103 protein-coding genes, 1 tRNA gene and 1 other RNA gene (1 of these 105 running past the window's edge) are annotated in these 114061 nt (G+C 71.1%); 25 read left to right on the forward strand and 80 right to left on the reverse strand.

What is annotated here, in order from left to right; genetic code table 11:
* Positions 1-10: 10 nt before the first annotated feature.
* The 11 genes from ssrA to SJY14_RS11580 all read right to left on the reverse strand — a co-directional run bounded on the left by ssrA (position 11) and on the right by SJY14_RS11580 (position 10356).
* Positions 11-388: a transfer-messenger RNA gene (gene ssrA / locus SJY14_RS11530) on the reverse strand.
* Positions 389-516: 128 nt separating this feature from the next.
* On the reverse strand, positions 517-993 hold the full coding sequence (smpB, locus tag SJY14_RS11535) for an SsrA-binding protein SmpB (RefSeq protein ID WP_055971963.1): 477 nt from the start codon (positions 991-993) through the stop codon (positions 517-519).
* A 222-nt stretch (positions 994-1215) separates the two neighbouring features.
* Positions 1216-2130 (reverse strand): permease-like cell division protein FtsX, encoded by a 915-nt coding sequence (gene ftsX / locus SJY14_RS11540; protein ID WP_043593665.1) that lies wholly within the window; start codon positions 2128-2130, stop codon positions 1216-1218.
* Entirely contained in the window at positions 2127-2870 is a 744-nt protein-coding gene (ftsE, locus tag SJY14_RS11545) for a cell division ATP-binding protein FtsE (RefSeq protein WP_043593759.1), read from the reverse strand. The genes ftsX and ftsE overlap by 4 nt, the downstream gene beginning before the upstream one ends.
* 103 nt (positions 2871-2973) lie before the next feature.
* Positions 2974-4083, reverse strand: a complete 1110-nt coding sequence (prfB, locus tag SJY14_RS11550) for a peptide chain release factor 2 (RefSeq protein WP_043593664.1) — start codon at positions 4081-4083, stop codon at positions 2974-2976.
* Positions 4084-4149: 66 nt separating this feature from the next.
* Positions 4150-4752, reverse strand: a complete 603-nt coding sequence (locus SJY14_RS11555; RefSeq protein ID WP_396598974.1) for a hypothetical protein — start codon at positions 4750-4752, stop codon at positions 4150-4152.
* 94 nt (positions 4753-4846) lie between these two features.
* Positions 4847-6670, reverse strand: a complete 1824-nt coding sequence (locus tag SJY14_RS11560; protein WP_396598975.1) for a choice-of-anchor G family protein — start codon at positions 6668-6670, stop codon at positions 4847-4849.
* Positions 6667-7578 (reverse strand): hypothetical protein, encoded by a 912-nt coding sequence (locus SJY14_RS11565; protein WP_396598976.1) that lies wholly within the window; start codon positions 7576-7578, stop codon positions 6667-6669. Before SJY14_RS11565 ends, SJY14_RS11560 begins: the two co-directional genes overlap by 4 nt.
* A gap of 8 nt (positions 7579-7586) precedes the next feature.
* A complete protein-coding gene (locus tag SJY14_RS11570; protein ID WP_396598977.1) occupies positions 7587-8195 on the reverse strand; it encodes a signal peptidase I in 609 nt (202 codons plus the stop codon).
* Between the two features lie 11 nt (positions 8196-8206).
* Positions 8207-8962 (reverse strand): acyl-CoA dehydrogenase, encoded by a 756-nt coding sequence (locus tag SJY14_RS11575; RefSeq protein WP_396598978.1) that lies wholly within the window; start codon positions 8960-8962, stop codon positions 8207-8209.
* Positions 8963-9189: 227 nt separating this feature from the next.
* Positions 9190-10356, reverse strand: coding sequence for a cysteine desulfurase family protein (locus SJY14_RS11580; protein ID WP_396598979.1), 1167 nt, complete (start codon positions 10354-10356; stop codon positions 9190-9192).
* Positions 10357-10434: 78 nt separating this feature from the next.
* Here SJY14_RS11580 and glgX point away from each other — a divergent pair, with 78 nt between their 5' ends.
* The 3 genes from glgX (at position 10435) to SJY14_RS11595 (ending at position 13777) form a co-directional block, all read left to right on the forward strand.
* The gene (gene glgX / locus SJY14_RS11585) at positions 10435-12480 is read left to right on the forward strand and encodes a glycogen debranching protein GlgX (RefSeq protein WP_396598980.1); all 2046 of its coding nucleotides are present in this window, start codon (positions 10435-10437) and stop codon (positions 12478-12480) included.
* On the forward strand, positions 12477-12980 hold the full coding sequence (gene ybaK, locus SJY14_RS11590; RefSeq protein ID WP_396598981.1) for a Cys-tRNA(Pro) deacylase: 504 nt from the start codon (positions 12477-12479) through the stop codon (positions 12978-12980). Before glgX ends, ybaK begins: the two co-directional genes overlap by 4 nt.
* Before the next feature lie 155 nt (positions 12981-13135).
* Positions 13136-13777 carry a DUF1294 domain-containing protein gene (locus SJY14_RS11595; protein ID WP_396598982.1) on the forward strand — a complete coding sequence of 214 codons (642 nt, stop codon included), beginning with the start codon at positions 13136-13138 and terminating at the stop codon, positions 13775-13777.
* 100 nt (positions 13778-13877) lie between these two features.
* Here SJY14_RS11595 and SJY14_RS11600 read toward each other — a convergent pair whose 3' ends face one another.
* From SJY14_RS11600 to SJY14_RS11610, 3 genes are read right to left on the reverse strand one after another with little or no spacing between them, the layout of a single operon-like run.
* A complete protein-coding gene (locus SJY14_RS11600) occupies positions 13878-15995 on the reverse strand; it encodes a dipeptide ABC transporter ATP-binding protein (RefSeq protein ID WP_396598983.1) in 2118 nt (705 codons plus the stop codon).
* Complete coding sequence (locus SJY14_RS11605; protein ID WP_396598984.1) at positions 15992-17152, reverse strand: ABC transporter permease; 1161 nt, start codon at positions 17150-17152, stop codon at positions 15992-15994. The genes SJY14_RS11600 and SJY14_RS11605 overlap by 4 nt, the downstream gene beginning before the upstream one ends.
* A gap of 9 nt (positions 17153-17161) precedes the next feature.
* A complete protein-coding gene (locus SJY14_RS11610) occupies positions 17162-18148 on the reverse strand; it encodes an ABC transporter permease (protein WP_396598985.1) in 987 nt (328 codons plus the stop codon).
* A gap of 219 nt (positions 18149-18367) precedes the next feature.
* On the opposite strand from SJY14_RS11610, the gene SJY14_RS11615 reads away from it, so the two are divergent.
* The gene (locus tag SJY14_RS11615; RefSeq protein WP_071254170.1) at positions 18368-20041 is read left to right on the forward strand and encodes an ABC transporter family substrate-binding protein; all 1674 of its coding nucleotides are present in this window, start codon (positions 18368-18370) and stop codon (positions 20039-20041) included.
* A 32-nt stretch (positions 20042-20073) separates the two neighbouring features.
* On the opposite strand, the gene SJY14_RS11620 is transcribed toward SJY14_RS11615, so the two are convergent.
* The 5 genes from SJY14_RS11620 to SJY14_RS11640 form a co-directional block, all read right to left on the reverse strand.
* The gene (locus SJY14_RS11620; RefSeq protein ID WP_396598986.1) at positions 20074-20664 is read right to left on the reverse strand and encodes a signal peptidase I; all 591 of its coding nucleotides are present in this window, start codon (positions 20662-20664) and stop codon (positions 20074-20076) included.
* On the reverse strand, positions 20661-21584 hold the full coding sequence (locus SJY14_RS11625; protein ID WP_396598987.1) for a hypothetical protein: 924 nt from the start codon (positions 21582-21584) through the stop codon (positions 20661-20663). The genes SJY14_RS11620 and SJY14_RS11625 overlap by 4 nt, the downstream gene beginning before the upstream one ends.
* Positions 21581-22522 carry a hypothetical protein gene (locus SJY14_RS11630; protein ID WP_396598988.1) on the reverse strand — a complete coding sequence of 314 codons (942 nt, stop codon included), beginning with the start codon at positions 22520-22522 and terminating at the stop codon, positions 21581-21583. The genes SJY14_RS11625 and SJY14_RS11630 overlap by 4 nt, the downstream gene beginning before the upstream one ends.
* A complete protein-coding gene (locus SJY14_RS11635; protein ID WP_396598989.1) occupies positions 22519-23118 on the reverse strand; it encodes a TasA family protein in 600 nt (199 codons plus the stop codon). Before SJY14_RS11635 ends, SJY14_RS11630 begins: the two co-directional genes overlap by 4 nt.
* Before the next feature lie 155 nt (positions 23119-23273).
* The gene (locus SJY14_RS11640) at positions 23274-23852 is read right to left on the reverse strand and encodes an alternate-type signal peptide domain-containing protein (RefSeq protein WP_396598990.1); all 579 of its coding nucleotides are present in this window, start codon (positions 23850-23852) and stop codon (positions 23274-23276) included.
* 412 nt (positions 23853-24264) lie between these two features.
* Here SJY14_RS11640 and SJY14_RS11645 point away from each other — a divergent pair, with 412 nt between their 5' ends.
* Positions 24265-26265: an alpha-1,4-glucan--maltose-1-phosphate maltosyltransferase gene (locus SJY14_RS11645; RefSeq protein WP_396598991.1), complete on the forward strand. Its 2001-nt coding sequence runs from the start codon at positions 24265-24267 to the stop codon at positions 26263-26265.
* A 10-nt stretch (positions 26266-26275) separates the two neighbouring features.
* Entirely contained in the window at positions 26276-28516 is a 2241-nt protein-coding gene (glgB, locus tag SJY14_RS11650) for a 1,4-alpha-glucan branching protein GlgB (RefSeq protein ID WP_396598992.1), read from the forward strand.
* Between the two features lie 78 nt (positions 28517-28594).
* Here the strand turns inward: glgB and SJY14_RS11655 are convergent, their stop codons facing one another.
* Together SJY14_RS11655 and SJY14_RS11660 are read right to left on the reverse strand one after the other, a co-directional pair.
* Positions 28595-29602 carry a tetratricopeptide repeat protein gene (locus SJY14_RS11655; RefSeq protein WP_396598993.1) on the reverse strand — a complete coding sequence of 336 codons (1008 nt, stop codon included), beginning with the start codon at positions 29600-29602 and terminating at the stop codon, positions 28595-28597.
* Positions 29599-31401: a hypothetical protein gene (locus SJY14_RS11660; protein ID WP_071254184.1), complete on the reverse strand. Its 1803-nt coding sequence runs from the start codon at positions 31399-31401 to the stop codon at positions 29599-29601. The genes SJY14_RS11655 and SJY14_RS11660 overlap by 4 nt, the downstream gene beginning before the upstream one ends.
* Positions 31402-31642: 241 nt before the next feature.
* Here SJY14_RS11660 and SJY14_RS11665 point away from each other — a divergent pair, with 241 nt between their 5' ends.
* Together SJY14_RS11665 and SJY14_RS11670 are read left to right on the forward strand one after the other, a co-directional pair.
* Positions 31643-33526 carry a hypothetical protein gene (locus SJY14_RS11665; protein WP_396598994.1) on the forward strand — a complete coding sequence of 628 codons (1884 nt, stop codon included), beginning with the start codon at positions 31643-31645 and terminating at the stop codon, positions 33524-33526.
* Between the two features lie 73 nt (positions 33527-33599).
* Positions 33600-34658, forward strand: coding sequence for an AI-2E family transporter (locus tag SJY14_RS11670; RefSeq protein ID WP_055971909.1), 1059 nt, complete (start codon positions 33600-33602; stop codon positions 34656-34658).
* A gap of 67 nt (positions 34659-34725) precedes the next feature.
* Here the strand turns inward: SJY14_RS11670 and SJY14_RS11675 are convergent, their stop codons facing one another.
* The 11 genes from SJY14_RS11675 to SJY14_RS11725 all read right to left on the reverse strand — a co-directional run bounded on the left by SJY14_RS11675 (position 34726) and on the right by SJY14_RS11725 (position 45184).
* Complete coding sequence (locus SJY14_RS11675; protein ID WP_396598995.1) at positions 34726-35469, reverse strand: alpha/beta hydrolase; 744 nt, start codon at positions 35467-35469, stop codon at positions 34726-34728.
* Complete coding sequence (locus tag SJY14_RS11680) at positions 35466-35765, reverse strand: hypothetical protein (protein ID WP_043596338.1); 300 nt, start codon at positions 35763-35765, stop codon at positions 35466-35468. Before SJY14_RS11680 ends, SJY14_RS11675 begins: the two co-directional genes overlap by 4 nt.
* A gap of 48 nt (positions 35766-35813) precedes the next feature.
* A complete protein-coding gene (locus SJY14_RS11685) occupies positions 35814-36392 on the reverse strand; it encodes a lytic transglycosylase domain-containing protein (protein ID WP_396598996.1) in 579 nt (192 codons plus the stop codon).
* A gap of 347 nt (positions 36393-36739) precedes the next feature.
* Positions 36740-37294 carry a DivIVA domain-containing protein gene (locus SJY14_RS11690; protein ID WP_396600276.1) on the reverse strand — a complete coding sequence of 185 codons (555 nt, stop codon included), beginning with the start codon at positions 37292-37294 and terminating at the stop codon, positions 36740-36742.
* A gap of 62 nt (positions 37295-37356) precedes the next feature.
* Entirely contained in the window at positions 37357-38355 is a 999-nt protein-coding gene (locus tag SJY14_RS11695) for a phosphatidate cytidylyltransferase (RefSeq protein ID WP_083396101.1), read from the reverse strand.
* The gene (gene frr / locus SJY14_RS11700) at positions 38355-38873 is read right to left on the reverse strand and encodes a ribosome recycling factor (protein ID WP_054145670.1); all 519 of its coding nucleotides are present in this window, start codon (positions 38871-38873) and stop codon (positions 38355-38357) included. The genes SJY14_RS11695 and frr overlap by 1 nt, the downstream gene beginning before the upstream one ends.
* 77 nt (positions 38874-38950) lie before the next feature.
* Positions 38951-39670 (reverse strand): UMP kinase, encoded by a 720-nt coding sequence (gene pyrH, locus SJY14_RS11705; RefSeq protein WP_071254190.1) that lies wholly within the window; start codon positions 39668-39670, stop codon positions 38951-38953.
* A gap of 151 nt (positions 39671-39821) precedes the next feature.
* Positions 39822-40649 carry a translation elongation factor Ts gene (gene tsf, locus SJY14_RS11710; protein WP_043596332.1) on the reverse strand — a complete coding sequence of 276 codons (828 nt, stop codon included), beginning with the start codon at positions 40647-40649 and terminating at the stop codon, positions 39822-39824.
* A 42-nt stretch (positions 40650-40691) separates the two neighbouring features.
* Positions 40692-41630, reverse strand: a complete 939-nt coding sequence (gene rpsB, locus SJY14_RS11715) for a 30S ribosomal protein S2 (protein WP_396598997.1) — start codon at positions 41628-41630, stop codon at positions 40692-40694.
* A gap of 320 nt (positions 41631-41950) precedes the next feature.
* Entirely contained in the window at positions 41951-43666 is a 1716-nt protein-coding gene (locus tag SJY14_RS11720) for a BCCT family transporter (RefSeq protein WP_071254194.1), read from the reverse strand.
* A gap of 69 nt (positions 43667-43735) precedes the next feature.
* Entirely contained in the window at positions 43736-45184 is a 1449-nt protein-coding gene (locus SJY14_RS11725) for a sugar porter family MFS transporter (protein WP_071254196.1), read from the reverse strand.
* 133 nt (positions 45185-45317) lie between these two features.
* On the opposite strand from SJY14_RS11725, the gene SJY14_RS11730 reads away from it, so the two are divergent.
* Positions 45318-45863, forward strand: a complete 546-nt coding sequence (locus tag SJY14_RS11730; protein WP_396598998.1) for a murein hydrolase activator EnvC family protein — start codon at positions 45318-45320, stop codon at positions 45861-45863.
* Positions 45864-45956: 93 nt separating this feature from the next.
* On the opposite strand, the gene SJY14_RS11735 is transcribed toward SJY14_RS11730, so the two are convergent.
* The 9 genes from SJY14_RS11735 to SJY14_RS11775 all read right to left on the reverse strand — a co-directional run bounded on the left by SJY14_RS11735 (position 45957) and on the right by SJY14_RS11775 (position 53151).
* A complete protein-coding gene (locus SJY14_RS11735) occupies positions 45957-46871 on the reverse strand; it encodes a tyrosine recombinase XerC (RefSeq protein WP_143048530.1) in 915 nt (304 codons plus the stop codon).
* Between the two features lie 50 nt (positions 46872-46921).
* Complete coding sequence (dprA, locus tag SJY14_RS11740) at positions 46922-48184, reverse strand: DNA-processing protein DprA (protein WP_396598999.1); 1263 nt, start codon at positions 48182-48184, stop codon at positions 46922-46924.
* Positions 48181-49710, reverse strand: coding sequence for a YifB family Mg chelatase-like AAA ATPase (locus tag SJY14_RS11745; RefSeq protein ID WP_396599000.1), 1530 nt, complete (start codon positions 49708-49710; stop codon positions 48181-48183). The genes dprA and SJY14_RS11745 overlap by 4 nt, the downstream gene beginning before the upstream one ends.
* Positions 49707-50072: a YraN family protein gene (locus SJY14_RS11750; protein ID WP_396599001.1), complete on the reverse strand. Its 366-nt coding sequence runs from the start codon at positions 50070-50072 to the stop codon at positions 49707-49709. The genes SJY14_RS11745 and SJY14_RS11750 overlap by 4 nt, the downstream gene beginning before the upstream one ends.
* Before the next feature lie 151 nt (positions 50073-50223).
* Entirely contained in the window at positions 50224-50547 is a 324-nt protein-coding gene (locus SJY14_RS11755; protein ID WP_043596320.1) for a DUF2469 domain-containing protein, read from the reverse strand.
* Between the two features lie 74 nt (positions 50548-50621).
* A complete protein-coding gene (locus SJY14_RS11760; RefSeq protein ID WP_071254212.1) occupies positions 50622-51260 on the reverse strand; it encodes a ribonuclease HII in 639 nt (212 codons plus the stop codon).
* Positions 51257-52006: a signal peptidase I gene (lepB, locus tag SJY14_RS11765; RefSeq protein WP_396599002.1), complete on the reverse strand. Its 750-nt coding sequence runs from the start codon at positions 52004-52006 to the stop codon at positions 51257-51259. The genes SJY14_RS11760 and lepB overlap by 4 nt, the downstream gene beginning before the upstream one ends.
* Before the next feature lie 67 nt (positions 52007-52073).
* Positions 52074-52421: a 50S ribosomal protein L19 gene (gene rplS / locus SJY14_RS11770; protein WP_043596315.1), complete on the reverse strand. Its 348-nt coding sequence runs from the start codon at positions 52419-52421 to the stop codon at positions 52074-52076.
* 160 nt (positions 52422-52581) lie between these two features.
* Positions 52582-53151, reverse strand: a complete 570-nt coding sequence (locus SJY14_RS11775) for a hypothetical protein (protein ID WP_071254216.1) — start codon at positions 53149-53151, stop codon at positions 52582-52584.
* Between the two features lie 38 nt (positions 53152-53189).
* Between SJY14_RS11775 and map the strand changes: the two genes are divergently transcribed.
* Positions 53190-53960: a type I methionyl aminopeptidase gene (map, locus tag SJY14_RS11780; RefSeq protein WP_396599003.1), complete on the forward strand. Its 771-nt coding sequence runs from the start codon at positions 53190-53192 to the stop codon at positions 53958-53960.
* Positions 53961-54020: 60 nt separating this feature from the next.
* Here the strand turns inward: map and trmD are convergent, their stop codons facing one another.
* Genes trmD through rpsP form a run of 4 tightly spaced genes read right to left on the reverse strand, consistent with a single transcriptional unit; the run spans position 54021 to position 56013 of the window.
* Complete coding sequence (trmD, locus tag SJY14_RS11785) at positions 54021-54713, reverse strand: tRNA (guanosine(37)-N1)-methyltransferase TrmD (RefSeq protein ID WP_396599004.1); 693 nt, start codon at positions 54711-54713, stop codon at positions 54021-54023.
* Between the two features lie 3 nt (positions 54714-54716).
* Positions 54717-55352, reverse strand: a complete 636-nt coding sequence (rimM, locus tag SJY14_RS11790; protein WP_396599005.1) for a ribosome maturation factor RimM — start codon at positions 55350-55352, stop codon at positions 54717-54719.
* A 4-nt stretch (positions 55353-55356) separates the two neighbouring features.
* On the reverse strand, positions 55357-55593 hold the full coding sequence (locus SJY14_RS11795) for an RNA-binding protein (protein ID WP_396599006.1): 237 nt from the start codon (positions 55591-55593) through the stop codon (positions 55357-55359).
* Positions 55594-55596: 3 nt separating this feature from the next.
* Positions 55597-56013 (reverse strand): 30S ribosomal protein S16, encoded by a 417-nt coding sequence (rpsP, locus tag SJY14_RS11800; RefSeq protein WP_054145619.1) that lies wholly within the window; start codon positions 56011-56013, stop codon positions 55597-55599.
* Between the two features lie 303 nt (positions 56014-56316).
* Here rpsP and SJY14_RS11805 point away from each other — a divergent pair, with 303 nt between their 5' ends.
* Positions 56317-57462 (forward strand): glutamate--cysteine ligase, encoded by a 1146-nt coding sequence (locus SJY14_RS11805; protein WP_396599007.1) that lies wholly within the window; start codon positions 56317-56319, stop codon positions 57460-57462.
* Positions 57463-57553: 91 nt separating this feature from the next.
* Here the strand turns inward: SJY14_RS11805 and ffh are convergent, their stop codons facing one another.
* Entirely contained in the window at positions 57554-59125 is a 1572-nt protein-coding gene (gene ffh, locus SJY14_RS11810) for a signal recognition particle protein (protein WP_396599008.1), read from the reverse strand.
* A gap of 104 nt (positions 59126-59229) precedes the next feature.
* On the opposite strand from ffh, the gene lipB reads away from it, so the two are divergent.
* Together lipB and lipA are read left to right on the forward strand one after the other, a co-directional pair.
* Entirely contained in the window at positions 59230-59913 is a 684-nt protein-coding gene (lipB, locus tag SJY14_RS11815) for a lipoyl(octanoyl) transferase LipB (RefSeq protein ID WP_396599009.1), read from the forward strand.
* Positions 59910-60896, forward strand: coding sequence for a lipoyl synthase (lipA, locus tag SJY14_RS11820; RefSeq protein WP_396599010.1), 987 nt, complete (start codon positions 59910-59912; stop codon positions 60894-60896). The genes lipB and lipA overlap by 4 nt, the downstream gene beginning before the upstream one ends.
* Positions 60897-60916: 20 nt before the next feature.
* On the opposite strand, the gene ftsY is transcribed toward lipA, so the two are convergent.
* Positions 60917-61798 carry a signal recognition particle-docking protein FtsY gene (ftsY, locus tag SJY14_RS11825; RefSeq protein WP_369813588.1) on the reverse strand — a complete coding sequence of 294 codons (882 nt, stop codon included), beginning with the start codon at positions 61796-61798 and terminating at the stop codon, positions 60917-60919.
* Between the two features lie 197 nt (positions 61799-61995).
* On the opposite strand from ftsY, the gene SJY14_RS11830 reads away from it, so the two are divergent.
* The gene (locus SJY14_RS11830) at positions 61996-63012 is read left to right on the forward strand and encodes a TerC family protein (RefSeq protein ID WP_071254230.1); all 1017 of its coding nucleotides are present in this window, start codon (positions 61996-61998) and stop codon (positions 63010-63012) included.
* A gap of 88 nt (positions 63013-63100) precedes the next feature.
* Positions 63101-63682 carry a histidine phosphatase family protein gene (locus SJY14_RS11835; RefSeq protein WP_071254232.1) on the forward strand — a complete coding sequence of 194 codons (582 nt, stop codon included), beginning with the start codon at positions 63101-63103 and terminating at the stop codon, positions 63680-63682.
* Positions 63683-63767: 85 nt separating this feature from the next.
* Here SJY14_RS11835 and SJY14_RS11840 read toward each other — a convergent pair whose 3' ends face one another.
* From SJY14_RS11840 to SJY14_RS11890, 11 genes are all read right to left on the reverse strand, one after another.
* Positions 63768-67463 (reverse strand): AAA family ATPase, encoded by a 3696-nt coding sequence (locus SJY14_RS11840; RefSeq protein WP_396599011.1) that lies wholly within the window; start codon positions 67461-67463, stop codon positions 63768-63770.
* Between the two features lie 140 nt (positions 67464-67603).
* Positions 67604-68626 carry an Fpg/Nei family DNA glycosylase gene (locus tag SJY14_RS11845; protein ID WP_396599012.1) on the reverse strand — a complete coding sequence of 341 codons (1023 nt, stop codon included), beginning with the start codon at positions 68624-68626 and terminating at the stop codon, positions 67604-67606.
* Positions 68627-68628: 2 nt separating this feature from the next.
* A complete protein-coding gene (gene rnc / locus SJY14_RS11850) occupies positions 68629-69381 on the reverse strand; it encodes a ribonuclease III (RefSeq protein WP_071254238.1) in 753 nt (250 codons plus the stop codon).
* A 37-nt stretch (positions 69382-69418) separates the two neighbouring features.
* Positions 69419-69622 (reverse strand): 50S ribosomal protein L32, encoded by a 204-nt coding sequence (gene rpmF / locus SJY14_RS11855; protein WP_043593937.1) that lies wholly within the window; start codon positions 69620-69622, stop codon positions 69419-69421.
* Positions 69623-69693: 71 nt separating this feature from the next.
* A complete protein-coding gene (locus SJY14_RS11860; protein WP_082486437.1) occupies positions 69694-70215 on the reverse strand; it encodes a DUF177 domain-containing protein in 522 nt (173 codons plus the stop codon).
* A 77-nt stretch (positions 70216-70292) separates the two neighbouring features.
* On the reverse strand, positions 70293-72602 hold the full coding sequence (locus SJY14_RS11865; protein ID WP_396599013.1) for a transglutaminaseTgpA domain-containing protein: 2310 nt from the start codon (positions 72600-72602) through the stop codon (positions 70293-70295).
* On the reverse strand, positions 72595-73878 hold the full coding sequence (locus SJY14_RS11870) for a DUF58 domain-containing protein (RefSeq protein WP_396599014.1): 1284 nt from the start codon (positions 73876-73878) through the stop codon (positions 72595-72597). The genes SJY14_RS11865 and SJY14_RS11870 overlap by 8 nt, the downstream gene beginning before the upstream one ends.
* A gap of 47 nt (positions 73879-73925) precedes the next feature.
* On the reverse strand, positions 73926-74957 hold the full coding sequence (locus SJY14_RS11875; protein WP_369700689.1) for an AAA family ATPase: 1032 nt from the start codon (positions 74955-74957) through the stop codon (positions 73926-73928).
* Positions 74958-74985: 28 nt separating this feature from the next.
* Positions 74986-75468, reverse strand: a complete 483-nt coding sequence (coaD, locus tag SJY14_RS11880; RefSeq protein WP_054145631.1) for a pantetheine-phosphate adenylyltransferase — start codon at positions 75466-75468, stop codon at positions 74986-74988.
* 81 nt (positions 75469-75549) lie between these two features.
* Positions 75550-77760: an ATP-dependent DNA helicase RecG gene (locus tag SJY14_RS11885; protein WP_396599015.1), complete on the reverse strand. Its 2211-nt coding sequence runs from the start codon at positions 77758-77760 to the stop codon at positions 75550-75552.
* 74 nt (positions 77761-77834) lie between these two features.
* Positions 77835-79541 carry an acyl-CoA dehydrogenase family protein gene (locus tag SJY14_RS11890; RefSeq protein ID WP_396599016.1) on the reverse strand — a complete coding sequence of 569 codons (1707 nt, stop codon included), beginning with the start codon at positions 79539-79541 and terminating at the stop codon, positions 77835-77837.
* A 171-nt stretch (positions 79542-79712) separates the two neighbouring features.
* On the opposite strand from SJY14_RS11890, the gene rsmD reads away from it, so the two are divergent.
* Positions 79713-80288 (forward strand): 16S rRNA (guanine(966)-N(2))-methyltransferase RsmD, encoded by a 576-nt coding sequence (gene rsmD / locus SJY14_RS11895; protein WP_071254246.1) that lies wholly within the window; start codon positions 79713-79715, stop codon positions 80286-80288.
* Between the two features lie 28 nt (positions 80289-80316).
* Here rsmD and SJY14_RS11900 read toward each other — a convergent pair whose 3' ends face one another.
* On the reverse strand, positions 80317-81336 hold the full coding sequence (locus SJY14_RS11900) for a thiamine-phosphate kinase (protein ID WP_396599017.1): 1020 nt from the start codon (positions 81334-81336) through the stop codon (positions 80317-80319).
* Between the two features lie 24 nt (positions 81337-81360).
* On the opposite strand from SJY14_RS11900, the gene SJY14_RS11905 reads away from it, so the two are divergent.
* On the forward strand, positions 81361-81930 hold the full coding sequence (locus tag SJY14_RS11905) for a DUF3515 family protein (RefSeq protein WP_071254250.1): 570 nt from the start codon (positions 81361-81363) through the stop codon (positions 81928-81930).
* A gap of 45 nt (positions 81931-81975) precedes the next feature.
* On the opposite strand, the gene SJY14_RS11910 is transcribed toward SJY14_RS11905, so the two are convergent.
* From SJY14_RS11910 to leuC, 6 genes are all read right to left on the reverse strand, one after another.
* Entirely contained in the window at positions 81976-83160 is a 1185-nt protein-coding gene (locus SJY14_RS11910; RefSeq protein ID WP_083396105.1) for a D-alanine--D-alanine ligase family protein, read from the reverse strand.
* 91 nt (positions 83161-83251) lie between these two features.
* The gene (locus SJY14_RS11915; protein ID WP_071254774.1) at positions 83252-84265 is read right to left on the reverse strand and encodes an NAD(P)H-dependent glycerol-3-phosphate dehydrogenase; all 1014 of its coding nucleotides are present in this window, start codon (positions 84263-84265) and stop codon (positions 83252-83254) included.
* 73 nt (positions 84266-84338) lie between these two features.
* Positions 84339-85121: a lysophospholipid acyltransferase family protein gene (locus SJY14_RS11920; RefSeq protein ID WP_396599018.1), complete on the reverse strand. Its 783-nt coding sequence runs from the start codon at positions 85119-85121 to the stop codon at positions 84339-84341.
* 7 nt (positions 85122-85128) lie between these two features.
* Positions 85129-86496 (reverse strand): UDP-N-acetylglucosamine 1-carboxyvinyltransferase, encoded by a 1368-nt coding sequence (murA, locus tag SJY14_RS11925; RefSeq protein WP_054145636.1) that lies wholly within the window; start codon positions 86494-86496, stop codon positions 85129-85131.
* Positions 86497-87093: a 3-isopropylmalate dehydratase small subunit gene (gene leuD, locus SJY14_RS11930; protein ID WP_071254254.1), complete on the reverse strand. Its 597-nt coding sequence runs from the start codon at positions 87091-87093 to the stop codon at positions 86497-86499. It abuts the gene before it with no gap.
* Entirely contained in the window at positions 87093-88589 is a 1497-nt protein-coding gene (gene leuC, locus SJY14_RS11935) for a 3-isopropylmalate dehydratase large subunit (protein WP_396600277.1), read from the reverse strand. Before leuC ends, leuD begins: the two co-directional genes overlap by 1 nt.
* 218 nt (positions 88590-88807) lie before the next feature.
* Here leuC and SJY14_RS11940 point away from each other — a divergent pair, with 218 nt between their 5' ends.
* From SJY14_RS11940 to SJY14_RS11970, 7 genes are all read left to right on the forward strand, one after another.
* Positions 88808-90307: a PQQ-binding-like beta-propeller repeat protein gene (locus SJY14_RS11940; protein WP_396599019.1), complete on the forward strand. Its 1500-nt coding sequence runs from the start codon at positions 88808-88810 to the stop codon at positions 90305-90307.
* Positions 90304-91749, forward strand: coding sequence for a hypothetical protein (locus tag SJY14_RS11945; protein WP_396599020.1), 1446 nt, complete (start codon positions 90304-90306; stop codon positions 91747-91749). Before SJY14_RS11940 ends, SJY14_RS11945 begins: the two co-directional genes overlap by 4 nt.
* A 55-nt stretch (positions 91750-91804) precedes the next feature.
* Positions 91805-92449, forward strand: coding sequence for an alpha-ketoglutarate-dependent dioxygenase AlkB (locus SJY14_RS11950; RefSeq protein WP_396599021.1), 645 nt, complete (start codon positions 91805-91807; stop codon positions 92447-92449).
* Positions 92450-92536: 87 nt separating this feature from the next.
* Positions 92537-93601, forward strand: a complete 1065-nt coding sequence (locus tag SJY14_RS11955; protein ID WP_396599022.1) for a LacI family DNA-binding transcriptional regulator — start codon at positions 92537-92539, stop codon at positions 93599-93601.
* Between the two features lie 95 nt (positions 93602-93696).
* Positions 93697-95055 carry an ABC transporter substrate-binding protein gene (locus SJY14_RS11960; protein WP_396599023.1) on the forward strand — a complete coding sequence of 453 codons (1359 nt, stop codon included), beginning with the start codon at positions 93697-93699 and terminating at the stop codon, positions 95053-95055.
* A 128-nt stretch (positions 95056-95183) separates the two neighbouring features.
* Positions 95184-96323: a carbohydrate ABC transporter permease gene (locus tag SJY14_RS11965; RefSeq protein ID WP_054145643.1), complete on the forward strand. Its 1140-nt coding sequence runs from the start codon at positions 95184-95186 to the stop codon at positions 96321-96323.
* Positions 96320-97303: a carbohydrate ABC transporter permease gene (locus SJY14_RS11970; RefSeq protein WP_054145644.1), complete on the forward strand. Its 984-nt coding sequence runs from the start codon at positions 96320-96322 to the stop codon at positions 97301-97303. Before SJY14_RS11965 ends, SJY14_RS11970 begins: the two co-directional genes overlap by 4 nt.
* A gap of 130 nt (positions 97304-97433) precedes the next feature.
* Here SJY14_RS11970 and SJY14_RS11975 read toward each other — a convergent pair.
* Positions 97434-97509: transfer RNA gene (locus SJY14_RS11975), tRNA-Glu, on the reverse strand.
* 102 nt (positions 97510-97611) lie between these two features.
* Between SJY14_RS11975 and SJY14_RS11980 the strand changes: the two genes are divergently transcribed.
* Positions 97612-98247 (forward strand): MBL fold metallo-hydrolase, encoded by a 636-nt coding sequence (locus SJY14_RS11980; RefSeq protein WP_396599024.1) that lies wholly within the window; start codon positions 97612-97614, stop codon positions 98245-98247.
* A gap of 88 nt (positions 98248-98335) precedes the next feature.
* Here the strand turns inward: SJY14_RS11980 and serA are convergent, their stop codons facing one another.
* From serA to SJY14_RS12050, 14 genes are all read right to left on the reverse strand, one after another.
* Positions 98336-99925 carry a phosphoglycerate dehydrogenase gene (gene serA, locus SJY14_RS11985; protein ID WP_054145646.1) on the reverse strand — a complete coding sequence of 530 codons (1590 nt, stop codon included), beginning with the start codon at positions 99923-99925 and terminating at the stop codon, positions 98336-98338.
* A 160-nt stretch (positions 99926-100085) separates the two neighbouring features.
* Entirely contained in the window at positions 100086-100481 is a 396-nt protein-coding gene (locus SJY14_RS11990) for a hypothetical protein (RefSeq protein ID WP_071254269.1), read from the reverse strand.
* Positions 100478-100996: a hypothetical protein gene (locus SJY14_RS11995; RefSeq protein ID WP_396599025.1), complete on the reverse strand. Its 519-nt coding sequence runs from the start codon at positions 100994-100996 to the stop codon at positions 100478-100480. The genes SJY14_RS11990 and SJY14_RS11995 overlap by 4 nt, the downstream gene beginning before the upstream one ends.
* On the reverse strand, positions 100993-102132 hold the full coding sequence (locus SJY14_RS12000) for a mannitol-1-phosphate 5-dehydrogenase (RefSeq protein ID WP_396599026.1): 1140 nt from the start codon (positions 102130-102132) through the stop codon (positions 100993-100995). The genes SJY14_RS11995 and SJY14_RS12000 overlap by 4 nt, the downstream gene beginning before the upstream one ends.
* Positions 102133-102307: 175 nt before the next feature.
* On the reverse strand, positions 102308-103333 hold the full coding sequence (ilvC, locus tag SJY14_RS12005) for a ketol-acid reductoisomerase (RefSeq protein ID WP_396599027.1): 1026 nt from the start codon (positions 103331-103333) through the stop codon (positions 102308-102310).
* A gap of 73 nt (positions 103334-103406) precedes the next feature.
* Entirely contained in the window at positions 103407-103913 is a 507-nt protein-coding gene (ilvN, locus tag SJY14_RS12010) for an acetolactate synthase small subunit (protein WP_043593980.1), read from the reverse strand.
* The gene (locus SJY14_RS12015) at positions 103910-105802 is read right to left on the reverse strand and encodes an acetolactate synthase large subunit (protein ID WP_083396109.1); all 1893 of its coding nucleotides are present in this window, start codon (positions 105800-105802) and stop codon (positions 103910-103912) included. Before SJY14_RS12015 ends, ilvN begins: the two co-directional genes overlap by 4 nt.
* Before the next feature lie 106 nt (positions 105803-105908).
* A complete protein-coding gene (ilvD, locus tag SJY14_RS12020) occupies positions 105909-107621 on the reverse strand; it encodes a dihydroxy-acid dehydratase (RefSeq protein WP_396599028.1) in 1713 nt (570 codons plus the stop codon).
* Positions 107622-107674: 53 nt separating this feature from the next.
* Complete coding sequence (mnhG, locus tag SJY14_RS12025) at positions 107675-108235, reverse strand: monovalent cation/H(+) antiporter subunit G (protein WP_071254275.1); 561 nt, start codon at positions 108233-108235, stop codon at positions 107675-107677.
* Positions 108232-108495 (reverse strand): monovalent cation/H+ antiporter complex subunit F, encoded by a 264-nt coding sequence (locus SJY14_RS12030; protein WP_054145652.1) that lies wholly within the window; start codon positions 108493-108495, stop codon positions 108232-108234. The genes mnhG and SJY14_RS12030 overlap by 4 nt, the downstream gene beginning before the upstream one ends.
* Positions 108492-109112 (reverse strand): Na+/H+ antiporter subunit E, encoded by a 621-nt coding sequence (locus SJY14_RS12035; RefSeq protein WP_071254276.1) that lies wholly within the window; start codon positions 109110-109112, stop codon positions 108492-108494. The genes SJY14_RS12030 and SJY14_RS12035 overlap by 4 nt, the downstream gene beginning before the upstream one ends.
* Positions 109109-110746 carry a Na+/H+ antiporter subunit D gene (locus SJY14_RS12040; protein ID WP_083396110.1) on the reverse strand — a complete coding sequence of 546 codons (1638 nt, stop codon included), beginning with the start codon at positions 110744-110746 and terminating at the stop codon, positions 109109-109111. Before SJY14_RS12040 ends, SJY14_RS12035 begins: the two co-directional genes overlap by 4 nt.
* Complete coding sequence (locus SJY14_RS12045) at positions 110743-111252, reverse strand: Na(+)/H(+) antiporter subunit C (RefSeq protein ID WP_071254278.1); 510 nt, start codon at positions 111250-111252, stop codon at positions 110743-110745. The genes SJY14_RS12040 and SJY14_RS12045 overlap by 4 nt, the downstream gene beginning before the upstream one ends.
* A protein-coding gene (locus SJY14_RS12050; protein ID WP_071254281.1) for a Na+/H+ antiporter subunit A crosses the window boundary here: on the reverse strand, positions 111249-114061 show its 3' portion. Its footprint extends 190 nt past the window's final position; the window shows 2813 of its 3003 coding nt (coding positions 191-3003); the start codon falls outside the window, past its right edge; the stop codon is at positions 111249-111251. Before SJY14_RS12050 ends, SJY14_RS12045 begins: the two co-directional genes overlap by 4 nt.

The following is a 114061-nucleotide window of genomic DNA, read 5'->3' on the forward strand; positions in this document are numbered from 1 at the left end:
CGACGACCGGTGGTGGAGATGGGGGGAATTGAACCCCCGTCCATCGCTGAGATTGCACGCATTCTACGGGCGTAGCCAGATGAGGCGTTCTGCTCGGCTCCGACCTTTGTTACTGGCTTCTAGGTCGACGAGCCCAGCCCGAGTGCAAGTCCCGTGTGACCCCCAGGCATAGTCACACAGCAAGCCATCTAAATGACGTCAGGATCTGGTTAGAAGGCGGTCACCAGACTGACGGACTCCATGTGGCTCTACTGCTTACGCAGCGAGAGCGAAGTCAGTGCGCTTGTTATTGGCACTTATTGTTTTCCAGAGATCGTTTACGAGATAACCCTGGATCCTCGGCCCGCTTCTCGTTCGCACACAGGCGATGTCGAAACCGATCATCCCCATGAGGGGGCCGTCGTCACACGCTCTTGAATTACCAACGCACGTTTCCGTGCGGCCCATCAGTCTACGTCGTCGGAAGCTCTCGCGCCACCGCTGCCCGACCCCGATGCGGGGCCGGCGGCCCGACGCTCACTCCCCCAGGTGCTTGCGAGCCGACATGGCCGACTGCGCCTCGCGCGTCGCGGTGCGTTCACGCAGGGTCTGACGCTTGTCGTACTCGCGCTTGCCCTTCGCGAGGGCGATCTCGACCTTGGCCCGGCCGTCGCTGAAGTAGATCTTGAGCGGCACGACCGTGAAGCCGCCCTCTTTGGTCTTCTGCCCGATCTTGTCGATCTCGTGGCGGTGCAGCAGCAACTTGCGCTTGCGCCGGGGCGCGTGGTTGTTCCAGGTGCCCTCGGTGTACTCGGGGATGTGCACCGCGTCGAGCCACGCCTCGCCGGCGTCGACGAACGCGTACCCGTCGACCAGCGACGCCCGGCCCTGCCGCAACGACTTGACCTCGGTGCCGCTCAGGACGATGCCCGCCTCGTAGGTGGTGTCGATCGTGTAGTCGTGGCGCGCGCGGCGGTTCGTGGCCACGACCTTCTCACCGCGTTCTTTCGCCACGCTGGCCTCCTGGTCGTTCGGGTGGGGATGCTGCCGACAGGCAGCCGTTCAGTATACAGGAGACGTCGAACGACAAAAGCCTCTCCACACCTGATGCCGACCCTCGGTCGCAGGCTCCCTCGGCGCTGGGGTCGCGGAATCGCTTCGCGATTCTCACAGCTCCACCGCGGGAGGCGCGGTGCCCGACTGACGGGCACCGCGCCTCCTTCACGGGGCCGGTTTCTAGACCTTGAGGTAACGCCTGATGGCGACGTTCGCGCTGAGGGCCGCGAGCAGGATGCCGACGACGATGACGATCGGCACGACGAGGGCGGCATCGCGCAGGCCGATGAACGGCGTGCCCTGGAAGGTCACCGCGAGGTAGCCCTTCACGAAGAAGTTCACGATCGCGATGATCGCCCCGCCCGCGAGCAACGAGCCCACGAGGGCCGCGATCACCCCCTCGAGGATGAACGGCGTCTGGATGAACCGGTTGGACGCACCGACTAGGCGCATGATGCCGAGTTCTCGTCGCCGGCTGAACGCGCTCAACCGGATGGTCGTGGCGATCAGCAGCACGGCCGCGATCAGCATGAGCGAGGCGATGCCGATGGCCGTGTAGCTCGCCGCGTTCAGCACCGCGAAGATCGGGTCGAGGTACCCACGCTGGTCGACGACGCTCTGGACGCCGGCCAGGCTCGACAGGCTCTCGGTGAGAACGTCGGACTGCGTGGGGTCCTTCAGGTTCACCCAGAAGGTCTCGTTGAGGTAGGCCGGCTGCACGAACTCGGTCGCCGGGCTGTCGGCGAACTGCTGCTTGAAGCGGTCGTAGGCCTGGGTCTGGTCCTCGAAGTAGAACTTGTCGACGTAGGGCGTCAGCACGTCGCTGTCGAGCTGGGCGCGGACGCCGTCGATCTGGTCCTTCGTCGCCATCGCCCCGGTGCAGTTGCCGGTCGTGTCGGTGTCGGTGCAGAGGTAGACGGCGACCTGGGCCTTGTCGTACCAGTAGCCCTTCATCTGCGTGATCTGCATCTGCAGGAGGGCCGCGGTGCCGACGAAGGTCAGCGAGATGAACGTGACGAGCACGACCGAGACGACCATCGAGGCGTTGCGACGGAGGCCGCTGCCGACCTCGCTCATGACGAGTCCGAGTCTCATGCGTCGGCTCCTCTCGTGCTGAGGTCCTCGACCCCGATGGCCTGGATGGGCACCGCCTGGGTCTGGTAGCCACCGTGGCGCTCGTCGCGGAGGATGTTGCCCGCGCTGAGCTCGATCACCCGGCGCTGCATCTGGTCGACGATGCCGGCGTCGTGCGTGGCCATGATGACCGTCGTGCCGCCGGCGTTGATGCGCTCGAGGAGGGTCATGATGCCGGCGCTCGTCGAGGGGTCGAGGTTTCCGGTGGGCTCGTCGGCCAGCAGGATCGCCGGCTTGTTGACGATCGCGCGGGCGATGGCGACGCGCTGCTGCTCGCCGCCGGAGAGCTCGTGCGGCAGGCGGTGCTGCTTGCCGACCAGGCCGACCATCTTGAGGACGTCGGGGACGGCCTCCTGGATGAAGCCCTTGCTCTTGCCGATGACCTGCAGGCTGAACGCGACGTTGTCGAAGACGTTCTTCTGCGGCAGCAGCCGGAAGTCCTGGAACACGACGCCGAGGTTGCGCCGGAAGTACGGCACCTTGCGGCTCGAGAGGGTGCCGAGACGCTGGCCGAGGACGTGGATCTGCCCCTGGGACGGCTTCTCTTCCTTCAGCACGAGCCGCAGGAAGCTCGACTTGCCGGAGCCGCTCGCCCCGACGAGGAACACGAACTCGCCCTTGAGGATCTCGAGGGTGACGGCGTTCAGCGCGGGTCGGGGGTTGCCGACGTAGACCTTGGTGACTTCATCAAACCGAATCATGACGGGGATCACCCTAAGCGCGGTCCGCGACGAACACCGCAGCGACTCGCTGCGGCGAGGCGGCTATGGATGTGCTGGGAGCCGCCGGGCGGGCGGGGCCGGATCAGTCCTGGTCGTCGCGCTTGCGCCAGCGGATGCCCGCCGAGATGAAGCCGTCGAGGTCGCCGTCGAACACGTTCGAGGGGTTGTTGACCTCGTGCTCGCTGCGGAGGTCTTTGACCATCTGGTAGGGCGCGAGCACGTAGCTGCGGATCTGGTCGCCCCAGCTGGCGGTGATGTTGCCGGCCAGCTCTTTCTTCTTGGCGTTCTCGGCCTCTTTCTGCAACAGCAGGAGGCGCGACTGCAGCACGCGCATGGCGGCGGCCCGGTTCTGGATCTGGCTCTTCTCGTTCTGCATCGAGACGACGGTGCCGGTGGGGATGTGCGTCAGGCGGACGGCCGAGTCGGTCGTGTTGACGCTCTGACCGCCGGGGCCCGACGACCGGAACACGTCGACGCGGATGTCGTTCTCGGGGATGTCGATCGACTCGGTCTCTTCCATCAGCGGGATGACCTCGACCGCGGCGAAGCTGGTCTGACGCTTGCCGGCGGCGCCGAACGGGCTCATGCGCACGAGCCGGTGCGTGCCGGCCTCGACGCTGAGCGTGCCGAACGCGTACGGGGCGTCGATCTCGAAGGTGGCGCTCTTGATGCCGGCTTCTTCGGCGTAGCTGGTGTCCATCACGGTGGCGGACATGCCGTGCTTCTCGGCGTAGCGCAGGTACATGCGCAGCAGCATCTCGGCGAAGTCGGCGGCGTCGACACCGCCGGCCCCGGCGCGGATCGTGATGACGGCGGGCCGCGGGTCGTACTCGCCGTCGAGCAGCGTCTGCACCTCGAGGACGTCCATCATCTTCTGCAGCGCCTTGAGCTCGGCCTGCGCCTCGTCGGCGCTCTCTTGGTCGTCGCCGTCGTTGGCCATCTCGACGAGCACCACGAGGTCGTCGAGTCGCGCCTCGGTGGTCTCGAGCTTCTCGAGCTCGGACTGCCGGTGGCTGAGCGCGCTGGTGACCTTCTGGGCGTTGTCGGTGTCGTCCCACAAGTCGGGGGCCGACGCCTGCTCGCTGAGCTCGGCGATCTCGGCGACGAGACGGTCTTGCCCGATCACCGCACGGATGTCTTCGAACGTGGCCCGGAGGGCGGCAATCTGCTCAGAGAAATCCAGTGCGATCATGGTCCCCGAGCTTACCCGGCCCGGGTGGGCCGGGCCTGTCCGTGCCTCGTACCGACAGACCGACCCTCAGCGCCGGGCGACGCCCGCTTCGCGGAGGGCCACGTCGGCGAGGCGGCGGACGACCGCGGGCTCCCCCGCGCGCCAGGCCGCGACGGGGTCGGGCGACACGGCGAGCGCGGCCTTCGCGTCGCGACCGGTCAGGGCCCGCAGTGCGAGCAGGTCCTCGCCGCCCGGCAAGGCGAGCAGCGAACGGACCGAGGAGGCGCGGCGCACGAACGCTATCCGCCCGCGCAGCCAGACCCACAGCACCACGAGGCTCGGCACCCCGGCCACGACGAGTCCGGCGACGAGCGCCGCCCGGGCGACACCGTCCTGCTGCTGCCGCCCGGCGTCGGCCAGGGACTGTCCGGCGCCGCTGGCCCCGTCGAACGGTGCGCTGGCGGCACCGCCGACCAAGGGCAACCCTTCCAGCGCGCGCGACGCGTCCTCCATGGTGCCCTGGAAGCCGGCCCCCGCCTCCTCGAGCTGCCGGCCGAGGTCGGCGAACGTGCCGATGAAGGACGCGATGCTCACCCCGAGCACGACGAAGAGGACGACGAGGCCGATCGCCACCACGTCTCCGGTCACCTGGCGGGTACGGACGAGGGGCGAGGCCGAGTAGAGCTGCATGGCCCCAGTCTGACGCGACGGGGCCTGCGGGGCCCGACCCGCGCCTCCTCGGGTCCGTCGCCGGCGCGGTCGCCGCCGCGGTCGCCTCGGACGGCTACCGGGGCACGGTGCTGACGGGTCCGACGCGGGAGGTCGCGAAGTCGACCGAGGTGACCGTCGTCGCGCCGGCCGACAAGGCCACCCGCAACGCCCCTACCTGATACGGGCTCGTCGACCACTTGTCGGCCGGCACGGTGGTCACGACGCCACCCGGGTAGCCGGCCTGGTCGGGGCGCAGGTTGACGCGCAGCGACAGCACGGACGGCAGACGGGTGGTCAGGTTCCCCACCGCGGTGACGACCGGGGCGAGCGTCGTCGAGAGCGTGGTGCCCAGGGTCGTGATCGGGGTGACGAGGATGCCCCGGACGAGCGTGGCCACGGACGCGAGCAGCGACCCGGCCGACCCCACGAGCGCGGCGAGCAGTGGGTTGAGCAGACCGCCGAGCAGGGCGGACAGTGCGCCGTCGAGGACCTGCGTGGTCACTACCGCCGTCGCCGTCGACGGTGACGCGAGCAGCTGTCCGAGCGAGCCACTCATGGACACGTTGACGGCCAGCACGTTGACCGGCAGGCCCAGAACGCTCGCCTTCAGCGTGACCGTGAGCGCCACCGACAGCTGAGCCGCCGACACCGCGGCCTGCAGAGCCGCCACGACCCGCTGGGTGAGGCCGTCGAGCATCGACCCGACCGTGGTCGTGATCGAGGTCATCGCCGCCGCGCTCAGCACGAGCTCGGTGTTCGGGGCGAGCCCGTTCAGACCGCCGGGCTGGCCGACCAGCTTGGCCAGGTCGACCGACACCACGCCGGTCGAGGGGGTGATGGTGACCGTGCCGTCCGTGCTCGTGACCGACCCCGCGAGCACCGGGTCGACGGCCGACTGGAGGTTGAGTCCGCTGAGGGTGACCGAACCCGAGACCCCACCGAGGCTGAGCAGGTTCGTCAGGCCGTTGACCGTGGCGAGCACGCCGTCCCGGATGGTCCTCGAGATCGTGCCGTTGACGCCCGTCAACCCGGCGGCGGCCGTGTTCAGGCTCGTGACCGTGCTCGACACCTGGCCGGACAATCCCGCCACCGCCGGGCTGCGCAGCTCGAGGCCGAGACCGGCGACGCCGTAGTCGCGGACGACCCCTGTCACGCTGCCGTCACCCCAGATGCGGCTCTCGAGGGCCCGGCACCCGTCGATCGTCGCGGTCGACGCCACCGCCCCCACGGTCAGGTCGGCCCGGTCGAGCGCCGTCGTCGCGGGGAGGACCGAGGTGAGGCCGACGCGGGCCGGGCCGGGCAGTGCCGACGCGGGCGTCGTCGACGTCACGCCGAGACCGCCCTGGTCGCTCACCAACCCCGTGGCGGCGGCCGCCGTGCCGGTCGGGGCGACCCGCGTGAACTGGTTCAGGGCTCCGGCCGACCCCGCCGGCAGGTTCGTGCCGAGCCCGGTCAGGTCGAGGCCGACGAGACCCGACCCCGCGCTCGCCGAGAGGGGATTGCGGAACGTCGTCGTGCCTCCCGCGTCCGTGGTCGGGGCGGGCGACGCCGGCACCGCGGTGACGACGCCGGAGCGGGTGCGCGCCAGGTCAGCCCCGCGCACGGCCGCGACGGTGTCGAGGTCGGTGTCGGCCAGGCTGCCGCGCACGAAGCGGCTGGACGCCGCGGCGGCGTACCCGGTGTCGGTGCCGCAGGTGAACTTCGTGGTGCCGACCAGCCCGTACGTGCGCTCGGAGTCGGTCCAGGCGGCGGTCGTCACGGGCGGCGGCGGCACGATGACGGCACCCACGACGGCGACCACGGCCGCGACGGCGACGACGGCCCGGCGCGCGGTGAGGGCCGCGACGAGGCGAGCCGCACCCGTCGGGCGACGACGTCGGACGTGCACGCCGGTCACGAGGTCACCGCCCGGCGTCGTCCGCGGAGGTGCAGCGAGAGGCCGACGAGCAGGGCGCCGGCACCCGCGATCGCCGGGCCGAGCGAGAGGCCGCCGGTGAAGGCGAGGGAGCGCGGGGCGGCCACGCCGCTGAGGGTCACGCCGACGGGGCGTCCGTCGTCGGGTGGTCCGTCGTCGGAGCCGTCGATCGCGGATCCGGGTGTCGCCGCGTCCGTCGCGTCGGGCCCGGGCTCCGCCGGGTCACCGGGCGTGGCGGTGACGGTGGGTTCGGGCTCGGGAGCGGGCTCGGCCGGGAGCGTCGCGACGGGGTCCAGGGCCGTGGCCGTGATGCCGACGCCCACTCGGGCGCTCCGCCCCATGGAGGAGGTGTCGTCTGCTGCGCGCCCCCCGGCGAGACCGAGGCTGACGAGCACGAAGACGCGGCCCGTGCCCCCGACCGAGCGCACCGGCCACGAGGGACTGCCGTCGACGAACGAGGAGGCGCGGGTCGGGGCCGTCACGGTCCGCGCCCCGGTCGTGCACAGCGGCGTCGTCTCGACCTGCTGCCACTCGACGTCGCAGGTCTCGACCCCCAACGTCAGTCCGGCCTCGTCGTCGACGAGCGAGCCCGAGCTGACGAGTTCGAGACCGAGCGCCACCCGGTCACCGGTCGTGACGTCGGTCGCGATCTGCCAGCGACCCGGGGCCGCGGGGGCGATGTCCTCGGTGCCGACCAGTTCGTCGGCCAGGACGAGGTGGCCGTCGAGGCCGGTCTCGGGCACGGGCTCGAGGGCACGGGCGGTGCCGGCCTGGACGGTGAGGGCACCGCCGAGCACGAACGCGGCCGTTCCGACGACCGCCAGCAGCGTCGGCGCGGTGCGGTGCCCGCGGGTGGCGGGTCCGCGGTGGGCACCGGTCGCGGGGTCCACGGTCGTCCTCACCCTCGACGGGCGGCGCCGCGTCGCGTCGGCCAGAAGGCCAGCACGACGGCGGCACCGACGACGGCGACCGCGAGGCCTCGGGCCGGCGGGGTCGACATCGTCGTCAGGACGAAGCCGAGGCCCGGGGCCGAGGCGACGACGATCCGGGCGTCGCGCACGACGTAGGGATCGCGGTCGTCCGTGTCGTTGGCGTCGCCCCGCAGCACGAGGGATCGCGCGGCGGCGTCCCCGGGCACGGCGGTCGTCGAGACCACGCGGTGGGTCACCGGGACCTCGAAGCCGGGTCGGGGCACCGTCACCACGTCGCCGGGCCGCACGTCGGCCGCGGCGATCGCCCGCGTGACGACGGCACCGCCCGCGGGCACGGTGGGACTCATCGAACCGGTCAGGACGACCACGAGCGACAGGCCGAGGACCGTCGAGACGGCGAGCCAGAGCAGGCAGACCGCACCGACGAGGCCGACCACCGACAGCAGGATGGTGCTCGCCACCTCGACCGGGCGACGGCGCGGGCGACGGCCCGGGCGCTCGCGACGGTCCGCGCGGTGCGGCCCGGCCTCGGGGGCCGGGCGCCCCGCTCGGGGCCGGGTCACGGTGTCGACCATGGGTCGGCCCGTCACTCGACGCTGGTCGAGGCGAACTCCCACGCCGGTGCGACCGTACGGCCCTGCAGGGCCGTGGACGCGGCCGTCGCGGCGCTCTGCGGCAGGGTCACCTCGAAGCAGTAGAACTGCGTGCTGGCGGACCCGGCGGCGAGACGCTGCGGGGCCGACGCGCCCGTCGAGGCGAGGGGGCCCGTGCCGATCGTCGTGGGAGCCGTGAAGGCGGCGGCCGTGCAGGTCGGGGCGGCTCCGGTGCCGGAGACCACGACGGTCGCCACGCGGACGGTCAGCGCGGAGAAGAGCGAGCCCCCGGCGTCGGCGACGGTCACACCCGTCGCGGGGACGGCGGCTCGGACCTGGACGTCGGCGGGGACGGTCGTCGTCGCGGTCGTCCGGAGGGCGACGCCTGCGTAGACGCTCTCGCCGGGGCTCAGGGTCTGGGAGCCCGGGGTGAAGATCATGGCCTGGCCGGGGTTGGCCTCGAAGTCGGTGAAGCCGGCCGTGTAGGGCGACGTGACGCTCTGCTGCACCTCGAAGGTGCCCGTGCCGATGCCGGGGCCTCCGGAACCGTCGCCGGCGTAGACCCATTCGCTGTCGGTCCAGGCGGCGACCGTGTAGCCGAGGCCGCCGACGACGAGGGCACCGCCGGCGGCGAACGCCGCGATCTTGCGGAGACGACGGGGTCTCGGCGTGGCCCCGTCGAGCGTCGCCACGTCGTCGTGGGAGGCGTCGTCGCGAGGGGCGTCGGAGGCAGAGCTGTGCTGCGTCATGGTGGTGCTCCTGATCCGCGCAGCCTGGTGAGGGCGGCGCTCGGGTGGTGCGATGGACGCCCGTGGTGAGCGGGCGGCGAGCCGGGGTGCGGCGGCGGCGCGGGATGGTGGGGCCCGGCCGGTGAGACGTGCTCACGTGTGTTGACGACGAGTACACCACCCCCTCGCGGGGGCGACAACCCACCCGTTCGGGGGACGGTGCCGGGGTGCCCGTCCCGGGTGCCGGATCAGCGGACGCCGAGCACCGGGGTCCGGTCGGCGTAGCCGGCCGTCGTGGCGCGCGCGACGGCCGTCGGCAGTGCCGCGAGCAGCGCGTCGACGTCGGCGTCGGTGCTCGTGTGCCCGATCGTCATGCGCAGCGCACCGCGGGCCGCGTCCGCCGGCAGGCCCATGCCGAGCAGGACGTGCGACGGCTCGGGGATGCCGGCCTGGCAGGCCGACCCGGTCGAGACGCTGACGCCGGCGGCGTCGAGCAGGAACAGCAGCGAGTCGCCCTCGCACCCGTCGAAGGTGAAGTGGGCGTTGCCGGGCAGCCGGTCGACGGGGTCGCCCCGCAGCACCGCCCCGGGCACCGACGCCAGCACCCCGGCGATCAGTCGGTCCCGTAGCGGCTCGTAGGCCCCGTGCGGCTGCTCGGCCGCGACGGCGAAGGCGACGGCGGCCGGGGCGTCCTGCGTGCCCGAGCGCACCTGCCGCTGCTGGCCGCCGCCGTGGATCAGCGGCACGACCGTCGCCGAACGCGACAGCACGAGCGCGCCGATGCCGATCGGCCCGCCGATCTTGTGGGCGCTCACGCTGAGCGCCGCGAGCCCGGAGGCCGCGAAGTCGATGGGCACCTGCCCGTAGGCCGCGACGGCGTCCGAGTGCACCGGCACCCCGTGGGCGGCGGCGAGCGCCACGACCTCGTCGACGGGTTGCATCGTGCCGACCTCGTTGTTGGCCCAGAGCAGGCTGACGAGGGCCACGTCGTCGTGCTCGTCGAGGGCCGCGGCGAGGGCGTCGACGCGCAGCCGACCCTGCTCGTCGAGCGGCAGCCAGGTGACGACGGCACCCTCGTACCGTTCGAGCCACTCGACGGTGTCGACGGTCGCGTGGTGCTCGCCGGCGGGGACGAGGAGGCGCGGGCGCGGTCGGTCGGACTGCCTCGCCCACCAGAGTCCCTTGATCGCGAGGTTGACCGCCTCGGTGCCGCCCGAGGTGAAGACGACCTCGATCGGGTCGCAGCCGAGGGTCGCGGCGACGCGTTCGCGCGCCTCTTCGAGGACGCGCTTGGCGTTCTGGCCGGCCGAGTGGATGGACGAGGGGTTGCCGACCGTGCCGAGTGCCTCGGCGTAGGCGGCGATGGCCGCCGGGTGCATCGGCGTGGTGGCCGCGTGGTCGAGGTAGACGCTCATGTTCGGGTCCTCAGGCTGGGTGGGGCGGTGACGCTCGATGATTTCGGGGCCGACACGCGCCTCCTCTACTGTAAACGCGTGACCGACCTCGACCCCCTGCGCGATCTCGGCATCCGTCCCGGCCCCGACGGGCCGACGCTGCGCGTCTGGTCGGCGTCGGCGTCCCGCGTCGACCTCGTGATCGACGACGCCCCGCACGACCGCGTCGTGCCGATGGTCCGCGACGAGCACGACGTGTGGAGCGCCACCGACGGCGCCCTCACCCCGGGCCGTCGCTATTGGTTGCGCGCCGACGGCCCGGCCGGGGGCGGCAACGCCTTCGACCCGTCGCTCGAGCTGCTCGACCCGTACGCGCGCGGCCTCGGTCGCACCGGACGCGGCACGTGGCAGTCCACCGTCGTCGACGAGTCCTTCGACTGGGGCGGGGTGGCCAAGCCCCGCACGCCGCTCGACCGGGTGGTCGTTTACGAGGCGCACGTCCGCGGCCTGACCCGGCTGGCCCCCTTCGTGCCCGAAGAGCTGCGCGGCAGCTACGCCGGCCTCGCCGCCGAGTCGACCATCGCCTACCTGACGGGCCTCGGCGTCACGGCGGTGCAGCTGCTGCCGGTGCACCAGCACGTCGACGAGCAGCGCCTCGTCGCGCAGGGCATCGAGAACTACTGGGGCTACAACACCCTCGGGTACTTCGCCCCGCACGCCGCCTACGCCAGCCGCGACGCGCAGCTGGCCGGCGCCTCGGCGGTCCTGCGCGAGTTCAAGGGCATGGTGCGCCTGCTGCACGAGGCCGGCATCGAGGTCTACCTCGACGTGGTCTACAACCACACGGCCGAAGAGGGCGAGGTCGGCGGCCCGGTCACGAGCCTGCGCGGTCTCGACGGTTCGGCGTACTACCGGCACGACGCCGAGGGTCGGCCGGTCGACGTCACGGGGTGCGGCAACTCGCTCGACACGAGCACGCCGGCCGCGTCACGGCTCGTGCTCGACTCCCTGCGGTACTGGGCGGACGAGGTGCAGATCGACGGGTTCCGCTTCGACCTCGCCGCCACCCTCGGTCGCGGTGCGGACCACGTCTTCGACCCCGAGCACCCGCTGCTGAGCGCGATCGTCGACGATCCGGCGCTCGAGGGCGTCAAGATGATCGCCGAGCCGTGGGACGTCGGTCTGGGCGGCTGGCAGACCGGCGCCTTCCCCGAGGGCTGGATCGAGTGGAACGACCGGTTCCGCAACCGGGCGCGCGACTTCTGGCTGACCGACATCGCGGCCGCCCGCTCGCAGGGCGCTCCCCCGTCCGGGCTCGGCAGCCTGGCCTCCAAGCTCAGCGGGTCGAGCAACATCTACGCCCACGAGCGGGGTCCGCTGTCGGGCGTGAACTTCGTCACGGCGCACGACGGCTTCACCCTGCTCGACCTCGTCTCGTACGACGGCAAGCACAACCTCAGCAACGGCGAGGGCAACCGCGACGGCACGGACGACAACCGGTCGTTCAACCACGGGGTCGAGGGCGACAGCGTCAACCCCTGGATCTCGGACGCCCGCCGCCGGTCGATGCGCAACCTGCTCGCCACGCTCTTCGTCTCGGCCGGCATCCCGATGCTGACCGCCGGCGACGAACGCGGTCGCACCCAGCACGGCAACAACAACGCGTACTGCACCGACAGCGAGCTCACCTGGGTCGACTGGTCCGACGAACCCTGGCACAGGGCCCTGCACGACGACGTCGCCACGCTGACCCGGCTGCGGGCCGAGAATCCCGCCCTGCGCCCGTCGCGGTTCGGCCTCGACGGTGCCCGCACGATCGGTGCCGACGAGATGTCGTGGCACTCGGCCTCGGGCGACGAGATGCGTCCCGACGAGTGGAACGACCCCGGCGTCCGCACCCTGCAGTACCTCGCGACCTCGACGCCCGAGCACGAGGTGCCCAACACCGTGCTCGTCGTGGTGCACGGGGCCGAGACCGCCGTCCGGGTGACGCTCCCCCGGCACGACGGGGTGACGGCGTACGAGGCGCTCTGGTCGAGCGACGACCGCAGCCTGCCGCAAGCCACGGCTCCCGGCGACGAATTGCTCGTCTCCGGGCCGACCGTGGTGGTGTTCCGCGCCACGACGGTCGAGGCCGCACCGTGAGCACGAAGCACGCAGGAGGCGCGCGCGGCCCCGCCACGCCGGCCACCGTCGCGCTCACCACCGCCGGCATCCCGTTCACGGCCCACACCTATGAGCACCACGACACGGCGACGAACTTCGGCGAAGAGGCCGCCGCCGAGCTCGGCCTCTCCGAGGAGCGCGTCTTCAAGACCCTCGTGGTCGACGCCGACGGCACCCTCGTGGTGGGCGTCGTCCCCGTCTCGGGTCGCCTCGACCTCAAGGCGCTCGCCGCCGCCGTCGGGGCGAAGAAGGCCTCGCTGGCCGACCCCGCCCAGGTCGAACGCCGCACGGGCTACGTCGTCGGCGGCATCAGCCCCCTCGGCCAGAAGACCGCCGCGACGACCGTGGTCGACGCGAGCGCCGCCTCCTTCGCCTCGGTCTTCGTCAGCGGCGGGAGGCGCGGGTTCGACATCGAGATCGCCCCCGACGACCTCGTGCGCGCCACCGGCGGCACCTACGGGGCGATCCGTCGCGACTGACCCGCGCCGCGCCTCCTCGGATCCGCCGCGGCGCCGCGCCTCCTCGGATCTGCCGCCACGCCGCCACGAAGTAAACGATCCGCCACGCGAAAACGTGGCGGGATGTCGACCTCGTGGCGGGATGGCCGAGTGCGGCGCGGGCTAAGGTCGGGCGCATGACCGGCAGCCCGGCCCGGACCGAGGGCACGCTCACCTCGTGGGACGACGACCGCGGCTTCGGGTTCCTCACCCCGGTCTCGGGGCGGGGCCGCGCGTTCGTCCACATCACGGCGTTCGGCCGCGGCACAGCCCGTCCCCGGGTGGGCGACGCGTTCTCGTACGAGGTCGACCGCCACGGCGACCGGGGTCCCGCGGCCGTGCGGGTGTCGTCCGTCGGTACACGCTGGTCCGCACCACGGGCCCGGGCACCCCGACCCACGCGGGCCGGCAGGGTCGCCCTTCTCGTCGGGCTGGTCGTCGTGCTCGGCGTCGCCGCAGCCGTCTGGGCCCTCACCCGAGACTCGACGTCGCCCCCGCTCGCCGGCCTCGCCCCCTGGCTGGTCGGCGGGCTCGTCGGCGTCAACGTTCTGACGGCCCTCGTCTACGCACTCGACAAATCCGCGGCCCGGCGAGGACGGCGCCGCGTGCCCGAGCGGACGCTGTTGCTGCTCGGCCTCCTCGGCGGCTGGCCCGGGGCCCTGGTCGCGCAACAGCTGCTGCGGCACAAGACGAGCAAACGCTCGTTCCAGCTCGCCTTCTGGGCCACGGTCGCCGTGGACGTGCTCGTGGTCACCCTCTCGCTCGCGCTGCTGCGCTGACCCGCGACGAGACCCCAGGAACTCGCCGAAACCCTCGTGCGCGCGCTGGGGTCTCGGAGAGTTCCTGGGGTCTCACGGCGCGCGGGCGTCGCGCACGGCGTCAGACGAGCTGTCTGGCGCGGGCGAAGTGGCACGCGGCGGTGTGGTCGGCGCCGTCGCGGCCGTGCGGCAGCATCGTGGGCACCTCGTCCTCGCAGCGCGACCGCTGCGCCTCGGGCAGCATCGCGTAGAGCGGGCAGCGGCTGCGGAACCGGCAGCCGGTCTGCTTGACGGTCGGCGTCGGCGGGTCGCCCGGCAGCACGATGTGCTCGCGTGCCCGCTCCTTGACCGGGTCGGGCACCGGTACGGCCGACAGCAGCGCCTGCGTGTACGGGTGCAGCGGGTGCTCGAACACCTCGTCGACCGGGCCCGTCTCGACGGTCCGGCCGAGGTACATCACGGTGACCCGGTCGGCCACGTGCCGGATCACCGAGAGGTCGTGCGACACGAAGAGGTACGACAGGTCGAGCTTCGCCTTGAGCTCGGCCAGCAGGTTGAGCACGCCGGCCTGGATCGAGACGTCGAGCGCCGACACCGGCTCGTCGAGCACGATCAACTTCGGATCGGCGGCCAGCGCCCGCGCGATCGAGATGCGTTGCCGCTGTCCGCCCGAGAACTCGTGCGGGTAGCGCGTCGCGGCGGCGGGCTCGAGCCCGACGAGGCGCATCAGCTCGGGCACCCGACGCGACACCTCGTCGCGGGGTCGACCGATCGCGAGCAACGGCTCGGCGATGATGTCGCTGACCGGCTGCCGGGGGTCGAGGCTCGCCATCGGGTCCTGGAAGACCATCGACACGGCACCGCGGAGCCGCTTCACCGTGGACCCGTCGAGCTTGCGGTCGAGGGCCGTGCCGAGCAGCTCGATGGTGCCGGCCTCGGGCACCCGGAGGTCCATGATCTCGTGCAGCGTCGTGCTCTTGCCCGAGCCGGACTCGCCCACGAGCCCGAGCGTCTCGCCCTCGCGCACGTCGAGATCGACCCCGTCGACGGCCCACACGCTGCCCACACGGCGCTTGAAGACCGACCCCTTCGTCAGCGGGAACGTCTTGACCAGGCCGTCGACGTGCAGCACCCGGTCCCGCGACGCCCGGGGCACGGCCGCCAGCTCCGACGTGGGAGCGGGCGGCAGGTCGTACACGTCCTCGGGGTCGGTGCCCTCGCCCACGAGCTGGTCCGCGTGCAGGCAGGCGGCCCGGTGGCCGACCTCGACCGCCGGGGCCTGCTCGAGCGCGGGCTCGTCGACGCGGCACTCGGCCGTCACGAGCGGGCACCGGGCCGCGAACGGGCAGCCCGGGGCCAGTGACAGCAGCGACGGCGGCGTCCCGGGGATCGGCACCAGCGGCTGGTCCGACCGCTGGTCGAGCCGCGGCAGCGCCCCGATCAGTCCGACCGTGTAGGGCATGCGCGGGTGGGCGAACAGGTCGTCGGCCGTCGCCGTCTCGACGACGCGGCCGGCGTACATCACGGCGATCCGGTCGGCGAAGCCCGCGATGACGCCCAGGTCGTGGCTGACGAACAGCAGGGCGGCCCCGGTCTCGCGCTGGGCCGTGCGCAGCACCGAGATGACCTGCGCCTGGATCGTCACGTCGAGGGCGGTGGTCGGCTCGTCGGCCAGGATCACGTCGGGGTCGTTGGCGATCGCCATGGCGATCATCGCGCGCTGCCGCATGCCGCCCGAGAACTCGTGCGGGAACGAGTCGACCCGACGCTCGGGTTCGGGGATGCCCACGAGCCCCAGCAGCTCGATCGCCCGTTCGCGCGCCTGCTTCTTCGTGCCGCCGCGGTGGATCAACACGGTCTCGGCGATCTGCTGCCCCACCGTGTACACCGGCGTGAACGCCGACAGCGGGTCCTGGAAGACCATCGCGATGCGTTTGCCGCGGATCGCCGACATCGCCTTGTCGCCGCGGCCGAGCAGCTCCTCGCCGTCGAGGGTGATCGAGCCCGTCACCTTGGCCGTGGCGGGCAGCAGACCGAGCACGGCGAGGCTCGTGACCGACTTGCCCGAGCCCGACTCGCCGACGATGCCGAGCACCTCGCCGCGGCGCAGCGTCAGGTCGACGCCGCGCACGGCGCGCACGTCGCCGTCCGGGGTCGGGAAGGTCACGGTGAGGTCGTGGACCTCGAGCACCGGAGCCGAGGAGGCGCGGGTGCGGTCGACCGGTTCGGTGAGCGTCATGCGCGCTCCCCCTTCTCGTCGTTCGTGCGGGTCGGGGAGGACGTCGGCCGGGTGTCGGACGTCGACTGCTGGTCGGACGCCGAGGACGTGCGGGTCGGTGCCGGCGAGCCGACGTCGGCCCCGGGGGCGGGGCTCGCGGCCTCGGAGACGCCGCCGGTGCGACCGAGGGGCGCCGCGCCTCCTGCGCTCTCGGCCGTCCGGCCGCGGGTACGACGCCGGCGACCCGTGCGCCCGGCCGTCGAGGTCGGGTCGAGTGCGTCGCGCAGCCCGTCACCGAGCAGGTTGCTCGCTAGGGCGAACACGATCAACGCGCCGGCCGCGAAGAAGAACAGCCACGGCTTGGTGGTCGCCGCGCTCTGGTTCTGGGCGATCAGCGTGCCGAGCGACACGTCGGGCGGTTGGACGCCGAAGCCGAAGTACGACAGCCCCGACTCGGTGAGCACCGCCGCGCCGATCGCGATGGTGGCGTCGATCACGAGGAACGACGCCACGTTCGGCAGGATGTGCCGCACGATGATCGTGAAGTGGCCGATGCCCATGTAGCGGGCGGCGCGGATGAACTCCCTCTCTTTGATGCTGAGGGTGAGCGAGCGCACCACACGGGCGGTGATCATCCAGCCGAAGAGGGCGAGCAGGGCCACGAGGATCAACCAGCCGTACTGCTTGAGGCGCGGCGAGAGGATCGCGATGATCAGGAACGACGGCAGCACGAGCAGCAGGTCGACGAAGACCATGACGGCCCGGTCGATCCAGCCGCCGAAGTAGCCCGCCATCGCGCCGAGCATGCCGGCGATCACCGTCGAGAACAGGGCGACCAGCAGACCGATCAGCAGCGACTTCTGCAGGCCCCGGGCGGTCTGGGCGAAGACGTCCTGCCCGATGTTGTTCGTGCCGAACCAGTGCGCGCCGCTCGGTGGCGACGACAGGGCCGTGTAGTCGATGTAGTTGTAGGCGTACGGCGAGACGAGCGGGCCGACGAAGGCGAAGGCGAAGAGCAGGACGATCGTCACGAGGCCGACGGTGGCCCCGCGGTTGGCGAACAGTCGTCGGAAGGTCAGCGCGAAGCGGTTCGGCGACGTCGCCGCGACCTCTTCTCGCGACTCGGGCGCGACCGCGTCGGACGGCCCCTCGAGCAGGTCGGGTGTGAACCGGGTCATGGGGCGGCCCTACTTCTGCGCTCGGACGCGCGGGTCGAGCACCGCGTTGAGCACGTCCGACACGAAGCCGGCGAGCAGCACGACGACGGCGCTGTAGAGGGTGTACGTGACGACCACGTTGATGTCGTTGGCCTGCACGGCGTCGATGAACCAGGCGCCGAGACCGTTCCACGCGAAGATCTTCTCGGTGAAGGTCGCCCCGGTCAGCACGCCGAGGAACGCGAAGGCGAACAGCGTCGTCATCGGGATCAACGCCGTGCGCAGCCCGTGCTTGAAGATCGCGGGGCGACGACGGAGCCCTTTGGCGCGGGCGGTGCGGATGTAGTCGGCCTGCAGCACGTCGAGCATCGTCGCCCGCTGGTACCGGCTGTAGACGGCGATCAACCCGACGCCGATCGAGATGGTGGGCAGCAGCAGGTGGGCGATGCGGTCCCAGGCGATCGTGCCGAGCCCGCCGGTCAGGTTGGGGGTCGCCTCGCCGGTGAAGGTGATCAGCTGGTACCCGAGGACGTCGTTGAGCTTCGTCGCCCCGATCTTGAGCAGCACCGCGGTGAGGAACACCGGCGTGCTGATCAGGATGAACGACACCACCGACGAGACGCGGTCCGAGAACTTGTACTGCCGGATGGCGTTCCAGGTGCCGACCACGACCGCGAGCACGATGCCGAGGATCGACCCCACCAGCAGGAGGCGCAGGCTGACTCCCAGCCTCGGCCCGAATTCCGCCGCGACCGGCTTGTCCTGGATGGTCTGGCCGAGATCGCCGCTGACCGCGCCGCCGAGCCAGTGGACGTACCGCTCGCCGAGGGGGTCCTTGTCGTTGACCCCGATCGAGCTCAGCTTCGCGTCGACGATCTCGGAGGACGGACGCGGGTTGCGGTCGGCGTAGACGGAGCGTGGGTTGAGGGTCGCCGAGGCGAGGAAGTAGGTGAGCGACGTCGCGATGAAGACCAGGGCGACGTAGTACACCAGCCGGCGGGCGAGGAATCGGGCCATGGAGATCGACACTAGACGTACCCCGAGCCGGGACAGGCGGGCCAGGTTTCGAGCGTGTAACAAATTCACATGAAAGTTTGCGTGGATTCAAGGCGTCCGTACATTTGGGCTCACGCGATCAGCCCTCAGGAGGCGTAGCCGTCGGCGCCCTCACGGGTCGACAGCGACGCAACTTGGGGTTTGATCAGCACTTTTCACCACCCTTCAGTTCGGAGTGCCATGAAGATCACGAAGAAGCTCGGCCTCGCGGCCGGCCTCGTCAGCATCGCTCTCGTCGTCACGGCGTGCAGCGGCGGCGGCGGCAACGACGGCGACGGGGCCGCCAAGAACGGCGAGTTGTCCCCCGACGGCGACATCAACGCCACCGCGGCGGCCGACGTCGAGCAGGGCGGCACACTGACGCTGCCCCTCAGCCAGCTGCCCTCGCAGTGGAACTACGGCCAGCTCGACGGCGCCTTGGCCGACGCCTCGCTGATCGAGAGCGCCGTGCTGCCCCAACCGTTCCGCATCGACGAGAAGGGCGTCGCGCAGATCGACGAGAACCTCGTCACGAGTGCCGAGGCCACCAGCGAGGACCCGCTGGTCGTGACCTACGACATCAACCCCGATGCGGTGTGGAGCGACGGCACCCCGATCACGGTCGCCGACTTCCAGGCCTGGAAGACCGCTCTCGACGGCTCGAACCCCGAGTACCTGGTCGGCAGCACGCTCGGCCCCGACCGCATGGCCTCCGTCGAAGCGGGCTCGAGCGACAAGCAGGTCGTCGTGACCTACGCCGAGCCCTTCTCGGACTGGAAGAGCATGTTCGCCCCGCTCTACCCGGCCAGCCTCTACAACGACCCGAACGCCTTCAACACGGCCTACGTCGACACCCTCCCGGTCTCGGGCGGTCCGTACAAGGTCGACAAGATCGACACGACGGCCCAGACCGTGACGATCGTGCCCAACGAGACCTGGTGGGGCGACGCCCCGAAGCTGGACTCCGTGGTCTTCCGCGCACTCGACAGCGACGCCGACGTCGACGCCTACCTGAACGGCGAGATCGACTTCGTCACGGGCAACTCGTCGGAGCGCTACGACCGCCTCAAGGACGCGAAGGACACCGACATCCGGGCGGCACCGTCGGCTCGGTACACGCACGTCGACTTCAGCACCAAGGGCGTCCTCGCCGACGAGAAGATCCGTCAGGCGATCCAGCACGCGGTCGACCGCGAGGCGCTCGGCAAGGTCATCACCGGCACCCTGCCCTACGAGCTGACCACGCTGAACAACCACCTCTTCCTCAGCACCGACGGCGCCTACCAGGACAACGCGAAGGAGACCGGGAACTACGACGTCGACGAGGCGAAGAAGATCCTGGCCGACGACGGGTGGGAGCTGAACGGCGACGTGCTCGAGAAGGACGGGAAACAGCTCGAGATCGCCGTCACGATCCCGTCCGGCACGCCCATCTCGCAGCAGCTGTCCGAGGTCATGCAGAGCCAGCTCGCCGCGGTCGGCATCAAGCTGACGATCAACGCCGTCAGCGTCGACTCGTTCTTCGAGGACAACGTGACCCCGGGCAACTACGACATGACGATCTTCGTCTGGGCCGGCACCGGCTACCAGGCGTCCGGCGTCAGCATCTACAACTCGGACGAGCAGGGTCAGAACTACGGTCGCGTCTCGAGCCCCGAGATCGACGACCTGCTCAGCCAGGCCGTCGCCGAGGGCGACCCCGAGAAGGCCGCCGACCTGTACAACCAGGCCGACGAGAAGATCTGGGAGATCGGGCACTCGATGCCGATCATCCAGGCGCCGTACATCTCGTTCCAGAGCCCGAAGCTCGCGAACTTCGGCGCCCGCGCCGGAGCGAGCGACGTGGACTGGACGGTCGTCGGCTTCACGAAGTAGGAGCACCGCCCGAGGCCCGTCCGGCCCCTCGCTCAGCGTGGGGCCGGACGGGCCTTCCGCGTCCGCACCCGCGCCCGCCGACGCTGCGCCTCCACCAGGCCGGTGGCCAGGGAGTAACCCGCGTAGCCGAGCAGGGCGATCGCCAGCAGCGGCACGATCCACGACCGGGCGTCGCCGTTCACGACCTGGTTGACGAACCCGAGCCACGGCACCGAGTACCACAGCGTGCCGCGCACCTGCTCGGGCAGCACGGCGGCCTCGTCCGGCTCGGAGTTGTTGTCGCCCTTGGTCACGAACGCGGTGCCACCGTCCGACGACGACACGATCTCGATCACCCGGTGGCTGATCACCTCGGGCCGGCCGCTCTCGATCTGGTAGGTCACGACGTCGCCGATCCGGATCTCGTCGGCCGGGGTCGGCTTCACCACGATCAGGGTGCCCGGGGGCAGCCGCGGCTCCATCGAACTGGTCAGCACCGTCAGCGGGGTGGCCCCCGCGACCTTCGGCACGACGATCAGCACGGTCGCGAGCCCGAGCACGAGGACGAACAGCCCCGCACTGAGGCCGAGGCCGAGCGCGTGCAGCAGGCCTTTCTCCCGCACGGCGGCGCGGCGGCCGCTCACGGCTGCTCCCCCGCTGTGTCGTCGTCGTCCGGGCGCCGGCGACCGACCGCCACGAACGCGCCCGCCAGCACGGCGATCGCCGCGATGAGCAGCGGCAGCCAGCTGCCGCGCAACGGCACGGGCACGAAGTCGTCGAGCACGTCGAGGGCGTGGACGGGCAGCTCGGTGTCCATGCCCGACGCGTCGGTGGTCCCGTCCGACGCGTCGTCGCCGACGGAGGACGCCGCCCCGCCGGCCTCACCAGCCGAGGAGGCGCGGGTCGTCACCGCCTCGATCGTCGCGCTCGAGACGCGGTCGCCCCCCGCGCCTCCTGCGCTCGTGTCGGTGTCCGTGTCCGCGCCCGCGTCCGCCGCACCGGCGGTCCCGGCCGACGCGCAGCCCGCCGGCACGGCCGCCCCGGCCAGGCCGGTGAGCGTGACGAGCACACCGAAGTCGAGGGTCTGGTCACCGGTGCCGTCGGCGGCGGAACCGTCGAGGGCGACCGAGACGGTGACCGGCACCTCCTGCCCCGCGGCGAGTCGGACGGGCGCGAGCATGGGGGTGCAGCCGTCGCCGGCCAGGGTGATGGGCGGCAGGTCGCCGACGTCGAGGTCGGAGTGCGAGCTGACCGTGACCGCCTCGGCGAAGGCGGGCGACGAGGTCGTGACGTCGACGAGGCGGGCGCTGAGCGCGGCCGGCTCGCTCGAGAGGTTCTTCACCCAGAAGGTGCCCGTCGTACTCGCCCCGGGGACGAGCCGCAGGTCGTCGCCGAACAGCGCCGAGTCGAGGCGGCCCTGCCAGTGCTCGCCGTCGCCGCTGACCATCAGGCGGGGTGCGGCGGCGGCCGTGGCGGGAGCCGCGGCCGACAGGACGCCGGCGGTGGCGACGAGCACCGCGACGGTGGCGACGACGACGACCGCGACCGCCCGGCCGCCGGTCACCCGCACTGGATGTTCCTCGTCCCGTACTGGTCGTAGACCACCTTGAGCGTGCCCACGGCCATGAGGTCGGTCGGCTGGCCGTCGACCATCACTCGGATGTCGACGCTGATCAGGCCGTCGCCGAAGGGGTCCTTCGGCACGTTGTCGCGGGTGAACGCGAAGTGCGGGTAGTCGCCGGTCTGCTCGTTGTTCGAGACCCGGGTGCTGCCGACGTAGGTCGCGTAGCGGGTCGCGGTCGCGCGGGTCGAGGGGTCGAAGTCGAGCCACGCGTAGGCCTCGCCGTCGGTGCGGCAGACCGCGGTCTGCGCGGGGACGATCGTGTTGTTCTGCACGATGCGGCGGTCCTGCGGGGTCGCGGTCCACGATCCGGCGGCCAGCGACACGGTGAGGACCGGGTTGACGCGTCCGGTGGGCGACGAGGTCGCGATCGAGGTGCGGAGACACCAGGTCGCGCTGGCCTTGCTCGCGAGCGTGCCCGACAGGTTCGGCACGGCCGACCAGGTGCCGCTGACGCTCCCCGAGCCGACGGCCGCCGTCGAGGTGCAAGCGGACGCCGCGGACACCGGCCAGCCGACGACGGCGATCGACGCGGCGAGGTCGGCGGAGCTGCCCGAGCTCAGGCTGCCGCGCGTCGAGTACGTGGCCGCGACCGTGCCCGAGTTCGTGAGGGTCCACGGCGCCGTGAGCGACCGGGTCGATCCGGAGTAGTCGGCCTGCAGACCGTCGACGGTTCCGGCCGTGAGCCCGACGGCGCCGGTCGCGACCTTCTCGGTGAGGGTGGCGGACGCCGTCCAGAGCGCCGAGGCCGCCCCTCCGGAGGCCAGCGCGACGCCGACGATCACGCCGACGACGACGACGGCCAGGGCCGATCGCACACCGGACCGGGGACGTGGACCGATCACGTGCCGCCGTCCGCTCACGAGACGGCGCCCGGTCACGCGGCCACCTGCGTCCCGGTCAGGACGAGCCCGATCGACGAGGTCTGGTTCTGCAGAGTCGCCGGGACGTCCGAATCGAGCGTCACGACGATGCAGCCGGTGACGGTGGCGCCCGCCGGCAGCGTGAAGTAGCCGCTGCCGGTGTCGAAGGCCGAGGGCCGCGCCGAGTACCCACCGACGCCCGCGACGCAGTCCGCGGATTTCGTGACGGCCGCGAGCTTCACGGTCAGCTCACCGGGCAGGGCGGATGCCGACGCCGTGGTGGTCCCGGCCGTCACCCGCATGGCCAGGGCGACCGACCCCGTGTTCGTCGCGCTGAAGGTGCCCGCGGTGGCGCCGCCGGGGCCGAGGGCGGACGTGTCGAGTGCCTTGACGCTGCCGACCGAGAGGCCCGCCGTGCCCGACGCGACCGTGACGGCCGTGGGGGCGACCGCGGAGTTCCACAGCGCGTACGTCCCGCCGGTCGCCACGAGCGCGACGGCGACCGCCCCGGCCACGACGGCCGTCCCCGCCCACAGCGAGCGCAGCGGACGACGGGACGAGGAGGCGCGCTCGGGCGAGCGGTGACGCGCGCGTCCGCCGGGCTGTCCGGTCAACGTCTCACCCCCTGGTGGTCGGTCGTGCGATGCGGTGGCCCGTGATCCCCTGGTCGGGAGGTTCGGACGGGAGGTGGTGACCGGACCGCGTCGGGTGCGGTCCGGTCACCGGTCGGTGAGGCCGGGTGCGGCGGCCGTCGGGCCACCGGCACCCGCTACGCGATGGCGCGCTGCTTGAGCGTGAAGGTCAGCTTGCTCAGGTCGAGCGTGCCGCCCTGGCTGGCGGCGTCGGTCACCGTCGAGGGCAGCTCGACGACGAAGGTCACGACGGCCGACGTGCTGCCGGCGGCCACGGGGGCGACGACGTAGCTGCCGGCCGTGCTGCCCGCGGTGACGCCGGACGGCAGGGTCGTGGCGCCGGCGGCCGTCGAGAGCGTCAGCGTGTTCGTCACGTACGGCTTGAGGCTGCCGGTGACCGAGGCCGCGTCGTAGGTGAGGTCGGCCCGCAGGTCGTTGCCCGAGGCGGCGATCGTGATCGGCTGCGTGAACTGCAGCTTGCTGCCGGGGACGATCTTGTAGGCGGCGACCTGGGCGGCCGTCAGGGCCGTGCTCCGGCCGTTCGTGACGTCGGTCCAGCTGCCCGCCGACGACTGGGCGAGCGAGAGGGTCCCGGAGGCGACGCTGGCGGCGTTGACCTCGGTGCTGGCGTTCCAGAGGGCGAAGGTCCCGGCGCCACCGAGGAGGAGGGCGATGCCGGCGGCGCCGGCGACGGCACCCTTGACGAGCTTGTTCATGTGGGTCCTGTTCCGCGCGCCGAGGCGCGCTCGAGCACCGCCGTGCGCCGTCGGTCGGGTCGACTTCGGGGTGGCGCACAGCGGTGCAGGGGCTGTCGGCTCCGGGTCGGGCGGCCGATGGGCGTCGTCGGGCGCCGGGCTCTCGAGGAGTTCGGGTTCTTTGGGCGGGCAGGCCGCGACGACAGGTCCGACACTACGCGGTCCCCCAAAGTGCCGACAGGTCATCCATGCCGATGCATGCACCCAGTTGGGGGGACAAAACGGACCGTGACGTCTGTCGGTGACAGGGTGGACACCGATTTGTACCCCGAAAGGCGCGATCTGCACCCCGATCCGCCCCCGACGCCCCGACCCGGGCCCGGGTCGCGTCCGGGTCGGGACCGGGCGGGCCAGACCGGGTACGGTCGACAGCGTGGCGACAGCATACGAACCCAGAGTCGGGCGGATCCCCATCACGGGCCTCACCCCGACGACACCCGACCGAGTGTTCCCGACGAAGGCCTTCTCCGGCGAGGTGGTCACCTTCGGGGCGACCGTCTTCCGCGAGGGCCACGACCTGATCGGGGCCGACCTCGTCACGATCGACCCCGAGGGCGCCGAGAGCCGGCACCGCATGGTCGCCGGCATCCCCGGCACCGACCGGTGGACGGCCCAGGTGCAGCTCGAGACCGAGGGTGACTGGGCCTGGCAGGTCGAGGCCTACACCGACGACTGGGCCACGTGGCTGCACGCGGCCGAGATCAAGGTGCCGGCCGGGCTCGACGTCGAGGTCACCTTCGCCCTCGGCAGTCGGCTGCTGACGGACGCCGTCGACGAGTACCCCGACACGACCCTCATCCGCGACGCGGCCAAGGCGCTCGCGAACCCCGCCCTCTCCCCTGCCTCGCGCCTCCGCGTCGCCACCGACCCGCGCCTCGCCGCGGTCCTCCTGGTGAAGCCGCTCGCGAGCCTCGTCACGCGCAGTGCGCCCGAAGCACTCCGCGTCGAGCGGAGCCGCGCCGGCCTCGGCAGCTGGTACGAGTTCTTCCCCCGCAGCGAGGGCGCCCGCAAGCAGGCCGACGGCACGTGGAAGAGCGGCACGTTCCGCACCGCGGCCCGCCGCCTGCCGTCCATCGCGCGCATGGGCTTCGACGTCGTGTACATCCCGCCCGTGCACCCGATCGGCACGACGTTCCGCAAGGGCCCGAACAACTCGCTGACCGCCGGTCCGGCCGACCCGGGCTCGCCCTACGCCATCGGCTCGGCCGACGGCGGGCACGACGCGGTGCACCCCGACCTCGGCACCGTCGCGGACTTCCGCTGGTTCGTCGACGCCGCGAAGAACGCCGGCCTCGAGCTGGCCCTCGACCTGGCGCTGCAGTGCTCGCCCGACCACCCCTGGGTCACCGAGCACCCCGAGTGGTTCACGACCCTGCCCGACGGCACGATCGCCTACGCCGAGAACCCGCCCAAGAAGTACCAGGACATCTACCCCCTGAACTTCGACAACGACTACGAGGGCGTCAGCCGCGAGGTGCTGCGCATCGTGCGGCACTGGATCGAGCTCGGCGTGACGATCTTCCGCGTCGACAACCCGCACACGAAGCCGGTGCGCTTCTGGGAGTGGCTGCTGCACGAGATCCGGCAGACGAACCCCGAGGTGGTCTTCCTCTCGGAGGCGTTCACGAAGCCGGCCATGATGCAGGCGCTGGCGCAGGTGGGGTTCCACCAGTCGTACACGTACTTCACCTGGCGTAACGAGAAATGGGAGCTCGAGGAGTACCTCGACGAGCTGTCGAAGGAGACGAGCGCCTGGCTGCGCCCGAACCTCTTCGTCAACACGCACGACATCCTCACGCCCTACCTGCAGTTCGGCGGGCCCGCGGCCTACAAGATCCGTGCCGCGATCGCCGCGACGGCCTCGCCGACCTGGGGCGTCTACTCGGGCTACGAGCTCTTCGAGGACGTGGCGCGACCGGGCAGCGAAGAGAACATCGACAACGAGAAGTACGAGTACAAGCCCCGCGACTGGGCCGCCGCCGAAGAGGCCGGAGCATCGCTGGCGCCGTACCTGACGCAGCTCAACCGCATCCGCGCCTCCCACCCGGCCCTGCGTCAGCTGCGCAACCTCGAGATCCACTCGAGCGACGACGAGTCGATCCTCGTCTTCTCGAAGTACCTGTCCCGTGCGCACACCCGCAGCGGACGTGCCGACGGCATCATCGTCGTCGCGAACGTCGACCCGCACTCGGCGCGCGAGACGACCGTCCACCTCGACGTCACGAAGTTCGGGTTGCAGCCCGGTGGCACCTACACCGTGCGCGACCTCATCACCGGTCAGTCGTGGACCTGGGGCGACGACAACTACGTCCGACTGGACGCCTTCGTCGAACCGGTGCACGTCCTCTCCGTCGACCTCAACCGAGCCCCGTAGGAGCGACCCGATGACCACCACTCCCCCGACCGGCCCCGACGCCGGCACCGACCAGGGCACCGACACCCGGGTCGACCCCGCCGTGGCGAGCGACGCCGACGGCCTGTTCTCCCTCGGCGACGACGAGGTCTTCTCCGCCGCCACCGGCACCCACGGCCACCCGCACGCCGTCCTCGGCGCGCACCCCCGCGGCGGCCGCACCGCCGTCCGCGTCGTCCGACCGCTGGCCGAGACGGTCACCGTGACCAGCGCCTCCGGGTCGTCCCTCGCGCTCGAGCACGTGGCCCACGGCCTCTGGCAGGGCGTCACGAGCGAGCCGGTCGGCGCGTACACGATCGAGGCGACCTACGAAGGAGGCGCGGCGTGGGTCTCCGACGACCCCTACCGTTTCGCCCCCACCGTCACCGAGTTCGACCTGTACCTCTTCGGCGAGGGCCGCCACGAGCAGCTCTGGAAGATGCTCGGCAGCCACGTGCGCGAGCACGAGGGTGTCACCGGCACCTCGTTCGCCGTCTGGGCGCCGCACGCCCGCGCCGTCCGCGTGAAGGGCGACCTCAACGGCTGGAACGGCGAGCGGCACGCGATGCGCCGCCTCGACGGCAACGGCGTCTGGGAGCTCTTCGTGCCCGGCGTGACGGACGGCATCTACAAGTACGAGGTGCTCACCCCCGACGACGTCTGGGTCGAGCGCGCGGACCCGATGGCGCGCACCTCCGAGGTGCCGCCGCTCACCGGCTCGGTGATCACCAAGGCCGCCCACGCCTGGTCCGACGACGCCTGGATGGCCTCCCGCGCCGAGAACGACGTCCACGCCGGTCCGATGAGCGTCTACGAGCTGCACGTCGGCTCGTGGCGACCGGGGCTGAACTACCGCGAACTGGCCGACCAGCTGATCGAGTACGTCGGCGAGCTCGGCTTCACCCACGTCGAGTTCATGCCGCTCGCCGAGCACCCCTTCGGCGGCTCGTGGGGCTACCAGGTCACCGGCTACTACGCCGTGACCAGCCGCTTCGGCAGCCCCGACGACCTGCGGTACCTGATCGACCGGCTGCACCAGGCCGGCATCGGCGTGATCATGGACTGGGTGCCCGGGCACTTCCCGAAGGACGAGTGGGCCCTCGCGAAGTTCGACGGCCGCGCCGTCTACGAGCACTCCGACCCCCGCCGCGGCGAACAGCCCGACTGGGGCACTCTGGTCTTCAACTTCGGCGACTCGCAGGTGCGCAACTTCCTCGTCTCGAACGCGCTCTACTGGCTCGAGGAGTTCCACATCGACGGGCTGCGTGTCGACGCCGTCGCCTCGATGCTCTACCTCGACTACAGCCGCAACGAGGGCGAGTGGCTACCGAACGAGTTCGGCGGACGCGAGAACCTCGAGGCGATCAGCTTCCTCCAAGAGGCCAACGCCACGGCCTACAAGCGTCACCCCGGCATCGTCATGATCGCCGAAGAGAGCACGAGCTGGCCCGGCGTCACCCGCCCGACCAGCGAGGGCGGACTCGGTTTCGGCATCAAGTGGAACATGGGCTGGATGCACGACACCCTCGGCTACGTCGCCGAGGACCCGCTCTACCGCTCGCACCACCACGGCGAGATCACCTTCTCGTTCGTGTACGCGTTCAGCGAGAACTTCATGCTGCCGATCAGCCACGACGAGGTCGTGCACGGCAAGGGGTCGCTGCTGAACAAGATGCCCGGCGACCAGTGGCAGAAGCTCGCCAACCTGCGCGCCTACCTCGCGTACATGTGGGGCCACCCCGGCAAGCAGCTGCTCTTCATGGGCAGCGAGTTCGGTCAGCCCAGCGAGTGGAGCGAAGAACGAGGGCTAGACTGGTGGATCCTCGACCAGCCCGTGCACCAGGGGCTGCACGGACTCGTGTCGCGCCTCAACGAGGTGTACCGCGACGAGCCCGCGCTCTGGGCGCACGACTTCGACACCGACGGTTTCGAGTGGATCGACGGCGGCGCCGCCCAGCACAGCGTCGTCGCGTTCCTCCGCAAGTCCGGCTCGGGCGACTCGGTCGCCGTCCTGGCGAACTTCTCGGGTGAACCGGTGCGCATGCGCTTCGGCCTGCCCGAGGCCGGTCGGTGGGACGAGATCCTCAACACCGACGCCGAGGTCTACGGCGGTTCGGGTGTCGGCAACTTCGGCGGCGTCACCGCGACCGACGACCCCTGGGCCGGACGCCCCGCCGCGGCCGACGTGCAGTTGCCGCCGCTCGGCGTCGTCTGGCTCAAGCTGCGCCGCTGAGCCTCGACTCCACCGAGACGGAACCCCCACCACCCTTCCGGGTCGCGGGGGTTCCGTCGTGCACGCAGGAGGCGCGGCTCAGTACAGCAGCATCGCCAGACGACGGCGGGCGGTCGCCACCCGGGGGTCGTCCACCCCGACGATCTCGAAGTACTCGAGCAGGCGGGCCCGGGCGGCGTCGCGGCCTTCGGGGTCGAGCGACGGGAAGACGGTCAGCACACGGTCGAAGGCGTCGTCGATGTGCCCTCCGCTGAGGTCGAGGTCGGCCACGTCGAGCTGGGCGCCGAGATCGGTGGGGGCTGCGGCAGCCGCCGCACGGACGTCGGCCAGCGACGCGCCCTGCAGCCGCTCGAGCAACGACACCTGGGCGAGACCGGCCACGGCGAGCTGGTCGCGAGGGTCTTGGGCGATGGCCGTCTTGTAGGCGGTGATCGCCGCGGCGTAGTCACCCCGGTCGATCGCGTCGTAGGCGTCCTGGTGGTGCGGGGGCAGCGGCTCCGGTTCGGGCTCGACCTCGTCGGCCTCGCCCGCCGGGGCGCCGTCGACCACCGCCGTGCCGGTCACGCCGTTCTGCGCGGCGAGCTCGAGCACCTGCTCGAAGACGTCGCGCACCTGGGCCTCGGGCAGGGCCCCGACGAAGAGCTGGACGGGCCGGCCGCCGATCACCGCGGCGACCGCCGGGATCGACTGGGCCTGGAAGGCCTGCGTCAGCTGGGGGTTGGCATCGACGTCGACCTTGACGAGCAGCAGGCGGCCGGCGTATTCGCCGACCAGCTTGTCGAGGACCGGCGAGAGCTGCTTGCACGGGCCGCACCACTCGGCCCAGAGGTCGACGATCACCGGGACGGTGTTGCTGATCTCGAGGACCTGCGTGAAGGTGGCGTCGGTCGCGTCGAGCACGAGGCCCGGCACCGCGACCTGACCGGCGGCCGGGGCCGGGGCGCCACCCGCGCCTCCTGCGGTCGCGCCGTCGGCGGGCGAGCCGTCGGACGGGCCGGCCGGGGCGGGGGCCGGCGGGCGGTTGACGAGCGACGAGAGGTCGACGGCGCCGCGGAGACCCGCGGGGACGGGGGGAAGGTTGGTCATGGCAGCTCCTTGGCAGAGGTGAGGGCCTGGCTGAAACCGAGCAGGACGATCGGGTCGTCGCTGCCGACGGGCGGGACGGAGAACAAGAGCTCGACGCCGTAGGTCGCCTCGATGCCCTTGGACGACTCGTCGAGGCCCAGCAGGGTCTTGACGGTGCCCTCGGGGTTGACCTTGGCGCCGGTGGCCGTCGGCTTGACGGTCTCGATCTCGTTGAGCGCGACCGAGACGATGGCTCCGGCGTCGTTGGTGGCGAACGCGACCGGGGTCTCGTCGTCGGCCTGCGACGTGTAGTCGATCGACGCGGTGGTCGGCAGGGCCGCACGCTTGGCGTCCTTGTAGGCCTTGCCGATCTTCTCGCGCAGGGTGTCGCCGTCGGTCTGGAACTGGGCGGCGTACTGGCTCTCGTCGCCGTTGCGCAGGATGTCGCCGTAGGCCTCGGCGAGCTGGTCGGGCTGCAGCTTGAGCAGCTTGACGTCGGGCGAGAGCCGGGCGGCGCCGATCGACGCGGGGGCTACCGTCAACGGCGTCTGCGTCTGGAGGCTGACCGCGTATTCGACCTTGTACGGGTCTCGCGCGGTCTCTTGTTCGAGGGTGAGGGCGACGGGTGCGACGCTCGTGTCGGCGTCCTGCACGACGACGAACGCCGACCGTGGCCACGAGTCGGCCTGCTGCGGCAGCGTGAGCGTGACGGTGCCGGTCGGGATGGCCAGGGGGGCGGCGGCCGCGGCGTCCTTGGAACGGATCGTGTAGTTCGCCTGGCGCTGTTCGAGGGCAGGGCCCGTGAAGCGGGTGGCCGCGAGGTCGGCGTTCAGCGAGGCATCGGCCTCGGTCGCCGTCGCCGAGATGCGTTCGACGATGCGCTTCGCCTGGGCGACGCTGATCACGGGGGGCTGCAGCGCGTTGCCCGTGTCACCGGACTCCGTGCCGTCGGTCGAGGTGGGTGTCGGGGTCGGGGTGGCCGAGTCGGAACCCGCCGCCGGTGCCTGCTGCGGCCAGTAGTCGGCGGTGCACGCCGACAGGGCGAGCGACGAGACCAGCACGATCGGCACCACGGCGACGAGCCGACGGATGCCGCGGGCCCGACCACGGCCGGGTGCGAGCGTCTCGGTGCCGGCGGCGTCGAGCGCCTTGACCGCCTTGCGGCCGGCCCGGCGCGACAGGCGGGGTCGCTTCCCGTCGCCCGAGCGTCGGCGCGGGCCGCGCGTGCGGCGGTGGTGCAGGATCGCCCAGACGTACAGACCGATGCCGATCAGCAGGACCACGAGGCCGCCGACGATCAGCGGCCCGGCCAGGGGGGTCGCGGTCGAGAGAGGCCAGGTGATGCGGACGTCGGCCGGGGCCGGCTGCGTGCCGTCCGAGACGATGACGAGCGAGACGTCGTCGGGCGCGTCGAGCGAGAAGGTGAGGTCGCTGCCGGTGAACTGGTCGAACCAGAGGTCGGAGTCCGTCGGGTCGGGGACCTCGGCGGTGTCGCCCGCGACCGTGCGGCTGGCGAGCTCGCCGGTGGCCTGGTCGTACTCGACCTCGTTGTAGCTGGCGTCACCCACCCAGCCGAGCACGTCGGACGTGCGGCCGTAGGCGGCGAACGCGGTCTCGCCACCCGAGACCGACACCGTCTGACGCCCGTCGTGGCCGTGCAGCGCCGAGGCCGGGACGACCGTGACGGTCGCGTCGGAGTCGCTGGTGTCGACCTGGGACGACACGCTCGGCGGGGGCGCGAAGACGGTGCGTTGGGCGAAGCCCAACGCCACCATCACCGCCGCCAGGACGACGACGACGACTGCGACGATGAAACGCACGTTTCTCTCCCTCCGAGCCACCATCCCGGTCGGGGCGCCAGGAACCGTCGTGGTCGACGACGGGCCTCGCACGAGCCTGGCCAGGAGGCCGGGCGCGGCAGCAGAATTTAAGACGGCTCAGCGTATCCGACGAGGCTGAGAGGCGCCTAACCCGTCGGTCGGCGTCCGTCGAGGGCCTCCCACTAGCATCGTGACGCGGGCCGCGCTCCCCTGGCCCGAACCCTGCACCGAAGGAGACACCGTGGCCGCTGACGAAGCCGATTTCGGCATTGAACTCCGGGGCTACCGCAAGGACGAGGTCGACCGCGTGCTCGGCGACCTGCGCCGCGAGCTCATCAAGGCCAACGCCGACCGGGCCGACCGCGCCGGCGAGGTCGCGTTCCTCCAACAGCGGGTGGACGAGATCCGTGCCGAACTCGAAGAGGCCGGCACCCCCACGTACTCGGGCCTCGGCAGCAAGCTCGAGCAGACCCTGCGCCTGGCCGAACAGCAGTCCACCCTCCTGATCAGCCAGGCCGACATCGACGCCGAGGCTCTGCGCTCGTCCTCCACGTCCGAGGCGAAGCGCCTGGTCGACGACGCCACCGAACGGGCCGCGGCCGTGCTCGACGACGCCCGGGGCCGTGCCGCGGCGCAGGTCGCGGAGTCCACCGCCGACGCCGACCGTCTGGTCGCGCGCGCCAAAGCCGAGGCCCGCGACCTGCTGCAAGAGGCACAGCGCGACGCCATCTCGATCCGCGGCTCGGCGGCGACCGAGGCCGCCCAGAACGTGTCGACGGCGCGACGGGAGGCCGCCGCGCTGCGGGCCGAGGTCGAGCACGAGGTCGCCGAACAGCGGGCCGCCGTCGCCCGTGACCTCGCCGAGGCCCGCGACGAGGCCGAGACGCTCGCCGCCGACACGCGCGAGGCCCGAGCCGTCTTCGAGAGCGACTCCGAGCGCCAGCGCGCCGACCTCGACCGCGAGGGCGTCACGATCCGCGCCGAGCTGGCCCGGCTCGACGAGACCACCCGTGCCGACCTCGACGCCGAGGTCGGCGCCCGCCGCGCCGAACTCGAGCGCGAGATCACGGCCGCCCGGGCCGACCTGGCCGACGACGTCGCGGCCCAGCGCGCCGAACTCGAGCGCGACGTCGCCGCGGCCCGCGCCGAGCTCGCCCACGAGGTCGCCGAGACCAGGGCGCTCCTCGCCCGCGACGTCGACGCCACCCGTGCCGACCTCACCGACGAGGTCGAGTCCACCCGGGTCGAGCTCGAGCGCGAGATCGCCACCAGTCGCGACCGCCTCGCGGCCGAGATCGCGCAGGCCCGGGCCGAACTCGAGAAAGAGGTGGGTGACGCCTGCACCGAGCTCGACCGCGAGACCCGGCGTCGCCGCGACGAACTCGACCTCGCCGAGACCACGTCCCGCGAACGCATCGAGCGGATCACCGTCGAGACCGACGAGCGCCTCTCCCGCGAGAGCGAGGCGCAGGCCGACCGTCTCGCCCGAGAGGACGCCGACCGACGGGCCGAACTCGCTGCCGAGATCGAGCAGGCACGTGCCGAACTCGCCGCCGAGACCGCCGAGGCCCGCGCCGCCCTGGCGGACGAGACCGAGGCCCAGCGCGCCCGCCTGGCCGCCGACGACGTCCGGGTCCGGGCCGGGCTCGAGGCCGACCGCGAGCGGGCCACGGCCGACCTGCGTCGCGACGTCGACCAGGGGCGGGCCGACCTCGAGGTCGAGCTGCTGGCCCGTCGCGACGAAGCCGAGGTCGAGCTCACGCAGCGACACCAGCAAGCCGTCGCCGAGACCCAAGAGCTGCTCGACTCGGCGGCCGAACAGCTCGCCGAGGCCACCCGTCGTGCCACCGAGGTGCGGCGCGAGGCCGACGAGCTCGAGCGCAGCGCGAACGAGTACGCCCGCACGACGCGGACGGACGCCGACGAGACGGCCCACGAGGTCCTCACCAACGCCGACGAACGCTCGCGGTCGATCCTGGCCGACGCCCAGCAGCGGGCCGACGACATCGTCGGCGACGCCGAAGAGCGCCTCGCCGAGATCACGCGCGAACGCGACGCCGTCGCCGACTACTTCGAGAACCTGCGTGGCATGATCGGACAAGTCGGCGGCGGTACGCCAGAGTAGGACGACAGGCCGTGTCGGGCAGTCGGTGCCGCCGTGGCCTCGACCGGCCCGCGCCGTCGACAGGAGCTCGCCCGTGAAGATCCACAACCCGTTCCGCATCGGTCTGCTCGCCGGCCTGGGCGTGCTCGTCGCCCTCGTGATCGGGGGCGCCGTCGGCCAGCTGTCGACGATCCTGACCTACGTGGGCGCGGCCCTGTTCATCTCACTGGGTCTCGACCCGATCGTCTCGTGGCTCGAGAAGCGCCGGGTGCCCCGGGGCATCGCCATCGTGATCGTCCTCGTGGCGGTGGTCGGCGCCTTCGTCGGCGTCGTCTTCGCGATCGTCCCCGTCATCGTCCAGCAGACCACGAGCCTGATCGAGGCGCTGACCTCGTACCTGCAGAGCGTCACCACTCAACAGTTCGTCGACAACCTGCAAGAACTCGTCCCGCAGAACGTCTTCGACGTGCAGAACGCGCTCGACTCCATCGTCGACTTCCTGACCAACCCCGACAACGTCGTCACGATCGGTGGTGGAGTCCTCGCCGTCGGGGTCGCGATCGGCAACGGCCTCTTCGGCACGGTCGTCGTGGTCATCCTGACGATCTACTTCACCTCGTCGATCAACAGCGTCAAGCGCGCCCTGTACCAGCTCGTCCCGGCCTCGAAACGGGCCACGTTCGTCGACATCTCCGAACAGATCAGCCAGTCGGTGGGTCGCTACGTCATCGGTCAGTTCACGCTCGCGGCGCTCAACGGCATCCTCAGCTTCGTGTTCCTCACCATCATCGGTGCCCAACAGCCGGCCGTCTTCGCGTTCATCGCGTTCCTCGGCTCGATCATCCCCCTCGTCGGCACCATCAGCGGTTCGGCGATCATCGTGCTGGCGCAGATCGCACTGCTGCCCCAGTCACCGGCCACCTGGGTCACCGCAGCCGTCTACTACCTCGTCTACATGCAGGTCGAGGCCTACCTGTTGAGTCCGCGCATCATGCGTCGGGCGGTCCGCGTGCCGGGCGTGATCGTGGTCATCGCGGCCCTCGTCGGTGGCACGCTGCTGGGCGTGCTCGGCGCCCTCATCGCCATCCCGGTCGCCGCGTCGATCTTGCTGATCATCCGCGAGGTCTACGTCCCCCGCCAGAACCAGCTCTGAGGCGCGTCACACCTGCCAGCTGCGCCCCACGGTGGGCGACGCGGGCCGCCATCCGGCGGCCGTGCCGTCAGGAGGCGCGGGGTGGCCAGGTGGACGGCAGCGGCAGGGCACCGGGGGCGACCCGGCGGACGATCTCGGTCAGCACGCTGCTGGTCTGCTTCTCGCCGACCCAGAGGTGCTTGCCGCCCTCGACGGCGACGACCTCGGCCTCGGGCACGAGGGCGAACCGTCGTCGCGCCTCGTCGGGCCGCAGGTAGTCGTCGAACTCGGGCACGACGGCGACCACGGGTCGCCCGGAGCCGTGCCAGGCCTCGAGCTCGGCATCGGACGTGCGGTGCAGGGGCGGGGACAGCAGGACGACGCCCGCCACCTCGACGTCGAGGCCGTGCTTCAGGGCGACCTCGGTGCCGAACGACCAGCCCACCAACCACGGGGTGGGCAGGCCCCGATCGCGCACGAAGGCCACGGCAGCGGCGAGGTCGGCCGCCTCGGCCACGCCCTCGCCGAACTCGCCTTCGGACCGTCCGCGGGGGGACGACACCCCGCGGAAGTTGAACCGCAGCACGGCGAGGTCGGCCAGGGCGGGCAGGCGGGCAGCGGCCTTGCGGATGACGTGGGAGTCCATGAACCCCCCGGCGGTGGGCAGGGGATGCAATGCGACGATCGTGCCGACGGGCTCGCGGTCCGCCGGGAGGCTCAACTCGCCCACCAACGTCAGACCGTCGCCGGTGTGCAGTTCGACGTCTTCGCGGCGCGCGGGCAGCAGGACTCCCCCGCGGATGTCTAGGGCGTCGGTGTCGGGGGTGGTCACGAGATCCTCCAGCAGTGGGTGTGCCAATGACGGCGCGCCGCCAGGTCGTCCTCGGCACCGAAGAGCCCGTCGGCGCGCCATGCCACGACGTGCGGTGTCGAGGGAGCGATGCCCAGCGAGCAGCCGGGGCAGACGTATTCTTTGACTGCCGACGACGCCGAGACCGACTGCACGTTGAACGAACGCCCGTGCTTGGTCTCGACCGTCAGACCGCCGAACGATGCCCGGCTGATGTCGTACGCCTCGTCTGCCTCACGCCGGTCGCGCGAGCGACGGGAACGGTTGCTGCGGGGCATGACGACCAGCGTAGCAACGGCCCTCGGGGTCGAGGGCCGTGCGACGGGTCAGTACCAGTTGTTGGCGACGGAATGCGCCCACGCACCACACGGGGTGCTGTAGCGGCCACCGATGTAGTTGAGCCCCCAGGTGATCTGCGTCGCCGGGTTGGTCTGCCAGTCGGCGCCGACGGAACCCATCTTGCTACCCGGCAGAGCCTGGGGGATGCCGTAGGCCCCGCTCGACCGGTTGGACGCGTAGACGTTCCAGCCGGATTCTTTCTGCCAGAGGGACACGAGGCAGTCGTACTGGTCGGAACCCCAGCCCCGAGCCGCGACGAGTTCTGCGGCGACGGCCTTGGCGCTGCCCGGGTCGGGCGTACCCGCCACCGGAGCAGCCGACGACTTCTTGGCGGCACCGGGCGTCGCACTCGAGGAGGCCTCGGGCTTCTCGGTCTCGGCCACCACGACGGGCGGAGGCGGCGGCGGCACGTATTCGGTGACGCCGTACGCGTCTCGGTCGGCGACCGTCACGGCAGCATCGGCGACGGTGAGGGTCTGGCCGGGGGCCGTCAGCACCGATGCGGCGCCAGGAACGGTCGTCGCGGCCTCGGCACCGGCCAGCGGGTTGACGAGCGAGGCCGACACGAAGGCGAACGACGCACAGAAACCGACGAGAGGCAGGACGACCCGACGCGGGACACCGGGTCGACGAAGAGCCGAGTCGGTTCCGCGGGCGGGCCCGGTGGACGCGAGTGAACCGGCTGCCGGGCGACGGACGACGCTCTGGGAAGCCGGCACGCGGACGCGTCGACGGGTCGAGGGTCGTTCGACCGCGGCCGGGTGCTCTCGTCGAGAGGGACCGGGGGTCGGATTCGCTGCGTGCCTGCCCATGAGTCCGTCCAGGGTAACCGATGGGACGCCGGAGGACCAGGGACGACGCGTCAGCGTGTCGCGACGCACCCCGCCGTCGGGCGAAGCACAGGCCCTGGCCGTCAGCGGACGGCGAGCATGACGTCGACCACCGTGTCGAGGAGCAGGTCGACCTGGCTCTCTCGGTAGCCGCCACGTTTGGCCCGGAAGACCGATCCCCGGACGTCGTCGATGCTGAGGGGGCGGCCGTCGGTGAAGTAGCCGTGAAGCCGACGGGTGAGGCGATCGACGTCTCGCGGGTGGTAGCCCGTCGTGAGGATGCCGACCCGGTCGAAGCGGTGCCCCTGCGGTCGCTCGAGCCGGGCCACGATGTCCTCGGCCCCGGACCGCGCGGTCGAGAACCACGTGGACTCGGACCCCGACGAGACCGCACGTTCACGCTCGCGACTGGCGAAGGCGTCCTCGAGACGTTCGAGCGCGGCGTCGACGTGTGCCGTCGAGTAGCCGTTCTTGGTCAATCCGAAGGCGGTGCGTCGGATGCGGGCGGAGTCGATGCCGAGGCTGACGACGCCTGCGTAGGCCTTGCGGGCCTCGTCCAGGAACGCGTCGACCTCGTCGACGTCGTAACCCCGCTTGCCCTTGGGAACGATCGGGAATGTGCTGCTCACGGCCACCATCATGCCGCATGGCCCGATGGCAAGCCGCTGGACGCGCGGCCCTTCGCTCTCGGCGGAGTGCCCTAGGCGAACAGCAGGTAGAGACCGTAGGCCGCAGCCGCCGACGGCAGCGTGCTGTCCAGCCGGTCGAGGAAGCCACCGTGACCAGGCAACCAGGTGCTGATGTCCTTGATCCCGAGGTCGCGCTTGATGAGCGACTCGGAGAGGTCGCCGATGGTGGCCGTCACGATGATGACGCCGCCGAAGACGAGGCCGAACCACCATGGCTCGTCGAGCAGGAAGACGGACAGCAGCACGGCCGCGATGAGGCTGGCGGCCACCGAGCCGGCGAAGCCTTCCCAGGTCTTCTTCGGGCTGATGCGGGGAGCCATCGGGTGCTTGCCGAAGTTGAGGCCGGTCGCGTAGGCACCGGTGTCGACCGCGATCACGACGATGAGGGCCGACAGCGTCCACCACTGGCCGTCGGGTCGGGCGGCCATGAGGACCATGAAGCTGCCGAGGAACGAGCAGTAGATCTGGACGAACGCCCCGGCACCCAGGTCGCGACCGAGCGAGGAGGCGCCACCACGGTGCGACGGACGGGCCAACTCGACGAGACGCCACAGCGACACGACGACGATGCCGCCGACGAGAGCGGCCCACTGGCCCCCGGCTCCCCCGTAGAAGGCCGCGGGCACGACCGCCACGCCGGCCAGGACGCTCGGCAGGCGGGGCACGTCGCGGCCGGCGAAGCGGAGGGCACTGGCGAGCTCGAAGCACAACGAGCCGATCAGGGCCGCGGCCACGATCATGAAGAACGCCTTGACGAAGATCAGGCTCAGCAGCACCGCCGCGCCGAGGAGCACGCCCACGGCGATGGCGGCCGGCAGGTTGCGACCGGTGCGCGCCGTCAACTTCTCGTTGCGCGAGTCGAGGCGTGCCTTGCCGGCCCGCAGTTGGTTCTCGATGTCGTGCCGTGCCGCCTGCGCACGAGCGTCGAAGTCGGCACGGCGACTGCCGAGGGTGCTCTTCTGAGCCGGTGACGAGTCGTCGGGGCCGGCGCCGTCGGGTCGCTGTCTCATCAGACCTCGAGCAGCTCCGCTTCTTTCTTCTTCAGCGCGTCGTCGATGGAGTCGATGTAGCCCTTGGTGATCGACTCGAGCTCTTTCTCGGCACGAGCGACCTCGTCGTCGCCGACCTCGGTCTTCTGGGCGTCGAGCGCTTCTTTCGACTTGCGACGGACGTTGCGCACCTGGACCTTGGCGTCCTCGCCCTTGCTGCGGACGAGCTTGACGAACTCTTTGCGACGCTCTTGCGTCAATTCGGGGATCGTGACGCGGACGATGGTGCCGTCGTTCGTCGGGTTGGCCCCGAGGTTCGGGAAGGTCGCGATGGCCTTCTCGATCTCTTTCAGTGCCGTCTTGTCGTACGGCGTGACGATCATCGTGCGCGCCTCGGGCACCTGCAGCGAGGCGAGCTGAGCCAGCGGCGTCGGGGTGCCGTAGTAGTCGATCGGGATCTTCTGGAACAGAGCCGGGTTGATGCGGCCGGTTCGCACCGTGCCGAAGTCGTTCTTGGCGGCGTCGAGCGCCTTGTCCATCTTCTCGCGCGTCTCGGTGAGTACGTCGTTGATCGCCACTGGTGCTCCTTGTTCGGTTCGCGGTCGAGTTTAGTCGTCTAGTTGCTGACGATGGTTCCGATGCGTTCGCCGCGGATGGCGCGGGCGATGTTGCCCTCGCCTTCCATGCCGAACACGTGCATGGGCATGCCGTTGTCCATGCAGAGGCTGAAGGCGGTCGAGTCCACGACCTTGAGCCCCTGCATCAGTGCCTCTTGGTACGTGAGCCGGTCGAGCTTGACCGCCGACGGGTCGTGGCGCGGGTCCGCCGAGTAGACGCCGTCGACGCCGTTCTTGGCGACGAGGACCTCGGAAGCCCCGATCTCGAGGGCCCGCTGGGCCGAGACGGTGTCGGTCGAGAAGTACGGCAGACCGGCGCCGGCACCGAAGATGACGACGCGTCCCTTCTCGAGGTGCCGCTCGGCACGACGAGGGATGTAGGGCTCGGCGACCTGGGTCATCGCGATGGCGGACTGGACACGCGTCGCGGCACCGGCCTGCTCGAGGAAGTCCTGGAGCGCGAGGGCGTTCATGACCGTGCCCAGCATGCCCATGTAGTCGGCCCGGCCCCGGTCCATGCCGCGCTGACTGAGCTCGGCGCCACGGAAGAAGTTGCCGCCGCCGACCACGATGGCGATCTCGACGTCGTTCGCCGCGTCGGCGATCTCGCGGGCGATGGCGCCGACCACGTCGGGGTTCACGCCGAGCTGGCCGCCGCCGAAGGCCTCGCCCGAGAGCTTCAGCAGGACGCGTCGTCGTCCGGTGGTTTCCGATGTCATGCGAGTCTCCGTCTCGTCGTGGCCGTAGCCAGGTTAGCGAGTTCGGGCTGGTCGCCGTCCGTCGCCGATGATGCACCCGGCGTCGTCACCTCGGCCGGGCACGGGAACGGGGCCCGAGACACGTTCGTCTCGGGCCCCGTCACGGTGCTGCTTAGGCGCCGACCTTGATGCGGGCGAAGCCCGTGATCGACAGTCCGGCCTCGTCGACGACCTTGGCGACCGACAACTTGTTGTCCTTCGCGTAGGCCTGGTCGAGCAGGGCGATCTCCTTGAAGAAGCCGGTGAGGCGACCTTCGATGATCTTGGGCAGGGCCGCTTCGGGCTTGCCCTCGTTCTTCGCGGTCTCTTCGACGATGGCACGCTCTTTGTCGACCTGCTCGGCCGGCACCTCGTCGCGCGACAGGTACGTCGGCGCGGCGAAGGCGATGTGCTGAGCGATCGAACGAGCGGTCTCGGCGTCGTCACCGGTGTAGCCCACGACCACGCCGACCTGCGGGGGCAGGTCCTTCGAGGTCTTGTGCAGGTAGATGGCGAACTGCTCGCCCTCGATGCGGTTGACGGTGCGCAGTTCGACCTTCTCGCCCATGAGCGCGGCCTCGTCGTTGACGAAGGCCTCGACGGTCTGGCCACCGATCGCGGCGGCGTTGCCCTCGGCGGCGCTGGAGGCACCGGCCGCGTGCACGGCCTCGAGGACCTGGTCGGCCAGGGCGACGAACTTCTCGTTCTTCGCGACGAAGTCGGTCTCGCTGGCGAGCTCGATCAGCGTGGCGTAGCCCGAGCCGGGCTTCGCGGCGACGAGACCCGCGGTGGTCTGACGGCCCTCGCGCTTGGCGACGCCCTTCAGTCCCTTGACGCGGAGGATCTCGACGGCCTTCTCGATGTCGCCGTCGGCTTCTTCGAGGGCGTTCTTGCTGTCGACCATGCCCGCGCCGAGGCGGTCACGGAGGATCTTGACGTCAGCGATGGTGTAGTTGGCCATGTGTCTGACTTCCTTTCGTGGAGTCGGAAGGGTGGAGGAGGACTACTTCGAGTCGGCTTCGGCCGGCTCGGCCGTGGTGGCCTCGGCGACGGGCTCGACGACCGGCTCGCCCAGGGGCTTCGCGGCGACCTGTGCGTCGGCGTCGTTCTCCTCGACGGGGGCCTCGGCGACCGGGGCCTCGGCAGCGGGTGCCTCGGCGGCGGCGTCGGCGGCCTTGGCCTCGCCCTGCGCGAGCAGCTCGGCCTCCCATTCGGCCATGGGCTCGACGGGCTGGTCGGCGTCCTCGGGCTTCTGGTGACGCTGCACCAGGCCCTCGGCGGCGGCGTCGGCGACGATGCGCGTCAGCAGGCCGACGGAACGGATCGCGTCGTCGTTGCCCGGGATCGGGAAGTTGATCTCGTCGGGGTCGCAGTTCGTGTCGAGGATGCCGATGACCGGGATGCCCAGCTTCTTGGCCTCGTCGATCGCGAGGTGCTCTTTCTTGGTGTCGACGACCCAGAGGGCGGACGGCGTCTTGGTGAGGTTGCGGATTCCGCCGAGCGTCTTGTGCAGCTTGTCGAGCTCGCGCTTCTTGATCAGCAGTTCTTTCTTGGTGAAGCCCTGCGTGGTGTCGTCGAAGTCGATGTCTTCGAGCTCTTTCATGCGGGCGAGGCGCTTCGAGACCGTCTGGAAGTTGGTCAGGAGGCCACCGAGCCAGCGCTGGTTCACGAAGGGCTGGCCAACGCGGTTGGCCTGCTCGGCGATGGAGCCCTGGGCCTGCTTCTTGGTGCCGACGAAGAGGATGGTGCCACCGTGGGCGACCGTCTCTTTGACGAAGTCGTACGCCTTGTCGATGTACCCGAGCGACTGCTGCAGGTCGATGATGTGGATGCCCGAGCGCTCGGCGAGGATGAAGCGCTTCACCTTCGGGTTCCAGCGGCGGGTCTGGTGTCCGAAGTGGACGCCGCTGTCGAGCAGCTGGCGGATGGTGACGACGGCCATGGTCGTTCTCCTTGTTCCTGGGCGCACCCGCGGGTGCGCCTGCTTGTCGGTTGTCGGGCGACCGGTCGGTCGCCACTGCCTGGTGCCCGGGCACACGTCCGCCGAGCACACCGTGAGGCGCGTTCGGACCGAGTGGACGTGGAGGCCGGGAGCGGCGCGAGGCGACCAGGTCGCCTCGACGTCGGTGCGTCCGAGGACGCACAGGGCACGCGAAGTCAGCCTGCTGAGCAGGCTGCATCGCTCATGTTAGCACCACCACGGGTCCGAGGAGGCGGTGGCCGCCACCCGAGGACGGCGACCACCGCAGGCTCGCACCTCGACTACGAGCGGCGGCGACCGAGGCCGAGCAGGCCGCGCTTGGGGGCCCGCGCCTCCTCGAGTCCGTAGTGGTCGCCGAAGTCGTCGCGCAACTGCGTGCGCTGGGCGCGCAGGAACCGCCGGTGCTCGGCGTCGAAGGCCCGGAAGGTCGCGACGCAGATGCCGATCATCACCACGCTGAACGGCAGCGCCGTGATGATCGCGGCCGTCTTGAGCGCGTCGAGCCCGCCGGTGACGAGCAGGGCGATGGCGACGAGGGCCGTGACCACGGCCCAGAAGATGCGGACCCAGGTCTTGGGCTCGGTGTCGCCGCCGGTCGAGATCATGCCGAGCACGAGAGAGCCCGAGTCGGAGGACGTGATGAAGAAGAGACCGATCAGCAGGATGGCCCCGAAGACCGCGATCGAACCGCCGGGCAAGCCCTGCAGCATCTCGAACAGGGCTCCCTCGGTGTCGACGGAGCCGTCGGCGCCCACGAGGCCGCCACCCCCGAAGACCTCACGGTAGAGCGCGGCACCGCCCATGACGCTGAACCAGAGGAAGGTCAGCAACGTGGGCACGACGAGCACGCCGACGACGAACTCGCGGACGGTGCGGCCCTTCGAGATGCGCGCGATGAAGATCCCGACGAACGGCGCCCAGGACATCCACCACCCCCAGTAGAAGGTGGTCCACGCGCCCTGCCAGGCCTCGCCCTCGGCCCCCGAGAAGGCGCTCACCGTGAAGGTCAGGCCGACGACGTTCTGGAGGTAGTTGCCGAGCGACTGGACGAAGTCGCGCAGCAGGAACAGGGAGGGGCCACTGACCAACACGAAGACGAGCAGCAGGGCCGCCAGCACGATGTTGACGTTCGAGAGCCACTTCATGCCCTTGGTGACCCCGCTCACCAGGGAGAAGATCGTGACGCCCGTGATGGCCGCGATCAGGATCACCTGGATCACCAGGGTCGGTTCGGCGATGCCCGCCGCCGACAGCCCGGCCGAGATCTGCAGCACCCCGAGACCCAGCGACGTCGCGACGCCGAAGAGCGTGCCGACGACCGAGACCACGTCGATGACGTTGCCCCACAGTCCGTGGACGTGCGTGCCGAGCAGGGGCTCGAGGGCGTACCGGATCGACACCGGACGGCCACGACGGTGGATCGCGTAGGCCATGCCCAACCCCACCACGATGTAGATCGCCCACGCGTGCACGCCCCAGTGCAGGTAGGTCTGGCTCAGCGCCTGGCCGGCGAGCTGGTTGTCGTCACCGGTCACGCCCGGGCGCGGACTCGCGTAGTGGCTCAGCGGTTCGGCGACCCCGTAGAACACCAGGCCGATTCCCATGCCGGCCGCGAAGAGCATGGACAGCCACGAGAGGCGCGAGAACTCGGGGTCGTCGTCGTCCTTGCCGAGCTTGATGTCGCCGTAGCGGCTTACGCCCATCCACAGGGCGAAGACCACGAAGACGGCCGCGAGCAGCACGTAGTACCAGCCGAACGCCCCCACGATGCCGCTCTGGATCGACCCGAACAGGCCCTCGGCCACGGTCGGGAAGGCCATGGCGAAGACGACGAAGCCGAGGATCACGACCGCCGCGGGCCAGAAGACCCACGGGGCGAAGGCCCTTCGGCGGGGCGTGACCAGCGCCTCCTGGGTGTGGTCGCGGGCGGCGCTCGTCGCGTCGCCGGGTGTCTCGTCGGCGTGCGCGACCGGTGTCGCGTCGTCGGCGTGGCTCATCGGAAATCCTCTCAGAATGCGAACGTCCCGCCCAGGAGCTGGACGGGACGTGCATCGATTCTGCCAGGCTCAGGCCTTCGAAGACCGCCCTGCGTCGGCCTGGACGGCCGAGGTGCCCATCTCTTCGAGCGAGCGACCCTTCGTCTCGGGGATCTTCGCCAGGACGAAGAAGAACGACACGAGCGCGAAGAACGCGAAGATGCCGTACGACAACGTGAGGCTGAGGGCGGCCAGGGTCGGGAACGAGACCGTCACGATGAAGTTGGCGATCCAGTTGGCCATGCTGCCCACGCCGAGCGCCGTGGCCCGGATGCTGTTCGGGAACATCTCGCCGAGCAGCACCCACATGAGCGGGCCCCACGTGGCACCGAACGACACGACGAAGAGGTTGGCCGCGACGAGGGCCACCGGGCCCCAGGCGCCGGGCAGCGACGGGTCGCCACTCGCCGAGGTGGTGGCCTGGCTGAAGGCCAGGGCGGTGACGGCGAGGCTGACGAACATGCCGATCGAGCCGGTCAGCAGCATCGGCCGGCGACCGACCTTGTCGACGAGTCCGATCGCGATGAAGGTCACCGCGACGTTGACGACGGCGGTGATGGTCGAGATGAGGAACGAGTCCTCTTCCTGGAAGCCGACGGCCTGCCAGAGCGTGGTCGAGTAGTAGAAGATCACGTTGATGCCGACGAACTGCTGCAGCACGGCGAGGATGATGCCGACCCAGACGATGGGCTGCAGACCGAAGCGGGTGCCGCGGATCGACGACTTCTTCTCGAGTTCGGCCTCGGTGCGGATCGAGTCGGTGATCTCTTTCAGACTCGTCTCGACCGTCTCGGCCGGGACGATCGACTGCAGGACCTTCTTGGCCTCGGCCTCACGCCCGTCACCGGCGAGGTACCGCGGCGACTCGGGCAGACGCCAGGCCAGCACGCCGTAGACGACCGACGGGACGATGCCCACCAGGAACATCCAGCGCCAGGCGGCGAGGCCGAAGAGCGACGGCTCGGAGGCGCCGCCCGCCGTGACCGCGAAGAGCTGGTCCGACAGCAGGGCGGCGAAGATGCCGAGGGTGATGGCGAGCTGCTGGAACGACGCCAGACGACCGCGGATGGCCTTGGGCGACACCTCGCTGATGTAGGCGGGAGCGATGACCGACGCGATGCCGATGCCGAGGCCGCCGATGACGCGCCAGAGCACGAGGTCCCAGACGGCGAAGGCCGCGGCGGCACCGACGGAGCTGATCAGGAACAGACCGGCACCGATCAACATGACCTTGATGCGGCCCATCTTGTCGGCGAGACGGCCGGCGACGTAGGCACCGATGGCACAACCGATCAGGGCCGAGGCGACCGCGAAGCCCGAGGCGAACTCGGTGAGGCCGAACTCGTCGGTGATCGACTGGACGGCGCCGTTGATGACGGACGAGTCGAAGCCGAACAGGAACCCGCCGATGGCCGCCGCCACGGCGAGCGCGGTCACCCGCCTGTTCAAGCTCTTCGTCGTTGCAGTGGTGTTCGACACCTGTACTCCTTCACGGCTCGAGGAGCAGGGCTCGTGGCCACGACTCCCCCACAAACGGTGTGCACGGGGTGTTCATGCACGGGTGAACCTTACGCCTCGCCGAGAAAGCTTGCGCGACCGGCACGGTGCCGGTATGCGCACATTCCTTCCACGATCGGTCAGCCGCCTCGCCTCCGCCTCGACGACGATCCTGGCGGTCGTCGCGGCCGGGACGCTCGCGCCCGCCCCGGCGGTCGCGTCGCCCCGGGCGGTGGGGGCAGGAGGCGCGGTGTGGGCCTGGCCCGTCGCCTCGCCCCACCCGGTGGTCCGCCCCTTCGTCGGGCCGCCGAACCCGTGGTCGCCGGGCCATCGCGGCATCGACGTCGGGACGACCGAGGGATCGGTCGTGACCGCCCCGGACGACGGGGTGGTGCACTTCGCCGGGGTCGTGGTGGACCGGCCGGTGCTGTCGATCGCCCACTCGGGCGGAGTGCTGAGCAGCTTCGAGCCGGTGGTGGCCGACGTCGCGAAGGGCGACGTCGTCACGCGGGGGCAGACCGTCGGTGTGCTCGAGCCAGGGCACTGCGCCGACCGGCCGTGCCTGCACCTGGGGGCGCGCATCGACGGCGAGTACGTCTCGCCCCTTCTGTTCCTGGGCGGGATCGAACCGTCGGTGCTGCTGCCGACGCGGCCCCGCTGAACAGGGGCCGGGCCTGGCCAGGCCAGGCCAGGCCACGCCGGCGACCGTGGCACCGTCGGGTGCGCGGGGCCTCGTCAGGCAGGGTGGGCGCCGTCAGGCGCGCGGGTGCGCCGAGCGGTAGCTGTCCCGCAGCCGGTCGGTCGAGACGTGCGTGTAGATCTGCGTGGTACCGAGACTCGCGTGGCCGAGCAGCTCTTGGACGGCCCGGAGGTCGGCGCCCCCGTCGAGCAGGTGGGTGGCCGCCGTGTGCCTCAGGGCGTGCGGCCCCGCCGGTCCCCCGCCGGGAAGGTCGGCGAGCAGCCCGGCGACCAGCCGGTAGACGGCCCTCGTGCCGAGCCGGCCCCCGGTCGACCCCACGAAGAAGGCGGCGTCCGTGGCCGGGGTGACGAGCGTCGGGCGGGCGAGTTCGAGGTACCGTCCCAGAGCCGCGGCCGCCGGCACCCCGAACGGCACGACGCGCTGCTTCGCCCCCTTGCCGGTCACCCGCACGGTCAGCCGCTCGAGGTCGACGTCGCCGAGGTCGGCCCCGACGAGCTCGGACACGCGTAGGCCCGCCCCGTAGAGCAGTTCGACGACGGCGAGGTCCCGCCGCGCGCCGGGGTCACCCGTGTCGGCACGGACGGCGAGGGAGGCCAGCAGGCCGTCGACCTGCTCACGGGTGAGGACGCGGGGCAGACGGCTCTCGGGCTTCGGCGCGCGCAGCCGCGCACCGACGTCGACCGGCGTCCGGTCGGTCTCGTCGAGCCACCGGGTGAAGGCCCGGACGCTCGCCGACCGTCTCGCGAGGGTGGCCCGGGCGAGCCCGGCCTGCGTGCCCTGCCAGAGCCAGTCGCGCAGCAGGTCGAGGTCGAGGTCGCCCACCTCGCCGGGTCGACCGAGCCGGTTCTCGGCGAAGACGACCAGTGAGTCGAGGTCGGCCCCGTACGAGCGCACCGTGTGGTCGCTGAGCCCCCGGCCGTCGTGCAGGTGGTCCGCGAAGCGTTCGACCTCGCCCAGGAGGCGCGTCACGGCAGGGTCCGCCCCTCGCGTCTCGACCCCGGCCCGTGCATGCCGACAGGCTAGCCATCGCGGCGCCCCCTCACCCGTCGCCACCCCGACCCGTACCGTCGGGCCGCACCCGAGAGGTCGAGCTCGGCGAGCACGTCGCGGACCGTCTCGAGCGACAGACCGCTCGCGACGGCCAGTTCGTCGGTCTCGCGGGTCGCCGTCGTGCTGAGCGCGTCGAGCACCCGCATCGTCTCGGGGTCGAGACGCCGCCCCTGGTACGACGCCACGACGAGGTCGGTCGACACCCCGGTGAGCGCGAGGACCTCGTCGGCACTCGTCACGCACTCGGCCAGACCGGATCGGATCAGGGCGTGGCAGCCCACGGACGACGGCGAGGTCACCGGGCCGGGCACGGCCCCGACCGGACGACCGAGCGACTGGGCGTGGGCGGCCGTGTTCAGCGACCCCGAGCGCCCGCCGGCCTCGACGACGACGGTCGCGGCCGTCAGGGCCGCGATGAGCCTGTTGCGTTGCAGGAAACGCCAGCGTGACGGCTTGCCCCCGCAGGGGGCCTCGGAGATCATCAGGCCCGTCTCGACGATGCGTCGCAGCAGGCCGTCGTGCCCGGCGGGGTAGAGGTGGTCCACTCCCCCGGCCATGACCGCCATCGTCGTCGCCGACGCGGCCAGAGCTGCCCGGTGCGCGGCGCCGTCGATGCCGTAGGCGGCACCCGAGACGATGGCGAGGCCTCGGTCGGCCACGCCGTCGGCGAGCTCGGCCGACACCTGCTCGCCGTAGGCCGTCGCCGCCCGCGAGCCGACGATCGCGATGCTCGACGCCGGTGCCGGGACCGGCGCCGGACCTCGCGCCCAGAGGGCCACGGGCGCGTGATCGCCGAGCTCGTCGAGGACCGAGGGCCAGAGCGGGGAGCCCGGCACGAGCAGCCGCGACCCCACCGCTGTCGCCGTGTGGAACGACCGGAGGATCACGCCGGTCTCGAGTCGCGGCCGCCATCTCTTCAGCGCCCGGACGAGGTCGAGCCGCTCGACGTCGTCGAGGGTCGCCCCGGCCTCGACCAGGGCCCCGGCGAGGAGACCCGGGCGGGGTTCGTCGTGACCGACCGCCGCCTCGAGCACGACGCGGAGCCCCACGGTGGGGCCCAACATCGACCTGACGACCCCACCCACCGCGTCCCCCGGTTCGACCACGCCCGTCCAGGCGCCCGAGGCGAAGGCCCGGACGGCCTGCGCCTCGCTGAGATCGTCGGGCCTCGGCAGGACGGGCCGCACGAGATCGGCCAGCTCGCCGGGGGTCGCGCGGAGCAGGTCGCTCACAGCGACTGCCGCATGCTCAGGGCCCGCACGACGTGACGGCGGACGGGGGCGGGTTCGTCGTCGAGGTCGGCGAGGGTCCAGGCGACGCGCAGCACGCGGTCGTAGCCCCGCATCGTCAGGGCACCGGTCTCGAGAGCCCGGTCGACGGGCTGCGAGTCGGCCACGGCCAGGCGGTTCACCGGGTCACGCAGCCACGTACCAGGGACCTCGCCGGACAACCGCCAGGGCGTGCCGTCGAGCCGACGGGCGGCATGGTCGCGTGCCCGGTCGACGCGGTCGCGGGCCTGACGCGTCGTCGTCGGGACGACGTCGACCGAGGCGCGGAACTGCGACGAGCTGATGCGGGCCACCCGCAACTGCAGGTCGATGCGGTCGACGAGCGGCCCGGAGAGCTTGCCGAGGTACCGACGCCGCTGGTGCGGTGAACAGCTGCAGTCGGAGTCGCGGGAACCGTACTGCCCGCAGGGGCACGGGTTGGCCGCGGCGACGAGTTGGAACCTCGCCGGGAAGCGGGCGACCGACCGCGATCGGTGGACCACGGTCTCGCCCGATTCGAGGGGCTGGCGGAGGCAGTCGAGGACCGTCTGCTGGAACTCGGGCGCCTCGTCGAGGAACAGCACGCCGCGGGTCGCCCTCGACGCTGCGCCGGGCCGGATGACCCCGCTGCCGCCGCCGACGAGGGCCGCCGCGCTGCAGGTGTGGTGAGGTGCCTCGAACGGTGGACGCCGGTCGAGATCGCCCGTGACGGCGACCCCGGCCAACGAGCGGATCGACGCGACCTCGAGGGCCGAGTCGGCGTCGAGGTCGGGCAACAGACCCGGCAGGCGGGCCGCCAGCATGCTCTTGCCCGCGCCGGGCGGGCCCACCATGAGGAGGTGGTGGCCGCCGGCCGCGGCGACGACGAGCGCCTCGACGGCGTCGACGTTGCCGATGACGTCAGCGAGGTCGAGTTCGGCCGGCACCGCCGGTTCGGAACGCGATCTCGTGATGGCCTCGACCGGTTCGGGTTCGAGGCAAGCGCCGTGCCAGATCGCGGCCTCGCGAAGGCTCGGCACGGCCACCACGCGGATGCCGGGCACGAGGGCCGCCTCGTCGGCGTTGTCGGTCGGCACCATGACGGTGGTGGCCCCTGCCCGACGCGCACCCAGCACGGCGGGCAGGACGCCGTCGACGGGGCGGAGTCGGCCGTCGAGACCGAGCTCGCCCAGGTGGACGACGCGCTCGACGGACTCGGCCGGAACGACTTCGGCGGCGGCCAGGGCCGCGATGGCGATTCCGAGGTCGAAGGACGACCCCTGCTTGGGCAGCGAGGCCGGTGACAGGTTGACGGTCAGCTTGCGCGCCGGCAAGGCACACCCGGAGTTCGTCGCGGCCGACCGCACCCGGTCGCGGGCCTCGCCCAGCGAGGTGTCGGGCAGACCGATGATGACGAAAGCCGGCAGCCCGGCACCCATGTCGGCCTCGATCTCGACCAGGGCACCGTCGACCCCCAGCAGGGCGACCGCCCTCGTCCGCGCCACGCTCATGCTCCGGCCCCGCGGACGTGGTCGATGCGCTCGTGCCCCGCGCATCGCTCGACCGTGATGCCCACGACGTCGATGCGCAACCCCCGGGGCGTCGTGGTGGGATGCGCCTGGCACCAGGCCCCCGCCAGCAGTCGCAGACGCGCCAACTTGGCCGGTGTCACGGCCTCGAGCGCGTGGCCGTAGCCGGTGCCCGACCGCGTCTTGACCTCGACGACGACGAGTTCGTCGCCGTCCAGGGCGACCACGTCGATCTCGCCCTCGCGACACCGCCAGTTGCGCTCGACGACCCGCATGCCCTGCGCCTCGACGTACTCGGCCGCGACGTCTTCGCCGCGCCGACCCAATTCGTCCTTCTTCGCCATGTCTGACCTCCTGCCAGCAGGCTGGCGGAGGCCTGACCCACGGAGGGCGGGCGAGAGATCGTCTGGGGACGCGATCGATCCGGCGACGGCTGGGGACGAGCCGTGTCAGACGGATCGCATCCCGCTGCAGCGGGTCGCGTCGCGGCCGGGACTACTCGTCGAGCGCGAGTTCTTTCGGCAGCTCGAGGTCGCGGGTGGTGAGCTCTTCGACGTTCACGTCTTTGAAGGTGAGCACCCGGACCGACTTGACGAACCGGTCGGAACGGTAGACGTCCCACACCCAGACGTCGGTCATCGACAGTTCGAAGTAGAAGTCGTGCTCGGTGTCGCGCCGGACGAGGTCGACCTCGTTGGCCAGGTAGAAGCGCCGCTCGGTCTCGACCACGTAGCGGAACTGCGACACCACGTCGCGGTACTCGCGGTACAGCGCGAGCTCGACCTCGCGGTCGTAGTCTTCGAAATCGTCCTCGTCCATCGGAGGATCATCTTACGCGGCCCCTGGGGCGGCGGACGCCGAAGGTCTGCCGTCTCGCACCTCTAACCCTGGCGTCAGTGCAGCCAGGTGAGGCGGTGCAACGGCGACGGCCCCAGTTCGGACAAGGCCCCGTAGTGCGCCGACGAGCCGTAGCCCTTGTTGCCTGCCCAGCCGTACCCCGGGTGCACACCGTCGGCTTCGATCATCAGCCGGTCGCGCTCGACCTTCGCGATGACCGATGCCGCTGCCACCGACGCACAGTCGCGGTCGGCCTTGACCCGGGTCGTGATCCGGGGCGGGGTGGTGAGCTGGGGCGACAGGTAGTCGTGGTTTCCGTCGAGCACCACGACGGACTGCATGATGCCGACGCCGGCGTGGTGCAGCGCGGTCAGGGCACGCTTGCCCGCCAGACCGAGGGCGACGACGATGCCCAGCCGATCGACCTCGTGCGCCTCGGCGAAACCCACCGCGTGATGGGACACCCAGGACGTCGCGAGGGGGTACAAGGCCTCGCGGCGTTTCTCGGACAGGAGCTTCGAGTCGCGCAGGCCCTCGGGGACGTCGAGGCACTCGACGTGGACCGCCCCGAGCCCGACCGCGACCGGCCCGGCGATCGCACCTCGACCCACCTCGTCGCAGCCGATCACCCAGGTCGCTCCCGAGGCGTGCAGCTCGCGTTCGACCTCGAGGGTCGGGTCGACGACGGGGCTCATTCGCCCTCTCGTTCGGTGCCGCGGAAGACGTCGGGGTAGTCGCCGAGCCACGTCCAACGGGCCGTGGGCCAGCTGATGACGAAGGCACGCCCGACGACGTCGCTCATCGGGACGAACCCCTTGCTCGGGGTGGCGCCGTTGTACCGGCTGTCCTTCGAGTTGTAGCGGTTGTCGCCCATCACCCACAGGGAGCCGGCGGGCACCGTGACCGAGAAGTCGTCAGCCGAGACGCGGGTCTCGCCCGGGGGCAGGTTCACGTAGGGCTCGGCGAGGGGCACGCCGTTGACCGACATCTGCCCGAAGTCGTTGCAGCATTCGACCGTGTCGCCCGGCAGGCCGATCACCCGCTTGATCAGGTGGTCGTTGCTGTCTTGTGCACCGAGCCCGACCTGCGTGAGGAACCACGAGATGCCGTCGGACACCGGGTTGCCCGTGGTGGTGCTGATCGGCGCGGTGCCGTCGAGCCACCCACCCGGGTCGGTGAACACGACCACGTCGCCCCGCTTGACGTCGACGAGGTCGGGCACGAGCTCGTTGACGATGATTCGGTCGTTGATCTGGAGCGTCTGTTCCATTGAACCCGAGGGAATGTAGAACGACCGGATCAGGAACGTCTTGATGAGGAACGAGATGAGGAGGGCCGCCAAGAAGATGACGAGGACGTCGCGCACGAACGTGCCGATGCCGCGCTTCTTGCCGTCGTCGCGTCGAGGACGCAGGGCGCGCCTCACTGTGTCATTCGTCATTTAACCACCCGAGCTCCCCGCCATCTTAGATGGCGGGGAGCTCGGAGGATGTCGCCGGAGCGCGTGACTAGTTGTCGCGCTTCTCCTTGATCTTGGCCTTCTTGCCGCGCAGTTCGCGCAGGTAGTAGAGCTTGGCGCGACGGACGGCACCACGGCTGACGACCTCGATGTGGTCGATGACCGGGGAGTGCACCGGGAAGGTGCGCTCGACGCCGACCTGGAAGCTCACCTTGCGGACCGTGAAGGTCTCGCGGATGCCCTCGTTCTGCTTGCCGATGACGACACCCTGGAAGACCTGGACGCGCGAGCGCGTGCCTTCGATGATGTTGACGTGCACCTTGACGGTGTCGCCGGCGCGGAAGTCGGGGACGTCCGAGCGGAGGTTGGCGGAGTCAACCGCGTCGAGGATGTGCATTGTCGTTCGCTCTCTGCAACCGCCACAGGTCGACTGCGTGTCTGGGGCGCGTCACGCGCCCGTCATGATGAAGAAGGTGTGCTCTGGATCGGCAGACTCCCCTGTGGCAGAGTCGTGCGCAGGCACAAGCGTCAATTGTGCCACAGCACGGGCACCCGTGTCAGCCTCGCGGCGTGATGGTGATGACCGGGCCGTCGTCGCCGTAGCCGGGCCGACGTCCCGCTGCGGCCCCGGTGCCCGACGCGACCCTCTCGAGATCGGCGAGCGACGTGGCCATGCGGGCCCGCGCCTCCTGGACGAACTGCCACAGGGCCGAGGCGAACAGGCCGACGCCCGCCGCGATGGTCACGACGGCGCAGAGCGCGAACAGGGCGGTGGACAGGTCGAGGGAGGAGACCCCGCCGGCGACCTGCGTGAAGGCCGACGCGGACACGGACTCGGCGGAGCTGTCGACGATGAAGAATCCGAGACCGAGCTGGCCGAGCCAGGACACGGTGAGCAAGCCGACGTCGGCCCACGACACGGCCTTCGCCTGCCGGACGCTGCGGCGACCCACCACCACACCGGTGGCCACCGCCTGACCCACGAAGAGCAGGGGCACGAGCAGCAGCTGGCCCACGAACTGCAGGCCCAGCGGGACACCGAAGAACGCACGGCCCAGCAGCACCCAGAGCGGCAGCACGAACACGGCCACCCAGAGGAGGCGGTAGAAGACCCGGCGCATCGTCATACGGTCGAGGCTACGAAACGATCGTGAAGAATGGCTGCATGATCGAACTGCGCACTCCCGACGAGATCGAGCGCATGCGGCCCGCCGGAGCCTTCGTCGCCCGCGTGCTCGAGGCGACCAGAGCTGCCGCACGACCGGGGGTCGACCTGCTCGAGATCGATGCGCTCGCGCACCGCATGATCCGCGAGGCGGGCGCCGAGAGTTGCTATGTCGACTACCACCCGTCGTTCGGCGCGAGTCCGTTCGGCAAGGTGATCTGCACGTCGGTCAACGACGCGGCCCTGCACGGCCTGCCGCACCGCTACCGCCTGCGCGACGGAGACCTGCTCAGCCTCGACTTCGCCGCTTCGGTGGACGGTTGGGTCGCCGACTCGGCCGTGTCGTTCGTCGTCGGCGAGCAGGCGTCGCCGGAGGACCTCCGCCTGATCGAGACCTGCGAGGTCGCACTCGACGCCGGCATCGCCGCGCTGAGGCCGGGCGCGAAGCTGGGCGACGTCTCGGCCGCGATCGGCCAGGTCGCCCGTGGCGCGGGCTACGGGGTCAACCTGCAGTTCGGCGGCCACGGGGTCGGACGGACGATGCACGGCGATCCCCACGTGCCGAACGACGGACGCGCGGGCCGGGGCTGGCCGGTGCGCCCCGGGCTCGTCGTCGCGATCGAGCCGTGGCTGATGCGGGGCACCGACGAGATCGTCACCGACGCCGACGGCTGGACGCTGCGCAGCGTCGACGGTTCGAGGGCGGCGCACGTCGAGCACACCGTGGCCGTCACCGAGGACGGACCGCTCGTGCTCACCGCACGCGGCTGACCCGGACGGGCCGGGGCCGGGGCCTCGGCCCCCGGCCTGTGCCCCAGCCCTCGGACCCCGTCAGTCGAGCAGGTCGGGCCGCACCCGGCGGGTGCGTTCGAGCTGCTGCTCACGACGCCAGGTCGTGATGGCCGCGTGGTTGCCGCTGAGCAGCACGGGAGGCACGTCGAGGCCCCGCCAGGACGCCGGCTTGGTGTAGCTGGGGTACTCGAGCAGGCCGTCTTCGTGGCTCTCTTCGGTGAGGCTCTCGGGGTTGCCCACCACGCCCGGGACGAGCCGCCCGATGGCCTCGATCATCGCCGTGACCGCGACCTCGCCACCGTTCAACACGTAGTCGCCGAGGCTGATCTCACGCACCGTCGCCCGGGTGGCGGCGTGCTCGACGACGCGCTGGTCGATGCCCTCGTAGCGACCGCAGGTGAAGACCAGGTGCGGCGCGAACGCGAGCTCACGAGCCGTGGCCTGGGTGAACGGAGTACCGGCCGGAGACGGGACGATCATAAGCGTGTCGTCGGGCGTGGACGTCTCGCCGAAGACGTGGTCGAGCGCCTCGCCCCAGGGCTCGGGCCGCATGACCATGCCGGCTCCCCCGCCGTAGGGCGTGTCGTCGACGGTGCGGTGCCGGTCGTGCGTGAAGTCACGAAGGTCGTGCACCTCGACGTCGAGCAGCTTCTGCTGCCGGGCCTTGCCGAGCAACGAGATGTCGAGCACCCCGAAGAACTCGGGGAAGATCGACACGATGTCGATGCGCACGCGTCAGCGCTCGTCGTCGGGAGCGGACTCGCCGTCGGACGTCGGCCGATCGTCGGGAGCGGACTCACCGTCGGGTGCCGCCTCGTCGTCCGTGTCGTCGGCCAGCTCTTCGAAGAGCCCCTGCGGCGGGGTCACGACGACCACGCCGGCCTCGACGTCGACCTTCGGCACGAGCGCCGAGACGAACGGGACGAGGACCTCGCCCGACGCGGTGTCGACCGCGAGCAGGTCTTGGGCCGGCATGTGGTCGACCCGGGCCACCGTGCCGACGACGACGCCGTCACGTTCGACGCGGAGGCCGACCAGCTGGTGGTCGTACCAGGCGTCGTCCTCGTGCGGCAGCTCGTCGGTGTCTTGGTCGACCCAGAGGATCGCCTTGACGAGGGACTCGGCGGCAGTGCGGTCGTCGACGCCCTCGAAGAAGCCGACCGGGTGGCTGTTGTACCAGCGCAGCTCGGTGAGGGTGAGGGTCTTGTCGTGCCAGGCACTGTCGGCGGGCACCTGCAGGCGGAACACGGCACCCGGCACGAAGCGCTGCTCGGGGGTGTCGGTGAAGAGTTCGAGCTTGAGGGCACCCTTGAGGCCGTGGGCCTTGGTGAGTCGCCCCACCCGGAGTTCGGTCTTGCGGTCGGACGGCACGGTTCTAGAGATCGCCGTCGACGACGTCGACCCGGACGCGCTTGCCGTCGGCCAGCGCCGTGATCAGGGTGCGGAGGGCCTTGGCGGTGCGACCGGCACGGCCGATCACGCGACCGAGGTCGTCCGCGTGGACGTGCACCTCGAGGACGTCACCTCGCGGGGAGTTCTTCTCCACGACCTGCACCTCGCCCGGGTGATCGACGATCCCCCGGACGAGGTGTTCGAGTGCAGGTGCAAGCACTGACTACGCCTCGGTGGTCTCGGCGTCGTCGCTGGACTCGGCGGGCGCCTCGGCCTTGACCGCGGGCTTCTCGGTCTTGGGCACGAGGACCGGCTTCTTCTTCTCGTCGGCGACGAAGGCCTCTTTCGGGGTCTTGGTCTTGACGGTGCTGACGGCGTCGGCGTCGCCCTTGAACTTGCCCCAGTCACCCGTGAGCTTCAGCAGCGCGGCGACCTGCTCGGTCGGCTGTGCGCCGACGCCGAGCCAGTACTGCGCGCGCTCGGACTCGACCTCGATGAACGAAGGCTCTTCGGTCGGGTGGTACTTGCCGATCTCTTCGATGACGCGACCGTCGCGCTTGGTGCGCGAGTCGGCGACGACGATGCGGTAGTAGGGGGCGCGGATCTTGCCCATGCGCTTGAGACGGATCTTGACAGCCACAATTCTCCTGTGTGATGTGATGTGGGCGAGTTGCTAGCCGTGAGCGTGGGGGCACACTCGGCTCGAAAGCTCTGATGGGAGTCGAACGTCGCCTGATTAGAGGGTCGGACGACAGAAGACTCGACCTCCCATTGTTGCAGACGAAAGGCCATCTGCACGAATTTCGTCGCGTCGTGTCCGACACCGCGCCTCCTCGGCGTCACGGGACGACCCGAGCGGCGCCGGCCAGCCCGGCGGACGGTCCCCTCGGGCCCTCGGCTGGCAGGATGGACCCGCCCTGACGCCCACGGGAAGGCCACGCGGATGCGCATCGATTTCACGACCTCAGAGCGGTCGACCCTCGGCGTCGAGTGGGAGCTCGCCCTCGTCGACCACGAGTCGGGCGAGCTGGCACCGCACGCCCCGGCGATCCTCGCCGACCTGGCGCACGTGAACGACGGCGGTCCCGAGCGGCTGACCAACGAACTGCTCACCAACACGGTCGAGGTCGTCACGGGCGTCCACCGCCGCGTCGCCGACGCCGTCGACGACCTGAAGGGCACGATCGACCAGGTCCGCGGCCCCGCCTCGGTGCTCGGCGCCGACCTGATGTGTGCCGGGACGCACCCCTACAGCCGCTACGTCGACCAAGAGGTGACCCCCGACAAGGAGCGTTACGCGACCCTGATCGACCGCACGCGCTGGTGGGGTCGCCAGATGATGATCTGGGGCGTCCACGTGCACGTCGGCATCGACGACCGCGACAAGGCGCTCCCGATCCTCAACGGCATGCTCACCTACCTGCCGCACTTCCAGGCCCTGACGGCGTCCAGCCCGTTCTGGGTCGGGGAAGAGACGGGATACGCCTCGAACCGCGCCCTGATGTTCCAGCAGCTGCCGACGGCGGGCCTGCCGCCCCAGTTCGCGACCTGGTCCGAGTACGAGGCCATGGTGGTCGACATGACCCACACCGGCGTGATCGACGACCACAGCGAACTGCGCTGGGACCTCCGCCCCTCGCCGAAGTGGGGCACCCTCGAAACCCGGGTCTTCGACGGCATCGCGACGACCGACGAGCTCGCCGCCGTGACGGCGCTGGTGCAGTGCCTCGTCGACGACATGTCCGAGCGGCTCGACCGCGGCGAGGACCTGCCGAGCATGCAGCCGTGGTTCGTCCGGGAGAACAAGTGGCGCGCCGCCCGGTACGGGATGGACGCCATCGTGATCCAGAACGCCGCCGGTGACGAGCGGCTGGTGACGGACGACCTGCGCGAGCTCGTGACGACGCTCGAGCCGGCGGCCGAACGCCTCGGGTGCCTCGACGAACTGCACTCGCTCGCGATGATCACCGACCGCGGGGCCAGCTACCAGCGCCAGCTCGCCGTGGCCGCCGCCCACGGCGGAGACCTCCGGCCCGTCGTGGCCTCGCTGGTCCGCGAATTCGACGAGGGGTTGTCGGCGGCCGAGTGAGCCGTCGCGTCCAGCGTCACGCACCGACGACGACGCCCGCCCCGCGTCAGGCGGGACGGGCGTCGGCGATCGTCAGGAGGCGCGGGTCGGGTCAGCCGCGCCCGAGCATCTTCTGCAGCGACGCCAGTTCTTCGGGCGAGGGTGCCGTGCCGCCGGCCGTGGCCCCAGCGCCGCCGAGCCCGAAGCCCGAACCGCCGGGAGCCGAGGAAGCCGGCTTGGCACCGGTGGCGAGGGCGGCGTTCTGGGCGGCACGCTTCGCCGGGTTGCCGGCCTTCGAGCCCTTCTTCTTGGGCTGTGCCTTCTTGCCGGCGTACGAGGCCCCGGGGATCGGGCCCATGCCGGGGACCTGGGGCACGCCGCCCTTGGCGACGGTCTTCATCATCTTCGAGGCCTGCTCGAAGCGCTGGACGAGCTGGTTGACGTCGGTGACGGTCATGCCCGAGCCCCTGGCGATGCGCAGTCGACGCGAGCCGTTGAGCAGCTTGGGCATCGCGCGTTCTTGCTGGGTCATCGACTGGATGATCGCCTCGGTGCGGACGATCTCGCGCTCGTCGAAGTTCTCGAGCTGCTCACGCATGCCCTTGGCACCCGGCAACATGCCGAGCATGCCCTTGATCGAGCCCATCTTGCGCAGCTGCTGCATCTGCGTGAGGAAGTCGTCGAGCGTGAAGGAGTCGGTCGCGATCTTCTGAGCGACCGCCATCGCTTCTTCTTCGTCGAAGGCCTGCTGGGCCTGCTCGATGAGCGAGAGGATGTCACCGAGGTCGAGGATGCGGCTCGCCATGCGGTCGGGGTGGAACGGCTCGAAGTCGTCGAGCGACTCGCCCGTCGACGCGAACATGATCGGGCGGCCGGTGACCGACGCGACGCTGAGGGCGGCACCACCGCGGGCGTCGCCGTCGAGCTTCGAGAGCACGACGCCGGTGAAGTCCACGCCGTCCTGGAAGGCCTTGGCCGTGGCCACGGCGTCCTGACCTATCATCGCGTCGATGACGAAGAGCACCTCGTCGGGGTCGACGGCCTTGCGGATGTTCGCGGCCTGCTTCATGAGCTCGGCGTCGACGCCGAGACGACCGGCCGTGTCGACGATGACGGTGTCGTACTGCTTGTCGCGGGCGTACTTGATGGCCTGCTTGGCGACCTTGACGGGGTCGCCGACGCCGTTGCCGGGCTCGGGTGCGAAGACGTGGGCGCCGGCTTGCTCACCGACGACCTGCAGCTGCGTCACCGCGTTGGGGCGCTGGAGGTCGGCCGCCACGAGCATGGGCGTGTGGCCGTCCTTCGCGAGCCACTTGGCCAGCTTGCCCGCGAGGGTCGTCTTGCCGGCACCCTGGAGGCCCGCGAGCATGATGACGGTCGGCGGGTTCTTGGCGAACTCGAGCCGACGCTGCTGACCACCGAGGATCTGCACGAGTTCTTCGTTGACGATCTGGACGACCTGCTGCGCCGGGTTCAGGGCCTTGCTGACCTCGTCGCCGAGGGCGCGGTCGCGCACCGTGTTCGTGAACGCCTTGACGACGTCGAACGCGACGTCGGCGTCGAGCAGGGCGCGACGGATCTCGCGCACGGTGCCGTCGACGTCGGCGGGGCTCAGCTTGCCCTTGTTGCGGAGGTTCTTGAACGTTTCCGCGAGGCGGTCGGAGAGGGTTCCAAAAGTGGCCATGGTGCGCCCATCTTAACCGACCGTCGGCGTCCCGCGCTGCGTGGCCGCGCCTCCTGGGCTCGCTTTTGTTGTACTCGGTGCATCAATGTGGTTACGCTCGGGGCATGACCACGACGCGACGTGTCGGCCTGACGGGTCCGCCGCTCGACTACCGCGAGGGGCTGCGCCTGCAGCGGCAGCTGCACGCCGACGTGGTGGCGGGGCGGCTCGACTCAGCCCTCGTCCTCTGCCAGCACCCGTCCGTCTTCACGGCGGGGACGCGGACGCAGCCGACCGATCTGCCTCGCGACGGCTCCCCCGTGGTCCCGGTCGACCGCGGCGGACGCATCACCTGGCACGGCCCCGGTCAGCTCGTGGCGTACCCGATCGTGCGCCTGCCCGAACCGCTCGACGTCGTCGCGCACGTCCGAACACTGGAGGCGTGCCTGATCGACGTGTGCTCGGGCGTCGGAGTGTCGGCCGTGCGCATCGCGGGGCGCAGCGGCGCCTGGGTGCGGGGGCCCTTCGGTGACGAGAAGGTCGCGGCGGTCGGCGTGCGCGTCGCCGAGGGCGTGACGATGCACGGCGTCGCCCTCACCTGCGACGCCGACCTGTCCCCCTACGCCCAGATCGTGCCCTGCGGCATCACGGACGCCGGCGTCACCAGCCTGACCCGCGCCTCCGGGAGGCGCGTGGCCGTCACCGACGTCGCGGACGCCCTCGAGGCGGCCCTGACCGCCTACCTGAGCGGCCTCGAGACCGCCCGCCGCCTGCCTGCCCGACCCGACCCCGTGGGAGCCCACCGATGACGACGACCGCCCCCGAGGGCCGACGCCTGCTGCGCGTCGAGGCCCGCAACGCCGAGACCCCGATCGAGAAGAAGCCGGCCTGGATCAAGACGACCGCGAGGCAGGGACCCGAGTACCGCGCCCTGACCGAGCTCGTGGTCGACAAGAAGCTGCACACCGTCTGCCAGGAGGCCGGCTGCCCGAACATCTTCGAGTGCTGGGAGGACCGCGAGGCCACCTTCCTGATCGGCGGCTCGCAGTGCACGCGACGCTGCGACTTCTGCCAGATCGACACCGGCAGGCCGAGCCCGCTCGACCGCCGCGAGCCCCTCTCGGTCGCCGAGTCGGTGCGCGAGATGGGGCTGCGCTACGCGACCGTCACCGGCGTCGCACGCGACGACCTCGACGACGGAGGCGCGTGGCTCTACGCCGAGACCATCCGTCGCATCCACGAGCTGAACCCGGGCACGGGCGTCGAGATCCTCGTGCCCGACTTCAACGGTCGCCCCGAACTGCTGGGGCAGGTCTTCGACGCCCGGCCCGAGGTCTTCGCCCACAACGTCGAGACGGTGCCGCGCATCTTCAAGCGCATCCGCCCCGCGTTCACCTTCGAGCGGTCCCTCGACGTCATCACGCAAGGGCACGACGCCGGGCTCGTGACGAAGTCGAACCTCATCCTCGGCATGGGCGAAGAACGGGGTGAGGTGATCGACGCCCTCGAATGCCTCCGGGAGGCGCACACCGACATCATCACGCTGACCCAGTACCTGCGCCCCAGCCCCCGGCACCTGCCGGTCGCCCGATGGGTGCACCCGGACGAGTTCGTCGACTTCCGCGAGATCGCGGAGGACATGGGTTTCAGCGGCGTGCTCGCCGGGCCGCTCGTGCGCTCGTCGTACCGTGCGGGTCGGCTGTGGGCGCGGGCGACCGAGGCGCGCGGCGGGGTCGTGCCCGAGGCGCTGCGGCACCTGCTCGAGGCGGGGGCCGGACGCCAGGCCGTGTGACCCGCGCCTGCCCGGACTCGCTAGGCGATGAGGTTCTGGACGAACACGTGGGGGGTGAAGCCGGTGAGGTCGCCGATGCCCTCGCCCTGACCGACGAGCTTGATCGGGATGCCGGTCTGCTCTTGCACCGCGAGGACGAAACCGCCCCGGGCCGAGCCGTCGAGCTTCGTCAGGACGAGACCGGTCACCCCGGCGTGCTCGATGAAGGCCTGCGCCTGTGCCAGGCCGTTCTGGCCGGTCGTCGCGTCGAGCACGAGCAGCACCTCGGCGATCTCGGTCTGCTTCTCGACCACGCGCTTGATCTTGCCGAGCTCGTCCATCAAGCCCGACTTCGTCTGCAGGCGGCCCGCCGTGTCGATGAGGACGATCTCGATGCCCTCGCGCATGGCGAGCTCGACCGTCTGGAACGCCACCGACGCAGGGTCCTGGCCCTGCTGCTGGGGGCGGACGATGCGGGCGCCGGCACGCTCGGCCCAGGTCGCGACCTGCTCGACGGCGGCCGCGCGGAAGGTGTCGGCCGCGCCCACGACGACCGAGCGGTCGTAGTTGCGCAGGAACTTGGCGAACTTGCCGATCGTCGTCGTCTTGCCGACGCCGTTGACGCCGACCATCAGCACCACGGCGGGTCGGGCGCTGAGCTTGAGGGTCGAGTCGAGCTTCGAGAGCCGTTCTTCGAGCGTCTCGCGCAGCATGCGCTTGAGGTCGGCGGGGTCGGTGGTCGAGTAGCGCTGCACCTTCGCCTGGAGGTCGTCGATGATCTGCTCGGTCACGTCGGGGCCGAAGTCGGCGCCGATCAGGGCGGCCTCGAGGTCGTCCCACGTGGTCTCGTCGATCGTCTTCTTGGCGAACATGCCACGGAGGGCACCGGAGAGGGACCAGGGAGAAGCCATGCGGGCCAGCATATTCGGCCCCGGGCGAGACCGCGGACGTGCAGAGGCTGTAAGCTCGCCAGGTTGAAGGGGAGTACTCCCACGCGGTGGCGTCGTCAATACGGAAGAGACCGATCTCGACCCGGTGCACCGGTTCGCAGCCGTCCTGATCAGGGCGCGACGCGAGTGGAGGAGACCTTCGGTACCCGCTGCGTACTGGAGGTACACACATGGACGTCCACTTCTTGACCTGGGCGATCACCATCGCCGGCATCATCGGCCTGCTGTTCTTCGACTTCTTCAGTCACGTGCGCACGCCGCACGAGCCGACGATCCGTGAGTCGGCCATCTGGTCGGGCGTCTACATCGGCATCGCCGTCCTGTTCGGCGTCGGCGTCGGCGTCTTCTCGAACTGGACCTTCGGCGGCGAGTACTTCGCCGGCTACATCACCGAGAAGGCCCTCTCGGTCGACAATCTGTTCGTCTTCCTGATCATCATGACGAGCTTCGCGGTGCCCCGCATCTACCAGCAGAAGGTGCTGCTCGTCGGCATCGCCATCGCCCTCCTCTCGCGTGGTCTGTTCATCGCGGCCGGCGTCGTCATCATCGAGAACTTCTCGTGGGTCTTCTACCTCTTCGGCATCCTGCTCTTCTGGCTCGCCTACAGCCAGGTCAAGGGCGGCCACGGCGACGACGAGAAGGACGAGGCGGACAGCAAGCTCATCCGTGCCCTGCGCCGCGTCATCCCGACCTCCACGGACTACGACGGCCAGAAGCTGACCACCAAGGTCGACGGCAAGCGCCTCTTCACCCCGCTCTTCCTCGTGATGGTCGCGATCGGCCTGACCGACGTGCTCTTCGCCCTCGACTCGATCCCCGCCATCTTCGGCCTCACGCAAGAGGCGTACATCGTCTTCACGGCGAACGCGTTCTCGCTGCTCGGCCTGCGTCAGCTGTACTTCCTGATCTCGGGTCTGCTCGAGCGCCTCGTCTACCTGGCCCAGGGGCTGGCGGTCATCCTCGCCTTCATCGGCGTCAAGCTGCTGTTCCACGCCCTGCACGTCAACGAGGTGCCGTTCATCAACGGCGGCGAGCCGATCACCTGGATCCCCGAGATCCCGATCTGGTTCTCGCTCGGCTTCATCGTGCTCACCATCGCCGTCGCGACGGTCGCGAGCCTCGCGAAGACCCGACGGGACGCCCGTGCGAAGGCCGGCGTCACGGCGGGTACCGACGACGACCACTGATCCCCCCGACGGGCGGCCTCCATCCGGGGCCGCCCGTCGTCACTCCCCCGCGGCACCGCCGCGCCGCACCACTGAACGGAACACCCCGATGCGCCTCGAACTCATCCGCCACGGTCAGACCGACTGGAACCTCGCCGACAAGCTCCAGGGCTCGTCCGACATCCCGCTGAACGACACGGGACGCGGCCAGGCCCTCGAGGCGGCGCGTCTGCTGGCCGGCGTCGAGTGGAGCGCCATCGTGTCGTCGCCGCTTGGGCGCGCCCGCGAGACCGCGCAGATCATCGCCGCCGAACTCGGCATCGAGCTGGGCGACGCCTACGACGAGCTGATCGAGCGCGACTACGCGTCGCACGAGGGCCGCACCCCCGAGTCACCGATCCCCGACCAGCCGAACGCCGACTACCCCGACATCGAGCCGCGCGAGTCGGTCGCCGCCCGGGGCATCGGCGCGCTCGAGATGATCCGCGACACGCGACTGCCGCTCGACGGCGACGACGCCCACATCGTCGTCGTCTGCCACGGCACGATCATCCGGTTCACCCTCGCCGAGATCCTCGGCCGCGAGGTCCCGCACATCGAGAACGCCGCGGCGAACACGGTCGAGTGGGACGGCACCGCCTGGCGCGTGCTGAGCATCAACGGCGGGGTCGTCGACACGCCGATCGACTGACACCCCGGTGCCCCGCGGGGCACGACGAGAACGCAGGAGGCGCGGCCACGCAGGTCGCGCCTCCTGCGTTTCTCGTCGGGAGGGGTCAGGAGGCGGCGGGGGCGGCGGGGCCGCGCTCGGCGACGACGCGCTGGCCGACGACGGCGCTGACGCCGTCCTGACGCATCGAGACGCCGTAGAGGGCGTCGGCGATCTCCATCGTGCGCTTCTGATGCGTGATGACGATGAGCTGGCTCGACTCGCGCAGGTCCTCGAAGATGGTCAGCAACCGGCCGAGGTTCGCGTCGTCGAGGGCCGCCTCGACCTCGTCCATGATGTAGAACGGGCTCGGCCGGGCCTTGAAGATCGCGATCAGCAGCGCCACGGCGGCCAGCGACCGCTCGCCGCCCGACAGCAGCGACAGCCGCTCGATCTTCTTGCCGGCCGGCTTCACCGTCACCTCGATGCCGGTCGCCAGCAGGTCGTCGGGATCGGTCAGGTGCAGCGAACCGCTGCCTCCCGGGAAGAGGATCGGGAACACCTGGTCGAAGGCGGCCTGGGTGTCGGCGAACGCGCTCGCGAAGATGGTCTGCATCTTGTCGTCGATCTCGTCGATGATCGTCAAGAGGTCCTTGCGGGTGCCGGTCAGGTCGGTCAGCTGTTCGGTCAGGAAGACGTGCCGCTGCTCGAGCGCCGCGAACTCCTCGAGGGCCAGCGGGTTGACCCGCCCGAGCCGGGCGAGCTTCTTCTCGGCCGCGGCGAGCCGTCGCTGCTGGGCCGCCCGGTCGAAGGGCACGCCCCGAGGAGGCGCGGCGTCGGCCGCCGGGAGTGTCGCGTCACCGACGTCGCCGGCACCGTGAGGTGGGCGATCGGCGGCACGGGCGGCGCGCTCCCCCGCGGCGTCGTCCTCGCCCGCGGCGTCGACGTCGAGCAGGTCGACCTCGTCGTCGACGGACGGGCGAGCCACGACCTCGTCGTCGCTCGGCACGGGCACGTGCGGCCCGTACTCGGCCACGAGGACGTCCTCGACGAGGCCGAGCTCGGAGCCGGCTCGTTCGAGGAGCCCGGACAGGTGCAGCTTCTTCTCGTAGATCTCCATCTCGAGGCCGTGCACGCTCTCGGTGACGGTGGCGAGCCGGTCGCGCAGCTCGCGCTCGACCCGGCGCAGGGCCTGCAGCTCGGTGTTCTGCTCGGCCCGGGCCGCCTCGGCCTCGGCCAGCACCGCGCGCGCCTCGGCCACCGACCGGGCGACGGCGTCCAGGGTCGGGGGCAAGGCCTCGAGCACGGAGGACGTGGCGGCCATCTGACGCTGCCGCACCACCGTCTGGCGTGCCCGGAGCTCGGCGGCCGCCCGTTGCTCGTCGAGCTGGCGTTGCAGAGCCTCGGCCCGGGCGATCTCGGCCCGGACCCGCTCGCGGACGGTCTCGAGGGCGATGCGGCGCTCGGTCTCGACGGCCCGCGCGGTCTCGACCTCGGCCAGCAGGCCGTCGCGCGACGACGCGTCGAGCAACGGACGCGGGCGGGCGGCGTGCTCGTCGTGGGCGGCCGCGGCGGCGTCCACGGCGCGGCTCGCGGCGTCGACGGCCTCGACCGATGCGTCGAGGGCGTCCGAGAGACGGTCGACCTCGGCCTCGGCGGCCTCGACCCGGGCACGCAGACGACCGAGCTGCTGCCCGTGGGAGGTGACCCGCGCCTCCTCGTCCCGGGCGGCTGCCGCCGCCTCTTTCGCGCGGGTGCGCGTCGCGGCGAGCCGCTCCCGCAGCTCGGTGAGTTCGGGGGCGAGACGCTCGATCTCGGTGGCCACGCCGGTCAGTCGGTCGGCGGCCGCGTCGCGCTCGGCGACGAGCTCGAGACGCGACCGCTCGGCGCCCGACCCGCCGCGCAGTACGTAGTCGGTCAGCACCTCGCCCGCCCGCGTGATGACGGTCACGGGGACCGGGTGGCCGGCGAGTGCCTGCCAGGCCGAGCGCGCGACCACGAGGTCGTCGGCCACGACGGTGGCGGCCAGCAGCCCGAGCACCCCGGGAGGCGCGGTGACGACGGCCGTGGCGGCGACGGCTCCGGTCGGGAGGTCGACGTCGAGCGTCGACAGGGGCCGCACGGGCTCGGCCACGACGACCTCGACCCGGCCGAGCTCGGCCTCGGTGGCGTGCGCGACGGCGTCGACCGCGGCCTCGACGTCGTCGGCCAGAACCGAGTCGACCACGCTGCCGAGCGCCGCTGCGACGGCGGCCTCGTAACCGGGACGCACCTGCACGTGCTCGGCCACCAGGCCGCGGATGCCCGGCCGGCCCGCGGCCACGAGAGCGGCCGTGGCGTCGTTCTGGTCCAGGGCGAGCGACAGGGCGCTCCGCCGGGCCGCGAGGGCGTCGCGCTCGCGTTCGGCCGCGTGGAGGCGGTCGCGCAGCTCGTCGACGCTCGCCGTGAGAGCCGTCACTCGCTCTTCGGCCTCGGCCTGGACGGCGGCGTGATCGACCCCGTCCGCGTCGGCCCGCGGTGACCGCTGCTCGAGCTCGGCGTACTCGGAGCGACCGGCGTCACGACGCGCCTCGGCGGCCTCGAGCGCGGCGCGCTGACGCAGCTGCTCGCCACGGACGGCGGCGAGCCCCGACCGCGCCGTCTCGAGGGCGCCACGCAGGCGGGTCGCCTCGAGGTCGTGCTGCGAGACGAGGACGCTCTGCGCCTGGATCTCGACGTCGAGGGCGTCGAGGGACGCACGGACCGTGGCCAGCTCGGCGCCGGCCGCCCCCACCGCCGCCTCGGCCTGCGAGACGTCGCCGCGCAGACGCTCGGCCTCGTCACGGGCGTCGGCGACCATGCCCGCACTGACGGTGGTCGCCACGGCGGGCTGCTCCGCCTGCTGGGCGAGCAGCTGGAGACGCTGCTGCGCGAGGCTCGACAGGCTGCGCAGGCGCTCGTGGACCGACTCGAGCCCGAAGACCACCCGGCGGGCGTCGTCGACGGCGTCGCCGATCATGGCCTGCTCGAGGCGGTGCTCGCGCTGCTTGTTCTCGTCGAGGCGGTCCTGCAGCACGATGCGCTCGCTCTTGCGCTCGGCCTCGGTGCTCGACCGGGCCGTGAGCGACTCGCGCAGGGCGACGACCTCGTCGGCCAACAGACGGGCGCGGGCGTCCCGGACGACCGCGGCGATGGTCTGCGCCTCACGAGCGATCTCGGCCTGGCGCCCGAGCGGCTTGAGCTGACGGCGGAGCTCACCCGCGAGGTCGCTGAGCCGCGTGAGGTTCGTCTGCATGGCCTCGAGCTTGCGGAGGGTCTTCTCCTTACGACGACGGTGCTTGAGGATGCCGGCGGCCTCTTCGACGAAGCCCCGGCGGTCCTCCGGGGTGGCACGCAGCACGGCGTCGAGCTGCCCTTGCCCCACGATGACGTGCATCTCGCGGCCGAGGCCGGAGTCGCTGAGCAGCTCCTGCACGTCGAGCAGCCGGCAGCCCTCGCCGTTGATGGCGTACTCGCTGCCGCCGTTGCGGAAGAGGGTGCGGCTGATCGTCACCTCGGTGTAGTCGATCGGCAGGGCCCCGTCGGAGTTGTCGATCGTCAACACGACCTGCGCCCGACCGAGCGGGCCGCGGGTGGAGGTGCCGGCGAAGATGACGTCCTCCATCTTGCCGCCGCGGAGGTTCTTCGCCCCCTGCTCGCCCATCACCCAGGCGAGGGCGTCGACGACGTTGCTCTTGCCCGAACCGTTCGGGCCGACGACGCAGGTGACCCCCGGCTCGAAGGCGAACGTGGTCGCCGAGGCGAACGACTTGAAGCCCTTGAGCGTGAGGCTCTTCAGGTACATGCGCCGCGCCTCCTCGGGGCTCGTGACGGGTGGTGGACGGGGCGGACCGGGGCGCCGACGGCAGGTCGTGACCCGTTCTCAAGGATACGGGTGGAGGCCCCGCCGTCCGGGGAGGCGGGCGGCGGCGGACGGCGCAGGGATCAGCGCGTGCGCACCCGCTGGCAGCGGGGGCAGAAGTGGCTCGAGCGGTTCATGAAGGCCTCGCGCACGATGGGGGTGCCGCACCGCGGACAGGGGCGTCCCTGCTGCCCGTACGCGGCGAGGCTGTGGCTGAAGTAGCCCGACTGGCCGTTGACGTTGACGTACTGGGCGTCGAAGCTCGTCCCGCCCTCGCCGAGCGCCTTGAGCAGCACGACCCGCACCTCGGCCAGCAGCACGCGGGCACGCGCCCTCGACAACGACTCGGTGGGCTGCTCGGGATGCACCCGCGCGGCCCAGAGACTCTCGTCGGCGTAGATGTTGCCCACCCCGCTCAGCAGACCCTGGTCGAGGAGCGCGCGCTTCACCCCGGTCCGGCGGGCCAGCAGACGGGCGATCATCCGCGACTCGTCGAAGGCCGGGTCGAGCGGGTCGCGTGCGATGTGCGAGACCTGCTGCGGGACGCGGCGCACCCAGGCGGCCGGATCGGCGTCGCTGCCGGCGGTGGTGATCGGCGGGGCGTTCGTCCCGGCCTGGAGGGCAGCCTCGCCTGCGGCCTCGACATCGGACCCCAGGAGGCGCGGGCCGGCGAACCCCGCCGCCCGCCCGTCCTGCGTGGGCACGGTCTCGTCGAGGGCCATCGAGCCGAAGATGCGCTGGTCGACGAAGGCGAGTCGCACGGGGCCGAGCGACGGACTCTCGACCTCGAGCCGGATGCGCATCAGACGGTCGGGCTCGGCGTCCCGGCTGCGGAGCAGCACCTGACCGCTCATGCCGAGGTGAGCCACGAGGGCCAGGGGCTGCTCGTGCGGCTCGGCAGGCTCGAACGGGAACCAGAGGAACTTGCCCCGGCGGACGGCCGAGTCGATCGTGCCACCGACCAGCCGGTCGACGAAGTCGTCGCTCGGACCGCGGTGCCGCTTGAGCGACCGCTGGTCGAGGACGTCGACCGCCGTCACCACGGCACCGGCCACAACGGGGTGCAGACCGGCCCGGACGACCTCGACCTCGGGCAGTTCGGGCACGGTCAGTCGGCGGAGGCGGCGGCCCGACGGGCGGCGGCCACCCCGGCGGCCGACGCGTTGAGGGACGTCCAAGCCCCGAGCGCAGCGGCCATCTCGGCCTGCTTCTTGCTGCTGCCCGACCCCTCGGCGACGCCCTGCTCGTCACCCAGGGCGACCACGGCGTGGAAACGCTTGTCGTGATCGGGGCCGCTGTCGGTGACCGAGTACGAGGGCATGCCGCGACCCAGGGTCGCGGCCAGCTCTTGCAGGCTGGTCTTGGGGTCCATCGCGGCACCGAAGCGGTCGGGGTCGACGAGCAGCGGCGCCACGAGACGCAGCACGAGCGCAGTGGCGGCTTCGCCCCCGGCCTCGAGGTAGGTCGCGCCGATGATGGCCTCGACGGTGTCGGCCAGGATCGAGTGCTTGTCTCGACCGCCGGTCAACTCTTCGCCGCGACCGAGGCGCAGGTACGGGCCGAGACCGATGATGCGGGCGACCTCGGCCAGGGCGACGGTGCTGACAAGGCTGGCTCGACGCTTGGCGAGGTCTCCCTCGTCGAGGTCGGGGTTCTCGGTGAAGAGCATGACCGTGACGGCCTGACCCAGGATGGAGTCGCCGAGGAACTCGAGGCGCTCGTTGTTGCCGACGCCGCTGTGCTCGTACGAGTACGACCGGTGTGTGAGCGCCTGGTCGATCAGGGCGTCGCTGAGCTCGATCTGCAGCCGGGACAAGAGAACAGCCCGGTCGGCACCAGGGCTCGACTCGGGCTGACTCATGCGCTCACCGCGAGGGTGGACGGGTTCACGTCGGTGATCAGACGTCGGCGACCTTGCGGCCCTTGTACTCCATGTACAGAGCGGTGCCGGCGCTGTCCTCGACGACCTTGGCACGGTGCGGGAGGCTGTAGGTGACCTTGCCGTTCTCGATCGTCTTGACGAGCTGGACCGGCGTGGCCTTCCACTGCGAACGACGAGCGTGCGTGTTGGAGCGTGACTGCTTGCGCTTCGGGACGGCCATGGGTTTCTCTTCTCTCTGTCGGCACCCTCGCGGGTGCCTGGGTCTGACGATGGTGGGTGACGCGGTGGTGTTCAGTGCTGCTCGTCGGCCGGGCGCTGGTCGTCGTGACCGGTGCCCTGTGACGTGCCGTCGGCGGGTGCCGATTCAGCCTGGAACCCTGCCAGTGCCGACCAGCGGGGGTCGGCGATCTCGCGGGGCTGGTAGTCGGGGATGTCGTCCACACGCTCGCCCGTTTCGGGGTCGAGGCCCGGACAGTCCGGCCGACAGACCGGCTGGAAGGGCAGTGACAGAACCACTGCGTCTCTGACCACGGGTTCAAGATCCACGTGATCGTCTTGAACCTGATAGTCAAAAGCTTCGTCGACATCGTACGCGAAAACCTCGGCGAAATCGACTTCGACGGGCTCGGAGATGTCGCGGAGGCACCGGCTGCACTCACCGACCGCCGTGCCCGAGACGTGGGCGGACACGAGGATGCCGTCGTGCAGCCCCTCGAGCTTGACGTCGATCGCGATCTCGGCACCCTTCGGCACCGAGATCTGGCCCTCGCCGAGTTTCTCGGGCACGACGACGTCGAGCTCGTGCTCGCGCATCTCGCCCGGACGGTGCACGAGGTCGAACACCGGGACGGTGTAGGGGGTCTGGGTGAAATGAGGCACGAGGAGGGAGTTTACGCCGTCGAGCCGGACGCCGCCTCCGTGCCCCCGACGAGCGACCGCGGTGCGACGGTCGCCGTGAGGCGCTGCCCCGGGGACGAGGAGGCGCGGAGCCCGTCGATCACGCGACGCGCGTCCGCCTGCACCTGCCGGGCGGCCGGCTCGGCTCCGAAGCGCTCGGCCTGCAGGGCGTCCAGCAGCGCGACCGAGGCGACCCGCGCCTCCTCGGCCCTGGTCGACCGGCCGGAGGACGGTGCCGTCGCCGTTCCGGTCACGGCGCCCCCTGCCCCGAGGCGCTGCGCCAGCAGGTCGACGACCGCCGGCGGGGTCATCGCGGCCGTCACGGGGACACCCAGGTCTCGAGCCGTGTCGACCACCTCGTGCCAGGCGTGCAACGCCAGGTCGGGCGGGGACGCCGACAGGCGACGTCGTCGACGGCCGGCGCGCAGACCCGAGGGGACGACGAGGGCGGCGAGCACGAGCGCCGCGAGCACCGAGAGGGCGATCGACGGGACGGGCCCGACGCCGGAGCCCGGACCGGAGGCGGCGGACGTCGGCGTGGCGCTCGCGCTCGGAGCCGCGCTGGTCGGGGCGGTCGAGGCCGAGGGGGCTGTGCTCGCGTCGGGGGCGGTGCTCGCGTCGTCGGCGGGGACGTCGCTCGGCTCGACGCCGGTCTGCTGCAGGTACTGCTGAGGGGCGCCGAGGCCGACGGTCGGCTCGAAGGGGACCCAGCCGAGCCCGGCGAAGTACAGCTCGGGCCAGGTGTGCAGGTCGTCGCTGCTCACCCGGAACGCGGCGTCGTCGCCGACGCCCTGCAGGTCGCCCGGCAGGAAGCCCACCGCGACCCGCGACGGGATGCCCAGCGTCCGGGCCATGACCGCCATCGCCGAGGCGAAGTGGACGCAGTACCCGCTGCGGACCTGCAGGAACGTCTCGATCGCGTCGAGGCCGCTGCCGTCGTAGCCACGCTGGACCGGGGTGTCTTCCGAGTACGTGAAGTCGCCGTCGCGGAAGAAGTCCTGCAGCTCGACGGCCGCGTCGAACGGGTTGGCCGAGCCGGCGGTCACCTCGGCGGCGAGGTCGGTGACGGTCTGCGGCACCTCGTCGACCGAGAGGTAGGGCGCCATGTCGGGCCCCGTGTCGTCGAGCGATGCGACGACCTGCTCGGGGCTCGGGTCGACGGGCCGGCTCGTCACCTCGTACTCGAGACCCTGCGTGCCCTCGGAGTCGCTGCGGACGGTGACGCCGCTCTCGTCGACGAACCGCCACTGGTCGTCGAGGCCCTCGATGGTGGTCGGTGGCACCGGGACGGGCAGGTAGGGGCTGCGCAGCGCCCCGATCGTGACGTCGGTCGTGACGTCGCGTCGTGCGGTGCCCGGATCGATGCCGGGAGCGTCGGGCAGGGTGTTGAGCGTGTTGAGCGGGTCGAGCGGCACGTCGGCGGGACTCCACGTGCGACCCGAGAAGTCCACCAGGTCGACGAGCTTGAGATACGTGCCCTGCCGGTCGTCGGTCCGGTACGACAGGACGGTGACCGGGGCACCCCGCCGCAGGTCGTCACCGAGGTCGATGATGGGGTTCACGCCGGTCGCGAGGCCGGTGCCGGTGCCCGAACCGGTCAACGGCGCCACGCCCGTGAGGGGGACGACGGCCGTCAGCAGCCCGGCCACGGCGACCGACGCGGCGGCACCGACCAGACCGGCGCGCGAGGGTCGTCGTCCGGTGGAGACCATCAGCAGCACGAGGTAGGCCAGCACGGTCGCCACCACCCAGGGCCAGCTCGTGACGACGCCCGGCACGAAGGTCGGCACGGCCAGCACGAGGGCCGGGAAGACCCCGGTCACGACCGGCAGCTGCCCCACCGACGACAGCAGGTCGGTGACGACGGCGACCACGAGCACCGAGAGGGCCACCGTGACCAGCAGGCCGTCGTTCACCGCGACCGGGGCCGATCCCTCGACGATGGCCGCGTTCGCCTGAGCCGAGAGCTCGGGGATGCGCGCGAAGGTCGCCCCTGTCGGCACGACCCCGAGCAGGGCCGTCCCCCCGGAGGCGAAGGCCGTCGTGACGAGCGCGCCGAGGACCGCCCCACCGACGACGCCCACCCAGGAGGCGCCCCCCAGCGCTCGCACGGCGAGGGACGCACCCAGCACGACGGCGGCCACGACGGCACCCGCGACCCACCAGCCGACCCCGACGAAGACGGGGTGCAGGCTCGCGAGCGAGAGGACGAGCACGAGCCAGAGCAGGGCCGAGGTCTGCCAGCGGGCCGCGCCCGCGGGCTCGGCCCCGAAGAACCCCACGCGGGTCGGCGAGTCAGTCATCGAGGACCCCCGAGGTCGTGATCAGGCGACCGACGTCGACGCTCGAGTCGGTCTCGACGACCCGCCAGCCGGCGTCGCGCAGGGCATCGGCGACCTCGTCGGGGGCGAGCACGCGGTCGTCGCCCCGGCCCGGCCCGTCGGCGAGGCGTGCGGGTCGTGAGGTCAGGCCGGCGCCGAGGGGCAGGGCGGCCGTGACGACGACGGCGACCGCCGACGACCCGGGAGCCCTCGAGGCGACGAGCAGCTCGAGGTCGAGCCGACCCAGACCCGAGACGACCGCCACGACGGGCTCCCGGGGCGACGGGGCGGGAGCCGGTGCCCCGAGCGCGTCGTCGAGCCGCAGGTCGGCGAGGTCGTCGAGGAACCCCGTGGTCGACTCGGGGTCGTGCCGGGCGACGAGCGTGCCGCCGGGTGTCGTCAGCACGGTCGCCGACCCCGCGTGGCCGATCTCGACCGCGATCGTCGCGGCGAACGAGACCGCCCACTCGAAGGCGTCGCTGACGAGCGGGATCGCGGCGGTCGCCGGCCTCACCCGGACGCCGCTCGTCGGCGGCACCGTCGGGCGAGCGTCGGACCATCCCTCGGCCGCGACGGCGACGACGACTCGCGCGCTGGGCAGGCCGTGCTGCTCTTCTTGCCGGACCATCAGCTCGCCGTGCCGGGCCGTCGCTTTCCAGTGCACCCGACGCATCGGGTCACCCCGGCGGTACTCGCGCGTGACCGGATCGTCCTCGCCACCGGCCAGGCTGTGCTCGCGCTGCCGTCTCGACCCGTCGCCCAGGGCCCGGGACTCGCGCCCCAGCCCCACCTCGACGACATCGGGGACGACGACGAACTCGGCCACGCCGGCCGCCACGACGCGTCGCCGGGCGACGCCGTACGACTCGACGAGGTCGACGTGCAGGGGTCCGATGCGGTGCCGACCGCGCGGCAGGTCGTGGTGGCGGAAGACCGCCGAGGAGGCGCGGCCCGGCACGAGCAGGACCGCCGCGGCCTCGGAGTCGGACAGTCGTCCGAACGGCAGCTGCTCGCGGACCCGCACGGTGCCGGAGGTCCGACCCCCGCGGGGGAGGACCGTGACCGTCTCGACGGCGGACCACCCCGCGACGCCGCGGTCGGGAGTGAAGCGACGCGTGACCCGCACGTCGGCCGTGCGGAAGAGCAGGGAGACGGTGACGGCCACGATCAGGACGACGAGCGTCGAGCCGGCGAAGACGAGGGCCGGGGCCTGCACCAGCCAGCCCACGAGCACGACGAGCACCCCGGCGGCGAGCACGCCGACGCCACGGCCGGTCGGCCTGGGGACCCCACCCCGTCTCACGGTCAGCGCGCGTCGGTCGCGTCGCCGAGCGGGACGGGAGTCTGCTCGACGACCTCGGCGACGAGGTCGTAGGCCGCCGAGACGGCCCCCGCCCCGGCTCGGCCGGCGAGGATGACCCGGTGGCCGAGGACGGGCCCGGTGAGGGCGTCGACGTCGTCGGGGACCACGTAACCGCGGCCGTTGAGCGCGGCCCAGGACTTGGCCGCCCGCATGAGCTGCAGGGTCGCCCGGGGGCTGGCCCCGAGACGCACGTCGGGGTGGACGCGTGTCGCCTGGACGATCCGCACGGCGTATTCTTCGACCGCCTGCGCGGTGTAGACCGTGCGGACGGCTGCGATCATGCGCGTCAGCTCGTCGAGCGAGACGAGCGGGCGCAGGGTGTCGAGGGGGCTGACCCGCTCTCGCTGCTGCAGCATGCGCAGCTCGCTGCGGGCGTCGGGGTAGCCCAGGGAGATGCGGGCCATGAACCGGTCGCGCTGCGCTTCGGGCAGGTTGTAGGTGCCCTCCATCTCGACGGGGTTCTGCGTCGCCACGACGAGGAACGGCGAGGGCAGCGGGTGCGTGATGCCGTCGACCGTCACCTGACGCTCTTCGAGGCTCTCGAGCAGCGCCGACTGGGTCTTCGGCGAAGCACGGTTGATCTCGTCGCCGATGACGACGTTGGCGAAGACGGGACCGGGCTTGAACTCGAATCCGCCGCTCTGCCGGTCGTAGACCGAGACTCCCGTGATGTCGCTCGGCAGCAGGTCGGGGGTGAACTGGATGCGGGTGACGGTCGCGTCGACCGCCTTGGCGAGCGCCCGGGCCAACTGCGTCTTGCCGACGCCCGGGACGTCCTCGATCAACAGGTGGCCCTCGGCGAGCAGGACGGTGAGCGCCGTCGAGATGGCGCCGTCCTTGCCGTCGATCACGGTGGCCACGGCCTCGAGGATGCCCCTCGCGCGCTGCTGGACCTCGGCGAGCGACATCGTGGGACCGGAGCCGGTCGCGCGGACGGCGGCGGGCTCGACGGTGGGGTCGTTGGTCGTGGTCATCGCGGCGTCCTCGTCGGGTGGGTCGGGGTCAGGTGGTGCTGAGGTAGGCGGCGACGGCCTCGGGCACGTAGGGCGACACGTCCCCGCCGAGCGAGGCCACCTGCCGCACGAGCGAGCTCGACACGTGCGCGTGGGCCGGGTCGGGGAGCAGGAAGACGGTCTCGACACCGGCGAGGCTGCGGTTCATGATCGCCATCGGCGTCTCGTAGGCGACGTCGACCTGCGAGCGGATGCCCTTGACGAGCACGCTCGCCCCGACCTCGGTGCAGTAGTCGACGAGCAGCCCGACGCTCCAGCTGTGGACCGTGACGGTCTCGGGCAGCCCGGCCGCGCGGAGGGATTCGGTGAGCAACGAGACCCGCTGAGCCAGGGGCAGCAACGCGCTCTTCTCGGGGTTGTGCACCACGAGGACGTGGACCTCGTCGAAGATGTTGGCGGCCCGGGCGATCACGTCCACGTGACCGAGGGTCACGGGGTCGAACGAACCCGGCACGACGGCGATCCTGCTCATCCGGTCACTGTATCCCGCCGACCCCGGACGGACACCCAGGGCGACGGCGGGGTCGAGGACGCGTCACGCATCACGGCGCGCTCAGTTCTTGCCCATGGCCTCGCGGCCCCGGTCGTCGAGTCGGCGCGCGATGGCGGCGGCGAGGGCGGGGTGGTCGACCAGGCGGGGGTCGGCGTCGAGGACCTCGGCCGCGTGCTCACGGGCGAGGCCGATGAGGTCGCCGTCGCGGGCCACCCGCAGCAGACGCAGGGACGAGCGGCCGCCCGACTGGAGGTTGCCGAGCACGTCGCCCTCGCGACGCAGGTCGAGGTCGACCTGCGCGAGCTCGAAGCCGTCGAGCGTGGCCGCGACCGCGTCGACGCGCTCGCGGGCCACGGTGTCGGCCGCTGCGTGGGTGACGAGCAGGCAGAGACCCGGGTGGCCGCCGCGACCGACGCGACCTCGCAACTGGTGCAGCTGCGAGACGCCGAACCGGTCGGCGTCGAGCACGACCATGGTCGAGGCGTTCGGCACGTCGACCCCCACCTCGATGACCGTCGTCGCGACGAGCACGTCGATGTCGCCGGCGGCGAAGCGACGCATGACGTCGTCCTTCTCGTCGGACGACATGCGTCCGTGCAGGGGCTCGACGCGCAGGCCCTGCAGCACGGGGATCGTGGGCACCCGGGCCATGACCCCCTCGACACTCGCGCGTTCAGGGGCCGGTGCCTCGGATCCGTCGGCCCCGGGCGCGTCGTCGCCGGGCGCGTCGCCGGCGTCGGGCGGGTCGCCGGGTTCGGCCGTGACCGCGTCGATCGCCGGGCAGACGACGAACACCTGTCGCCCCTTCGCCACCTCTTCGGCCGAGCGCTGCCAGATGCGACCGCCCCAGGTCGGGTGGTCGGCGAGGGGCACGACGAACGACTCGATCGGCTGGCGCCCCTTCGGCAGCTCGGCGATGGTCGACACGTCGAGGTCGCCGAAGACCGTCATGGCCACGGTGCGCGGGATCGGCGTCGCGGTCAGGACGAGCACGTGCGGCGGCGTGGCGCCTTTCTTGCGCAGCGCCTCACGCTGGTCGACGCCGAAGCGGTGCTGCTCGTCGACGACGACGAGGCCGAGGTCGAAGAACTCGACGGTCTCGCTGATCAGGGCGTGGGTGCCCACCACGACGTGCGCCTGGCCGCTGACGATGGACAGCAGCGCCTTCTTGCGCTGGGCCACCGTCATCTGACCGGTCAGCAGGGTCGGGCGCAGTCGGGCCGCCAGGTCGGGCCCGAGCGTGGCCGTGATCGATCGCAGGTGCTGTGCCGCGAGCACCTCGGTCGGCGCCAGCAGGGCCGACTGGCCACCGCTCTCGGCCACCGCGAGCATCGCCCGCAGGGCGACGAGGGTCTTGCCCGAGCCGACCTCGCCCTGCACGAGGCGGTTCATCGGCACCTCGGCCTCGAGGTCGCGGGTGATCTCGTCGCCGACGAGGCGCTGGTCGCCCGTCCGGTCGAAGGGCAGGGCCGCGTCGAAGGTGGCGAGCAGGCCGTCGGGCGTGGCACGTCGGGGGGTGGCCGCCGATCGACGCACGAGCGCCCGCTGCTGCAGCAGGGCGCTCTGCAGCACGAAGGCCTCGTCGAACCGCAGGGTGTCGCGGGCCGTGAGGTGGTCGCGATCGGTCTCGGGACGGTGGATGCGCTCGTACGCCTCGGACACGGGCACGAGGTCGAGCTCGGACCGGACCGACGCCGGCACCGCGTCGTCGATCGGCGGCAGGCCGTCGAGCAGCACCTCGACCGACTTCTGCACCTGCCAGGACGCCACGGAGGCGCTGGCCGGGTAGATCGGGATCGGCTGCTTCGCCCACTTCTGGGCCTGCTGGTCGCCGACCCCGGCGACCGCCTCGTGCGAGGCGTCGAACAGCTCGTAGTCGGGGTGCGCCAGCTGGCGGAGCCCCCGGTAGTCGCCGACCTTGCCTGCGAAGATGCCGCGGGCACCAGGCACCAGGTCTTTGGCCCGCCACGCCTGGTTGAAGAAGGTGAGCGTCAGGATGCCCTGGCCGTCGCCGATGCGCACCTCGAGGATCGACCCGCGCCGGGCGCGCATCGTGCGTTCGCGCACGTCGAGCACCTGGGCCACGATCGTAACGGACTCGCCGAGGGGCAACTGGTCGAGGGCCGTGAGCTCGCCCCGCCGGGCGTAGCGCCGAGGGAAGTGCGTCAGCAGGTCGCCGACCGTGCGCAGGCCGAAGGCCTTCTGCAGGGCGGTGGCCGTCCGGCCGCCGAGGGCCCCGGCCAGCGACGCGTCGAGGGGTGAGTCGGGCACGGACACCACGGTAGCGCCCGCACCCGACAGCTCCCGCGCCGGGCGGCGCCGGACCCCGTCGCGCCGGCCGGTGGTCAGAGCGAGAAGGAGTACCCGCCGGAGGCGCGGGTCGCCTTCGCGAGGTCGGCCACGTGCCCGTCGTCGTTGAGCTCGAGAGCCCGCAGCTGCCGTGCCACCCCGCGGGCGGACTGCTTGCAGAAGCCGACGGCCAGGTGACGCTCCGCGTCGGAGTCGGCTCGCGCCTCCTGAAGGGCCGTCGAGGCCCGGGAGAGGACGGCCGTCTGCGCGTAGATGCCGCTCGCCGCGTCGGCGAGGCGCTTCTGGACGAGCTGCTTCTCTTGCACCTTCTTGCCGTGCTTGCGGAGCGCCCCCTCGGTGCGCTCGCGCAGCCGCGAGACCTGGTCGCCGAGCTCGGCGGCCTGCTTGGCGAGCGCGGGATGGACCCCGACCGGCCGCTCGGGCCGGATGCGCCGCTGCACGCGCCCTGCGACGTATGGCGCGAGCACCCCGAGCGCCCGACCGGGGTCTCCGATGCTCAGCGACGCGACGTCGGGCAGCTCCTCGCTGAGCGTCTTGAGGCCGTTCAGGGCGACGAACGCGCGCAGGACGTCGTTGGCCCCCTCGAAGATCGGGAAGATGCGGAAGTCGCGCAGGGCCTTCGACAGCGGGTGCCCCTCCATGTACGCCTCGCCGCCGTGCAGCTGCACGGCCCGGTTGAGGGCGTACCAGCCGGTGTCGCTCGCGGCGACCTTGGTCAGGGCAGACTCGAGCGCGAAGTCGGTGTCGCCGCGGTCGACGAGGCCCGTGGTCAGGTACGACATCGACTCGACGCCGTAGATCTGCTGCGTCATCCAGGCGAGCTTGTCGCCGACCATCTCGAAGTCGGCGAGCGGTCTGCCGAACTGGTGCCGCGCCTCCGTGTGTTCGAGGCTCAGCTCGAGGAACCGCTTCATGCCGCCCGCGATGGCCGTGCCCATCGACATGCGACCGTTGTTGAGCGTGTTGACCGCGATGCGGAAGCCGTCACCCGGCTCGCCGAGCAGGTTCTCGGCGGGCACCCGGACGTCCTTGAAGTGCACGCGCTGCAGGTGGTTGGCCTTGAGGCCGTGGGTCTCGAACCGCGGGCCGGTGCTCAGCCCCTCCATGCCCTTCTCGACGATCAGCGCGACGTGCCCGAGGTCGCTCTGCGCGAAGACGGTCAGGACGTCCTTGTCGCCGTTGCCGATCCACCGCTTCTCGCCGTTCAGCACCCAGCTGCCGTCGCTCTGCCGCTCGGCCCGGGTCTCGAGCGCGTAGGCGTCGCTGCCCACGTTCGGCTCGGTGAGCACGAACGCCGCGAGCTTCCGGCCGCTCGCCAGGTCGGGCAGCCAGCGTGCCTTCTGGTCGTCGGTGCCGAAGAGGTGCAGGGGCTTCGTCCCGATCGACTGGTGCACCCCCATGACCGTGGCCAGGGTGCCGTCGACCCGACCGAACTCCTCGTACACGCGGCAGTAGGCGCTCTGGCTGAGCCCGAGACCGCCGTACTCCTCGGAGACGAAGAGCCCCATCAGACCCCGCTCGCCCAGCTCGCGCACGAGGTCGTCGCCGATCCACCCCTCGCGTTCGGCCTTCAGCGGGTCGTAGCCGGCGAGCACCTCGCGGGCGGACGCCGAGACCGTCTCGACCCGGGCTTTCTCGGCCGCCGTCATCTGCGGGTACGGGAAGACGAGTTCGGAGGCGATGCGCCCGGCGAACAGCGACTTCGTGAACGAGGGCCTCACAGTACGATCAACGCTGGTCATGGCACCGATGCTGCCGACGTCGACGGGCACCGCCAACTCGGTTGTGCAGGTCCGACGACCGGGCGGGGTGGTCGACGGTGATGCGTTGTCGGGATGCTCGAACCACGTGCGTGCCGGGTGCGCGCCCGGTGCGCGCCGGGTGTCGCGCGTCGACCTGGCATGGTTGACCCCATGTCCCGCATCATCTCCGGCTTCGCCGACAACCTCTCGCTCGTCGTCCCCAAGGTCGGGACGCGGCCCACGAGCGACCGGGTGCGCGAGGCGCTGTTCTCGTCGCTCGACGCGCGCGACGAGATCCGGGGCCGGCGCGTGCTCGACCTCTACGCCGGCACGGGTGGTCTCGGACTCGAGGCGGCGTCGCGAGGGGCGGCCTCGGTCGTCCTGGTCGAGAAGGCCCCGGCCGCCGCGAAGGTGCTGCGCCGCAACGTCGAGTCCGTGCTGGCGCGGGCACCCCGACCGCCGCGCGGCACTCCCCCGCGCGTCGACGTGGTCACCCAGCCCGTGCGGTCGTACCTCGAGGGCGGCTCGGCGCCCGTCGACCTCGTCTTCTTCGACCCGCCCTACGAGTTGTCGGCCGCCGACCTCACCGCCGATCTCACGGCCCTGCTGCCCTCGCTCGACGAGCAGGCCCTCGTCGTCGTCGAGCGCGCCTCGCGTGACGGCGAACCCGGCTGGCCCGACGGCCTCACCCTCGACGTCAAGAAGCAGTACGGCGACACGACCGTCTGGTTCGCGCTGCGCGACTGACCCGGACCAGGAGGCGCGGGTCGGCTCGTCAGCCCTGCGCCCCGGACCACAGTCGGTACGGGTCCCACCCGCCGGCCTCGCCGATGTCCGAACCGTCGACGGTGACGCGGGGCGCGCCTCCTGCCGGATCGCGGACCGTGCCGACGGCGCGGAAACCACCGGGCAACGCGACCTCGGGCGGGAACGTGGCGAACAGGGAGTGGTCCTCGCCGCCCGAGAGGGCGAGCCGGGGGTCGTCACCCAGCGCCCGGGCCGACAGATCGACCACGACACCGGAGGCGCGGGCCACCCGACCGGCGTCGAGGGCGAGGCCGTCCGACAGGTCGAGCATCGCGGTCGCCCCGGCCAGCGCTGCCGAGCGACCGTCGGCCACGGGTGGTGTGGGGGCGAGGTGCCAGCCGACGTCCGGGTCGCGCTCGCGCAGGGCGGCGGCCGCGGCGGTGTCGGGCACCCCGTCGTGGTCGACGCCGAGACGGAACAGCAGGTCGAGTCCACGCGCCGAGCGGCCGAGCGCGCCCGACACCGCGACGACGTCGCCGGGTCGGGCTCCGTCCCGCCGCACCGGCGCGCGCCCCTCGAGGTCGCCGAACGCCGTCACCGCGACCGTGAAGGTCGGCGAGACCGAGAGGTCACCGCCGACGACACCCGTGCCCGGGGCCATCACGGAACAGCCCTCGCGGAGGCCGTCCGCGAAGGCCTCGAGCTCGGTCACGCTCGTGTCGCCGGGCACCGCGAGGGCGACGACCAGCGCCGTGGGCCGCGCGCCCATCGCCGCCACGTCGGACAGGTTCGACGCCGCGGCCTTCCAACCGAGGTCGTACGACGTCGACCAGGCACGACGGAAGTCGGGGCCGTGCACCATGAGGTCGGTCGTCACGACGAACCGCCCGTCGGGCGCCGCGACCACGGCGGCGTCGTCACCGGGGCCGAGCAGCGTGTCGTCGCCTCGGGGCAGGCGCGGCAGGATGCGGGCCAGGGTGGCGAGCTCGCCGACGCCCTCGACGGTGTCGGCGTCGTCCGGGCGGGGGTCCGTGGAGCGTCGTTCCATGTGCTGAACGGTAGCCTGGATGCGATGTCGAACCCGTCCTCGCGCCTCGCCGCGCGCCTCCGTCCCCGTCTTCGCGTCTCGGCACTCGTGCTCGTCGGGGCCGGTCTCGCGACGACGCTCGTCGGCTGCTCGCAAGCCGTCCCGATGCAGCCCGCCGCGGGGGCGAACGACCCGGCCTGCGCCCAGGTCACCGTCCACCTGCCCGAGGTCGTCGACGACGGGCAAGGCCGCCGCGAGACCGACGCCCAGGCGACCGGCGCCTGGGGTTCGCCGACGAGCGTGCTGCTGCACTGCGGCGTCGAGACGCCCGCCGTGTCCGACCTGCCCTGCTACGACATCCAGGGCGTCGACTGGCTCGTCGATCAAGACCCGGACGACGCCGAGACCTCGATCCTCACCACGTTCGGCCGCGAACCCGGCGTCCAGGTGATCGTCGACACCACCAAGGCGAACGGCGGCAACGTGCTGCGCGACCTGGCCGACGCGGTCGGCTACCTGCCGAACGACGGCAAGAAGTGCGTCGGAGCCGGCGACCTGCCCGGCTCGGCCGGGTCGGCCGACGACCCGTCGACGACGCCCACGCCGACGCCGTAGGGCCGGTCGCGGGGGCGGACAGGCTGCGTCAGCCCTCGGGCTCGGTCAGCGCTCGGTCTCGAGGCCGAGGGCGATGAGTTCGTCGATCAGCTCGGGGTAGCTGAGGCCGCTCGCGAGCCAGCAGGCGGGGAACATCGAGATGGGCGTGAAGCCGGGCATGGTGTTGACCTCGTTGATCACCCAGCCGTCGTCGGTCAGGAAGAAGTCGACGCGAGCCAGGCCCGTGCCGTCGATGGCCTCGAAGGCCAGCGCGGCGAGCCGCTGCATCTCGGCGAGGTCGCCCGGGGAGAGGTCGGCGGGGCAGACCAGGTCGGCCCCGGGGGCGCCGAGGTACTTCGACTCGAAGTCGTAGAAGGTGTCGCTCGCGAGGACGATCTCGCCCGCGACCGAGGTGCGGGGCGACGCCCCGTCGCGTCCACCGAGCACTGCGCACTCGATCTCGCGGCCGACGACCGCGGACTCGACGAGGACCTTGTGGTCCTCGGCGAAGGCCTTGGCCATGGCCGTGGCGAGGTCGGCGGGCGCGTCGACGCGCGACACCCCCACGCTCGACCCGGCTCGGGCGGGCTTGACGAACATCGGGTAGCCGAGCGGCTCGACGTCGGCGGTCACGCGCTCGGGCGCGGCGTCCCAGTCACGACGACGGACGGTGCGCCACGGGGCGACGGTCACGCCGGCGGCCTGCAGCACCGTCTTCGTGAAGTGCTTGTCCATGCCGAGCGACGAGGCGAGCACGCCCGCCCCGACGTAGGGCAGCCCGGTCAGTTCGAGCAGGCCCTGCACCGTGCCGTCCTCGCCGAACGGACCGTGCAGGATCGGGAACACCACGTCGACCTCGCCCAGCAGGCGCGTCGTGCCGTCGCGCTCGGTGACGGTCAGCTCGCGGGTGGTGGACGACTCGGGCCAGTGCACGCGCGTGCCGTTGTCGACGACGGTCGGCAGCGTCTCGGCGTCGAGCGCGAACCTCGCCGCGTCGTCGGGCTGGAGGGTGAACGCCCCGTCGACGGTGATGCCCACGGGCACCACGTCGTAGCGGGTGCGGTCGATCGCCGAGAGGACTCCCCCGGCCGTCGCGCAGCTGATCGAGTGCTCGCTCGAGCGGCCACCGAAGAGGACGACCACGACGGTCTTGGCCGTCTCGGTGGCCGAGACCCCGACCGGCGAGATGTCGACCGACGAGATGTCGGCTGCGGCGAGGCGGGTGGTCGCGGTGGGCTCGGTGCTCGCCATGGAGGGCCTTTCGTCGGTGTCACGGCCCGCGGGCCGACCCGCGGTGAGCGGGCTCTGGACGTCGCATGCCCCCGGCACGGACGACCTGCGGTCACTCGCCCTGGGGCTCGTCCGTCTCGGTGAGGTGTGGGGCGATGTTGCGCGGGTCGAGTGTACCGGCGAGCACCTCGGCCACCTGCTGGACGATGGGCATGTCGACGCCGCGCGACCGCGCGAGTTCGAGGATCGGCGCGACGGAGGCCAGCCCCTCGGCGGTCTGGTTCATCTGGCGCACGACGTCGCCGAAGGCGTAACCCTGCCCGAGCAGCCGACCCGCGGTGTTGTTGCGCGAGAGCGGCGACTCGCAGGTGGCGATGAGGTCGCCCAGCCCGGCGAGACCGGCGAGGGTCTCGGCCTTGGCCCCGAACGACACGGCGAACGCGGTCATCTCGGCCAGTCCGCGCGTGATGATCGACGCCTTCGTGTTCTCGCCGTACCCCACGCCGTCGACGATGCCGATCGCGACGGCGATCAGGTTCTTGAGGACGCCGCCGAACTCGGTCCCGATCACGTCGGTGTTCACGAACGAGCGGAAGTACGGGTTGGTGGCGGTGGCCGCCACCAGGGTCGCCGTGTCGAGGCTGTACGACGACACGACGGCAGCCGTGGGCTGCCGCTTCGCGATCTCGAGGGCGAGGTTGGGCCCCGACGCGACGGCGATCAGGTCGCGATCGATGCCGAGCTCGGCCTCGATCACCTCGCTCATGCGCAATCCGGTGGCCTTCTCGACGCCCTTCATCAGGCTGACGACCGGCACCCCGGACGGGACCATGCCGCGGATCGCGGTCAGGTTGTCGCGCAACGTCTGGCTGGGGACCGACAGGTAGACCTGCTCGGCACCCGAGAGGGCCTGCTCGACCGACGGGGTCGCGACGAGGGTGCGGGGCAGGTTGATGCCCGGCAGGTAGTCGCTGTTGCGCTTGCTCTCGGTGATCTCGCGGGCCACCTCGGGTCGACGGGCCCAGAGGGTGACGTCGGCGCCGCCCTCGGCGAGGACCTTGGCGAAGGTGGTGCCCCAGCTGCCCGATCCCAGGACGGCCACCCGGCGCGGGATCGAGTCGCGCATGACGATCGAGATCGCCTCGGTCGTGACCGCCCCTTCTCCGAGAGCCTCGATGGCGCCTTCGCGTGACTCGGAGCTACTCAAAGCGGCCTGTCTCCTTCTGATGGTTCTTGGCGGGGTTCCACCGCTCGGCCGGGGCCTTCTCTGCTCGCAGCCGTTCGACGAGCTCGGTGACGGCGTCCATCACCGCGGCCGTGGCGGCCGTGACGGAGGCCTGGTCGAGCGGACGATCGCGGTAGGCCGAGAGGTCGACCGGATCGCCGATCACGACGGTGATGCGCTTGCGCGGGAAGGCGTGGAGGCGGCTCGAGTAGCGGCCCATGAGGTGCTGACTGCCCCAATGCGCCATCGGGATGAGCGGGACCCCGGCGGCGAGGGCGAGGCGGACGGCGCCGCTCTTGCCCTTCATCGGCCAGAGGTCGGGGTCGCGGGTGAGGGTGCCCTCGGGGTAGACGATCACGCCGCCGCCCCGGGCGACGAGCAGGCGACCGGCCGCCAGCGGGTCGTGGTCGTGGGTGCGCCCCGCCCGCTCGACGGGGATGTGCCCCATGGCGTGCATCATGCGGCCGAACACCGGCACCCGGAACAGGGACGCCTTGGCGAGGAAGCGCGGCACCCGACCGAGTGACCACATCACACGACCGACGACCACCGGGTCGATGTTCGTGTAGTGGTTCGGGGTGAGAACGAAGGACCCCTCGGCCGGCAGCTTGTCGCCGTCGACGACGTCGATCCGGGCCATCAGGTCGAAGAGCGGCGCGGCAGGTGTCGCGAGGACGCGGAAGAACGCGCCTTTCTCCTTGCGACGCCTGCGCGCCGGGACCGGGACGACGGGGGCGTCGGGGTCGGCTGTCGACACCGGTCGATCAGCCCTTGAAGTCGAAGTCGGCACCCAGCTTGCGCAGCTTCGCGATGAAGTGCTCGTAGCCGCGGCTGATGATGCCGACGTTGCTGATCTTCGACTCGCCCTCGGCGGTCAGCGCCGCGATGAGGTGGCTGAACCCGCCGCGCAGGTCGGGCACGCGGATGTCGGCGCCGTGCAGGGCCGTCGGGCCGTTGATGACCGCGGCCTGCTCGAACTCGCGACGTGCGACACGGCGGTCGTGGTCGGGCAGTCCGTCTTTGTGGACCGTGATGTCGGCGCCCATGTCGTTGAGGGCCTCGGTGAACTGGAAGCGGTTCTCGTAGACCGTCTCGTGGACGACCGAGGTGCCCTGTGCCTGGGTGAGGGCGACGATGAGCGGCTGCTGCCAGTCGGTCATGAAGCCGGGGTGGACGTCGGTCTCGACGACGACCGGCTTGAGCTCGCCACCGGGGTGGAAGAACCGGATGCCGTCCTCGTGGACGTCGAAGTCGCCGCCGACCTTGCGGAAGACGTTCAGGAACGTCATCAGGTCTTTCTGGTCGGCGCCCTCGACGAAGATGTCGCCCTTGGTCGCGAGTGCGGCCGAGGCCCAGCTCGCGGCCTCGTTGCGGTCGTTGATCGCCCGGTGCGTGTAGCCGCGGAGCTTCTCGACGCCCTCGATGAAGATGACGCGGTTCGGCTCGACCGAGACGACGGCGCCCATCTTCTGCAGGATGGCGATGAGGTCCATGATCTCGGGCTCGATCGCGGCGTTGCGCAGTTCGGTGACGCCCTTGGCGAGCACCGCGGTCAGCAGCACCTGCTCGGTGGCGCCGACGCTCGGGTAGGGCAGCTCGATGTTGGCGCCGGTTAGGCCGTTGGGCGCGGTGAGGTGGATGCCGTTGTACGACTTGTCGACGACGGCACCGAAGGCACGCAGGGCGTCGAGGTGGAAGTCGATGGGCCGGTCGCCGATGCGGCAGCCGCCGAGGTCGGGGATGAACGCCTCGCCCAGGCGGTGCAGCAGCGGTCCGCAGAAGAGGATCGGGATGCGGCTCGAGCCGGCGTGGGCGTCGATCTCGGCGAAGTGGGCGGACTCGACGGCGGAGGGGTCGAGGATCATCTCGCCGCGAGCCGGGTCGGTGATGCGCACGCCGTGCACCGAGAGCAGGCCGCGGACGACGTTGACGTCGCTGATGTCCGGGACGTCCTTCAGGATGCTGGGGGTGTCGCCCAGGAGGGCCGCGACCATGGCCTTCGTGGCCAGGTTCTTGGCTCCACGCACCTCGATGCGACCGATCAGCGGTTTGCCACCCCGGATGACGATCTCATCGGAGGTCAGCCCCACACGGGCACCTGCTGCTGCTGCGTCTTGGACGAGAGAGTTCACTTACTTCACCGGCAATGTCTTCGGGCGCCAGGCGGCGCGGCGGGATTCGAATTCTGTGATGGCCGCTTCGTCGCGGAGGGTCAGGCCGATGTCGTCGAGGCCTTCGAGGAGTCGCCACTTAGTGTAGGCATCGACTTCGAATCCGACGGTGAGGCTGCCGATCGTGGCGGTCTGCGCCACGAGGTCGACCGTGATCTCGACGCCCGGCCGGCGATCGATCTCGGCCCAGATGCGCTCGACGTCGTCCTCGGCGACGGCTGCGGCGAGCAGTCCCTGCTTGCCGGAGTTGCCCCGGAAGATGTCGCCGAAGCGCGAGCTGATGATGACGTCGAAGCCGAAGTCGCGCAGCGCCCACACGGCGTGTTCACGACTCGAACCGGTGCCGAAGTCGGGGCCGGCGACGAGGACGCGCGCGCCCTGGAACTCTGGCCGGTTCAGCACGAACTCGGGGTCGTTGCGCCACCCGAAGAACAGGGCGTCCTCGAAGCCGGTCTTGGTGACCCGCTTGAGGAACTGCGCCGGGATGATCTGGTCGGTGTCGACGTTCGAACGCTTCAGCGGAGCGGCGACACCGGTGACGGTGGTGAACTTCTGCATCAGAGGGCCCTTGCTCGATCGGTGCCGTCGGCGAGGACGGGTTCGTCGGTCGCCCGGACGTCGGCGGAGGCCGCCGCGGCGTGGTCGTCGTCGGCCTGGAGGTCCCACGGCGAGGACAGGGTCCCGCGCACCGCGGTGGCCGCGGCGACGAGGGGCGACACGAGGTGCGTGCGACCGCCCTTGCCCTGGCGACCTTCGAAGTTGCGGTTCGAGGTCGATGCACACCGCTCGCCCGGTGCGAGCTGGTCGGGGTTCATGCCGAGGCACATCGAGCACCCGGCGAAGCGCCACTCGGCGCCGAAGTCGGTGAAGACCCGGTCGAGCCCCTCGGCCTCGGCCTCGAGGCGGACGCGAGCCGACCCCGGCACGACCATGACGCGCACGCCCTCGGCCTTGGTGCGGCCGCGGATGATCGACGCGAACGCACGGAGATCTTCGATTCGACTGTTGGTGCACGACCCCATGAACACGGCGTCGACCGGGATGGCCTTCATCGGCGTGCCGGCCTCGAGGGCCATGTACTCGAGCGCACGCGTCGCCGCGGCCTTCTCGTTGGGGTCGACGACCGACTCGGGGTCGGGCACGGAGTCGCTGAGCGACACGCCCTGGCCCGGGTTGGTGCCCCACGTGACGAACGGCTCGAGCGTGTCGGCGTCGAGGAAGATCTCGGCGTCGAACACGGCGTCGTCGTCGGTCGGCAGGGTGTCCCAGTAGGCGACGGCTTCGTCCCAGTCGGCACCCGTCGGAGCGTGCGGCCGACCCTGCAGGTAGTCGTACGTGGTCTGGTCGGGCGCGACCATGCCCGCCCGGGCACCTGCCTCGATGGACATGTTGCAGATCGTCATGCGCCCCTCCATCGAGAGGGCGCGGATCGCGCCGCCGCGGTACTCGAGCACGTAGCCCTGCCCGCCGCCGGTGCCGATCTGGGCGATGACGGCGAGGATGATGTCCTTCGCGGTGACGCCGGGGCGGAGCGTGCCCTCGACGGTGACCGCCATGGTCTTGAACGGCTTCAGCGGCAGCGTCTGCGTCGCCATGACGTGCTCGACCTCGCTCGTGCCGATGCCGAACGCCATGGCCCCGAAGGCCCCGTGGGTCGAGGTGTGCGAGTCGCCGCAGACGACGGTGATGCCCGGCATGGTCAGGCCGAGCTGCGGGCCGACCACGTGCACGATGCCCTGCTCGGCGTCGCCGAGCGGGTGGAGGCGGACGCCGAACTCGGCCGTGTTGCGGCGGAGCGTCTCGATCTGCGTGCGACTGGTGAGGTCGGCGATCGGCTTGTCGATCGCCAGGGTCGGCGTGTTGTGGTCTTCGGTCGCGATCGTCAGGTCGGTACGGCGCAGCGGCCGGTCGGCCTGCCGCAGTCCGTCGAACGCCTGGGGGCTGGTGACCTCGTGCACGAGGTGGAGGTCGATGTAGAGAAGGTCGGGGGCGCCGTCTTCGCCCTTGACGACGACGTGGTCGTCCCACACTTTCTCGGCCAGCGTCCTACCCACGGGCACGCCCTTTCTCCTGTTTCGACGTCGAGATGATCCGTGGAGTCTACGCCAGTGTCTCCGGCGGGCCTCTCGACGGTCACGGGGTGAACCGTGCTCCGGCGACGGCCATTCCCGGCGCCCCCGGGGGCTGCGGCGAGCGCCCGGGGCGAGGGCTCCGAATAGCATGACGACACCCGTCGGGCGGACGACGGGCACGCTCGCCGAGGAGGCCGACCATGAGCCACCCCGAGCGCGCACGCGACCACCACTGGGAGGCGCGGGTCGCCGGTCGCTGGCACCGCGCCTCCCCGGGTCGTCGCCTCGTCGGCGTGCTGGGCGCCCTGGTCGTGGCGTCCACGCTCGTGGCCGCCGGGGCGGTGTCGGTGGCTCCGCACTACGGGGACGGCCGCCCCTGGACGGGGCTCGCGGTCGACGACCTCAGGCGGTCGCCGGACGCGACCGGCTGGACGCTCGACCTGGCGGCCACGCTCGCGCCGGACGCCCCGCGTCGGTGCCTGAACTTCTGGGCGTCCCCGGCGGTCGACGGGCTCGTGGCGGTCGGCACCTCGGTCGACCTGGACTTCGGCGACGCGTTGGGCGCGCCGGCCTGCCGCTCGTACGCGTCCGAGGCGGACTCGAGCCTGATCGGGCTGGTGGAGACGGCCACGGGGAGGGTCCGCTGGGTGCACGACCTGGCCCGTGACGTCCCCGACACCGACGCGCTGAGCATCCCCGCGACGCAGGTCGTCCCCTCGGCCGGTCGCGTGCTGGTGCAGACCCAGACCACGGGGGCGACCGTGCTGGCCGCCCTCGACCTGCGCGACGGCTCGCTCGTCGAGTCGACCCGCGGCCGGCGCGACCTGCCCAGCGTCAGCGTCGACTCGCGGGGCCCCCTGCAGCTGCGCACGTTCTCGGGCATCGCCGGGTCGGGCGATCGGTACCAACTCGTGGAGGCCTCGCGTCTCGCCGACCCGGTGTGGGAGGGCGGGGTCGACTCGGGCAGTTCGCCGGCGCTGCTGAACGACGGCGCCCTCGTGTCGCGGGGCGGCGAGACCGTGTTCGTCGACGCCGCGACGGGACGGGAACGACCGTTCGCGGCGTCACCGGACGAGATCGCCGTGCCGCCCGTCGGCTCGTCCGTGACGACGGACGACGGGCGCCGCGTCGTCGCCTTCGGCATCGAGCGCACCCGCGCGAACGGCACCGTCGAGGCCCTCGACGACGACGGTGAGGCCGTCTGGAGCCGTCCGACCGGTGGACGCCGCCTGGCGGTCACGCCTTCCTGCGTGATCGTCGTCACCGGAGGCGACACGGCGGCGGAGTGCCTCGACCCCCGCGACGGCACGGTCCGCTGGACGACCGACCTGGGCGCCCCGTTCGCGGTCGAGGCCGTGCCGGGTCAGCGTGCGGCCGACGTGTTCGTCGTCGTGCAGCGATCGGGTGGGTCACGCCTGCTCGCCCTCGACGGCGCCGACGGGCACACCCGCTTCAGCTCGTCCGTCGGACTGCTCGACGACCTCGCGGCGGCGGGCCGCTCGGTGCTCTACCTGCAGACGGACGACGGTCGCTCGTCGGGGCGGGACGTGGCGGCCCTCGACCTGCACGACGGCCGACCGCTCTGGGCGACCTCGACGTCGGGCACCGTGGCGTTCTGGGGCGGTCATCTCGTGCGGATCGACGAGCAGGGGGTCGCTCGACGGCTCGTCGACACCGCCCGCGTCGGGGCGACGTCGTGAGACCGGGACGCCGGCTCGCGGTGGCCTACGCCGCCGTGGTCCTGGCCGCACTCGCGACCACGGTGCTCGTCGCGCCGACGCAGCCCGAGTACGGCGCCGACCCGCCCTGGCAGGGAGTCACGGTCGACGACCTCCGGCAGGAACCGGGCACCACCGGGTGGCGGGTCGACCTGCGGGCCGCCCTCGCACCCGAGGCCCCGGCCGAGTGCCTCCGCTACCGGGCCACACCCGTCGAGCAGGGGCTCGCGCTCGTGAGCGCCGCCGGGGCCTGGACCTACGGCTTCGCCAACGACGGCGACTGCGCCACCCCGACCCAGGGAGTCGGCACGCGCATCGGCGCGCTCGACGTCGACCGCGGTGCCTTCCGTTGGGTGCACGACGTCGCGGACGACCTCGACGGGCTCGGCCTGACCGGCCCCGCCCTCGTGTCGTCCGTGACGGCGGTGCCCGAGGCGGGACTCGTGCTCGTCCGGGCGGCGGTCGACGGCGAGCAGGTGCTGGCGACGCTGTCCCTCGAGACCGGGCGTCCCGTCGAGGTGGTCGAGACCGGCTCGGCCGGTGACGGGGACCAGTTCCAGACCGTCGGAGCCGTGGTGGTCACCGGCCGGCAGCAGGGCGTCGGCGGCGTCTACCGCTACGACCTGCGCGACGCGCGTGACCTCGACCGGGTGGTGTGGAGCGGGACCGCCTCGACCACGGGCGTCGCCCTCGCCCTGAGCGACCGGCTCGTCGTGGCCCGAGCGGACGGCTCGGTCCAGGTCGACCTGGCCACCGGCGTCGAACGCCCCTGGGGCGCCCGACTCGACCGGCTGATCGGCTACGTCGTCCACGACGACGTCGTCTACGCCCCCCGAGGAGGCGCGGCCACGGGACGCGGGGACGCGGGCTTCGTCGCATTGACCGCCGGCGGCGAGCGCCTCTGGAGCTCGGACCGGGACGTCCGGGGCGGCTACTCGGTGACGAGGTCGTGCCTCGCCGTCACCGACGTGCGCTCGCGGGCGGTGACGTGCCTCGACCTCGCGACGGGAGACGTGCGGTGGACCGACCCGGCGTCGAGCTCGTCCGCCCTCGAGGGCCTGCCCGGCCAGACCGACGACCGCCTGTTCGCGACGGCGACCGCCGCGGGCCCCGGCCCGGTCGTGGTCCGCGCGCTCGACGGGTCCACCGGCTCGGCCGGCGCCCGGGTGTCGCTGCCCGACGGAGCCGTCCTCGCGGCGGCCGGCCGGACGGTCGGCTACGCGCTGGCGTACGGCAGCTCGGGCGGGCGGTCGACGCTCGTGGCGTTCGACCTCTCGAGCGGGCGCACCCTCTGGCAGCACGCCGCGCAGCTCCAGGTCTACGCGTGGGCGGGGCGCCTGGTCGACGTGGACGTCGACGGGGTCGCCCGCGAGCTGGTCTCGCCCGAGCGCCTGGCGGTCCCGACGGGCTCGGGCGGTGGGTGACGCCACCACTGACCCCCATTCGAACACGTGTTCGAATCCGACGTAGGATGTCGGCATGAGCATCGCCTTCACCGCCTCGCTGCTCGACGGCCTGTCGGACGGTCCCGACCTCGCTCCGCTCGTCGGGTGCGTCGACCACCTCGACCTGGGCGAGGGCGCCTGGCTCGACGTCGTCCCCGGCTGGGCGTCGAGTTCCGACGCCCTCTTCGAGCGTCTCGTGACCGACGTGCCGTGGCGGGCCGACCGACGGCAGATGTACGACCGGGTGGTCGAGGTGCCGCGGCTGGTCTCGTCCTACGGCGCGGGCGACCCGCTGCCCGACCCCGTGCTGGCCCGGGCTCGGGACGACCTCAACGACTACTACGCGCACGAGCGCGGCGCCCCCGTCGAGCAGCGATTCGACCGGGCGGGACTGTGCTTCTACCGGACGGGCGACGACAGCATCGCCTGGCACGGCGACAGCGTCGGGCGCACGATCGACCGCGACACGATGGTGGGCATCCTCTCGCTCGGGGCGCCGCGCACGCTCGCGGTCCGGTCCCGATCCACCGGCACGACCAGGCGGTTCCCGCTCGGCCACGGCGACCTGCTCGTCATGGGGGGCAGCTGCCAACGGACCCACGAGCACGCCATCGCGAAGACCAAGAAGGCCGTCGGTCCCCGCATCAGCGTGCAGTTCCGACCGGTGTGGCCCACCTGACGCACCCCTGACGAGCCCCTCCGCCGCGCGGACCCTGAGGCCGTCGCTCGTATGCTGTGCACACGATCGACGACGAGGTGGACGAGAATGCCGGCAACCCGTGACGACGTGGCGCGTCTGGCAGGCGTCTCGTCGAGCACCGTGTCGTACGCCATCAGCGGGCGACGGACCATCTCGGCCGCCACGCGCCGGCGCGTCGAAGCGGCGATGGCCGAGTTGAACTACACGCCCAACGCGTTCGCCCGGGGGCTCGCCGGTGCTCGGGGCGGGATACTCGCCCTGCACTACCCGTACGGGCGCCGCGGAGTCACGTCGTCCGAGTTCGAGTACGTGGCGGCGGCCACCGACCGGGCGAGGCGCCGGGGCTACCACCTGCTGCTGTGGTCGAACCCGATCGACGACGTCGAAGGACTCGGCAGCCTCGTGAGCGAGGGCCTGGTCGACGGGGTGATCCTGATGGAGCTCACGGCGCGCGACGACCGCGTCGCCGTGCTGTCGCGGTCCCGCCTGCCGTTCACGAACATCGGGCGCCCCGACGACGTCGAAGGGCTCTGGTTCGTCGACGCCGACTACGACTCGCTGGCTCGTCAGGCGGTCGACCACCTCGCCGACCTCGGTCACCGACGCGTGTTCTTCCTCGGACAGAGCATCCGGGCCCCCGAGCGCGGGTCCGGTCCGCTCGACCGGACGACGAGGGCGCTGGTCCGCCCCGTCGGCGAGAGGGGCCTGACGCTCGAGACGCATGCGGCGGACGACTCCGTCCCGGGTGGCCGCCGGGCCTTCGACGCCTTCGTCGCCTCGGCAGCCAGGCCGACGGCGGTGCTCGCCTTCAACGAGATGGCGCTCGCCGGCTTCGTGCAGGCCGCGGCGGCGGCCGGCCGGTCGATCCCGGACGACCTCACGGTGGTCGCGCTGAGCATCGGCGACCTGGCCGCCGAGATGACCTCACCCCCGCTCACCACCGTCAACCCGCCCGGCGCCGACATCGCCGCCGCCGCGGTCGACGACCTCGTCGACCGCATCGAGGGTCGACGCCACGACGCCCCCCACGTCCTCGTGGCACCACGTCTCGTCGTGCGGGGCACCTCGGCCGTCGCTCCCCCGAACGGACCACCTAGCAGACCCGGTTGCGCGCCTCCTGCGAGTGTGTGACACTCATCGTCGACGCGCGTCGACGACGACGTGCGGCGGACGATCACCCCGACAGCACGGGCCGTCCGCTCTTGCGACTCAATGAGGAGACACCAATGCGAGCATCCCTGCACCGCCGCTTCACGGGCCCCCTGGCCATCCTGGCGGCGTCGAGCTTCCTGTTGGCCGGATGCTCCGGCACGGCCGACCCCAACGACCCGAACGCCGGAGGCGCGGGTGCCGGTGACGTCGGAACCGCCGACGGCGTCGTCAACGTCTACGGCACCATCAACGGCGACGAGGCCACGCTCCTCGAGCAGTCCTGGGCCGACTGGGAAAAAGCCAACGACATCGAGATCAAGTACACGGGCGACAAAGAGTTCGAGAAGCAGATCGGCATCAAGGTCCAGGGTGGCGACACCCCCGACCTGGCGATCTTCCCCCAGCCCGGCCTGCTGGCCGACACGGTCGCGTCCGGCAAGGTGCAAGAACTGCCCGCCGACGCTCTGGCCAACGTCAAGGAGGGGTGGTCCGAGGACTGGCAGAAGTACGGCCAGGTCGACGGCAAGCAGTACGGTGCCCCCCTGATGGCCAGCGTCAAGGGCTATGTCTGGTACTCCCCCGCCAAGTTCGAGGAGTGGGGTGTCGAGGTCCCCAAGACCTATGACGAGCTCGTCGCCCTGTCGAAAACCATCCAGGAGAAGACCGGCGGCCCCTCGTGGTGCGCCGGCTTCAACTCGGGCGAGGCCTCGGGCTGGCCCGGCACCGACTGGGTCGAGGACCTCGTCCTGCGCGAGGCCGGTCCCGACGCCTACGACTCGTGGGTCGCGGGTGACACGAAGTTCACCGACCCCGAGATCAAGGCCGCCTTCGACTCGGTGGGCGACATCCTGCTCGACCCGAATCTCGTGAACGCCGGCTACGGCGACGTCAAATCGATCAACTCGACCGCCTTCGGCGACGTCGCGACGAACGTGGCGAACGGCAGCTGCGCCCTGACCCACCAGGCCTCGTTCTTCGAGGGCTTCCTGACGGCCGCGAACAACGCGAGCGGTCAGCCGGCGACGGTCGCCGAGGACGGCGACGTCTGGGCCTTCCTCACCCCGCCGATGAAGGAGGACGACCCGGCAGCCGTCACCGGTGGTGGTGAGTTCGTCGCCGCGTTCTCGAACGACGACGACACCGCCAAGGTGCAGGCGTACCTCGCCAGTGCCGACTGGGCCAACAGCCGCGTCTCCCTCGGCGGCGTCATCTCCGCGAACAAGGGCCTCGACCCCGAGAACGCCGGCAGCGACCTGCTCAAGGGCGCCGTCGAGATCCTCCAGGGCACCGACACCACCTTCCGCTTCGACGGTTCCGACCTGATGCCCAAGTCGGTCGGCTCCGACAGCTTCTGGAAGGGCATGGTCGACTGGATCGACGGCACCGACACCGACACGGTGCTCGACGAGATCCAGGCCGGCTACACCTCGTAACACCCGCGCCACAGGGGCCACCGCACGTCGGTGGCCCCTGACCCCGCGCCCGCTCGCCACCCCGCTCGCCGCCCCGGGTGACGGCGACCGGCCGCGTCCTGCTCGGACCCGAACGTGAAAGGACAGAGATGTCCAGTTTCTTCCAGTGGCTGGCGGGAATCCCGCCCCTGGCGCAGATCCCCTTGATCCTCGTCGCCTTCACCGCCCTCGTGGCCGTGGTGCTCGTCTTCGTCGAGTTCGCCCCCCGCCGAGGCCCGCAGTACACGATCATCCGACTGGCCGTCTGCGTGGTCGTCCCGGTCGTCGTGCTGCTGGCGTTCGGCCTCTACAACTCGGTCATCTGGGTCGCCGCCATCGCGGCCGTCCTGGGCGGCGGCCTGTTCCTGCTCGACTACCGCTCGAAGCGCGGTGCCGGGTACTCGCTGCAGTTGATCGCCTTCATGGCACCCGCGGTCTTCTTCCTGATCATCGGGCTCATCTACCCGACGATCACGACCGCCGGACAGGCCTTCATGAAGAACGACGGCTCGGGCTTCGCCGGCCTCGACAACTTCGTCTGGGTGTTCACGAGCCCCGACGGCCTCACCGCCTTCGGCAACACGCTGATCTGGGTGCTGCTCGCCCCGATCACGGCGACCGCGATCGGTCTCGCCTACGCCGTCTTCATCGACAAGAGCCGGGGAGAGAAATTCCTCAAGCTGCTCGTGTTCATGCCGATGGCCATCTCGTTCGTCGGCGCCTCGATCATCTTCAAGTTCTTCTACGACATCCGCCAGGGCGAGCAGATCGGTCTGCTCAACGGCATCCTCGTCGCCTTCGGCGGTCAGCCGGTCGACTGGCTGGGGCTCGAACCGTGGAACACGCTCCTGCTCGTGATCGTGCTGATCTGGACGCAGGCCGGGTTCGCCATGACGGTGCTGTCGGCCGCGATCAAGGGGGTCCCCGCCGAACAACTCGAGGCGGCGTCGCTCGACGGCACCAACGGGTTCCAGGCGTTCCGGCACATCACCGTCCCCGGCATCCGCACGACGATCATCGTCGTGCTCACGACGATCTCGATCGCGTCGCTCAAGGTCTACGACATCGTCTCGGCCATGACCGGCGGACGCAACGACACGACGATCCTCGCGTTCGAGATGGTCCGGCAGTTCCAGCTCGGCAGCCGTACCGGCTACAGCTCGGCGCTGGCCGTCATCCTGTTCGTGCTGGTGCTGCCGATCGTGATCTACAACGCCCGTCAGATCCAGAAGCAGAGGGAGATCCGATGACCGCCACGCCCACCCCGGTCGGGGTCGCCGTCACTCCGCGCACCGAGAGCCAGCTGAAGCGCGGCGTCGCGAAGATCGAGAACTCGAGCGGCAAGCTGAAGAAGGGCTCGACGAGCCGCGGCGCGACCATCGCCGCGCTGATCATCGCCGTGATCTGGACCCTGCCCACGGCCGGCCTGTTCATCTCGTCGTTCCGCCCCGCGAACGACATCAAGACCACCGGCTGGTGGACCGTCTTCGCCAACCCGGGGTTCACGCTCGACAACTACGTGAACGCCCTGAACTCGGGCGACAGCCTCACGCTCGGCAAGGCGTTCCTGAACTCGCTGGTGATCACGTTGCCGGCGGCGCTCATCCCGATCACGATCGCGAGCCTCGCGGCGTACGCGTTCGCCTGGATCGACTTCAAGGGACGCAACACGATGTTCGTGCTGGTCTTCGCCCTGCAGATCGTCCCGATCCAGATGGCACTGGTGCCGTTGCTCCGCCTGTTCTCGGACGGCCTGCGCATCGGTGGCTTGTACATCCTGCCGGGGCTCGGCGTGAACGGCCTCGACGGCTCGTTCGCGAAGGTCTGGATCGCGCACACGATCTTCGCGCTGCCGCTGGCGATCTTCATGCTGCACAACTTCATCTCGGAGATCCCGGCCGAGGTGATCGAGGCCGCCCGCATGGACGGCGCCGGTCACGGGCAGGTGTTCTTCCGCATCGTGCTGCCGTTGTCGATGCCGGCGATCGCCTCGTTCGGCATCTTCCAGTTCCTGTGGGTCTGGAACGACCTGCTCGTGGCCACCGTCTTCACGTCCGGTCAGGGACTGCCGATCACGAAGGCCCTGCAAGACCTCTCGGGGTCGTACGGCCAGTCGTGGGAGCTGCTGACGGCCGGCGCGTTCATCTCGATCATCGTGCCGCTCATCGTGTTCTTCGCCCTGCAGCGCTTCTTCGTGCGCGGCCTGCTGGCAGGTGCCACGAAGGGCTGACCCACCACGCAGGACACGAGACCGCCCGGCGAGAGCCCGGCGGTCTCGTGCCGTGTCGGGTCGTCTCATGCGGAGGCCAGAAACGAAGAAACCGCCAGGCGAGAGCCTGGCGGTTTCTTGTCGGTGCTGGTGGTGACCCCAACGGGATTCGAACCCGTGTTACCGCCGTGAGAGGGCGACGTACTAGGCCGCTATACGATGGGGCCGTATTTGCAACTCGTCGAGTATGCCACACCCCGCGAGTCCGTCACAAATCGAGACACCGGCGCGTCGAGATCGACCCACTCGACGCGCGTACAGTCGCTCTCATGCGCCTCACGAAGCTCGAACACGCCTGCCTGATCCTCGAGAAGGACGGGAGCAAGCTCGTCGTCGACCCCGGGTCGTTCACGGCCCCCCTGATCGACCTGCACGACGTCGACGCCGTCGTGGTCACCCACGAACACGCCGACCACTGGACCCCCGACCAGCTGACCCACCTGCTCGCCACGAACCCCGACGCGACCGTCTACGGCCCGGCGGGCGTGGCCACGGCCGCCGAAGGTTTCGACGTGCACGTCGTCGCCGACGGCGACACCGTCGAGGTCGGCCCCTTCACGCTCGCGTTCCACGGCTCGCGCCACGCGGTCATCCACGAGAGCATCCCGGTCATCGACAACGTCGGCGTGCTCGTCGACGGCTCGCTGTTCTACCCGGGCGACCAGTTCACGGTGCCGCCGGTGCCGGTCGGCGTCCTCGCGACCCCCGTCGGCGCACCGTGGCTCAAGGTGGCCGAGGTGATCGACTACGTCGCGGCGGTCAAGCCCCGACTGGCCTTTCCCACCCACGAGCAGACCCTCTCCGCGCCCGGACTCGCCATGCACTTCGACCGCATGAAGGCCTCCGCGCAGTCGGTCGGCGGTGATGCCGTGAAGCTCGAGGCGCACGAGTCGGTCGACCTGTAGGCCCACCGACGACGGGCACTCCCCCGACGACGAACCGCCCCTCTCCGGTCTGACCGGAGGAGGGGCGGTTCGTCGTCGGGCGCCGTGACTAGAGCGTGACGTCGATCTCGCGCAGGGTCTTCGCGTCGATGGCGACACGCACCTTCTCGACGAGTTCGTCGGGCGCCGGGCTGTCGATGGTCAGGACGCTAAGGGCCTGACCGCCGGCGCTCTGCCGGGCGATCTGCATGCCCGCGATGTTGATGCCGGCGTCGCCGAACTCGCGACCGTAGACCGCGACGATGCCGGGGCGGTCGGTGTAGACCATGACGAGGTGATGGGCCGCGATGGGGACCTCGACGTCGTAGCCGTTGATCTCGACGATCTTCTCGACCTGCTTCGTCCCGGTGAGGGTGCCGGAGACCGAGATCTGCGAGCCGTCGCTGAGCGAGCCGCGCAGGGTGATGACGTTGCGGTACTCGTCGCTGGTCGGATCGGTGAGCAGACGCACGGTGATGCCGCGCTGCTCGGCCAGCACCGGTGCGTTCACGTAGCTGACCGACTCGCTGACGATGTTCGTGAAGATGCCCTTCAGGGCCGCCAGCTTGAGCACGCTGACGTCGTACTCGACCAGGTCGCCACGCACCTCGACGTCGACGCTCGTCAACGGGCTGTCGGCGAGGCCCGAGAACACCTGACCGATCTTCTCGACCAGGGGGATGCCGGGACGCACGTAGGGGTCGATGACGCCGCCGGCGACGTTGACCGCGTCGGGCACGAGCTCGCCGCCGAGTGCGAGCCGCACCGAACGGGCGACCGAGACGCCGGCTTTCTCCTGCGCCTCGTCCGTCGAGGCACCGAGGTGGGGGGTGACCACGACGTTCTCGAGACCGAGCAGTTTCTGGTCGACCGGGGGCTCTTTCACGAACACGTCGAGCCCGGCGCCGGCGATCTCGCCGGTCGTGAGGGCCTCGTACAGGCCGTCCTCGTCGATGAGGCCACCGCGGGCGACGTTGACGACGAACGCCGACTTCTTCATGGCCTTCATCTGCTCGAGGCCGATCATGCCGGTGGTCTCGGGGGTCTTGGGCATGTGGATCGTCACGAAGTCGCTCGTGGCGAGCAACTCGTCGAGCGACAGCAGCGTGACCCCGAGCTGCTGCGCGCGGGCCGGCGTGACGTAGGGGTCGTAGGCCACGACGTTCACACCGAAGGCCTGCAGGCGCGCCGTGATCAGGGCGCCGATGCGGCCGAGGCCGACGATGCCGACCGTCTTCTCGTAGAGCTCGACGCCGGTGTACTTCGACCGCTTCCACTGTCCCTGCGCCAGGGCGGAGTGCGCGGCCGGGATGTGGCGCGCGAGGCTGAGGATGTGCCCGACCGTGAGCTCGGCGGCCGAGATGATGTTCGACGTCGGGGCGTTGACCACCATGACGCCGGCCGTGGTGGCCGCCTTGATGTCGACGTTGTCGAGCCCGACGCCGGCGCGCGCGACGACCTTGAGCGACGGAGCGGCGGCGATGGCCTCGGCGTCGACCTGCGTCGCCGACCGCACGAGGATGGCGTCGGCGTCGGCCAGGGCGGCCAGCAGCGCGGGGCGGTCGGTGCCGTCCACCGATCGCACGTCGAAGTCGGGCCCGAGGGCGTCGACGGTGGCGGGTGACAGTTCTTCTGCGATCAACACGACGGGCTTGGCCACGGGGCGGACGTCCTTCTCTGGGTGGTGTTCGTTGAGGAGCCGCGACGCGCCGTGGGCGCGGCTGGTGACGACTCTATCGACTCGCGCGGATCGTTACGTCCGGATGACGCCGTCCCCGGCCGACGGCGTCGAGGACCCGACCCGCGCCTCCTCGGCCCGCTCAGACCGTCGTGACGTACGCGGTCAGGGTCAGCGACACGGCCGCCACGAGACCCAGAGCCGCGAACAGCACCAGCGTGAACTTCCACAGTTCACGACGGCGACCCACCACGATCGCGGCGACGAACGCCAGCGGCGGCACGACGACCCCGACGATCAGCGGCACCCAGGGCGGCGACACCACGAGGCCGTCCAGGCCGTTCTCGCGGTAGAAGTCGTTGTTCTGCGTGAAGACCTGCGGCACGAGCACGAGGTTCGAGATCGCCTCGAACAGGTCGAAGGCGAAGAAGACGGCGAAGACGATCGCCACCGCGAGGTAGAAGAAGAAGGAGGCGCGGCCCGGTTCGCTCGCGTCACCGGCCGTCACCGAGACGGCGTCGTGCTCGTGGTCGCTCATGCGGAGCCTCCGATCACGAGGGGCCAGGGGGCGACGAGGAGCGCCCCGAGGGCCATCCAGGCGAGACGGCGCCCGGTGCGATCGACGGGGACGAGCACGATGACCGCCACGAACCACGCGATCGGGGCCACCACGGCGAACAGCTCGCCGAGGTTCCACATGAGCGACGAGATCGCGTCGGTGAACGGGTTCGTGAAGTCGCCCACGGCGACGATCCAGCCCGCCGCCCAGAGGAGGAACACGCCGCCGAGCACGCCGTGCACGACCAGCGACGCCGAGCTCATGACGGCCGGGCCGTCGTCGACGTCGTCCTCGTCGTCGTCCGAGTCCGGGTCGCCCGACTCGTCGTCGAGGTCGGCGCCGAGCTCGTCGCCGGCGGAGTCGGACCGTCTGCCCCGACGCGGACGACCCGTGGGCGTGGGCCCCTCGACGTGACTGCTGTCGGCCTCGTCACCCCAGGTCAGGGCGTCGTCGGCGTCGCCGCCAGCCGGCGCCTGCGGCTCGGCAGGCGTCATGCGGTGAGCTTGGACGAGACCGCCGCGAGCAACGCGGGGAACAGCGGGTGGTCGTCCTGGACGCCCGTCAGCGTGCGCGTGAGCTCGTCGGCCCCGAGACCCGAGGTCAGCAGCGACTGCAGCTCGACGCTCTCGACGTCGTCGGGCACCGAGAAGTCGAGGGCGGCACGCACGGCGCGCACGAGGGCGTCGTAGGGCAGCCCGCGCTCGGCGGCCTGGGCCGCGGGGCCGACGAACCGCTCGTGGCGGCTGAGCTTGCGGAGCGGGTTCCGGCCGACGCGTTCGGTGGTGTCGGGGAGGTGCGGGTTGGCGATGCGGACGAGGTTCTTCTCGATGTAGGCCTGCTGCTCGTCGGCGTCGAGCTCGTGCTTGGCCACGAGCAGACCCTTGGTCTCGGCGAGGACGCCGCGGACCTCTGCCATGACCTCGGCGTCGTCGAGGGCCTCGCGGATGCTCGCGAGCCCCTTGCGGAACCCGTGGTAGGCGGCCGCGGCGTGGGCGGTGTTGACCGTGAAGAGCTTGCGCTCGATGAAGGGCTCGAGGTCGGCGACCCACGTGACGCCCTCGATGTCGGGGCGGTGCTCGCCGAACGGCGTGCTCTCGACGACCCACTCGAAGAAGGACTCGATGGTGACGTCGAGCGTGCCGCCGGCCTGCTCGGGCACGATGCGGTCGATGGCGCAGTTCGCGAAGACGGCGTTCTCGGCAGGGTCGTGCTCACGCACGGCGGCCGCGAGCGAGTCGGTCGCGTTGATGGCGTTCTCGCACGCGATGACGGAGAGCGGCGCCAGCTCCGCGGACCGCTGGGCCAGGCCCTTGGCGATGACCGGTGCGACGAACGGCAGGATGCGGGCGCCGACCGCGGTGGTCACGACGTCGGCCGTCGCGATCTCGGCCACGAGGGCCGCCTCGTCGACGCGGCTGTTGATCGCCCGGTAGCCGTCGACGACCGTCGTCCGGCTGTCCTCGCCGACCTCGTGGACCTCGAACGACGACTGCGACTGCAGCGCCCCGATCAGGTCGTCGTTCACGTCGGCGAAGACGACCTCGTAGCCGCTCGCGTGGAGGAACTGGGCGACGAAGCCGCGGCCGATGTTGCCGGCGCCGAAGTGCACTGCTTTCTTGCTCTGAGCCATGCCTTAGATCATGCCACGAGGTCACCTGGCCGACGGACGGCGAGAGGGCCCCGCACCGGGTGGTGCGGGGCCCTCTCGGGTGGTTCGGTGACGACGTCGGGTCAGCGCGCGGCGCTGCCGTCGCCCGTCGGCGAAGCCGACCGAGATGGCCTGCGTCGCCCCGGCTGCGTCGCCGTCAGCGCGCAGCGCTGCCGTCGACGTAGTCGGAGTCCTGCTGCTTCCAGGCGAACAGGGCGCGCAGCTCTTGGCCGGTGGCCTCGATCGGGTGCTCCTCGCCCTTCTTGCGCAGCTGCTGGAACTCGGGGGCGCCCGCGTCCTGGTCGTCGATGAAGCGCTTCGCGAAGGCACCCGACTGGATGTCGGCGAGGACGGCCTTCATGTTGTCCTTGACGTCGCGGGTGATGACGCGGGGGCCCGAGACGTAGTCGCCGTACTCGGCCGTGTCGGAGACGCTCCAGCGCTGCTTGGCCAGGCCGCCCTCCCAGATCAGGTCGACGATCAGCTTCAGCTCGTGGAGCACCTCGAAGTAGGCGATCTGCGGCTGGTAGCCGGCCTCGGTGAGGGTCTCGAAGCCGTACTGGATCAGCTGCGAGGTGCCGCCGCAGAGCACGGCCTGCTCGCCGAAGAGGTCGGTCTCGGTCTCTTCGGTGAAGGTGGTCTTGATGCCGCCGGCACGCAGGCCGCCGATGCCCTTCGAGTACGACCAGGCGAGGTCCCAGGCCGAACCCGAGGCGTCCTTCTCGACGGCGACGATGACGGGCACCCCGCGGCCGGCCTCGAACTCACGACGGACGGTGTGGCCGGGCCCCTTGGGGGCGACGAGGACCACGTCGACGCCCTCGGGCGCCTCGATGTAGCCGAAGCGGATGTTGAAGCCGTGTCCGAAGACGAGGGCCTTGCCGTCGGCGAGGTTGGGGGCGATGTCGTCGGCGTACACGTGGCGCTGCACCTGGTCGGGGGCGAGGATCACGATGACGTCACCCCAGGCCGAGGCCTCGGCGGGCGTCTGCACGGTGAAGCCGGCCTCCTCGGCCTTGGCGCGGCTCTTCGAGCCCTCCTTCAGCCCGACGACGACCTCGACGCCGGAGTCGCGGAGGTTCAGCGCGTGGGCGTGGCCCTGCGAGCCGTAGCCGATGACGGCGACCTTCTTGCCCTGGATGATCGACAGGTCGGCGTCGTTGTCGTAGACGATTTCAGTCACGGTGTGGGTTCTCCTTGGGTGGTGACGGTGGGGTGTCGGGGCGAGGAGGCGCGGTGCGCGACCCCTCGCGGGGTCAGTTCTTGAAGACGCGATCGGTGATCGACTTCGCGCCGCGGCCGATGGCCAGGAGGCCCGACTGCGAGATCTCCTTGATGCCGTAGGGCTCGAGCACCCGGAGCAGCGCGGTCGTCTTGCCGGTGTCACCCGTGACCTCGATGACGAGGGCGTCGGTCGACACGTCGACGACCGAGGCACGGAAGAGGGTGACCGCCTCGAGCACCTGCGAACGGGTCGTGTTGTCGACGCGCACCTTGATCAACAGGTGCTCGCGCTGGACGGACTGCGAGTAGTCGAGCTCGACGATCTTGATCACGTTGATGAGCTTGTTCAGCTGCTTGGTGACCTGCTCGAGCGGCAGCTCTTCGACGTCGACGACGACCGTGATGCGGCTCAGGCCCTCGACCTCGCTCTTGCCGACGGCGAGGCTCTCGATGTTGAAACCGCGTCGGGCGAAGAGCCCGGCGACACGGGTCAGCAGACCCGGCTTGTCTTCGACGAGCAGGGACAGGACGTGGCTCATGCGTGTTCTCCGGTCATGTCGCCGTCACGGGTGGTGTCGGAGGCGCTCGTGCCGGGCGCCTCGTCGTCCCACTCGGGAGCGAGGGCTCGGGCGTGCTGGATCTCGGAGTTCGAGACCCCTTGCGGCACCATCGGCCAGACCATCGCGTCGCGGCTGACGACGAAGTCGATGACGACCGGTCGGTCGTTGGTCGCGAGGGCGAGTTCGATGGCCGCGTCGACCTCGTCCTCGGTGCGGACCCGGATGCCGAGCGCGCCGTAGGCGTCGGCGAGCTTGACGAAGTCCGGCACCATGCGCGTCTCGTGACCGGTGTTGAGGTCGGTGAACGAGTGGCGCCCCTCGTAGAAGAGCGTCTGCCACTGCCGCACCATGCCGAGCGACGAGTTGTTGATGATCGCGACCTTGATCGGGATGTCGTTGATGACGCAGGTCGCCAGCTCTTGGTTGGTCATCTGGAAGCAACCGTCGCCGTCGATCGCCCACACCACGCGGTCGGGCTGGGCGACCTTGGCCCCCATGGCGGCCGGGACCGAGTAGCCCATCGTGCCCGCGCCTCCGGAGTTGAGCCAGGCGTGCGGTCGTTCGTACTCGATGAACTGGGCCGCCCACATCTGGTGCTGGCCGACGCCGGAGGCGTAGATCGCCTCGGGGCCGGAGAGCTGACCGATGCGCTGGATGATCGCCTGCGGGGACAGCAGGCCGTCGTCGGGCTGGGTGTAGCCGAGCGGGAACTGCTCGCGCAGCCCGTCGAGGTGCTCCCACCAGGCCGCGATGTCGGGCTTCACGCCGCCCGTGACCTCGGCGAAGGCGCTCGTGAGGTCGGGGATGACGATCTTCGCGTCACCCACGATCGGCACGTCGGCGATGCGGATCTTCGAGATCTCGGCCGGGTCGATGTCGACGTGGACGACCTTCGCATCGGGCGCGAACAGCTCGGCCTTGCCGGTGACCCGGTCGTCGAACCGCGCGCCGAGGGCGATGATGAGGTCGCTCTCTTGCAGGCCCAGCACGGCCGGGACGGTGCCGTGCATGCCGGGCATCCCGAGGTGCTGCGAGTGGGTGTCGGGGAACGCACCGCGGGCCATCAGGGTGGTGACGACGGGAGCCCCGGTCAGCTCGACGAGGGCCTTCAGCTCGGCCGACGCCTCGGCGCGGATCACGCCGCCGCCGACGTAGAAGACCGGCCTCTTCGCGTCGGCGATCATCTGGGCCGCGGCGGTGATCTGCTTGCCGTGTGCCCTCGTGACCGGCCGGTAGCCCGGCAGATCGACGACGGGCGGCCAGACGAAGGGGGCGCTGTTCTGCTGCGCGTCCTTCGTGATGTCGACGAGAACCGGGCCGGGACGACCCGTGCTCGCGATCTGGTACGCCGCGGCGAGCGTCGCCGGGATGTCCTCGGGCTTCGTCACCAAGAACGAATGCTTCGTGATCGGCATCGTGATGCCGACGATGTCGGCCTCCTGGAAGGCATCGGTGCCCATCAGGGTCGAGAAGACCTGACCGGTGATGGCCAGCAGCGGCATGCTGTCCATGTAGGCGTCGGCGATGGCCGTGACGAGGTTCGTCGCACCGGGACCGGACGTCGCGATCGCGACGCCGACACGACCGGACGCGGCGGCGTAGCCCTCGGCGGCGTGGCCGGCGCCCTGCTCGTGGCGCACCAGGATGTGCCGGATCGCGGTCGAGGCCATCAACTCGTCGTAGAAGGGGATGATGGCGCCGCCGGGCAACCCGAACACGTCGGTCACGCCGAGGTGCTCGAGCGACTTGAGGATGGCACCCGACCCGGTCAGCACGGGAGGCGCGGGGGGCGACCCGACGGACACGCCGGCGTTCGGCCGGGCCGTCCGTGTCGCGGTGCCGGGCGTGGGGGTGGACTCTGCAGGCATCAGTGCCGGTTCCCTGTTCGTGGTCGGTGATCGATGGTGACGGTGCGGGACGCGGCCGTGCACGGGGGTGCGGCGACGCGTCGGCTCGGCCCGGGGGCGGGAGGCGTCAGTAGGTGACGGCGCCCTCGGCCGCGGAACGGACCTGGCGTGCGTACTTCGCGAGGACACCGCGGGTGTAGCGCGGGGGAAGCGGTGCCCAGCCGTCTCGGCGGGCGTCCAGCTCTGCGGCGTCGACGAGTAGGTCGATCGAGCGAGCGGCGATGTCGACCCGAATCAAGTCACCATCGCGCACGAAGGCGATCGGACCGGAGTCGACCGCTTCGGGTGCTATGTGGCCGATGCACAGGCCGGTTGTGCCGCCTGAGAATCGTCCGTCCGTCAAGAGTAGTACATCTTTGCCGAGCCCCGCGCCCTTGATGGCTGCCGTGATGGCGAGCATCTCGCGCATTCCCGGGCCGCCCTTCGGGCCCTCGTAGCGGATCACGACCACGTCGCCGGCCTCGATGCGCCCCTCGGTGAGGGCGTCCATCGCACCACGCTCGCGTTCGAAGACCTTCGCCGGACCCTCGAACACCGAGGCGTCGAAGCCGGCCGTCTTCACGACGGCGCCTTCGGGTGCCATCGAGCCGCTGAGGACCGTGAGACCGCCGGTCGCGTGGATCGGGTCGTCGAGCGTGCGCAGCACCTCGCCGTCGAGCGGCTTCGGTTTGATCGACTCGAGGTTGTCGGCCACGGTCTTGCCCGTGACGGTCAGGCAGTCGCCGTGCAGCAGACCCGCGTCGAGGAGGGCCTTCATGACGACGGGTACGCCGCCCATGCGGTCGACGTCGTTCATGACGTACTTGCCGAAGGGCTTGAGGTCGCCGATGTGCGGCACCTTGTCGCCGATGCGGTTGAAGTCGTCGATGGTGAGGTCGACCTCGGCCTCGTACGCGATGGCGAGCAGGTGCAACACGACGTTGGTCGAGCCGCCGAAGGCCATCGCCACGGCGATGGCGTTCTCGAACGCCTTCTTCGTGAGGATGTCGCGCGTCGTGATGCCCAGGCGGAGCATCTCGACGACGGCCTCGCCCGAGCGGTGGGCGAAATAGTCGCGGCGACGGTCGGCCGACGGCGGGGACGCCGAACCGGGGAGGCTCATGCCGAGGGCCTCGGCCACGCTGGCCATGGTGTTGGCGGTGTACATGCCGCCGCAGGCACCCTCGCCCGGGACGATGGCGCACTCGATCGCCTTGAGGTCGTCGTCGCTCATGTTGCCGGCCTTGTGGGCACCGACCGCCTCGAACGAGTCGATGATCGTGACGTTCTTCTCGGTGCCGTCGCTGAGCTTGACCCAGCCGGGGGCGACGCTGCCGGCGTAGAGGAAGACGCTGGCGAGGTCGAGCCGGGCCGCGGCCATCAGCATGCCGGGCAGCGACTTGTCGCAACCGGCGAGCAGCACCGAACCGTCGAGTCGCTCGGCGTTCATGACGACCTCGACGCTGTCGGCGATCACCTCTCGCGAGACGAGCGAGAAGTGCATGCCCTCGTGGCCCATCGAGATGCCGTCGGACACCGAGACGGTGCCGAACTGGAGCGGGTAGCCACCGCCGGCGTGGACGCCCTCTTTGGCGCCCTGGGCCAGTCGGTCGAGCGACAGGTTGCAGGGGGTGATCTCGTTCCAGCTGCTGGCGATGCCGATCTGGGGCTTGCTCCAGTCTTCGTCGCCCATGCCGACGGCACGGAGCATGCCTCGCGACGTGGTGGCCTCGACGCCGTCGGTGACGACGCGGCTGCGGGGTTTGATGTCGATCCCGTCCGGGGTGGGCTTCTCTGGCATGGGTCGAGTTTAGGCCGTGACCGGGCCCGTGCCGTCCACCGCGGCCGGACGCCTCAGAGCTCGCCCGGCTCCCCCGCCGCGGCATCGCGCGACCGGGTGCGTCGGCCCTCGTGGTCGCGGGCCTCGTCGTCGCCCTCGCTGTCGTCGAGCCCGGAGGAGTCGCCCACCCGGTCCATCTCGACGGCCAGGGCGTCGGCCGACCCGACGGGCAGGTCGGACACGTCGAGATCGGTGACGTCGCCCTCGGTGGTCTCGGCGATCTCGCCGGCGGCCCGCGCCACGGCGTCGTCGAGTTCGTCGACGACCAACTGGTCCCGCAACAGGTCGCCGTTGCGGTACCCCGCCCGCCCGATCATGTGCGCCGAGATGGGGGCGGTGAGCATCTGGAAGACGAGGACGACGAGCAGGGATGCGATCGTGCCGACGGTGTGCTGGTCGAGCGCGATGGCCGCCAGCACGAGGATGAGGCCGAAGATCTGCGGCTTGGTCGCGGCGTGCATGCGCGACAGGGCGTCCGGGAACCTCAGGAGGCCGATGCCCGCCGCGACCGAGAGCAGCGCCCCGCCGATCAGCATGATCGAGGCGGCGACCTCGTAGACCGTCTCGGGGATCACGACGGGTCCTGCTTCGAGACGTAGCGCGCCACGGTGATCGAACCGAGGACGGCCGTCAGCGCGAGGGCGAGGATGACCGGGATGGTGCGGGTGTGGCCGTTGAAGACCATGTCGGCGGCGAGCACGCAGATCAGGGTGGTCAGCAGCATGTCGGACGCGATCATGCGGTCGAGGATCGACGGCCCCCGCACGATGCGGATGACCGACGCGAGTCCGGCGAACGCGAACAGCGCACCGACGACGTAGGCGACGACGGTCACGAGGGACCTCCTTCGTGGGACGAGGACGGGCTGACCGGTTCGTGGACCTCGGCCGCGGCCGGGGTGCCGTCGGCGATGCGACGTCGGTCGTCGTCGCTGCCGAGCACCCGGACGAGACGGGCCTCGACGACCAGGACGCCGTCGCGGACGCCCTCGACCCCGGCGAGGTCCTCGACGGCGAGGGCGTGCAGGTAGAGGATCGACCGCTCGCGGTCGGCCTCGACCACGAGCGACCCGGGCACGAGCGAGATCGCCTCGGCGACCAGGGTCATGATGAAGTCCGACCTCGTGTGCAGCTGGACGGCGACGATGGCGTTCGAGGTCACCCCCCGAGGACGCACGGCCTGCCAGGCGACGATGACGGAGGCGCGGACCAGGTCGACCACGAAGTGCGCCAGGAAGACTACGGCGTACCAGAGGTTGAACCGGCCGCTCAGTTCGACCGGCGGCAGGAAGAACACCCGGGTCACGAGCAGCGCCACCGCGACCCCGGTGACGAAGGCCAGGACGGTGAACTGGTTCCACAGGGCCATCCAGAGGACGACCAGTCCGACGAGCAGGGGCAGCTGACGGGCGAGGCTGCGGCCGACCTCGCCACGGGTGGGACGACCGGTCACGGTGTGCTCCCCTCGTCGGCGGAGTCGGAGGCGGGTTCGGGCTCGGGCGACGACGGGTCGGAGGTCGTCTCGCCCTGCCCGGCGGGGAAGACCGTCTGCACGTAGTCGTTCGAGCCGTAGACCCGACCGGCCGCGCGCTCGGCGACGCCGTAGAGCGGGCCGGCGGCGAAGGTGAGGGCGAGCGAGACGAGCACCATGCCGGCGGTCGCGCCCACCATGGTGCGGGGGTTGGTGCGACGCTGCTGGACGGCCACCCGACCCGGGGCCTCCTCGAGGTGCTCGGTGAACGGCGACTCGTGGTCGTCGACGTCGGCCTTGGGACGCCAGAACGCGAGGTTCCAGGCACGCATCAGGGCGTAGAGCGTGAGCAGGGATGTCAGCGCCCCGGCGCCGATGAGCACGTACACGAGCGGATCGTCGAGCCGGGCGCCGGCCTCGAAGAGCGCGACCTTGCCGATGAAGCCCGAGAACGGCGGGATGCCACCCAGGTTGAGCGCCGGGATGAAGAAGAGGACGGCCACGATCGGCGCCGCCTTGAGCAGACCGCCCAGACGGGTGATCGACGCCGTACCGCCTCGTCGTTCGATCAACCCCGCCCCGAGGAAGAGCGTGGTCTGCACCGTGATGTGGTGGACGACGTAGTAGATCGTCGCTGCCAGCCCCTCGACGGTGCCGAGCGCGATGCCGAAGATCATGTAGCCGATGTGGCTGACCAGGGTGAACGAGAGCAGTCGCTTGATGTCGGCCTGGGCCACCGCTCCGAGGATGCCCACGATCATCGTCAGCAACGCGATGATCAGCAGGTAGACGTTGACGTTGCTCTCGACGAACAGCACCGTCTCGGTGCGGATGATGGCGTACACGCCGACCTTGGTCAGCAATCCCGCGAAGACGGCGGTCACGGGGGCGGGAGCGGTCGGGTACGAGTCGGGCAGCCAGAACGACAGAGGGAAGATCGCGGCCTTGATGCCGAACGCCGTCAGCAGCATGACGTGGATGATCGTCTGCACGTCGGGCGGGATGGTGTCCATCTTCTGGGCGATGTCGGCGATGTTGACCGTGCCGAGCGCGCCGTAGATCATCGCGATGGACGCGAGGAACAGCACGGACGACACCAGGCTGACGACGATGTAGACCACACCGGCCCGGATGCGCTGCTCGGTGCCGCCGAGGGTGATCAGCACGTAGCTGGCCACCAGGAGGATCTCGAAGCCCACGTAGAGGTTGAAGAGGTCACCTGCGATGAAGGCGTTGAAGACGCCCGTGGCGAGGATGAGGTAGGTCGGGTTGTAGATCGAGACCGGGGCCTCGCCGTCACCGTCGGCCTGGCCCTGCCCGACCGAGAACACGAAGACCGCCAGCAGGACGATCGACGAGATGCTGAGCATGAGCGCGGCGAGACGGTCGACGACGAGCGTGATGCCGAACGGCGCCTGCCAACCGCCCACCTGCACGGCGATCGCCCCTTGCGTGTCCACGACGACGAGCAGCACGAGGCTGATGACGACGACGAGGGCCAGGGCGACGATCGAGACGACGGCCTGCAGCCGGGGCCGCCGACCGGCGATCAGTGCCGCCGCGGCACCGAGCAGTGGGATCAGGACGACGAGCGGCACGAGGTAGCTGGTGGTCATGCTCCGTGCCCTTTCTCGTCGTGGTGGGACCGGTCGTGGTGGGGCCGGTCGTCGGCCGGGACGGCCGCTTCGGCCCGGCTGCCGAACTCGCTGTCGCCACCGGCCTCGTCGTCACCGTCGCCCTGCTCGGACTCTTCTTCGGCCGGGACGCCTCGACGTCCGATCTCGAGGTCCTCGGCGTCGTCCGCGAGGGTGTCGCCCTGCGCGAGTCGCCACGACCGGTAGATCAGCGCGAGCATGAACGCCGAGATGCCGAAGGTGATGACGATGGCCGTCAGCACGAAGGCCTGCGGCAGCGGGTCGGCGAAGTCGGCCGGATCGGCCTGGCCGTCGACCACGGGGGCCGCGCCGCGTCGGCCGGACATGAGCAGTATGAGGATGTTCGTGGCGTTGCCGACGAGCAGGAAGCCCAGCAGCACCCGGGTCATGCTGCGCTCGAGCAGCAGGTAGACGCCGCAGGCGTACAGCGCGGCCATGACGACGATCAGGGCGAGGGAGACGCTCATGCGCGCCCCCGCTCGGTCGGGGGCGTACCGGCGACGGACACGGGGAGCGACTCCTCTTCGGGCTCGGACACCTCGCTCGGGTGGCCGAACGCGTCCTCTTCTTCTTGACGGTCAACCTCGGCTCCGAGGCTGCGGAGCACGTCGAGGACGAGCCCGACGACGACCAGGTAGACGCCGACGTCGAAGAACGTCGACGTGACGAACTCGACGTGGCCGAGCAGCGGCACCTCGGCCTCGAACCAGGTCGACGTGAGGGCGTCGACTCCGAAGAAGAGCGGGACGAGTGCCGTCGCGGCGACCGTCAGGAGACCGGCGCCCAGGAGCTTGCCGGCATCGAGGGGCGCGGCCGCGCCGAGCTCGTACCGACCGCCGGCGAGGTAGCGCGCCACGAAGGCGAACCCCGCGACCAGACCGCCGGCGAAGCCACCGCCGGGCAGGTTGTGACCGGCGAAGAGCAGGTAGATCGACACGACGATGATGGCGTGGAAGATCAGCCGGACGACGACCTCGAGCAGGATGGACCGGTTCTGCGGAGCGAGTTTGCGCCCGGCCAGCAGCCAGGCACGCCGGTCGCCCTCGGTGCTGTCGCCGATCTGCGCCGTCGCCCCGCCGACGGGCACGACCGGGGCCGGCTCGCGCACGGGTCGGACCCGTGCCAGGAACCGCTGCGCCCGCGTGCGCCGCTCGGGCCGGGGCAGGACGTCGGCGCGGGAGGTCAGGAAGACGAGGCTCGCGACGCCCGTGGCGGCGACGATGAGGACGGCGATCTCGCCCATGGTGTCCCACCCGCGGATGTCCACGAGCGTCACGTTGACGACGTTTCGGCCGTGGCCACCGTCGACGGCGAGATCGGGGAAGGCACCGGAGATGGTGGGGATCGATCGCGCCCCGAGGGCGACGACGGCGATGGCGGCCATGACGGACCCGACCGAGATGCCGATGACGGCCCGGATCGCCCGGTGGGTGCGTCCGTTGCGTTCGCCCAGGCGGGCCGGCAGCCGACGCAGCACGAGGACGAACGCGATGAGGGTGATGGTCTCGATCAGGGCTTGCGTCAGGGCCAGGTCGGGAGCCCCGTGCAGGGCGAAGAGCGCGGCCATGCCGTAGCCGGTCACGCCGACGAGGACGACGGCCTGGAACCTCTTGTTCGACAGCGCCGACGCGATGGCGCCGATGATCATCAACCCGCCGATGGCGAGCTGGGCCGGGTAGTCCCAGAGCACGGCGGTGGTCGGCCAGTCGCTGTTGAGCGCCAGCGTCACCGCCGACGAGGCGATGAACACGATGAGGATGGTGGCGAGGTAGAACGGCAGCGACCCGCGCTGCGTCGTCGCGGTCGTCCGTGACGCCGTGCGGTCGATGGTCGCCATGATGCGCACGTACCCGTCGGAGGCGCGGGGCAGGAACGAGACGGCCTTCTGCACCTGCGACACCCGATCGCGCTGCCAGAAGAGCAGGCCGCCGACGACGAGCGAGATCGCGGTGAAGCCGAGCGCGGGCTCCAGTCCGTGCCACAGCGCCAGGTAGTACGGCTCGTGCTCGCCCGGTGCGGCGGGGAGCGTGTCGGCGTAGCGCGCGAACACCGGGCCGACCTGGTACGAGACCAGACCCAGCACCACGCCGGCGACGGCGAGGACGATCGGCGACGCGAGGAAGTCCACGTGCTCGCGGACGAAGTCGACCGGCTCGACGCCCTTCTTGCGGCCGAACGCCCCCCAGAGGAAGCGCAGGCTGTACGCGGTGGTCAGGATCGAACCGACGACGACGCCGACCAAGGCCATCACGCCCCAGGCCGAGCCGGTCACGGCGTCGTCGTAGAGCGCCGTGAGCACGGCCTCTTTCGCGACGAAGCCGAAGGTCGGCGGCACGCCGGCCATGGAGGCGAGGGCGAGGATCGTCACCACGAGGAGGACGGGCGCCTGCCGACCGAGCCCGCAGAGCTTGCGGAGGTCTCGTGTGCCGGTCCGGTGGTCGATGACGCCGACCACCAGGAAGAGCGTGGACTTGAACAGGGCGTGCGCGACCAGGAGTGCGAGGCCGGCGAGTGCGGCGTCGCGGGTGCCGAAACCGACCACGATCGTCAGGAAGCCGAGCTGGCTCACCGTGCCGTAGGCCAGGACGAGCTTCAGGTCGTGCTGGCGGAGGGCGCGGTACCCGCCCAGGATCATCGTGACGACCCCGACGGTCACGATGATCTCTTGCCAGCCGGGCTGGTCGTGGTAGCCGGGGGCGAGCCGGGCGACGAGGTAGATGCCCGCCTTGACCATCGCGGCGGCGTGCAGGTAGGCGCTGACCGGCGTCGGTGCGGCCATCGCGGCCGGGAGCCAGAAGTGGAACGGCACGAGTGCCGACTTCGAGAGGGCCCCGACGAGCACGAGCACGACGGCCACCGTGACGACCGTGCCGGTGGGTGGCTGCTCGACGAGCTGCGACAACGAGCTCGTGCCGCCCTGGACGGCGAGGATCACGAGGCCGACGAGCATCGCGAGCCCGCCGGCGGTCGTGACGATGAGGGCCTGCAACGCGGCGCCACGGCTGGCCTGCTTCGCCGTGTAGTGCCCGATCAGCAGGTACGAGAAAACGCTCGTGGCCTCCCAGAAGACGAACAGGACGAAGACGTCGTCGCTCGTCACGAGGCCGTACATGGCCCCGGCGAAGGCCACGAGCACGGCGGCGAACCGGGCGCGACCGGCCTCGTCGCGCTCGAAGTACCGGGCGCAGTAGACGAGGACGAGGCCGCCGACGCCGGTCACGACGAGCGCGAGCACCCAGGCGAGCACGTCCATGCGCAGCGTGAGCGAGATGGCGA

The sequence above is a fragment of the Frigoribacterium sp. R86507 genome, from assembly GCF_044597695.1.
GTDB lineage: Bacteria > Actinomycetota > Actinomycetes > Actinomycetales > Microbacteriaceae > Frigoribacterium.

Excerpts from the sequence above, each read along its gene's own strand:
- SJY14_RS11950 (WP_396599021.1), top strand. The coding sequence starts at position 91,805 with ATGAGCATCGCCTTCACCGCCTCGCTGCTCGACGGCCTGTCGGACGGT.
- rpsB (WP_396598997.1), bottom strand. The coding sequence starts at position 41,630 with ATGGCCGTCGTCACCATCCGCCAGCTGCTCGACAGCGGCGTCCACTTC.
- SJY14_RS11575 (WP_396598978.1), bottom strand. The coding sequence starts at position 8,962 with ATGACGCAGCACAGCTCTGCCTCCGACGCCCCTCGCGACGACGCCTCC.
- SJY14_RS11965 (WP_054145643.1), top strand. The coding sequence starts at position 95,184 with ATGTCCAGTTTCTTCCAGTGGCTGGCGGGAATCCCGCCCCTGGCGCAG.
- tsf (WP_043596332.1), bottom strand. The coding sequence starts at position 40,649 with ATGGCCAACTACACCATCGCTGACGTCAAGATCCTCCGTGACCGCCTC.
- SJY14_RS12000 (WP_396599026.1), bottom strand. The coding sequence starts at position 102,132 with ATGGCTCAGAGCAAGAAAGCAGTGCACTTCGGCGCCGGCAACATCGGC.
- rnc (WP_071254238.1), bottom strand. The coding sequence starts at position 69,381 with ATGAGTCAGCCCGAGTCGAGCCCTGGTGCCGACCGGGCTGTTCTCTTG.
- SJY14_RS11835 (WP_071254232.1), top strand. The coding sequence starts at position 63,101 with ATGCGCCTCGAACTCATCCGCCACGGTCAGACCGACTGGAACCTCGCC.
- SJY14_RS11900 (WP_396599017.1), bottom strand. The coding sequence starts at position 81,336 with ATGGAACGACGCTCCACGGACCCCCGCCCGGACGACGCCGACACCGTC.
- SJY14_RS11830 (WP_071254230.1), top strand. The coding sequence starts at position 61,996 with ATGGACGTCCACTTCTTGACCTGGGCGATCACCATCGCCGGCATCATC.
- pyrH (WP_071254190.1), bottom strand. The coding sequence starts at position 39,670 with ATGACATCGGAAACCACCGGACGACGACGCGTCCTGCTGAAGCTCTCG.
- SJY14_RS11570 (WP_396598977.1), bottom strand. The coding sequence starts at position 8,195 with ATGGTCGACACCGTGACCCGGCCCCGAGCGGGGCGCCCGGCCCCCGAG.
- SJY14_RS11680 (WP_043596338.1), bottom strand. The coding sequence starts at position 35,765 with ATGCCCCGCAGCAACCGTTCCCGTCGCTCGCGCGACCGGCGTGAGGCA.
- SJY14_RS11860 (WP_082486437.1), bottom strand. The coding sequence starts at position 70,215 with ATGCGCGAGCACGAGCTCGACGTCGTCGTGCCCGAGAAACTCGGCGAG.
- ilvD (WP_396599028.1), bottom strand. The coding sequence starts at position 107,621 with ATGCCAGAGAAGCCCACCCCGGACGGGATCGACATCAAACCCCGCAGC.
- ftsX (WP_043593665.1), bottom strand. The coding sequence starts at position 2,130 with ATGAGACTCGGACTCGTCATGAGCGAGGTCGGCAGCGGCCTCCGTCGC.
- SJY14_RS11615 (WP_071254170.1), top strand. The coding sequence starts at position 18,368 with ATGAAGATCACGAAGAAGCTCGGCCTCGCGGCCGGCCTCGTCAGCATC.
- leuD (WP_071254254.1), bottom strand. The coding sequence starts at position 87,093 with ATGCAGAAGTTCACCACCGTCACCGGTGTCGCCGCTCCGCTGAAGCGT.
- SJY14_RS12040 (WP_083396110.1), bottom strand. The coding sequence starts at position 110,746 with ATGACCACCAGCTACCTCGTGCCGCTCGTCGTCCTGATCCCACTGCTC.
- SJY14_RS11805 (WP_396599007.1), top strand. The coding sequence starts at position 56,317 with ATGCGCATCGATTTCACGACCTCAGAGCGGTCGACCCTCGGCGTCGAG.
- SJY14_RS12045 (WP_071254278.1), bottom strand. The coding sequence starts at position 111,252 with ATGAGCGTCTCCCTCGCCCTGATCGTCGTCATGGCCGCGCTGTACGCC.
- SJY14_RS11720 (WP_071254194.1), bottom strand. The coding sequence starts at position 43,666 with ATGAGCCACGCCGACGACGCGACACCGGTCGCGCACGCCGACGAGACA.
- rplS (WP_043596315.1), bottom strand. The coding sequence starts at position 52,421 with ATGCACATCCTCGACGCGGTTGACTCCGCCAACCTCCGCTCGGACGTC.
- ftsY (WP_369813588.1), bottom strand. The coding sequence starts at position 61,798 with ATGCTGGCCCGCATGGCTTCTCCCTGGTCCCTCTCCGGTGCCCTCCGT.
- SJY14_RS11755 (WP_043596320.1), bottom strand. The coding sequence starts at position 50,547 with ATGGACGAGGACGATTTCGAAGACTACGACCGCGAGGTCGAGCTCGCG.
- SJY14_RS11890 (WP_396599016.1), bottom strand. The coding sequence starts at position 79,541 with ATGACCAGCGTTGATCGTACTGTGAGGCCCTCGTTCACGAAGTCGCTG.
- SJY14_RS11840 (WP_396599011.1), bottom strand. The coding sequence starts at position 67,463 with ATGTACCTGAAGAGCCTCACGCTCAAGGGCTTCAAGTCGTTCGCCTCG.
- SJY14_RS11995 (WP_396599025.1), bottom strand. The coding sequence starts at position 100,996 with ATGACGCCTGCCGAGCCGCAGGCGCCGGCTGGCGGCGACGCCGACGAC.
- SJY14_RS11640 (WP_396598990.1), bottom strand. The coding sequence starts at position 23,852 with ATGAACAAGCTCGTCAAGGGTGCCGTCGCCGGCGCCGCCGGCATCGCC.
- prfB (WP_043593664.1), bottom strand. The coding sequence starts at position 4,083 with ATGATCGCACTGGATTTCTCTGAGCAGATTGCCGCCCTCCGGGCCACG.
- SJY14_RS11760 (WP_071254212.1), bottom strand. The coding sequence starts at position 51,260 with ATGAGCCCCGTCGTCGACCCGACCCTCGAGGTCGAACGCGAGCTGCAC.
- SJY14_RS11955 (WP_396599022.1), top strand. The coding sequence starts at position 92,537 with ATGCCGGCAACCCGTGACGACGTGGCGCGTCTGGCAGGCGTCTCGTCG.
- SJY14_RS11745 (WP_396599000.1), bottom strand. The coding sequence starts at position 49,710 with ATGAGCGTGGCGCGGACGAGGGCGGTCGCCCTGCTGGGGGTCGACGGT.
- frr (WP_054145670.1), bottom strand. The coding sequence starts at position 38,873 with ATGGACAAGGCGCTCGACGCCGCCAAGAACGACTTCGGCACGGTGCGA.
- SJY14_RS11610 (WP_396598985.1), bottom strand. The coding sequence starts at position 18,148 with ATGGCCCGATTCCTCGCCCGCCGGCTGGTGTACTACGTCGCCCTGGTC.
- SJY14_RS11555 (WP_396598974.1), bottom strand. The coding sequence starts at position 4,752 with ATGCAGCTCTACTCGGCCTCGCCCCTCGTCCGTACCCGCCAGGTGACC.
- ftsE (WP_043593759.1), bottom strand. The coding sequence starts at position 2,870 with ATGATTCGGTTTGATGAAGTCACCAAGGTCTACGTCGGCAACCCCCGA.
- SJY14_RS11915 (WP_071254774.1), bottom strand. The coding sequence starts at position 84,265 with ATGCGCGACTCGATCCCGCGCCGGGTGGCCGTCCTGGGATCGGGCAGC.
- SJY14_RS11775 (WP_071254216.1), bottom strand. The coding sequence starts at position 53,151 with ATGACGATGCGCCGGGTCTTCTACCGCCTCCTCTGGGTGGCCGTGTTC.
- rpmF (WP_043593937.1), bottom strand. The coding sequence starts at position 69,622 with ATGGCCGTCCCGAAGCGCAAGCAGTCACGCTCCAACACGCACGCTCGT.
- SJY14_RS11600 (WP_396598983.1), bottom strand. The coding sequence starts at position 15,995 with ATGACGCTCACCGAACCGGTCGACCGCACCCGCGCCTCCTCGGCTCCG.
- SJY14_RS11990 (WP_071254269.1), bottom strand. The coding sequence starts at position 100,481 with ATGAGCGACCACGAGCACGACGCCGTCTCGGTGACGGCCGGTGACGCG.
- SJY14_RS11580 (WP_396598979.1), bottom strand. The coding sequence starts at position 10,356 with ATGAGCGTCTACCTCGACCACGCGGCCACCACGCCGATGCACCCGGCG.
- rsmD (WP_071254246.1), top strand. The coding sequence starts at position 79,713 with ATGTCCCGCATCATCTCCGGCTTCGCCGACAACCTCTCGCTCGTCGTC.
- SJY14_RS11960 (WP_396599023.1), top strand. The coding sequence starts at position 93,697 with ATGCGAGCATCCCTGCACCGCCGCTTCACGGGCCCCCTGGCCATCCTG.
- SJY14_RS12015 (WP_083396109.1), bottom strand. The coding sequence starts at position 105,802 with ATGCCTGCAGAGTCCACCCCCACGCCCGGCACCGCGACACGGACGGCC.
- lipA (WP_396599010.1), top strand. The coding sequence starts at position 59,910 with ATGACGACGACCGCCCCCGAGGGCCGACGCCTGCTGCGCGTCGAGGCC.
- map (WP_396599003.1), top strand. The coding sequence starts at position 53,190 with ATGATCGAACTGCGCACTCCCGACGAGATCGAGCGCATGCGGCCCGCC.
- coaD (WP_054145631.1), bottom strand. The coding sequence starts at position 75,468 with ATGAGCAGGATCGCCGTCGTGCCGGGTTCGTTCGACCCCGTGACCCTC.
- ffh (WP_396599008.1), bottom strand. The coding sequence starts at position 59,125 with ATGGCCACTTTTGGAACCCTCTCCGACCGCCTCGCGGAAACGTTCAAG.
- SJY14_RS11905 (WP_071254250.1), top strand. The coding sequence starts at position 81,361 with ATGTCGAACCCGTCCTCGCGCCTCGCCGCGCGCCTCCGTCCCCGTCTT.
- SJY14_RS11865 (WP_396599013.1), bottom strand. The coding sequence starts at position 72,602 with ATGACTGACTCGCCGACCCGCGTGGGGTTCTTCGGGGCCGAGCCCGCG.
- SJY14_RS11750 (WP_396599001.1), bottom strand. The coding sequence starts at position 50,072 with ATGGCGAAGAAGGACGAATTGGGTCGGCGCGGCGAAGACGTCGCGGCC.
- SJY14_RS11730 (WP_396598998.1), top strand. The coding sequence starts at position 45,318 with ATGCGCACATTCCTTCCACGATCGGTCAGCCGCCTCGCCTCCGCCTCG.
- ilvN (WP_043593980.1), bottom strand. The coding sequence starts at position 103,913 with ATGAGCCACGTCCTGTCCCTGCTCGTCGAAGACAAGCCGGGTCTGCTG.
- SJY14_RS11605 (WP_396598984.1), bottom strand. The coding sequence starts at position 17,152 with ATGACCCGGTTCACACCCGACCTGCTCGAGGGGCCGTCCGACGCGGTC.
- SJY14_RS11980 (WP_396599024.1), top strand. The coding sequence starts at position 97,612 with ATGCGCCTCACGAAGCTCGAACACGCCTGCCTGATCCTCGAGAAGGAC.
- SJY14_RS11690 (WP_396600276.1), bottom strand. The coding sequence starts at position 37,294 with ATGGTGGCCGTGAGCAGCACATTCCCGATCGTTCCCAAGGGCAAGCGG.
- SJY14_RS11875 (WP_369700689.1), bottom strand. The coding sequence starts at position 74,957 with ATGACCACGACCAACGACCCCACCGTCGAGCCCGCCGCCGTCCGCGCG.
- lepB (WP_396599002.1), bottom strand. The coding sequence starts at position 52,006 with ATGACGAATGACACAGTGAGGCGCGCCCTGCGTCCTCGACGCGACGAC.
- SJY14_RS11595 (WP_396598982.1), top strand. The coding sequence starts at position 13,136 with ATGACCGGCAGCCCGGCCCGGACCGAGGGCACGCTCACCTCGTGGGAC.
- SJY14_RS11970 (WP_054145644.1), top strand. The coding sequence starts at position 96,320 with ATGACCGCCACGCCCACCCCGGTCGGGGTCGCCGTCACTCCGCGCACC.
- SJY14_RS11910 (WP_083396105.1), bottom strand. The coding sequence starts at position 83,160 with ATGGCGAGCACCGAGCCCACCGCGACCACCCGCCTCGCCGCAGCCGAC.
- SJY14_RS11940 (WP_396599019.1), top strand. The coding sequence starts at position 88,808 with ATGAGCCACCCCGAGCGCGCACGCGACCACCACTGGGAGGCGCGGGTC.
- glgB (WP_396598992.1), top strand. The coding sequence starts at position 26,276 with ATGACCACCACTCCCCCGACCGGCCCCGACGCCGGCACCGACCAGGGC.
- lipB (WP_396599009.1), top strand. The coding sequence starts at position 59,230 with ATGACCACGACGCGACGTGTCGGCCTGACGGGTCCGCCGCTCGACTAC.
- SJY14_RS11695 (WP_083396101.1), bottom strand. The coding sequence starts at position 38,355 with ATGAGACAGCGACCCGACGGCGCCGGCCCCGACGACTCGTCACCGGCT.
- SJY14_RS11655 (WP_396598993.1), bottom strand. The coding sequence starts at position 29,602 with ATGACCAACCTTCCCCCCGTCCCCGCGGGTCTCCGCGGCGCCGTCGAC.